Genomic DNA, 112,325 nt, shown 5'->3' with positions numbered 1-112,325 from the left:
TCGGCGCCGACGACCCGCTGCTGTTCGGCTCGCGGCTGGCCCGGCAGTACGAGCTCGTCCGCGCCGAGCACGGCTTCTCCGACGCCGAGCTGGCCGCGCTCGCCCGCCAGTCGATCAACGCCTCGGCCGCCCCGGAGGTCACGCGCAAGCAGCTCCTCGCGGGCGTCGAGACCTGGCTCGCGACCCCGCCCGTTCCGCACCCGCTCGCCTGACACGCGACCGCCCCGCCCCGTCGAACCGCGGTGCGCCGTCGCCGGAGGCGTTCTCCAGGCGACGGCGCACCGCGTGCGAACGGGTCAGGCGCCGACCTCGGCGGGCTCGGGGGCCGGTGCCGCGGCGGTGGTCCCGGCGCGGCTCACCGGCGGGATGAGGAACGCGGCGGCCGCGGCGGCGGCCAGGGTGGCGGTGCCCACCCACAGCGCGGGCAGCAGCCCGTCGGTGAACGCCTGGGGGCCGGACATGTCGCCGTTCGCGGCGAAGACGGCTCCGAGGACCGCGATGCCGAGGACGGTGCCGAGCTGGCGCAGCGCGTTGCTCGTCCCGGACGCGACGCCCGCGTACTCGACCGGCGCGCGGTCGAGGACGAGCCGCGCGAGGGGCGGGAAGAACAGGCCCATCCCGGCGCCCGCGAGCACGAAGCCCGGCACGAACTCGCCGTACGTGGTCGCGGGCCCGGTGACCGCGGCGAGCCAGCCGAGCCCGGCGGCCTGGAACGCCAGCGCGGCGGCCAGGACGGCGCGGGTGCCGATCCGGGCCATCAGCGGCGCGGTGAGCGGCGCGACGAGCAGCGGCATCCCGGTCCAGGGCAGCGTGCGGACGCCGGCCTCCAGCGGCGACATGTGCTGGGTGCTCTGGAGGAACTGGATCAGCAGGAAGACGGCCCCGAAGACCGCGAACGACATCACCAGCGCGATCGCGTTGACGGTGCTGAAGCCGCGGTCGCGGAACAGCCGCATCGGCAGCATGGGGTGGGCCGCGCGCGTCTCGTACGCGACGAACGCCGCGATCAGGACGCCGCCGCCGACCAGCCCGGCGAGGACCTGCGGGCTCGTCCAGCCGTGCTCGTTCCCCCGGACCAGGCCGAGGACGACGCCGAGCAGCCCGGCGGTGAGCAGCGCGGTGCCGGCGAGGTCGAGGCGCTTGGCGGCGCCGCGGCTCTCGGTGAGGAACCGGGGCGCGAGCACGAGCAGCACCGCGCCGACCGGGACGTTCAGCCAGAAGATCCACTGCCAGGTGGCGTACTCGGTGACCGCGCCGCCGACGACCGGGCCGAGCGCGACGCCGAGGCCGCTCATCATGCTCCAGGCGGCGAGCGCGACGCCGCGCCGCGCGGGCGGGACGGCGGCGGCGAGCAGGGTGAGGGTGAGCGGGGTGATCACCGCGCCGCCCGCGCCCTGGACGGCGCGCGCGGCGATCAGCGTGCCGATGCCGGGGGCGAGCGCGGCGGCGGCGGACGCGAGCGTGAACACCGCGAGGCCCGCGACGAACAGGCGGCGGCGCCCGAACCGGTCGGCGACGGCCGCGGCGGGCAGCAGGAGCACGCCGAAGGTGAGGGTGTAGGCGTTGACCGTCCACTCCAGCCCCTCCAGGCCGGTGTGCAGGTCGGCGCGGATGGCCGGGAGCGCGTTGGTGACGATCAGGTTGTCGAGCGCCACCATGAACAGCGCGATCCCGGTGACGATGAACGTGCGCAGCGCGTTGGGTCGCATGTCCTGTCCCTCCGTGATTAGTTATCGGTCACTAACTTCTGGGCCGAAAAAAAAGGGGGTCGGCCCGCCCCGTTCAGGCCGTCACGTCGCGTCACGTCCTGCGGCCTGCGCACCGTCGTCGGCGTCGGCGTCGGCGTCGGCGTCGGCGCAGGTGTCTCGCGTGGCTCCGGCGGTTTCGCGGGCGGCCCATTCCGTCACGGACTTCGACATCAAGGGGCCGGCCTCGTAGGGCACGTCGAGCGCCCGCAGGACGTTCATGAGCATGCCGACGGCCATGAAGCGCGCCATCTCCGCGGGCTCGAAGGCGAGGTACCCGTGCACCGTCCGCCAGAGGCTCGCCCAGCGCTCGCGGCCGACCGCCCGGACGTCCTCGTGGTCGAGCGCGGTCGCGTACACCTGGAGCTGGAACTGGAGGAGGGTCGGCTCGTCCACGAGGAGCCGCTCGTAGCGGTCGCCGAGCGCCCGGTACGCCTCGTGCCCGTGCAGGCCGCCGCCCGCCTCCCGCATCCGCGCCTCAAGGACGTCGAAGCAGCGGTGCACGGCGGCGATGAACAGGGCGCGCTTGGACGGGAACAGCCGGAACAGGTACGGCTGCGAGACGCCGACCCGTTCGGCGATGACCGCGGTGGAGGTGCCCTCGTAGCCGCCGCGGGCGAACGCCTCGATGGCGGCGCCGATCACCTGCTCGCGCCGCTCCTCGGCGCTCATCCTCGTTCCCACGGCAGCTAAGTTAGTGCTCAATCACTAACTTCGTCAAGCTCCTCGTCGCGCCACATCCCCTGCCGGGCCAGATGGCCCATCAGCAGCTCCCCCGCGCCCACGATGTGCCGCCTCATCTCCGTGCCCGCCGCCCGCGCCGCGGCGGCCCGCGCGCCCGGCCCGTCCGGGCGGCCGCGCCCGGGAGCCGCCGCGGCCGACAGGGCCGCCAGGATCCGCCGGTGGTCGCGTACGGCCAGGCCCGGCCAGTCCGGCAGCCGCCCGTACAGCCCGCGCGGCGCGTACCGCGCGACCGACCCGAGCGACCAGGTCAGCTTCGCCGAGCCGGCCGCCAGGTTGATCGCCCGGTGGAACCGGTGGTTCTGCTCCTCCATCACGTCGATCCGCCCGGCGGACTCGGCCTGTTCGAGGGTCCGCTGGAGGCCGCGCAGGTCGCGCAGCGCCTCCGGGGACAGCCGGGCCGCGGCCCGCGCCGCCAGCTCGCCCGCGATCGTCGCCTGCACCCAGAACAGGTCCCGGACGTCCTGCCTGGACAGCGCGGCCACGACGAACCCGCGCCGCGGTTCGAGATGGACGAACCCCTCGCTGCGCAGTGACTGGAGCGCCTCCCGCACGGGCGTGACGCTGATCCCGAACTCCAGGGCCAGCCGTTCGAGCCGGAGGTACTCCCCCGGCCGGACCCGGCCGTCCATGATCAGCGCACGGATGCGGGCGGCGACCTCGTCGCTGAGCTGGGGACGCAGTCCCACTCCCTGCCCGAGTCGCGCAATGGCCACGTCTCACAACGCCCCAACCAGGGCCCTCCCGCGGCGTGGGGCCGCGGGCGCAAGGGCCCTGCCTTCATCATGCGCGCCGGACCGGCCAAGGGGAACGCACGGAGCCCGTCGCGTCCCCGAGAAAACATTTGACGCCGGAACCGCACACCCCGCAGAGAGTTCATGCGAAACGCCCGCGACCGGGACCGACGGCCCCCGCCGTGCCGTCCGCGCAGGAATCAGAGGGCGACGTCGACGAAGACGGGCTCGTTGACCAGGACCACCCCGAACGCGTCGCGGACGCCGTCGCGGACCTCGCGGGCCAGGGCGAGCAGGTCCCCGGTGGACGCGCCGCCCGGGTTGGTCAGCGCGAGCGTGTGCTTGGTGGAGATGCGGACGGGCCCGCGCGCGTGGCCCTTCGCGAACCCGGCCCGGTCGATCAGCCAGGCGGCGGACGTCTTGGTGCGCGGCGCACCGTCCGGGCCCGGGCTCTCGGGGTAGCGCGGGAACGCGGCGTCCGGGCCGAGCCGTTCGGCGACGCGGCGTTCGAGCTCGGCGACCTGCGCCGCGCCGAGGACCGGGTTGGTGAAGAACGAGCCGGCGCTGCGCGTGTCGGGGTCGGCGGGGTCGAGCACCATGCCCTTGCCGCGCCGCAGTTCGAGGACGGCCTCGCGGGCCTCCTTGAGCGGGACGCGCCGGCCGGGCTCGACGCCGAGCCTGCGCGCCAGCTCCGCGTACGCGATCGGCTTCGACTCGTCGGACTCCCGCAGCGCGTACGTCACGTCCAGCACCACGTAGCGGTCCGAGCCCTTGAACACGCTGTGCCGGTAGGTGAACCGGCAGGCGGCGTGGTCGAGCGTGACGACCTTGCGGGCCTGCCGGTCGTACGCGCGGACCTCGACGATCGTCTCGCCGACGTCCTGCCCGTACGCGCCGACGTTCTGGATGGGCGTCGCGCCGACGCGGCCGGGGATGCCCGACAGGCACTCGATCCCGGACAGCCCCTCCTCGACGCAGCGGGCGACGAACGGCTCCCAGTCCTCGCCGGCCTGGGCCCGGACGAGCAGCGCGCCGTTCTCGCCGGAGACCCGCTCGACGCCGCGCGTGCCCGCGTGCACGACCGTGCCGGGGAAGCCCGCGTCGGCGACGACCAGGTTGCTGCCGCCGCCGAGCACGAGGACCCGTTCGCCCTCGTCGTCGGCGCGGCGCACGGCCGCGACCAGCTCCGCCTCGGTCGTCGCCTCCACGAAGCGGCGGGCGGGACCGCCCAGCCGCAGCGTGGTGTAGCCGGCCAGGTTCACCTCTTCAGCGAACACCGCCACGTCGTGTTCCCCCTCCGTACGGTCGACCGCGCGCCCGGGACGGCCCGGCGGCGGCCGGCCCGCGCGAACGGGGACGGACCCGCGCCGTCCCCGCCCGCCGGCGCGTCCTCAGGCGAGCTGGACGACCGCCTTGGCGCGCGTGAGGACCTTCTGCTCGTCGGAACGGGCGGTGAGCGCCACGACGACCCTGCCGCCGTCGAGCTTCTCCTCCACCTTCCCGCTGATCACCAGCGTGGCGCCGCCCTCGTCGGGGACCACGACCGGCGCGGAGAACCGTACCCCGTAGTCGACCACCGCGCCCGGGTCGCCCACCCAGTCGGTGACGAACCTGCCGCCCTGCGCCATCGTGTACATGCCGTGCGCGATGACGTCCGGCAGCCCGACGGCCTTGGCGACCCGCTCGCGCCAGTGGATCGGGTTGAAGTCGCCCGACGCGCCCGCGTACATGACCAGGTCGGCCCGGTCGACGGCGTACGTCTGCGCCGGGATCTCGGTGCCGACCTCGACGTCGGCGTAGCTCACCTTGGCGGTCATCAGGCCCCCCGCTCCACGATCGTGTTGTACGACTTGACGACCAGCTCGCCCTCGACGGTGCGGACCTCGGTCTCGATGACCAGCTTCTCGTTGCTGCCGATCGACTTGATCTCGGTGATCGTCGAGGTGCAGGTCACCACGTCGCCCACGCGCAGCGGCCGGACGTACTCGAAGCGCTGCTCGCCGTGCACCACCATCGCGTAGTTCAGCCCGAGCTCGGGGTCGGCGAGCCCGGCGCCGCCCAGCGACACCACGATCGGGAACGTCGGCGGCGCGATCACATCGGGGTGCCCGGCGACCTTGGCCGCCTCCGCGTCGCGGTAGACCGGGTTGCCGTCGCCGATCGCGTCGGCGAACTCCCGGATCTTCACCCGGCTGACCTCGTACGGGTCGCTGGGCGGGAAGGTCCGCCCGATGAAATCACGGTTGAGTGCCATGCAATCCGTCCCTCCAGGTCGAACAGGGGCTGGTGTGGCCCGCCTGCCCGTCGTGCCCGCGCCCCGGCACCACTTCTCGGTCTGGACGGACGCTAACAGAACGACGTTCAGCCCGCCCTCGCGGGTGGGTGCGAGGACGGGCTGTGATCGTCGAGGCGGGCCGTCGGAGCGAAGTCACCGGTCGAACGTCCGTCGGAAGACGCCGCGCGGAGCCGTGGAGCCTGCCGGGCCCTGCCGTACGCGTCGTTCGCCCGCGTCGGCCGAGCCGGCCCGTGATCGCCGGGCGGGCGGAGCCGCGACGCGCGAACGGTCTCGCGAGGCGTGCCGGACGTGCGAGGCGCGCCGATCGTGCGCGGCGTGCGCGCGAGGCGTCAGCGGGTCTCGCGGTGCGGACGGTGCGTCCGGCAGTTGGGGCAGTACTTCTTGATCTCCAGGCGGTCCGGGTCGTTGCGCCGGTTCTTCCGCGTGATGTAGTTGCGGTGCTTGCACTCCTGGCAGGCCAGCGTGATCTTCGGCCGTACGTCGGTGGCAGCCACGATGGAGTGCCTTTCTGAGCTGGGGACAAGGACGTCGCGTACCTCGGCCGCCCCGGAGGGCGGCCGGCGATTCGGACCCAGCGCTCTCGCCCCCGGGAGGGAGTGAGAGATCTGGGTAGTAGCGAGGGCCGGACTTGAACCGGCGACACAGCGATTATGAGCCGCTTGCTCTGCCTGACTGAGCTACCCCGCCGCGATGGTCGGTGTGGACCGGATTGCAAGGATACCGGAAGTCCACCGCACCCTGGAAACACGAGACCCGGGCCTTGCGTCGCGGAGTCTCGGTTCCGGAAGGTCCGCAGACCGGTCCTCAGGTTACCGCCTGTGCGGATGACCTGCGAATCGTCCCGCTAGAACCGCAGGGACGCTATCACAGCGTGCGGTAAGGAGCGAAATCGGTAAACCACCGCGCCCCCGGCATCCCGTCCGCCACACCGGTCCCGCCGCCGGCGACGCCGCGCCGGGGTACGAGCCCGAACGGTGCGCGGAGCCGTTCCGCCGACTCCCGATCCGCCCCCGGAACACAGAAAAGCCGTTCCCGATGATCTCTGGGAACGGCCTCTGACTGCGGAGCCCCTTTACGGAATCGAACCGTAGACCTTCTCCTTACCATGGAGACGCTCTGCCGACTGAGCTAAAGGGGCCTGCGTCGTTCGCGCAGTGGAAACCATACACGGCCGCGGCACCACATGCGAAATCGTTTGGTCCCCTGCTCGCGGCGCCCGCGGCCCGGGTCGGCGCGGGTCGGCCGGGGCGCCGCGAGGGGCGGGCGGAGGGGTCAGCGCAGGAGGGTCCGGGCGATAACGAGCTGCTGGATCTGGCTCGTCCCCTCGTAGATGCGGAAGAGGCGGACGTCGCGGTAGAGGCGTTCGACGGCGACGCCGCGCATGTAGCCCATGCCGCCGAAGACCTGCACGGCCCGGTCGGCGACGCGTCCGACCATCTCCGAGCAGAAGTACTTGGCGCAGGACGGGCCGAGCTTGGTGTCCTCGCCCGAGTCGTACGCGCGGGCGGCCTCCAGGACCATCGAGCGCCCGGCGTACAACTCGGCCTGGGAGTCGGCGATGAGGCCCTGGATGAGCTGGTATTCGCCGATGGCCCTGCCGCCCTGGCTGCGTTCCTTGGCGTACGCGACGGTCTCGTCCAGGAGGCGCTGGGCGAGGCCGACGCATACGGCCGCGATGCTCAGCCGCCCGTGCGCGAGCGACGCCATGGCCGTACGGAAGCCGGTGCCCTCCGGGCCGACCATGGCGTCCGCGCCGACGCGCACGCCGTCGAGGAACACCTCGGCGGTGTGCGCTCCGCGCTGCCCCATCTTCTGGTCGGACGGCCCGATCGTGAGGCCCGCCGCGCCGCGTTCGACGAGGAACGTGGAGATGCCGCGCGACCCGGCGCCGCCGGTGCGTGCGAACACCATGAACACGTCGGCCTCGGGCGCGTTGGTGATGAAGCGCTTGGCGCCGTCGATCACGTACGCGTCGCCGTCCCGCCTCGCGGTGGTGGCGAGGGCGCTCGGGTCGGACCCGGCCTCGGCCTCGGTCAGCGCGAACGCGCCGATGACCTCGCCGGACGCGAGCCGCGGCAGCCAGCGGTCGCGCTGCCGTTCGGTGCCGGCGTGGACGAGGACCTGCCCGGCGATGCCGTTGCTGGTGCCGAACATCGACCGGAACGCGGGGCTGGCGTAGCCGATCTCGAACGCGAGCCGCACCTCCTCGCTCAGCGAGAGCCCGAGCCCGCCGTACGCCTCGGGCAGCGCGTACCCGAACAGCCCCATGTCGCGCGCGGCGTCCCGCAGCGCCTCCGGGATCGCGTCGGTCTCCTCGATCTCCTCCTCGCGCGGGACGACCCGGTCCCGGACGAAGGCGCGCACGGCGGCCAGCACGTCGGCGAAGTCCTGTTGCTCCATGAGGCCATTCTAGAATCCAATTCCAGAATGGGGCCACGGGGTCCGCGGGGAGATCGCCCGGTTCCCGGTAGAGGCTTCCCCTGTGCCAGGGTGATCATCCATGACCCCGGCGTTCCACCAGGTGTGCGACGAGCTGGTCCGCGCGGCGATCGCCGAGGACCGGTCGTTCGGCGCCCTGCTCCCCCAGCTCATGCGGGCGTCCGAGACCGCGGCGCCCGCCGCCCTGACGGCGGCCATGCCGCGCCTCGCCGAGGGCGTCGCGCAGGCCCCTCCGAACCTCGGCGGCTGGCTCGCGGTCGCCGCCGGTTCGTGGATCGAGAACGGCGCGGACCCGAACCCGTTCGGCGCCGCGCTCGTCGAGCGGCTCACCGAGGTCACCGCGGCGGCCCTGGCGTTCGGCGAGGCGTGGGAACGGTCCGGAGCCGGAGACCCGCCCGGCATGGAGGACGGCCGGCCGTCCCAGCAGGCGCTCGACGTCGTCGCGCCCGCGCTGAAGGACGGCGCGGTCACGGCGATGATGTCGTGGTTCGCGCTGCCGCAGTTCGCGATGTCGGCGTGCACGGTGCTGGCGACGGCGCCGATGGTGCGCGCGTCCCTGACGGACCGCGACCTGCGCGTGTTCGCCGCCGACCGGGCCGTCGCGTACCTGCCGCGGATGGAGTACGTGCGCGACCTGCTGCGCGTCCTCGACGGGGAACGGCTGCTGGTGCTCGACCGCGCCGGCCGCCGCGGATGGACGGTCACGATCAGCGGGATCGGCGACAACTTCCAGCTCCACACCCTGCTCGCGGGCGCGCTGATCGGCCGCCCCGGCGGAATGCCTGGCGAACCGCCGGCCCCCGAGATCGTCGCGTGCTTCCTGAACACCGACGCGCCCGCCGAACGCCCGGTCGTCAGCAGCCCGTGGAACCTGACCGACGCCCACGGCGAACCCGTCTACAACGAGGGCGTCCCCGCCGACGTACCGGCCGTGAACGGCACCCGCGTGCTCGTCTTGGACCCGCCGTCGTACCTGCGGACGTTCCCGGCCGGACGGCGCTTCCCGCTCATGCCCGCCACCCTCACCCTGGAGGGCGCGCACCTCCCCGAGGACCTGGCCGGCTGGTGGCCCCATATCAAGCCCGCCTGAGTCAGAACCTGACGAACACGGCCGTCGCGTCGTCGTACCGCTTGCCGCGCTCCCCGCCCCGTACGGCCTCCAACTCGCGCGTCCGTCGGACGACCTCGCCGGGCCCCTCGCTTTCGAGCAGGTCGAGCAGTTCCGCCCAGCCCATCACCCCGAACCGTTCGACCAGCCGCGCCGCCCCGTCGGACAGCACCGCCGCCCGCCGCACGCCCTCGACCGGCAGCTCACCGGTCAACGCCTCGTACGCCGCCTCGGGCCGGGTGCTCGCGACCCAGAACCCGCCGGGAGCGTTCCGCGCCTCCCGCACGGCCTGGGCGGTGTAGGCGGGCAGCCGGTCGACCCGGTCGTCCCTCAGCACCCGCACCTCGCCCGCGACGTCCACGACCACCGGCGAGTCGGCCAGCACCAGCCAGTCGAGGCGCTCCTCCCGACGCCGCAGCATCGCCACCGTCGCCGACGGGCTGTCGGGATTGCCGAGATCGCAGCTCAACGCGTGCTGCTCGGCGACCGCCTTGATGTTCTCGGCCAGCAGATCGGCCAGCGGCTCCCCGCCCTCCAGCGCCAGCCGCGCCGCCAGCAACCCGCCGAGCCGCCGCACCAGCCACGCCGGATCGTGCCGGCACCCGCTCTCGACCCCCGGCTGCGCCGTGGCCCCGTCCAGCAGAACGACCCAGCCGGGCCCCACCGCCGCGAAATCCTCGTTCACCCGTCCGGGCGTGGCCTCACTCGCATAACCAAAGCGCACAGTGCAGGTTTACCCCACGGCCCACTGCCGACCGGGACAGTAAACCCTCACCCCACCTTGCGGGCCACCATGTGCGCCTGAGGCACCTGCGAGGACCGCCCCGTCCCGTCCGGCTCCCGAAGGAACCGCACGTCCACCGCGAACCCGGCCTTCTCCAGCCACTCCTCGACCCGTTCGGGACGGAACCTGTGAAAGTCCAGCGTCACCTCGATCCCGAACGCCTCCCGCATCTGCAACGGCTCGTCCCCCACCTGGAACCCCAACAGCAGATGCCCGCCGGGCCGCAGCACCCGCCAGAACTCCTCGAACACCCCCACGACCCGTTCCGGCGGCATGTGGATGACCGAGTACCAGGCGACGACCCCGCCGAGGCTCCCGTCCGGCTCGTCCAAGGCGGTCATGCTCCCCTCAACGAACCTCAGCCCGGGATTCCCCTTCCGCGCCACGTCGAGCATCCCGGCCGACAGATCCACCCCGTACACATCGACCCCGCGCGCCGCCAGAAACCCCGTGACCCACCCGGGCCCGCACCCGACATCGACCACGCGCCCCTGCACGACCTGCGCGAACGCCCCCAACATCGCGAGCCCGTACGGCTCCCGCTCCATCTCGCCCTCGAAGTACTCCGCGTACCCGACAGCGATCGCGTCGTACCCGTTCCGCGTATCCCCCACAAAGTCACCCACGCCGGGCACCCTAGCCACTATGGCCCCAGCACTCCCCGCGAGGCTTGACGCGTCGTACGGAAGAAGGCGGCCTTGAGCCTCACGAGCCCAAGACCGCCCGCGCCCTGTTCCAACTCCTACTCACGCCCCGAGAACCCGACGAAATGCAAGGTCCGCTACGGACGAACTCACCGCACCACCGCTAGCGGCCCAGTGACCGACTCGACCCAGGCCCGGTGAGCGGGAACGTCGGTGTAGACGCCCAACCCGTCGTACCCGTCCCAAGTGATGTCGTTGATCCGGCTGAAGGCGCCGAGCAATTGCCAGCTCTGGCCCACCCGCGCGACCAGCGGCCCACCGGAGTCGCCCTTGTCGCCACCCGCGCGAGTGGCGGCGTTGCCGGTACAGATCTCCGTCGCCGGATCAGCCGGCGAGTTGTCGCAGTCAGTGGGCTGGTTGACCTGCGAATCGAGCTGTTGCAGCACAGGCGGCGGAGGACACGCGATATGCCCAGGCGTAGTGCATCCCCAGCCCAGCAAACGCACCGGATCCCCGACCGCGGGCCGCGCACCGATCGCGATGGGAGCCTGAGCCACCGGCTCGTCCAACTCAAGCAGCGCGAGATCATGCCTGGTGCCGTCGTAATCAGGATGCGCCACGATCCGGCTGAGCCCCCGTACGGATCCGCCTTCCGTAGCGGACAGGCTACCGATCCGCACCGTGATATCCCCGGGCTCGTCATTGCTCACGCAGTGCGCCGCAGTAGCGACCCACTCCGGGGAGATCAGACTGCCACCGCAGAAATGAATGCCCCCAGCAGCCTCCTGAACCGACACCATGAACGAATACGGAGCCCCGGCATCGGCCCCGCGAACGATCGCCTGCACAGGACCCGCGACCGCCGTCACCACCAAGGCACTAACAACAACCAACAGCGAACGAAATGAACCACGCACATGTCCTCCAGCGTTCCGAGCGAAGATAACGCGTCCGACGATGTCACCGCTCGATCGAGAACCACTCAACGATCACTAATCACCACAGACAAGAGCCATAATGATCTTCATGCCCCGCTTGCTCGACAACAACGCCCTGGAAAATTCATCCGTGGTCGCCAACTGCACGATGAACCGCGAACGTTCACTCAGCGGCTACAATCGCGAACTCGGCCTCAACATCATGACGGAACTAACAAACCGCAGCGAAAACTCGCCCCGCATACGATGGCTGGACCTGTGCTGCGGCACCGGACGCGCCCTAGAAGAGACCACCCGTCTCCTCGCACACAGAGGCTTGGCCGACCAAATCGAAATAGTCGGGCTCGACCTGGTGGACCACTTCACCGCAGTCCCCACCCCACCAACGCTGCGCTTGATCACCCACTCCGTGACCGACTGGGCCCCAAAGACAGATACGACCTGGTCACCTGCGTACATGGACTGCACTACCTAGGCGACAAGCTCGACGTGCTGGCCCGTGCCGCGTCCTGGCTCACCGAGGACGGCCTGTTCACCGCAAATTTCGACACCCGCTCAATCCGCCGCGCGGACGGAACCCCATGGGGCCGCGCCCTAACACTTGAGCTGCGCAAGCAGGGATTCGTCTACAACCCCACTCATCACCGCATCTCTCGGCACGGCAACCAGAAAACCCACTTCCCCTACACCTACCTAGGCGCCGACGCCCAAGCCGGCCCGAATTACACCGGCCAACCCGCCGTAAATTCGCTCTACACCCGCCCTCTACACTAACCCCCGATACTCCGGCGAACACGCCACGCCCCTCAACCTCACCTTGTTCAACTCTCCCCGAGAGCCACCACAGCCAACGCGAACCCGCGAACCCGGGCCTCGAAAGCCAAGCACAAAAAGAAGACGACAAACCACATCAACAACCAACGCAAAACGGTGTACTACGCCGCCCTCCAACCACAGGAACTCGCAACCCCTCCCCCAAACACCTCGCCCAACATCCAAGAAGATAAGGACGGAACTACGTCCAACCGACACCCTGCCCTGAACACAAGAAGCAGGAGGCAGGCCTTCATGACAAAGAGCGCAAGCTATAGCCCTGTCTGCCTCGTGCGGGGTGGTCATGAACCACCCCGCAGCCAAGGAATTCAAGACTGACGAGCCGTACCTCTCGGACCAGCCCACCGAACACGGCCGGAACGGCACGGGGGTCTGAACGGCACGGGGTTCCCGGCAGACTGCGATCCGCCAGGAGCCGCCCTACTCGCCAGCAAAGCGGGCGTTCACCGCAGGGCGGCCTCGTACTGGTCGCGCCGGCGTTCCCACCGGTCCATGGGCAGGTGGACGAGGTCCGCACGCTCGCCGGCCAGCAGGCCGTCGAGGAATTCGAGGTGCAGGTGCCACCCGGCCAGTGCCAGCGGGTGCATCTCGGGCGGGAAGCCCACCGTGCTGGTGAACGTCAGGTCCGTGGCGTTCCCCGCCGCGCGGAGCTCGAACCGGAGGACTCCGTGGACGTCGGTCTCGTACTCGAGCAGACGCGGCGGTTCATATCGGACGACCTTTCCGTGCAGGGTGACGTACTCGCCCTTGTGGTCGGTGTTCAGCCAGCGCAGCACGATCCTCCCGCCCTCGACCAGGTCCAGCTCGTCGGCCGCTCCCCACCATCCGAGGAGTTCCTCGCGCTCGGTCAGTGCCGTCCACACCCGGTCGATCGGGTGCTCGAACCGCCGCTCGAAGCGCAGTGTGTGAGTGCCGTTGTCGCCGGCCTCCACGACACCGTCGGCGCCACCGGGTTCCGTGATGGGCATCAGACTTCTCCTTCCGGGTTCTCGTCGAGATGCCGTTCCAGCGCATCCAGGCGGCCCGCCCACAGCTTCCGGTACGGGCGCAGCCAGGCGTCGATCTCTTGGAGCGGCTCTGAAGAAAGCTCGTACCAGCGGCGCTGAGCGTCCGGTCGAACCCGTACCAGGCCGGCATCGCGCAACACCCGCAGATGCTTGGAGATGGCGGGCTGGGTCACTTCCAGCTGGTCGGCCAGCTCACCGACCAGCCTCGGCCGCTCCCGGAGCAGGTCGAGAATGCGGCGCCGCATCGGGGCCGCCAGAACATCGAACGCCGTTGACACCTCTCGAATATAACCATCCCGGCATTTAACCGTCAAGGCATATAAGCTCTATCCCAGCGCGTCCCCTCGACGCGCACACCACCTGATCGCCAAGACCAGGAACCCCAACCGCCAACCACAGACCACCCGGACAACACCACAGCCGTCTCAGCGACCGCTTCGCCGCCGCCGTCCAGCAGTACGGGAGGAACCCCGTCTGCACCCACCCGCCTCAACACCTCTCCAGCCCCGGCGACCGGTCTGCCCTGCGCTGACCGGTCCCCCGGCGCCCCGCCGCCCCGGCCCGCTCTGCGAACCCAGGACGCTTGGCCACTGTCGCGTGGTGCCCCGTCCCCGCGGCAGCCGAGAGCGTGGCCGCTGTTCTTCCCCCACCTCCTCCCCGGCCCGGACGAGACCTGTACTCAGCGACGGATGTCAGGGGCGGCGAAGTCATCACGTAGTGACGCCGAAGGGCAGTCCCGCACCACGAATACCCGCCCGCAGAGCGGTTCCGACAGGGCCTCGGTCCTCGCCGTGCTCACACGTATGAAGGTGCAGCCCGACTGGAGTGGTGGGTGAATCAGGACAAGTGCCTGTGCGCCATCAACATCCGCGTCGTCATCCTCAGCGACGACTCTGTACGGCGAGTCTCGGCAACCTTCGTTCCTCCGCTGACCAGCGAAGAGCGGGAAGACTGGGTATTCCTCATGGAGTTATCGCCTATTGCACTCTGCGGTTCAACGATGACGAGGACGCGACGACCGACGTGCACCTCAAGGAACCGGATGAGGGAAAACTGACTCTGTCCGCTGCGTGAGTGGCGGCAGCGCCATCCCACAGTGACTGGTCACGCGAGGCCAGCAGATCCGTCGCGATCAGCGGCCAGCCGCGGCCACCCCCACGCCGCACGCTCCAGCGGCCAAGCGCGGGGCCGCCGGAGTGGCCTGAATGCCGCCGCTCCCTGATTCCTCGGGCCCTGATGGCGAACGGACGCATTCCGCGTACATTCCAGAACCAGCGACACCCGGCTGCATGGCGGCGACTGTGGCAACGAAAACGGCCCCTAACCGTCGTCGCTGGTCAGAGGCCGTTTCAGCTTGTGTGGCGGGTCCAGGATTCGAACCTGGGTAGGCTAAGCCGACGGATTTACAGTCCGCTCCCATTGGCCACTCGGGCAACCCGCCGTGGCGTCGCTTCCGCGACGGCACTGGAAAGAATAGCGGACGTGGGGAGCGGTCGTGACATCGGTGGGTTCGGAGGGTGGGGGGCGGTCGCCTCCCGTGTGGGGGCCGGTGGGACCGTGGCCGGCTCGGTGCTGCGGCAGGGGCAGGGCAGGCGGGCAGTGTGGGGGCCACGTCGCTGGTTTGTGAGTGGGGCTTGGGACGTTGTGGGCTTTGGGAGGTGGTGGGCTTTGGGAGGTTAGGGGCCCAGGGCTTGTGGGCGGGGATCCTGGCTTTGGAGGTGGGTGGGCCTGGGTGGTCGGGCGGCTGGGGGTTTGGGTGGTTGGCGGGAGCTTGGGGTGGGGTGGCTTGGGGGACGGTTGGGGTGGGCTGGGGTGTGGGGGTTAGAGGGTTGGCCAGGCTTGTTTTAGGTGGGTGAAGGCTGTGGTGAGGGCTGTGGAGGGGGTGGGTTCCTGGCCTGCCAGGTCTGGGATTTCGAGGATGTAGCGGGCCAGGAGGCGTAGGGAGAAGTCGTTGGGGTCGCGGTCGGTCTCCTCGGCGATGACGCGGGTGAGGGACTCCTCGTTGGCGGTCCACAGGGCGCGGGCGTAGGCGCGTAGGGCGGGGGTGGCGACGACCAGGGCGGCCTTGCGGCGGAAGTCTGGGGTGGGGTCCGGGTTGAACGGGCCTCGGGTGGCGAGGAAGTCGCGCAGGGAATCGAGGATCGAGGTTCCTGGCGGGCGTTGGCGGACGGCTGCGGTCAGGGCCGCTTCGCGTTCGGCGCCGTCGCCGAGGATGAGGGCCTCCTTGCCGCCCGGGAAGTGGGCGAACAGCGTGGAGACCGCCGTGTCGGCGGCGTCGGCGATCTCGGCGACCGTGACCTTGTCGAAGCCGCGTTCGAGGAACAGCCGCAGGGCCGCGTCGGAGAGGGCCTTGCGGGTGGCGGCCTTCTTGCGTTCGCGGCGTCCTGGAGTCTCGCCCATGGGGACGACCGTAGCTGTTATCCGAGGGAGTACGAAATCGTAGTAAGTTTGAAGTCGGAGTGATTCCGACTTTAGGGGGACGTCGTGAGGGCGATATGGGACGTGCGTCGGGTGCCGCGGGCCGAGGGGAAGACCTTCCTGGTCACCGGAGGGAACGCGGGCATCGGGTATTTCGTGGCCGAGCAGTTGGCGGGCAGCGGGGCCACCGTGGTTCTCGGCAGCCGGAGCGATGAGAAGGCCGCGGCGGCGATGGACTCGATCCGGGGGCGGGTGCCGGGAGCGCGGGTTCGGCACCTCCGGCTGGACCTCTCTGATCTTCCGTCGCTCAAGTCCTCCGTGGACGGGCTGGACGGGCTCGACGCGGTCGTTCTGAACGCCGGGGTGCTGTTCGACGAGCCGCCGCGCAGGGAGACCGCGGAGGGGAACGAGGTGATGTTCGCGACCAACTACCTCGGGCATTTCGCGTTGACCGGGTTGCTGGCGCCGCTGTTGTCGGACGGGGCGGTCGTGTGGTGACCACGGGGAGCTTCACCGCGAAGTCCGTGGAGCTGAACCCTGACGATCTCCAGAGCACGCGGGACTACGAGCCGAAACGGGCCTACTCGCGTTCGAAGCTGGCGCAGATGCTCTTCGGCTTCGAGCTGGACCGGCGGTTGCGGGCCGTTGGGAGTTCAGTGGCGAGCGTGGTGACGCATCCGGGTGGCGCGCTGGACTCGTTGACGCCTTCCCGGCCGCCCGTGCACGTTCGGACGACTGGGCAACGGCTGCGGGCGATGCCCGCCGGGGTCTTGCTTCAGGGCAAGGACGCCGGGGCCTGGACGGCGGTCCGGGCCGTTCTGGATCCGGAGGTACGGGGCGGGCAGATGTGGGGGCCGAGGATGTTCGGGATGCGCGGTGCACCGAGGCTTGAGGCCGTTCGGGGGCGGCTGGCGGACGAACGGCTTGCGGCGCGGGTGTGGGACGCCGGCGTCGAGCTCACCGGTGTTGAGCCCGGCTTCGGCACGGGGCAGGCGCGCGGATGACTGGGCGGCCCGCGGGGGCTCGCTACGCTGGCTCGATACGTGAAGGTGTGGCGAAGGGGTTGTCTGGTGGCGGATTCGAGTTTCGACATCGTGAGCAAGCTGGACCGGCAGGAGGTCGACAACGCGCTGAACCAGGCCGTCAAGGAGGTGGCCAACCGGTTCGACTTCCGTAACGTGGACGCGGGCATCAAGTGGTCCGGGGAGGTCATCGACATCCAGGCGAACTCGGAGGAACGGGCCAACGCCGTTCTCGACGTGTTCAAGGACAAGCTGGTCAAGCGCCAGATCTCGCTGAAGTCGATCGAGGCCGGGGAGCCGAGGCTGTCGGGGAAGGTGTACAAGCTGACCGTGACCCTCAAGGAGGGCATCTCCCAGGAGAACGCCAAGAAGATCGGCAAGATCATCCGGGAGGAGGGGCCGAAGGGTGTGAAGGCCCAGATCCAGGGTGAGGAACTGCGCGTCAGCTCGAAGAAGAAGGACGACCTCCAGCAGATCATCTCGCTGCTCAAGGGCAAGGACCTCGACATCGCCCTCCAGTTCGTCAACTACCGGTAGTGGGGACGGGGCGCGGCCGCTCTCACCTGGGAACCCGCGCCCCGACGATTCCCGAGGGCTGGGGGAGGGCGCATCGCCCGACGCCGCGTCCACGATCGAGCGGGTCCGCTCCGCTCTTCAAGCGTCGGCCACTCGCCTCGCGCACCCGTTCAGCGTGATCGTTGGAGTTGAGTGGCTCGGGCGCCGGTTGAACGATCGCGATGTTCGCCGTTCTGTGGCGACGTAGTGACGCAGGCAGTGCGGGCAGGCGGGCTCCGTCGAACGGGTCGGGACGACGCTTGGGCTCGCGCCAGTCCCCTGCGGACGATCCGTTCGTCCGGGATGGATGGGGCTGTCGTCGCCTCTGTCGCCTGCGGCCCGTGGGCGTCCGTGCTAGTTGAGATCTGCGTCGCCGTTCGGATTGGCGGGTTGCGCGGGTCGGGCTCGCTGAGGGTCCCGGCGAGGTCGGGCCCAACACCCGAGCTGCGTTTCTGCGGGTGCGCTGCCGGGTGGAGCGGGCCTGGGGCAGAGGCGGGGACCGGGTGGGGGCTTCCCGCCTCTGCGTCGCAGCCGGTTGATCACTGTCCTTTGGCCCGGACTAGGTGATCAGGAATGTACGGCCTAGGACCACTCGCACTGGATGGTCCATGTCACCGAGCAGGTTACGCGGGCGACCACGGGCGAGAGGGGCTCCGGCGACGGAACGGCGGCCAGGGCTGCGAAGTCGAGGCCCCCGGCGTCGCGCGGCTCGATGAGAGCGGACATGTCTCCTCCTGTGAACGGTTGCCGAAAGTACCGGGTGGCTACAGAGTGTCACGCTCGGGGCTTTCGTGAGCGTCCTCTCCCCGTTGCCCCAACGACAGATCTTCACGGTCTGGACGACCCGGCGGGCCCGCACCTCGTTGCTCGGCGCGTTGCCGCCGGTCAGATCCGTCGCGTACTTCTCCAGCGCCAGGGCTCCGACGGAGGACGGCCGGACGATCCGCTCACAGACGCGGCCTGCGGGGCTCAGAGCGCGCTCGCGCGGGCATGGTGAGCGATGTTCGGCGAGGGCGCACCACGCACGCCGTCCGTGCAACAGGTGACGAGCACGTCCGGCATGTGGACGATCACCCCTGAACGGGTGGAGCGCGCCGGCCTCTTCCCCCGCAGAAGTGGCTCGGCGCGCTCGCAATGGGTATGACGCGGCGGTCGGCCGGATGGTTCAGGGGCGTGTCAAGGAAGTTCGGGCCGCCGGCGGGGACGGCCTCCGGAGGGCGGGCCCGGCCTCGCGGAGAGCGGGCCCGGCCTCGCGGAGGGCGCGGTGGAGGTCAGTCGGAGGCCATGTTCTCCAGGCGGGCTATGCGGTCGGCCGTCGGGGGGTGGGTGGAGAAGAGCATGCCGATGCCGGCGCCCTGGAAGGGGTTGGAGATCATCAGGGCGCTGGTGGAGGCGAGTTCGGGGTCCTGGGGCAGGGGCATGGCGCGGGTGCCCGCCTCGATCTTGCGGAGGGCGGAGGCGAGGGCGAGGGGGTCGCCGGTGAGGCGGGCGCCGGAGGCGTCGGCGGCGAACTCGCGGGTTCGGCTGATCGCCATCTGGACGACGGCGGCGGCGACCGGGCCGAGGACCAGCATGAGCAGGGCGGGCAGGAGGCCGGGGCCGTCGTCGTCGTCGCGGCCGACCGGCAGGAAGATCGCCAGATGGGACAGGTACGTGATCACGGTGGCGATCGCGGCGGCGACGGAGGAGACCAGGATGTCGCGGCTGTGGATGTGGGAGAGCTCGTGGCCGAGGACGGCGCGCAGCTCCCGCTCGTCCAGCATCCGGAGGATCCCGCGGGTGCAGCAGAGGGCGGCGTTGCGCGGGTTCCGGCCCGTCGCGAACGCGTTCGGCTGCATGGTCTCCGAGACGTAGAGGCGGGGCATCGGCTGCCGCGAGGCGTTCGCCAGTTCGCGGACGAGCCGGTAGAGCACCGGGGCCTCGACCTCGCCGACCGGGTGCGCGCGCATGGAGCGCAGCGCGATCCGGTCGCTGAAGAAGTACGCGACGCCGTTGGTGACGAGCGCGATGAGCAGCGCGATCGTCAGCCCGGCGGCGCGTCCGAGCACCCATCCGGCCGCGAGCAGCAACGCCGACAGCGCGGCGATGAGCGCGGCCGTCCTGACGCCGTTGAACCGCACCTGCGTGCCTCCCCGTCGACTTTCCGGCCTTCGGTGACAACGGGTTGACCAGCCGAAACGTTCCCGGTTCGGAGGTCGTCAGCCGACCGTGGACACCGCCTGGAGGACGAGCTGCGGCGCGGCCGACAGCACCAGCGCGCCGGCCGCGGTGGCGGCGACGGCGGCCCGTACGGCGGGTCCGGGCGCGGGTTCGTACGGCACGACCTGCGGGTCCTCGGCGGCGGGCGCGGGCGGGGCGAACAGCCGCGCGGCCCAGACGAGGTAGTAGTAGAGGCCGATCACGGTGTTGACCGCCATCACGACCGCGAGCCAGGTGACGCCGCCCGCGACGGTCGCGCGGAACACCACGACCTTCGCGAACAGCCCCATCACGCCGGGCGGCAGGCCGGCGAGGCAGATCAGGAAGAACGCCAGCGCGGCGGCGAGGGCCGGGCTGCGGCGGGCGAGGCCCCGGTAGTCGTCCAGTTCGTCCCAGCCGGCGGGGGCGGCGGGGCGGCGCCGGGCGAAGCCGGTGACGACGGCGAACGCGCCGAGGTTCATGACCGCGTAGAGGGCCACGTAGGCGGCGGTGGCGGCGACGGCCTCGGACAGGTGGTCGGTGCCGACCGCGAGCGGGGCCAGCATGTAGCCGGACTGGGCGACCGACGACCAGGCCAGCAGCCGGATCGCGGTGCGCTGGCGGAGGGCGACGAGGTTGCCGAGGGTCATGGTGAGCGCGGCGAGGATCGCGACCAGCGGGCCCCACACGTGGGCGTACGCCGGGAAGCCGAGGGCCAGCACGATCGCGAGTCCGGCGAACCCGGCGGCCTTGGAGACCACGGAGAGGAACGCGGCGACCGGGAGCGGCGCGCCCTGGTAGACGTCCGGGGCCCAGAAGTGGAACGGGACGGCGGCGACCTTGAAGCCGAAGCCCGCGAGGACGAGGACGACACCGACGGCGGCGACCGGGTCGAGGTCGGACGGGAGGCGGTCCAGGGCGGGGGCGATCCGGTCGAGGTGCATGGCGCCGGTCGCGCCGTACACCAGGCTGATCCCGAAGAGCATGACCGCGGCCGAGACGACCGAGACCAGGAACAGCTTCAGGGCCGCCTCGGACGCGGCGCCGTCGTAGCGGCGCAGCCCGACCAGGGCGAACACCGGCAGCGAGAGCGTCTCCAGCGCTACGACCAGCAGGACCAGGTCGCGGGCGGCGACGAGGGTGAGCGCGCCGACGACCGCGGCGAGCAGCAGGAAGTGGTACTCCCCGGCGGGCAGCCGCGAACGGGTGATCTCCTCCAGGGACAGCAGGACGACGACCACGGCGGCGGCGAGCACCAGGCCCTGGAACAGCAGCGTGAAGTCGTCGGTGACGTACGAGCAGGAGCGGGGACCGCCGGAGCGCAGGCCGTCCGGGAGGCAGAACGTGGCGCGGCGGTCCCCGGCGGCGAGGGCGACGACGGCGCCGAACGCGACGGCGAGGGCGCCGCCGCTGAGCAGCCCGACCGCGCGGCGCGGCACGTCGAACGCGTCGGCGAGCAGGACGGCGAGCGCGGCGGCGGCGAGGATCAGCGGGGGCGCGATCGCGGCGTAGTCGATCCCCTGGATCATCAGCCACCTCCGAACAGGGCGCGGACGGGGCCGGTCGTCACGGCGAGCAGCGTCTTCGGCCAGAGCCCGACGAGGAGGGTCAGCGCGATCAGCGGCGTCCACGCCGCGTACTCGTACCGGGTGAGCGCGGCGATCGGCTCGGCAGGGATCGGCGCGCGCTCGGGAGGGGTGAGCGCGGGGCGCGCCGCGGAGCCCTCGGAGGGCGCGGGCGCCGCCGCGGCGGGCTCGATGGGGTCGGGGGTGCGGCCGTGGGTGATCTTGGCGAGCATGCGGAGGAAGTAGGCGGCGGTGAGGACGGCGCCGAGCGCGCCGACCGCCATGAAGGTCACGAACGTCTCGCGGGGCAGGTCGGCGTGCGGGCTGTACGCGCCGAGCAGCGCGAGCATCTCGCCCCAGAACCCCGCGAGGCCGGGCAGGCCGAGGGAGGCGACCGACGCGAACGTCAGGATCGAGGCGAGGCGGGGCGCGGAGGTGAGCATCCCGCCGCCGAGGACGTTCAGGTCGCCGGTGCCGTAGCGGTCCTTGACCGAGCCGGCGAGGAAGAACAGCAGCCCGGTGATGAGGCCGTGCGCGATGTTGCCGAACAGCGCGGCGTTCACCCCGACGGGCGTGAGGGTCGCGATGCCGAGCAGGACGAAGCCCATGTGCCCGACGGACGAGTACGCGATCATCCGTTTGAGGTCGCGCTGGGCGAGGCAGGCGAGCGAGCCGTACACGATCCCGATGACGGCGAGGAGCCCGAGCCACGGCGCCCACACGCGCGCGCCGTCCGGGGCGAGGGGCAGCGCGACGCGGACGAGGCCGTACGTGCCCATCTTCAGCAGGACGCCCGCGAGGAGCACCGAGCCGACGGTCGGGGCCTCGGTGTGCGCGTCGGGCAGCCAGGTGTGCAGCGGCCACATCGGCGCCTTGACCGCGAACCCGAGGCCCATCAGCGCGAACGCGGTGACCTGCACGCCGTGGGCGAGGCCCGAGCCGTGCCGGGCGGCGAGCTCGGTCATGTCGAGGGTGCCCGCCTCGGCGCCGACGAGCAGCATCCCGGCGAGGAGCAGGCCCGAGCCGAGGAGGGTGTAGAGGATGAACTTGTACGCGGCGGCGCGCCGGGCGGGCCCGCCCCACACGGCGATCACCACGTACATCGGGATCAGCACGACCTCGAAGAACACGAAGAACAGCACCAGGTCGAGCGCGGTGAACGTGCCGAGCATCCCCACTTCGAGGACGAGCAGCAGCGCGGTGAGCAGCCGGGCCCGGCCGCCGGCGGGCGGGTGCCGCAGCGTGTAGAGGAAGCAGAGGAACGTCAGCAGGGCGGTCAGCGCGACCAGCGGCAGCGAGATCCCGTCCACGCCGAGGTGGAAGCGCAGCCCGATCGCGGGCGCCCACGAGCGGTCCACTTCGAGCTGCATCCGGGACGAGCGGCCGAAGTCGAACGCGGCGAGGGCGGACACGGCGACCAGCAGCGTCGCGCCGGAGACGCCCGCGCCGAAGCGCCGCACGGCGGCGTCTCCGGGCAGGAACCGGTCCGCCGGGACGAGCATCGCGAGGGCGCCGGCCAGCGGGACCGCCATCATCAGCAGGAAGATCATCGGAAGATCACCACTCCGGCGGCGATGACGACCACCCCGGCGACCAGGCCGGTCAGGTACGTCTGCGGGTTGCCGTTGACCTGGAGCCGCAGCCGCCCGCCGAGCCACCGCGCGCCGCGCCCGGCGCCGGTGACCGCGCCGTCGATCCGGCGCCCGTCGAAGATCACGACATGGCGGGCGAGCGCCTCGGCGGGCCGTACGATCACGGCCGCGTACAGCTCGTCCACGTAGAAGGCGCGCGCGAGCATTGGGCGGGCGCGGCCGAGCGCGCGGGCCGGGTCGGCGGCCGGATCGCGGTTCCAGACGAGGAACGCGGCGGCGGCGCCGAGCCCCGCGAGCACGACGCCGAGCAGCGCGGACCCGAGGTGCGGGCGCAGCTCGGACGCCCCGCTGCCGAAGAACCCGAGGACCGTGGCGGGAACGGCGAGCGCCGCGACGGTCCACGACATGATCCGCGGCGGGTCGGCGATCTCGTACGTCCCGCGCGGCTCCCCGAAGAACGTCATCAGCCAGGCCCGCGTCGCGTACGCCGCGGTCAGCACGACGGTGACGAGCAGCCCGAGGTAGACCAGCCACGCCACGCTCGCGGGCACGACCGGCTCCACCAGGCGGTAGGTCCACACGGGCGCGGGATGCGCGCCGCCGGCGCCGGGCGTCCGCAGGGGGTACTCGCGCAACGGCGTGTAGGCGAACCAGCCGGCGGTCGACGCGCTGTCGCCGCCGTGCAGGGCCGCGTGCTGGGCGGCCTCGATCACCGAGTCCTTGCTGAACCAGCCGCTGAACGGCGGGATCCCGGCGAGCGCGGCGAAGCCGGCCGTCATCGACCAGAACGTGATCGGCATGCCGCGCCGCAGCCCGCCGTACGCGGCGAGCAGGTTGGACCCGGCGACGACGATCACGCAGCCCGCGGCCAGGAACAGCAGGGCCTTGAACGCGCCGTGCGCGAGCAGGTGGAAGATCGCGGCGGTCTTCGCGCCGACGGCGAGCCCGGCGGCCATCACGGCGAGCTGGCTGATCGTCGAGTACGCGAGGACGCGTTTCAGGTCGTCCTGCGCGAGCGCGGCCAGCGCCGACCCGACCATCGAGACGACCGCGACGACGCCGAGGACGCCGAGCGCGCCGGGGGCGTTGAGGAACACCCCGTACAGCCGCGCGACCACGTACACCCCGGCCGCGACCATCGTCGCGGCGTGGATGAGGGCGCTGATCGGCGTCGGGCCCGCCATCGCGTCGGGCAGCCAGGTGTGCAGCGGGAACTGCGCGCTCTTGCCCGCCACCCCGGCGAGCAGCAGCAGCGCCGCGGCCGTCAGCGTCGCGTCGGGCAGGTCGGCGACGCGCGAGAGCACGCCGTCGATCGAGAACGTCCTGGCTCCGACGCCGAGGACGAGGATGCCGAGCAGGAACCCGACGTCGCCGAGCCGCGTCACGAGGAACGCCTTGACGGCGGCGCGCGAGTTGGCGCGGTCCTCCCAGTGGTGGCCGATCAGGAAGTACGAGCAGATGCCCATGACCTCCCAGCCGACGTACAGCAGGAGCAGGTCCCCGGCGAACACCACCAGCAGCATCGCCGCGGTGAACATCGAGATGAACGCCGCGTACGACGAGTAGCGCGGGTCCTCGGCCATGTAGGACACCGAGTAGACGTGCACGGCGAGCGCGACGCAGCACACCATCAGCCCGACCACGGCGGACAGGCCGTCCACCTGGAGGCCGACCCGGATCGGCACCGACCCCGTCTGGACCAGCGCGAGCGTCCCGGTGCGCGGGCCGGGGTCGCGCCACACGGTGAACGCGACGATCGCGGCGAGGACGAGCGACGCCGCGACGGGCGCGCACGCGATCAGCGCCGGTCCGTTCCGCAGCGGGTGCGGGGGGCGCGGCGGGCGCGGCGCCTCGGCCGGGCGCGCCTCCGCGTGCCCCGCCTCGATCTGCCCGGCCACGGCCTGCCGCTCCTCGGTGCGGCGCGGTTCGCGGGGGCCGCTGAGCGCGCGGGTCAGGCGGGGGCCGAGCAGCATCCCGGCGAACGCCGCGCCGAACGGCAGCAGCGCCACGAGCGACGCGAGCACGATCACGGCGCGGCCTCCTCGGTCTCCCGACCGGCGTCCCCGCGCCCCGCGTCCGCGCCGGCGTTCCCGCGCCCGGCGGTCTCGCGGTCGGACGGGTCTCGCTCGTCCCGCGCCGGCGCGGGCGGGCGGGCGGCGTCCGGCGCGCCCGCGCCCGTGCCGTCCTCGCCGAGCGCGCGGAGGCGGTCGACCTCGACCGAGCTCCGGTTGCGGTAGACCAGCAGGATGATCGCGAGGCCGAGCCCGACCTCCGCCGCCGCGATCACGATCGTGAACAGCGTGAGCACCTGGCCGCCGTGCAGCCGGTCCCGCCACCACACGTCGAACGCGACGAGGTTGAGGTTGACGGCGTTCAGCATCAGCTCGACCGACATCAGCAGCAGGATCGCGTTGCGCCGCGCCAGCACCCCGTACACGCCGACCGCGAACAGCAGCGCCGACACCGAGGTGGGGTAGACGATGTGCATCAGCCCTCGCCCTCCTCCGCGCCGTTTCCGTCGTCCGACCGCGCGCCGATGTCGGAGCGCGACAGGACGATCGCGCCCACCAGGGACGCGAGCAGGAGCACCGACAGGACCTCGAACGGCAGCACCCAGGTGCGGAACACGCTCGCGCCGAGCTGGTCGGCCGAGCCGCCGCCCGCGTCGACCGGACGGTGCGCGCCGCCGAAGCCCAGCACCATCACGGTGACGAGCAGGGCCGCCGTGGCGAGCGCGACGCCGAGCGCGATCCAGCGGTTGCCGGAGTCGAGGTCGGCGTCCGCGCCGATCGGCGCGCGGGTCAGCATGATCCCGAACAGCAGCAGCACCACGACCGCGCCCACGTAGATCAGCACCTGCACCCACGCGACGAACTCCGCGGTGAGCACCAGGTAGCCGCCCGCGAGCGCGCCGAACGACACGACCAGCCACAGCGCGGCGTGCACGATCTGCCGGGTGGTGACGCACAGCGCCCCGGAGCCGACGGCGACCGCGCCGAGCAGCAGGAAGACGGCGTCCTGCCCGGTCATGGCCGCCTCCCGGGCCCGTCGCGCCCGCCCGCGCCGCGCTCGGCCGCGCCGCGCCCGCCCGCGCCCCGCGCGGAGCGCGCCATCGCCTTCTCCGCCGCGGCGATCTCCTTCGGCGGCTCGGCGGCGGCGTCGTGGGCCTGCGGCGGCGGGACGGTCCACATCCACTCGCGCAGCCGGTCGCGCTCGTGGGTCAGCTCGTTGATGTCGTACTCGGCGTACTCGAACTCCGGCGACCAGAACAGCGCGTCGAACGGGCACGCCTCGATGCAGATCCCGCAGTACATGCACAGCGCGAAGTCGATCGCGAACCGGTCGAGGACGTTGCGCGTGCGCGCCCGCCCGCCGCCCTCGGCGGGCAGCGTCTCCTTGTGCGAGTCGATGTAGATGCACCAGTCCGGGCACTCGCGCGCGCACAGCATGCAGACCGTGCAGTTCTCCTCCAGAAGCGCGATGACGCCGCGGCTGCGCGGAGGCAGATCCGGCGCGACTTCTGGGTACTGACGCGTTATGGAGCGCCGCGTCATCGTCCGCAACGTGACGGCCAGCCCCTTGGCCAGCCCGCCTCCTGGTAGCCGTCCCACGGGTCACCATGATTCCTTACAGAGCGCCTCGGGGAACGCAACGGGCGCCGCGTTCGTCTGACCACACGTGGGCCGGACGGGTCCAGCCGTGCGCGACCGGCCGTTCCACGCCTCTGTCAGCCGGGCGGCGAGGAGGACTTGTGAGCGACGGTACGGACGGCACGTTCGGGCCTGAGCACGGCCCCGGCCCGCAGGGAGAGCACCCGCCGCCTCGGCCGCGCTCCCGTCCCCAGCCCCCGGGACACCGGCCGGGCGGGTACGGCGGCGGCTTCGCGAGCGGGTTCACGGGCGGGTTCCGGACACCGCAGCAGCCCCACTGGTCCGGTCCGTATCCCCCGCCGATGGGGCCGATGCAGCCGTCTCCCGTCCCCCCGCCCATGCCGAGCGAGCCGCACGGCATCCTGTGGGCGTTCGTGCCGTTCCTGACGCTGGGGTACGGCACGCCGTTCTCGTTCCTCTACGCGGCGGTGCGGCGCAACTCGTGGAACCTCGGCGCGACCGCCGCCGGGTACGGCGTCGGCACCGCGGCCGTGGTGACGATGATGCAGTCGGGCGACGCGCTGCTGGGGATCTTCGGCGGGTTCATGATGCTGATGCTGTGGATCGCGGGCACCGTGCACGCGTTCGCGGTGCGGTCGTCGGTGTTCCCGCGCACCGTCCCGCGCAGCCGGCTGAACGAGCACGCGATCGAGGTCGCCCGGTTCCGGCAGGCGATGCGCGAGGACGCCCGCACGCTCGCCAGGCAGGACCCCGCGCTCGCGTTCGAGCTGCGGATCGGCCGCCCCGACCTGCCGCGCCGCTACGACGACGGCGGCCTGATCGACGTCAACCACGCCCCGCCCGCCGTGCTCGCGACGCTGCCCGGCCTGACGCCCGAGCTGGTCGAACGGCTCGTCCGGCGCCGCGACGAGCAGGGCGGTTTCGTGTCGGCCGAGGAGCTCGCGGTGGACACCGACCTGCCGCCCGACCTCGTTCCCCAGATCGCCGAGTACTCGATCTTCCTGCCCTGACCGTCCGCCCCCGGTGCCGCGGGGGGTCAGAGGGCGACCTTGAGGACGCCGGTGAGCGCGAGCTGGGCCAGCGACAGCGGCACCAGGTAGGCCCACGCGAGCTTCTGGAGCTGGTCCTCGCGCATCCGCGGGTAGCTGACGCGCAGCCAGATCACCAGGAACGCCAGCACGGACGCCTTGGCCAGCGTCCACAGCCAGCCGAGCTCGGTGTCCAGGAACGGCCCCTTCCAGCCGCCCAGGAACAGCACCGTCGTCAGCCCGCACAGCACCACGATCCCCGCGTACTCGGCGAGGATGAACAGCGCGAACCGCAGCCCGCCGTACTCGGTGTACGGGCCGAAGATGATCTCCGAGTCGGCGACCGGCATGTCGAACGGCGGGCGGCGCAGCTCGGCGAGGCCCGCCACGAAGAACACCACCGCGCCGACCGCCTGCCACGGCAGCCACCACCAGCGCCACTCGTCCACGATCCCGGACAGCGACAGCGTGCCCGCCGCCATCGCCACCGACGACGCCGCGAACACCATCGGCAGCTCGTACGACATGAGCTGCGCCGCGACCCGCATCCCGCCGAGCAGCGAGTACTTGTTGGCGCTCGCCCAGCCCGCCATGATCGCGCCGATCACGCCGACGCCCATCACCGCGAGCGCGAAGAACAGCCCGACGCCGAGGTCCAGCGCGACCTGCCCGTCCGGGCCGACCGGCACCACGAGCAGCACCAGCAGGTACGGGACGATCGCGACGCCCGGCGCCAGCTTGAACACCCACCGGTCGGCCGCCGCCGGGACCACGTCCTCCTTCTGCGCGAACTTCACGCCGTCCGCGACGAGCTGCGCCCATCCGTGGAACCCGCCCGCGTACATCGGGCCGAGCCGCCCCTGCATGTGCGCCATCACCTTGTGCTCGGCCTGCCCGACCAGCAGCGGCAGCACCGCGAACGCCGCGGCGACCAGCGCCAGCTTGAGGACGATCTCCAGCAGCTCAGGCATGGGGCCCCAGTCGTCCGGCACGCCGGGCGGGCGGACGCGGCGCCGCGACGGCGCCCCGTGGCCCGACTCGCCCGGCTCCTTCGCGCCCGGCCACGGCTTGGCCACGCGCGCCGCGAGCACGAAGTCCTTGCGCAGCGGATGCCCCTCGAACCCGTCCGGCAGCAGCAGCGGCACGAGGTGCGGGTGCCCCTCGAACACCACCCCGAACATCTCGAACGTCTCCCGCTCGTGCCACGCCGCGCCCCGGTACACCCCGGTCGCGGTGGCCAGCACGGGGGCGTCCCTCGGCACGCGCGTGCGCACGAGGAGGTGGTGGCGGCGTTCGAGCGAGTAGACGTGCGCGACGACCGCGAAGCCGTTCTCCAGCTCGTCCACCCCGGTCAGCCAGTCGAAGAACCCGCAGGACAGGACGTCCCGGGCGAACGCCAGCGCCTCGATCCACAGCTCGGCGGGCACCCCGACCGACAGCCCGCCGTGGGTCTCCTCCGCCGACACCTCGTCCCCGAACCGCTCCCGCCAGGCGGCCGTCAGCTCCTCGGCGCTCATGTCCTGCCGATCTGGTCGTCGTTCCCGCCGTCGTCGTCCAGTCCCGGAATGATCGACGGATCGTGCTCGGGCGGGGGTTCGGGCGCGGGCGCGGGTTCGGGTTCGTTCGCGGCGTCCTGTGCGGGAACGGGGGCCGTCGCGTCCGTCGCCGAGGGCGGCTCCGGCAAGGTCGTTCCAGGACCGCCGGACGCCTCGGGCGCGGGCGCCTCGGGCGCGGGCGCGGAGGACGCGGGCGCGGAGGACGCGGGCGCGGAGGACGCGGGCGCGGGTCCGGTCGGGGCGGGAGCGTCCGGAGCGGCGGGGTCTCGGGGGCGGGCGCGGTCGTCCGGTCGGCCGCCGGGGGCTCGTTCGGGGCCGCCGGGGACTCGTCCGCGGGGGCGGGGGCTCGTTCGGGGCGGCGGGGCTGGAGGGGGCGGCGGAGAACGGTGGCCGAAAGCGGACGCGGAGCGGGCGGAGGGGCGACCGGGTCGGCGCCGCCGTCGTAGCGGTCGCTGAGCGACTCGCCCGCGATCTTCTCCTGGAGGCGGACGATGCCGTGCAGCAGGGCCTCCGGCCTGGGCGGGCACCCGGGCACGTAGACGTCCACGGGGATGATCTGGTCGACGCCCTTGGTGACGCAGTACGAGTCCCAGTACGGGCCGCCGCAGTTGGAGCAGGCGCCGAACGAGATCACGTACTTGGGCTCGGGCATCTGCTCGTACAGCCGCTTGACCGCGGGCGCCATCTTGTCGCTGACCGTGCCGGACACCACCATCAGGTCGGCCTGCCGGGGGCCGGGGGCGAACGGGATCACGCCGAGCCGGATGAAGTCGTGGCGGCTCATCGAGGTCGCGATGAACTCGATGGCGCAGCAGGCCAGGCCGAAGTTGAAGACCCACAGCGAGTACCGGCGGCCCCAGTTGAGCACGAACTTGATCGGCTTGGGCGCCAGGCGCGACAGCGGCCCGACGCCGGGCGGGGCAGGTCCACGGTGCTCACAGGAGCATTGTTACAGCCCCGATCCCGTTCGCCAGGGCCCCGGACGCATTCGCGCGGGCCTCAGACCCACGAGAGCACGCCCTTCTTCCCGGCGTACGCGAGCCCCACGGCGAGGAAGCCCAGGAAGACGAACATTTCGCCCAGAGTGGTCATCCCATATCCCGGGGCCGAGAAGACGGTCGCCCACGGGAACAGGAACACCGCGTCGACGGCGAACACCACGTAGAGGTAGGCGAACACGTAGTAGCGAACGTAGGACTGCGCCCAGTCCCCGCCGACCGGGTCGACGCCGCACTCGTAGGTGGCGAGCTTCTCCGCGGTGGGGCGGTGCGGGCGGAGCGACCTGTTGGCGGCGAGCGCGCCGCCGACGATGGCGCCGCCGATCAGGAGCAACGCCCCGACCACCGCGTACGAGTCGAAATAGTCGTGCACAGCAACCTCCCGGAGCGGGTTCCGTCAAGTATCGCCGAGATACCGATCCGGCGGCAGGACCGTTCGACCGGTAGGCAAGGATCACATTGTCGGCTCTTTGCTGCACACTAGAGATGCATTTGGGGCCTGATGACCTGGAAGGACGTGACCGGATGAGCAACCCACCGCCTCCCCCGGGCTGGGAACCACCCGCCGGTCCCTCTTGGCCGCCGCCTCCGCCCCCGGCGGGGCCCGGCGGAACGCCAGGACCCGGCGGACCGGCCGGGCCGGGAGGACCCGGCGGGCCGCCCCCGCCCCCGGCGGTTTCGGCGGGCCCGGGACCCCGCCGCCGTTCTACCCGCCGCCCCCGGGCGCGCCCGGCGGACCGGGCGGACCCGGGATGCCGGGGATGCCCGGGATGCCGCCGCCCAAGAAGTCCGGCGGCGGCGCGCTGATCGCCGCGCTGATCGGCGGCGGCCTGATCGTCGTCGTGCTGATCGCGGTCGTGGTGTTCGTGGTCGTGTCCGGCGGCGGCAAGTCCGACGAGGACAAGCTGAACGCGGCGGCCGACGCCCTCGCGCCCGCCCGCGCGGTGGGGCTGAAGGGCGACTTCGGCGGCGGCGCCGACACGCTGCGCGGCGAGCTGAGCGTCACCAAGGGCGGCCGCGCGACCGGCCAGGTGACCTGGAACACCGACAACGTGACGATGCTGTCGGCCGACGGCAAGCTGTTCGTCAAGGCCGACAGCGCCTACTGGAAGCGGCAGATCTCGGGCAGCGAGACGCCCTACTACCTCGGCAGCGGCCAGCAGTGGGGACGGCTCAGCGCCGACAAGCTCGACCTCGACTTCAAGCAGGAGCTGACGCCCGCCGCGCTCGCCACCAAGGTCCGGCAGGCCGCGACGGCCAAGGCCAAGTCGACGAAGGCCACGGTGCAGGGCAAGAAGGCGCTGCGGTTCAGCACCGCGTCCGGCACGGTCGTCATCAGCGACTCCGACGACGCCGAGCTGCTGCGCTTCGAGGGCTTCTCGCCCAAGGTCGCCGTGGACGTCCAGGGCAAGAGCTCCGGCGACGCCTCCACGGTGGTCTCGGAGATGCGCACCCGGATCGGCGAGCTGAAGGACGCGTTCAACGGCTCGGCCCGCCCGACCGTCGCCGAGTGGAAGAAGGGCGGCTGCAACAGCGACTCCGGCTGCACGGTCGAGGCCAAGATCCGGCCGCCGTTCGGCGCGGAGACGCCGCTCACGGTCGAGGTGCAGTTCCGGCTGACCGCGGGCACGCTGTCGGGCCGCGAGCTCGGCAAGTGCACGTCCACGATCACGATCAGCAGCTCGTCCCCGGTGTGGGCGAGCTGCCGGGTCAACAGCAGCGCGTGGTCGAGCTGGGCCAAGGCGACCGGCGGCACGTACTACAAGCACGCCGACTACAAGGTCATCGGCGCGACCTCCGAGGACGTCCAGGGGATGCTGAGCGGCCTCGACGGCGAGGGCGGCTGACGGCCCCGGGCCGGCCCCGGCCCGCGCCGGCGCGTGTGAGGAGTGCCGGACGATTCCCGGTCCCGCAGCGGGACCCCGGATCGTCCGGCACTCTTGTCATCGTTGATGACATGCCCGCCTTATGCGGATATGAGCAGAGTGAGCCCTCGTGAACGTTGAACAGGACGGGCCGTCCCCGCCGGCCCCCCTCCCCCGCCGTCCACCCCCACCCCGGACGGCCCCCCACCGACCCCTCCGACCGGCCCCGCCCCGGCGGGCAACGCCCCCGCAGGCAACGCGCCCGCAGGCAATGCGCCCATGGGGAACGGCTCGACGGGAACCGGCCCGGCGGACAACGGGCTTGCAGGCAACGCGCCCGCTGGGAACGGTCCCGCGGGCAATGGTTCGGCGGGGAGCGGACCCGGCGGGCCTGGCGGAACCGGCGGGTCCGGCGGACACGGCGGGCCTGGCGGAACCAGCGGATCCGGCGGGCCTGGTGGGACTGGAGGGGCGGGGCGGAAGGTTTCGGGGGTTCAGCGGGTCAAGGCGTGGCCCACGCGGCGGGTCGCGGTCGTGGCCGGGGTGCGGCGGCCGTCGCGGTCGCCGTCGCGGTGGCGGTCGGCTTCGCGGTAGCGGGGGACGGCGGAGGACGGAAGGCGGGCGGGCGGGCCGCGCCGCTGCCGTCGGCGTGGGCGCGGCAGGCCGGGCAGGCGGTCGCGGCCGGGCCCGGCTACCGGTTCGAGGGAACGCTCCCGGCGGACGGCAGGCCCGTGCGCGCCGCGCTGCGCGTCACCAAGGAGGGGTCGGCGAGCGGGACGCTCACGGCCGCGGGCGGGCTGCGCGCCGACGTCGTCGCGGTGGACGGCCGCACGTACATCAAGGCCGGGCCCGCGTTCTGGCGCGCGTACGGCGGGGAGAGCGCCCGCCCCGAGGCGTACGCGGACCGGTGGGCCAAGGCGCCCGCGTCCATGCCCGGCCTGGACGTCCCGGACGTGCTCGGCTCCGAGGCCATCGCGAAGCTGCTGGTCAAGGCCGCGTCGAGGCCGCCGGTGGAGAACGTCGCGGGCGTGCGGGCGTACCGGGTCAAGACGCCCGACGCCGACTACCTGGTGACGGCGTCCGCGCCGTACCGGCTGCTGGCCGTCCAGTCGGCGGGGCCGGGCGACCCGACGTTCACGGCGGCGCCGCTGGCCGCGCCGGGGCCGCTGCTCGCCGAGATCCGGGCCCGGGTCGCGAAGCTGGGCGGCGCCGCCGATCCCGCGCTGCGGTTCGCGCCGGGCAAGCTGTCGTTCGTCAACTGCGAGCAGAATTTGAACGGCTGCACCGTGAGCGTCCCCGCCACGCTGACCTCCCCGGACGGCGCGGTGCCCGCGGGCGCGCGCGCCGCGCTGCGGGCGACGGTCACCTCCAAGGGGCGGCGGCTCGGCGCCTGTACGGGTTCGGGCCCGGTGCCGTCCAACCGCGAGCTGGTGCTGCGCTGCACGGTCAAGGGGCACGCGTGGCGGTCGTGGATGCGCCAGGCCCTCGACGCGCCCGGCGCGCACCCGTACGGCGCGCAGGCCCGGGTCCTCGGCGAGGCGGTCGACCCGGCGGACGTGCCCGCGCTGCTGGCCCGGATCGACCGCGAGCGCGGCGCCTCCGCCGCAGGCGCGGGTCCGGGCGCGGGTCCGGGCGGCGGGCCGGGCGCGAGTCCGCAGTCCGGCCGCGGCGGCGGGGCCGGTGCGACCCCGCCCGCCTCGCGCCCGCCGGGATGAACGCGCCGGTCGGGGGGCTTGAGCCGTAAATCAGGGCCGCTTGAGCCGAACACTATTCGGGCTGTCTATAGTCAGGGCCGTGAAATCCGTGCCACTGGGGAGCAGCGGTTCCCCGACGTCCGCCATGCGGTTGCACAGGCGTCTGCACGTGGACCTGTGCCGCCTGGCGAGCTGCCTGTGTTCGGGGTGAGCGCGGGGCCGGTCCGGCACTCCACGGGCCGTACCACCGGATAGGACCTGCCCGAATCCGGCGGAGCCGCATGATCTGCCGCCCGAGGTGATACCTCTTGTGTTACGGGGCAACGACTTCCTGGAAGCGGGATGTCACATGACGGGCGGAGCGGCGTCCGCGAGCGAGCTCTCCCGCGGACCTCCGGAACCAGGGCGGCGACACCGGTGCGCGCGCCGCGCGCACCGCCGTCGGAGACGGCCTCCGTCTCCCTGACCTCCAGGTCCCCGAAGAGAGCATCCGTCCCCGGACATACCATGAAGGTAAGCCTAAGTAGCATCACGATCCTGGGTGCCTCCCCCAGGACGGGTGCTGCGCGTCGAGGAGGTCTTCCTCTGTGACCAAACAGGTCCAGCAACTCGACCGCGTCATCATCCGCTTCGCCGGTGACTCCGGCGACGGCATGCAGTTGACCGGCGATCGCTTCACCCAGGAAACGGCCGCCTTCGGCAACGACTTGTCGACGCTGCCGAACTTCCCGGCCGAGATCCGCGCCCCGGCCGGGACCCTCCCCGGCGTGTCCAGCTTCCAGTTGCACTTCGCCGACCACGACATCCTGACCCCGGGGGACGCGCCCAACGTCCTCGTGGCGATGAACCCGGCGGCGCTCAAGGCCAACCTCGGGGACCTGCCCCGCGGCGCCGACCTGATCGTCAACACCGACGAGTTCACCAAGCGCAACCTCGCGAAGGTCGGCTACGCGGCCAGCCCGGTCGAGGACGGCTCGCTGGACGAGTACCGGGTGCACGCGCTGCCGCTGACGTCGATGACCGTGACGGCGCTCACCGGCTTCGACATCACCAAGAAGGACGCCGAGCGGGCCAAGAACATGTTCGCCCTCGGGCTGCTGTCCTGGCTGTACCACCGTCCCACCGAGGGAACGCTCGCCTTCCTGGAGCGCAAGTTCGCCAAGAAGCCCGAGATCATGAAGGCCAACCTCGCGGCCTTCCAGGCGGGCTGGTCGTACGGCGAGACGACCGAGGCGTTCTCGGTGCAGTACGAGATCAAGCCGGCCGAGCACGAGCCCGGCCTCTACCGCAACATCACCGGCAACGTCGCGCTGGCGTACGGCCTGGTCGCCGCGGGCGAGCAAAGCGGCCTCAGCATCTACCTCGGCTCGTACCCGATCACGCCGGCGTCCGACATCCTGCACGAGCTGTCCAAGCACAAGCGGTTCGGCGTGCGGACGTTCCAGGCCGAGGACGAGATCGCCGCGGTCGGCGCGGCGCTCGGCGCCTCGTTCGGCGGGTCCCTCGGCGTCACCACCACCTCGGGGCCGGGCATCGCGCTGAAGAGCGAGACGATCGGCCTCGCGGTCGCGACCGAGCTGCCGCTGCTGGTCATCGACGTGCAGCGCTCCGGCCCGTCCACCGGGATGCCGACCAAGACCGAGCAGGCCGACCTGCTCCAGGCGATGCACGGCCGCAACGGCGAGGCGCCGGTCCCGGTGATCGCGCCGCAGAGCCCGGCCGACTGCTTCGACGCCGCGCTGGAGGCGGCCCGGATCGCGGTCACCTACCGCACGCCGGTGATCCTGCTGTCGGACGGCTACCTGGCCAACGGCTCCGAGCCGTGGAAGCTGCCGGACGTCGCCGACCTGCCCAGGATCGAGCCGGGCTTCGCCGAGCCGGGGCAGGACGACTTCCAGCCGTTCAGGCGCGACCCGGAGACGCTCGCGCGGCCCTGGGCGATCCCGGGCACGGCGGGCCTCGAACACCGGATCGGCGGCCTGGAGAAGGCCGACGGGTCCGGCAACATCTCCTACGACCCGGCCAACCACGACAAGATGACCCGGCTCCGGCAGGCCAAGGTGGACGGCATCGCGTCCGGCATCGCGCCGCTCGCGGTGGACGACCCGTCCGGCGAGGCGCGGGTGCTGGTGCTCGGCTGGGGCGGCACGTACGGGGCGATCTCCGCCGCCGTCCGCCGCATCCGCCGCACCGGCCGGAACGTGGCGCAGGCGCACCTGCGGCACCTCAACCCGTTCCCGGCCAACCTCGCCGAGGTGCTCCGCTCGTACGACCGGGTCGTCGTGCCGGAGATCAACCTCGGCCAGCTCGCGCTGCTGCTGCGCGGCCGGTTCCTCGTGGACGTGATCGGCTACAACCAGGTCCGCGGCCTGCCGTTCAAGGCCGAGGAGCTCCAGGGCGTCATCCAGGATGTGATCGACAGTGAGTGAGAACGGAGCCGGCGGGGCCAACGGCCGCGCCAACGGCGCCAACGGGTCGAACGGCAACGGCAGCGGCTTCGCCGCGCTGTCGCTCGTCCCGAAGGCCGACGGCAAGCAGACGATGAAGGACTTCAAGACCGACCAGGAGGTCCGCTGGTGCCCCGGCTGCGGGGACTACGCGATCCTGGCGGCCGTCCAGTCGTTCCTGCCCGAGCTCGGGCTGCGCCGGGAGAACATCACGTTCGTCTCGGGCATCGGCTGCTCGTCGCGGTTCCCGTACTACATGAACACCTACGGGTTCCACTCGATCCACGGGCGGGCGCCCGCGATCGCGACGGGCCTCGCCACGTCCCGGCCCGACCTGTCGGTCTGGGTGGTCACCGGCGACGGCGACGCGCTGTCGATCGGCGGCAACCACCTGATCCACGCGCTGCGCCGCAACGTCAACCTGAAGATCCTCCTTTTCAATAACCGGATCTACGGGCTGACCAAGGGCCAGTACTCGCCCACCTCGGAGATCGGGAAGATCACCAAGTCGACGCCGATGGGCTCGCTGGACTCCCCGTTCAACCCGCTGTCGCTGGCGATCGGCGCGGAGGGCACGTTCGTCGCCCGAACGATCGACTCCGACCGCAAGCACCTCCAGTCGGTGCTGCGGCAGGCGGCCGAGCACCGCGGCACGTCACTGGTGGAGATCTACCAGAACTGCAACATCTTCAACGACAACGCGTTCGAGCCGTTGAAGGACGCCTCGGTCCGCGACGACATCACGATCCGGCTGGAGCACGGCGAGCCGATCGTGTTCGGCGCCGACCGGCAGAAGGCGCTGCGCCGTTCGCCGTCCGGGTCGTTCGAGGTGGTGAACGTCGCGGACGTGCCCGCGTCGGAGATCGCGGTGCACGACGCGCACAACCCGGACCCGTCGCAGGCGTTCGCGCTGTCGCGGCTGGACTCCCCGGCGTTCGAGCACACCCCGATCGGCGTGTTCCGCTCCGTGGACCGGCCCTCGTACGACGAGCAGCTCCGCGCGCAGGTGGACGAGGCGATCGAGACGCAGGGCAGGGGCGACCTGGCGGCGCTGCTCGGCAGCGGCGACACCTGGCGCATCGACTGACCCGCGTTCGCACGGACGAGGCCCGGACTCCCACGCGGGAATCCGGGCCTTTTCGCGCAATCCCACCCGGCGGGGGAACGCGCGGTTGTCACGCGTTGAGCACTGCCGTAATTGGGAACGAACTCATGGCCGGGTTCGGCCTGAGCCCTAGTGCGCGACCCCGGTCCATGCTGGAAGACTGTGGAGATCATGCAGCCGGGGAGGTGACGATGCGGGTCGTTCCGCGCCGCAGCAAGGATCGTCGGGAGCCGCCGGGGACCGAGCCGGCGGCGGGTCCCCCGTCCACCCCGCCCCCGCCGTCGTCCGTCGCCGTGGCCGACGAGCCGTCGGCGGCGCCGCCCGCCCCGGCCGAGTCGCCCGGCCGGGGCCGCCGCGCGGCGAAGAAGGAGCGCCGCGCCGAGGCGAAGGCCGCGAAGAAGCGCGGCAAGGCGCCGGAGCCGCCCGCGCCGCCCGTCCCGGCCGATCCCGCGCAGCGCCGCCGGGCCCGTTCCGCCGAACGGCAGCGGGCGCAGGCCGAGGTCAAGCGGAGCCGCGCGGCGCAGCGGCGGAGCCAGACCGCCACGCCGGAGGCCAAGGCGCTGCGCCAGCACCGGTCCGCGCTGCTGATCATGGTGATCACGCTCGGGCTGCTGATCGCGGCGGTCGCGGTGACCGGCGGGATGATCGCCGCGTCCATGCGCACCCGCCCCGTCACGCTCGCCGCCCCGCTGCACGTCTACCCCGTCACGCAGTCGGTGCCGGGCCAGTGCCCGGCCGGGACGCAGGGCATCACCGGCCAGGCGGCCGGGGGCGTGACGTGCTACCAGCTCGCGCAGGGCATCGCGATCCGCAAGGTGGCCGACCTGCGGGTGCAGAAGTCGCGGGTGACGTCGGGCAACTACGACGTGGCGGTCACGCTGCGGCACGTCGACCGCAAGGCGTTCGCCGAGCTGACCAGGGCCACGGTGGGCCGCGACCTGGCGTTCGTCGTCGGCAGCCGCCTGGTCACCCTGCCCCGCGTCGACATGCCCATCCTCGACGGCAAGGTCGTCGTCACGGGCCCCCAGACCAAGGGCGACGCCAACAAACTCGTCCACGCCCTCAAGGGCAAGTAGCCCGACGAGAACGGGCCGCGACGGAAGTCGCGGCCCGCTTTCGTGCTCTTCGGGGGTCAGGCTTCGGGGAGGGTTTCGCCTTGGACGGTCTGGATCTCCAGTTCGACCTTGAGGCTCTCGCCTACGGCGGCGATGCCGGCTTCCAGGATCTGGTTGAACCTAATCTTGAAGTCGGCGCGGCGGAGCTCGGCGGTCGCGCGGAACGCGGCGCGGACGCCGCCCCACGGGTCGGGACCGGTGCCGAGGTAGGTGAGGTCGAGGTCGACCGGCTGGGTGACGCCGTTCAGCGTGAGGTGGCCGTGCACCGTCCAGCGGTCGGGGCCCACGGCGGTCAGCCCGGTGCTGCGGTACTCGATCGCCGGGTGGGCGTCGGAGTTGAGGAAGTCGGCCGACCGCAGGTGGTCGTCGCGCATCTTGTTGCCGGTGTCGATGGACGCCGCCTCGATCCGCGCGGCCACCGTCGAGCCCTCCACCGGCTCGGCGATCTCGACGCGGCCCTCGAACGCCCCGAACCGTCCCCGCACGCTCGACAGGCCGAGGTGCTGGGCGACCGCGGCGACGCTGGAGTGCGCCGGGTCGATCGTCCAGGGGCCGGGGGGCGGCAGCTCGGTGCCGCCCGCCCGCGCCAGCACCACCGCGCCGAGGTCGGCGGTGCCCGAACTGCTGACGATCAGCGTGGACGCGGCGGGCTCGTACCCCATCGCCGTCACGATCACCGTGTACGTGCCGCCGGGCAGCGGCTCGGCGGCGACCCTGCCGTCCTCCCCCGCCTGCACGCGCGCGACCTGGCGGCCCATGAGGTCCGTCACGGTCACGATGGCGTGCCGTACCGCCCAGCCGTCCTTGGTCCGCACCGCTCCGCGCAGACCCCGGTTGTCATCCATGTACGCCCCGCACTCCAGAGTTGGCTGCCGTGTACCCGTGTCCCCGCGTCCCGCCGCGGGGGCCGCGCCCGTCACTCGTCCGGGTAGCCGAGCTTGAGGTCGTGGCCGTCCTGGCCGCCGCCCGACAGCGACAGCGCGGTCGCGACGGGCGGGTAGCCGGAGGCGATCACGGTGTACTGGCCGCCGGTCAGGTCGGTGAACGCGTACTCCCCGTCCGGGCCGGTGATCATCATGGCGACCACGTTGCCGGCCGCGTCCACGAGGGTGACGCGGGCGTCGCCGACGGGCTCGCCCGCCTCGTCGCGGACGGTGCCGCGCACGCGGGACCCGGCCGGCAGGTGCACGTCGTGGCGGCTCTGCCCGTTGCCGACGACCTCGACCGGCAGCGCGACCGGACGGTGCGCGGCGGCCGACACCGCGAGGGTGTAGGTGCCGCTGACCACGTCCTTGAACGCGTACTCGCCGCCGGCGCCGGTACGGCCCGTGCCGACGACCTCGCCGCGCACGTCGGTGACCACGACCATGGCGCCCTCGATCGGGCTGCCGTCGGCGCTGCGGACGGTGCCGGCGAGGCCGCCGTTGCCCGCGAGCAGCAGGTCGAAGTCCACCGGCCGGTCGCCGACGACGAGGGTCGCCGCCTGCGGCTCGTGCTCGCCGGTCGCGGCGATCAGCACGTAGGTGCCCGGCCCGGGGGTCGGCAGCGCGTACCGGCCGTCCGACTGGGTGATCGCGCGGCCGAGCTGGTGCCCGCCCACGTCGATCAGGGTGAGCGCGGCGGACGGGACGGGCGTGCCGTCGCCGCTGCGGACGAGGCCGCGGATCGGCACGCCGCCGTCCTCGGGGTACTGCCCGCCGTTCCCGGACGAGGCGTACGCGTTCTGCATCGACATCATCTGTCCTTGGGAGAGAGCGGGGTCGGCGGCGACGGGGGCGGGCGCGGGCGCGGGGGCGCGGGCGCCTGAACGGGTTCCGTGCTCGCCCCGTTACCCATGGTGCCAGCGTTGCCCGTGTTCCACCCGGAACCGGCGCCGTTGGCGGACGCGGTGACGGGCGCGACGGAGACCAGCTCCTGGTCGCCGCGCAGCCCGTTCGGCTCGAAGCCGCGCGCGTGCCGTCCCCCGGCCGCGGGCGGCTGGCCCTGCGGCGCGGTCGCCGCCGGGTCCCCGCCCTTGGCGGCCTGGCGTGCGGCGGAGCCGCGCAGCGGCAGCTCCTTCAGGAACAGCACGACGAGGAAGCCGACGACCGCGATGGGGACGCCGACCATGAACACCGTCTCCAGCGCCTTGGTGAACGACTCCAGCACCAGGCCCTTGAACGGCTCGGGCAGCGCGTGGATCGCGTCGGGCGAGCCGAGCGCGGTGCCGGTGCCCGAGGGCGGCCGGACGTGCGCGGACGCGAGCGCGTCCTTCAGCTCGGCGCTCAGCCGGTTGCTCAGGATCGCGCCGAACGCGGCGACGCCCATGGCGCCGCCGAGGTTGCGGAAGAACGAGATCCCCGAGGTCGTCGCGGCGAGGTCGGCGGGCTCGGCCGCGTTCTGCGCGGCGAGGATGAGGATCTGGAGGGTCAGGCCGAGGCCGACGCCGAGGACGGCCACGTCCGCGCCGATCAGCACCTTGCTGGAGTCGGTGTGGAGCTGCGAGAGCAGGAACATCGCGCCGGCCACGAACGCCAGCCCGACCACCGGGAAGATCTTGTAGCGCCCGGTGCGGGTCACGATCTGCCCGGACGCGGTGGAGGTGATGAACATGCCGATGACCATCGGCAGCGTCATCAGCCCGGACGCGGTCGGGCTCATGCCCTTGACGATCTGGAGGTACTGCGGCAGGTAGATCATGCCGCCGAACATCGCGATGCCCATGCAGAGCGAGGCGATGCTGCCGAGCACGAACGTCCGGTTGCGGAACAGCCGCGGCGGCAGGATCGGCTCGCGCGCGAACCGTTCGGCGAACACCGCGCAGACCAGCAGGACGACGGCGAGGCCCCCGAGCCCGTACGTCCAGGTGGAGTTCCAGTCGAACTCCTTGCCGCCGAGCGACAGCAGCAGCATCAGGGCGGTCGCGCTGCCGGTGATCGTGACGGCGCCGAGGACGTCGATGCGGGTGTCGCGCTTGATCTTCGGCAGCTTCAGCACCCGCTGGATCACCAGGAAGGCGATCACGGCCAGCGGGATGCAGACGTAGAAGCACCAGCGCCAGCCGAGCCCGTCGGTGTCGACGATGAACCCGCCGAGCAGCGGGCCGGCGACGGTGGCGACGCCGAAGACCGCGCCCATGTAGCCGGAGTACCGGCCGCGCTCGCGCGGCTCGACCACGTCGCCGAGGATGACCTGGGCGAGGGCGGACAGGCCGCCGACGCCGAGGCCCTGGAAGGCGCGCGCCGCGATGAGCTGGCCGACGTTCTGGGAGAGCCCGGCCCCGACGGAGGCCACCACGAACAGGAGCAGGGCGCTCTGGAACGTCAGCTTGCGCCCGAAGATGTCCGACAGCTTGCCCCACAGCGGGGTGGACGCCGTCATGGTCAGCAGCGAGGCGCTGGCCACCCAGGAGAGCTGGTCCTGGCCCCCGAGGTCCCCCACGATCGTCGGCAGGGCCGTGCTGACCACCGATGTCGAGATCATCGCGGTCAGCATCGCCATCATCAGACCGAGGAGGATCTCCAGGATCTGACGGTGCGTGTATCGCGGTCGCGCTTGCTCTGGCGTCACCGGACCGTGCGACGCCACGCTCGCTTGAGCCACCCTGCCCCCAACAAGTCAATTACCTGTGTTTTGCATATATCCTATGTACGCGCCTGTTTACATGCAACTCGATGGATACTGGAGCCTCGCTGGAGGACACCGGCCGTGACGGGGAGCGGGAACGGAACATGCAGGCCGAGGCAGTGGTGAGGGAACGACCGAAGCGGAACCGGGAGGCCACGCGGCAGCGGCTGCTGGAGGCCGCCCGCGACCTGTTCGGCGAGCACGGCTACGACGGCGTCACCGTGCGTATGATCGCCTCCGCCGCGGAGGCCAACATGGCGCTCGTCAACCGCTACTTCGGCTCCAAGGCGGCGCTGTTCGCCGAGGTGCTCGAAGGCGAGTCGAGCCTCAACGCGGTGATCACCGCGCCCGGCCCGCCCGAGGGCCCGCCGCTGCCGCGCCGCCTCGCCGAGCACTTCGTCCGCCAGGTCCACCGCGGCCCGGCGAGCACGCTGTCGCGCATGATGGACCGCTCCGTCGGCAACGCCGAGGTGCGCGAGATCCTCCAGCAGCACATGAACGCGTTCCTCGTCGAGCCGATCGTCGAGCAGCTCGACGGCCCGCACGCCCGCACCCGCGCGCTGCTCGCCGCAACGCTGATCATGGGCGGCGGGCCCGTCCGCCGGATGTTCGGGCTGGCCGACCTCCGCGAGGCGGAGCCGGCGGCCCTGACCGACCGCCTGGAGGCGATGTTCGCGCAGGCCCTCTCCCCCACCGTTCCCTGACCGGCGGACGCCCGGCGACCGCGTTGCCCGAGGACGCGGCGTACACCTCCGGGTGTAACGGGGGCGGGGCGGCTACCCCAGGCGGCGCAGGCGGGGTCGGCTGAGCGGCGGAGCGGGCCGTGTTCGCCTTGCGCATAGGCTTTCCCGCATGAGGCTGGGGGGAGCCGCGCGGCTCCGGGAGCGGTGGAACGGCACGGGGCTCGGACGCCGCTGGGCGGGCGCCCGCCGGGGCACGCGCTGGGCCGCCGGAGGCGCCGCCGTCGCGGTCCTCGCGGGCGGCGGCGCGGCCTGGGGGTACGCGGCGGCCGGCGAGGCGGCCGTACGGGTCCACGAGCAGCGCATCCAGGTCGTGGACGGCCCGAAGGACGACCAGCGGGTGAGCCTCGACACCTCGTTCTACGCCCCGGTCGGGCGGCGGACGGGCCCGGCGGTCATGCTGGGCCACGGGTTCGGCGGCTCCAAGGACGACACCCGCGGCGAGGCCGAGCGGCTCGCCCGCGCCGGGTACGCCGTGCTGACCTGGTCGGCGCGCGGGTTCGGCCGCTCGGGCGGCGAGATCGCGCTGAACTCCCCCGACTACGAGGTCAAGGACACCCGGCAGCTCGTCGACTGGCTCGCGAAGCGTCCCGAGGTGCGGCTCGACGGGCCCGGCGACCCGCGGGTCGGCATGGCGGGCGAGTCGTACGGCGGCGCGATCGCCCTGATGACCGCCGCGTACGACAAGCGGGTGGACGCGATCGCCCCGCAGATCACCTGGAACGACCTCGCGACCGCGCTGTTCCCCGACGCGACGGGCCGGGGCGCGGGCGACGGGGTGTTCAAGAAGCTGTGGGCCGGGATCTTCTTCACCAGCGGCGCCCGCGAGACGGCGTGCGGCCGGTTCCTGCCGTCGCTGTGCTCGATGTACCAGCGGATCGCCGAGACGGGGATGCCGACCGAGGAGGCCGTCGCGACGCTGCACCGGTCGAGCCCGGCGTCCGTCGCCGACCGGATCGAGGTCCCCGCGCTGATCGTCCAGGGGCAGTCCGACTCGCTGTTCACGCTCGACCAGGCCGACGCCAACGCGCGCGCGATCGCGCGGAACGGCGCGCCGGTGTCGATGGTGTGGTTCCAGGGCGGGCACGACGGCGGCGACCCCGAGACCGGCCGGATCCGCGGCCTGGTCCGCGACTTCTTCGACGAGCGCCTGAACGGGACGCCCAGCGGCGGCTCCGGCGGGAGCGGCTCCGGCGGGCACGGGTTCACCGTCACGCGGGCGGGCGGCATCGACTCGTCCACCCAGTCCGTCGTGGTGGAGGCCGCGACGGCGCGTTCGTACCCGGGGCTCGGCGCGCACCCCTCGACGCTCCCGCTGAGCGGGCGGCGGCAGACGATCCACAACCCGGCGGGCGGCTCGCCCGCGTCGGTCTCCGCGCTGCCCGGCCTCGGCGCGCTCGGCGGCATCGGCGACCTCGGCGGCGGCGCCGCGTTCGGCGGCGGCCTCCCGGCCGACATGCCGGGGCAGTCCGCCGCGTTCGACACCGCGCCGGTCGACCGGGCGCTGCGGCTCACCGGCGCGGCGACGCTGAAGCTGAAGGTGACGGGCAAGGGCGACGTCCCCCTGTTCGCCAAGCTGTACGACGTCGCGCCCGGCTCCGGCGCGTCACCGGCCCGCCGGATCGCCGCGCCGTTCCGGGTGCCGGACGCGGACGGCGGCCGCGAGGTCACGGTGACGCTCCCCGCGATGGACCACCGCTTCGACCGCGGCCACCGGCTCCGCGTGGTCGTCGCGACGACCGACATGGGCTTCGCGACACCGCCGCGGCCCGCGTCGTACCAGGTTGAGGCGGTGTCCGGGCTGACCGTGCCGACCGTCCCGGCGCTGCGCGCCCCGGCCGCGCCGCTGCCCGCGTGGGTGTGGGCGCTCCCGCTCGTCGCGCTCGCCGTCGCCGCGGGCATCGCCGCGACCGGACGGCGCGGGCGGCGCGCCGGGCCCGCCGCCGCGTACGACCCGGACCTCCGCGACGTCCCGCTGGAGATCAGCGGGCTCACCAAGGCGTACCGCAACGGGCACCTCGCGGTGTCCGACCTGTCGTTCCGCGTGGAGAAGGGCCAGGTGCTCGGGCTGCTCGGGCCGAACGGCGCGGGCAAGACCACGACGCTGCGCATGCTCATGGGCCTCATCCACCCCGACTCCGGCGAGATGCGGCTGTTCGGCCACCGCGTGACGCCGGGCGCGCCGGTGCTGTCGCGGCTCGGGTCGTTCGTGGAGGGGCCGGGGTTCCTGCCGCACCTGTCGGGGCGCGACAACCTCGACCTGTACTGGCGGGCCACCGGGCGTCCGGCGGGCGAGGCGCGCATGGCGGAGGCGCTGGAGATCGCCGACCTCGGCACGGCGCTCGACCGGCCCGTCCGCACGTACTCGCAGGGGATGCGGCAGCGGCTCGCGATCGCGCAGGCCATGCTCGGGCTGCCCGACCTGCTCGTGCTGGACGAGCCCACCAACGGCCTGGACCCGCCGCAGATCCGGGAGATGCGCGAGGTCCTCGTGCGGTACGCGGCGGCCGGGCGCACCGTGATCGTCTCCAGCCACCTGCTGGCCGAGGTCGAGCAGACCTGCACGCACGCGGTCGTCATGTCGCGCGGACGGCGCGTCGCGGCGGGCCCGGTCGCCGAGATCGTCGGCACGTCCGGGCGCCGGCTGGAGGACGCCTTCCTGGAGATCATCGGCGACCACGGGGGCCGGCGTGAGCGGCGGGCCTGAGGCCGACGGGACCGGCACGGACACGAGCCTGAACGGAAGCGGGGGCGAGCACATGGGCACGACCGCACCGCCCGGCGGCGAGGCGTCCGCGCGCACCTTCGCGCCCGCCTCCGCCTCCGGCGCCGCCGTCGGCGGAGAGGGCGACGGGCGGGGCGGCGGATCGCCGGGGTACGACGTGCGGCGGACGCTGCCGCTGCGGGTGGAGGTCGTCCGGCAGTTCCGGCGCAGGCGCACGCTCATCGCGTTCGGGATCCTGCTGGTGCTGCCGTGGGTGCTGGTCGGCGCGTTCCAGATCGGCGGCGACCCGGGGCGCGAGGGCGTGCCCGGCCTGGTGGACGTCGCGACCTCCAGCGCGATGAACTTCGCGCTGTTCGCGCTGTTCGTCTCGACCGGGTTCCTGCTGGTGGTGGCGGTGGCGCTGTTCTGCGGCGACACGGTGGCGAGCGAGGCGGGCTGGTCGTCGCTGCGCTACCTGCTCGCGTCGCCCGTCCCGCGCGCCAGGCTGCTGCGGCAGAAGCTGGCCGTCGCGGTCGCGTACGCGGTGGCGGCGGTGCTGAGCCTGCCGCTGATGTCGCTGCTCGCGGGCACCGTCGCGTTCGGCTGGGGGGACGTCGAGCTGCCGACGGGCGGGACGGTCCCGGTCGGCACCGCGCTCGGCCGGATGGGGATCATCGTCGCGTACGCGCTGCTGTCCCAGCTCGTGGTCGCGGCGCTCGCGTTCCTGCTGTCGGTGACGACCGACTCGCCGCTCGGCGCGGTCGGCGGCGCGGTCGGCCTGGTGATCGTCAGCAACATCCTGGACGCGGTCACCGCGCTCGGCTCGTGGCGCGACTTCCTGCCGACCCACTGGATGTACGCGTGGATGGACGCGCTCCAGCCGCAGATCCAGTGGACGGGCATGGCGAAGGGCACGGCGGTCTCGCTCGCGTACGCGGCCGTGCTGTTCGCGCTGGCGTTCCGCCGCTTCCGCACCCGCGACATCGTCTCCTGAGCCCCCGCGCGGCGCGGGCGGGCCGCGTGGCGGTCAGCGCAGGGCGGCGAGGACGTCGTCGGTGGTGGCGACGTCGCCGAGCAGCGGGAAGATCGTCTCGACGGCGAAGCGGTGCGCCTCGGCGGTGAACCCGGCCATCGCGTCGTGCGGCAGGACCACCCGGTAGTCGTGGTCGCTCGCGGTGCGCGCGGTGGACTCGACGCCCGCGTTGGTCATCAGCCCGGCGACGACCACGGTGTCGATGCCCTGCCCGGCCAGCTTCTCGTGCAGGCCGGTCTCGTGGAACGCGTTCCAGGCCCGCTTGGTGATCAGCAGGTCGCCGGGGCGCGGCTCCATCTCGCCGACCAGCTCGCTGCCGGGGGGCTGCTCGTCCACGCCCGGCCGCTCGGCCTGGACGATCACGACGAGCGCGCCCGCCTCGCGCGCGGCGTCCGCCAGCCGCATCGCGGCGCGCACGACGTCGGCGCCGCCGCGCGGCCCGGTCTGCATGCCGACGATGCGCACCTGGAGGTCGATGACGATCAGTGCGGTACGGGACGGCTCGACGGCCAACTCGCTCATGGGGCGGAAGTCTAGGCCCGCGCGGCGTCCGGCCAGGTCCGGCCATGATCGCGCAATGGGCACGGGACGTGATGATTCGCCTGCGCAGGGCGAGAACGGGCTCCCGAAAACCGGTCGAACGGGCAGAGGCCGTCGCATAGGCTCGTCGAACCTCGCACCGTGCGGCGGCGTCGTACGGGGTGAGCACGACATCGGCTCGATCGACGGGTTAGCACCCGGCCCGACGGGGGAGATGATCACCATGGCACGGCAGCAGCTCGTCAAACGCCCCAAGCCTCCACGTCAACCGAGCCCGCTCGACCTCAGGACTCCGTCGGGACGCCTCCTGCCGTACTGATCACGGACCTCCCGTCTCCCGCGGGTCGCGCGAACGATCGACGCACAGGGCCTCCCCGCGCCGCCACGGCGCGGGGAGGCCCTGTCCGCTCTCAGCACGGCCTCCCCGGGCGCGCGAACGGTCACGCGCGCCGGTCGAACCAGTCGCGGCCCGCCGCCCAGTGCGCCGCCCAGCCGTCGAATCCGGGCGTCCCGCCGGTGTGCCCGAAGGGCCTGCCGAACGGCAGCGCGCCGGCGTCGGTGACGAGCCACACATGCCCGAGCTGCTCGCCGGCGACGACCAGGACCCAGTCCATCGCGCAGCCGTCCGTGCCGAGGAGCAGGCAGCCGTTCCGCACGTCGGGCTCGCCGCTCTCCAGATCCTCGGCGTCGTCCCAGAGCAGCGCCTCGGTCAGCGGGAACGGCACGTCGGGCCGCCAGCCCTCCGGGACCGTGTCGGCCAGCCGCGCGAGGCCGTACGCGGGCGGGCCTTCGGCGCAGCCGTCCCCGACGAGCGCGGTGAACGTGCGGTAGGGCTCGGGCACCGCGACGCCGTGCTCGGCCTCGAACGCGCGGACCGCGTCCCAGCCGAGCGGCGCCCCGAGGCCGCGCCCGGCGAACGCCCGCCGCAGAGACTCCATGCGCTCCACCCAACCACCCTTCCGTACGGGCCGCCGCGCCCCCGACACTGTGATCATGTTGGAGACCGAACGGCTGATCCTGCGTCCGCTGAGGGGCGACGACTTCGACGACTACGCCGCGATGATGGCCGACCCGGACGTCGCGGGCGGCCTCGCCGAGGGCAACGGCGCAACGCGCGGCGGCGGGCCGCCGGAGAAGGCGGGCCTGGAGCCGATGGACGCGTGGCGCAACCTGGCCATGTTCATCGGGCACCGCGAGATCCGCGGGTTCTCGCACTGGGCGCTGGTGGAGAAGGGGACGGGCCTGTTCGTCGGGCGCGCGGGACCGTGGCGGCCGCACGGGTTCCCCGGCCTCGGCGTCGGCTGGTGCCTCGCCCGCGCGCACTGGGGCAAGGGGTACGCGTCGGAGGCGGGCCGCGCCGCGCTCGCCTACTGCTTCTCGATGCTGGACGCCGAGGAGGTCATCTCGCTGATCCTGCCCGGCAACGACCGCTCCATCGCCGTCGCCGAGCGCATCGGGCACCGCCACCTGCGCGACACCGAGTACCGCGGCAACCGCGTCCACGTCTACGGCCAGCGCCGCCCCGCCCCCGACCCGAACGCACCGGACACGGCGAACACAGGCGCACAGCCGGGCTGAGCGCCACGGACCCGCCACGGGCCGAGTCGGACGCGGCGGCCGACGCACACGCGCGCGGGAGGTGCGGGCTGGTCCGCGCGGGGCCGTGCGCGGTTATTCGCGGGTGGTGAGGAGGGTCACGGGGCGGGGGCGGGTCGCGGAGAAGGTCGTCCAGACGCTCGTCGCGCCGGTCACCGCGAACGCGCCGACGGTGACGGCCGCGAGGAGCGTCCAGGGGACGGCCACGAGCGGGCGGCCCGCGCCGCGCAGCGACGCGGCGAGCATCCCGGACAGCGCGCCGCCCGCGACCGCGCACCCGAGGACGAGCCCGATCGCGGTCACCGCCCACGACTCGACGAGCGCGGCCCGCACGACCTGCGGGCGGCTCATCCCGGCGACGCGGGCGGCGGCGAACTCCGCCCGCCGCTCCGTCCCGGCGATCACCACGGCGTTGATCACCGCGACGACCGCGTAGCCGCCGGCCATGCCCATGAGCACGGCGAGGATGCCGAGGTTGCCGCGCTGCTGCTCGGCCGTGCGCGCGTCCGCCCACTGCGCGACCGTCCGCGCCCTGCCGAGGCCGGCGGCGCGGACGCGCTCGCGGACCTGGGCGGGCTCGGTGCCGGGCGCGACCCGTACGACGGTCTGCGCCTCCCCGCCCGCGCGGACCGGCGCGGGCACGACGTCGCGCGGCACGAGGAACGTCTCGGAGTAGTTCTCCAGCGTCGGGACGAACGCGGCGACGACCTTCAGCCGTACCGCGTGCCCGCCGACGCGCGCGGTCACGGTCGAGCCGACGCGGACGCCCTCCGCCGCCATGCCGGGCCCGAGCGCGATCGTCCGCCCGCGCAGCCGGTCGAACGAGCCCGCGAGCAGCCGCACCTTGTGCGCTCGCCGGTAGGCGGGAGGGTCCACGGCGACGATCCCGGAGTAGTGGGTCCTGCGCCAGGAGCGGCCCTCCTCGTGGTGCCGTGCGGTCACGCTGATCGGCACCGTCACCTCGGGCGAGGCGGCGGCCACGCCGGGCACCGCCGCGATCCGTTCGGCCGCGGCGCCCGGCGACTCCACGACCAGGTCGCCCCGGACGAGCCGGCGCTGCTCCTCGCCCGACATCAGCGCGAGCGAACCGAGCGTCCCGGCGAGGCCGACCAGCAGCGCGACCAGCACGATCAGCGGCGCGGCCGTGGACGCGCTGCGCCGCACGCCGTCGCGCAGGTTGGCCTGCGCGATCTCCCCGAGCGTGCTCCTGCGCAGGGCGACGCCGAGCGCGCGGCCCGCGAGCGGCACGACCAGGGGGCTGAGCGCGCTCAGCGCGACCCCGCCGGTGATCGAGATGCCGAGCGCCAGCATCATCGCGCCGAGCAGTTCGGCCGACTGCGCGAGCGCCACCATCAGGACGGTCAGCGCGAGGCCCGACACCCCCGACAGCCACCGCATCGGGGTCATCACGCGGGCCGAGGCGCCGGTGTCGCGCAGCGCGTCCAGCGGGCGGACCTTCGCGGCGCGGCGCGAGGCCGCGAGCACGCCCGCCAGCGACACCGCGATCCCGACGCAGGCGGACGCGACGGCGGCGCCGGAGTCCCACAGGACGGGCGCGAACCCGTCCGGCAGGAAGCCGAGCGCGATCAGCAGCCGCGCCTGCGCCCACGTCGCCGGGACGCCCGCCGCCGCGCCGAGCGCCGTGCCGGCGAGGCCGAGCAGCAGCGCCTCGGCGAGCAGCAGCAGGACGAGCTGCCCCCGCCCGCCGCCGACCAGCCGCAGCAGCGCGAGGTCGCGGCGCCGCTGCGCGACGGTGAACGCGAACGTCGAGCCGACGATGAACACGGTGAGGAACACCGACAGCATCACCGTCATCCCGAGCAGCGTCGCCGCGCCCGCGTACCCCTCGCGGATCTGCTCGCGCACCCGCCCGGACGCGCCCGGCGGGACGGGCGCCCGGTCGGTCGAGACCATGACCAGCAGGGACGACTGGACGAGCGCGACGCCGAGCGCCACCGCGACGATCGCGCCCGCGAACAGCCGCCACCGGTCGCGGAACGTGCTGAACGACAGGCTCAGCACGGCGCCGCCTCCAGCCGCGCGAGCCGTTCGGCGACCTGGGCGGCCGTCGGCCGGTCGAGGCGGTCCACCAGCCGCCCGTCGGACAGGAACACGACCGTGTCGGCGCGCGCCGCCGCGGCCGGATCGTGGGTGACCATGGCGATGGCCTGCCCCTCCTCGTCCACCATCCGGCGCAGCAGGGACAGCACGGTCCGCGCGGACGCCGAGTCGAGCGCGCCGGTCGGCTCGTCGGCGAACAGCACCGCGGGACGGGTGACCATGGCCCGCGCGATCGCGACGCGCTGCTGCTGGCCGCCGGACAGCTCGCGCGGGCGGTGCCGGAGCCGGTCGCCGAGGCCGACGGCCTCCAGCACGGCCCGCACGTCGCCGCGGGGCACGCGGACGCCGGCGAGCTTCAGCGGCAGCGCCACGTTCTGCTCGGCCGTGAGCGAGCCCATCAGGTTGAAGCTCTGGAAGACGAACCCGATCTTCTTGCGGCGCAGCCGCGTCAGCACCGCGTCCGGGGCTCCGGTGATCTCCTGCCCGGCGAGGAACACCTGGCCGCCGGTGACCCGTTCCAGCCCGGCCGCGCAGTGCAGCAGCGTCGACTTCCCCGAACCGGACGGCCCCATCACCGCCGTCCACGACCCGGCGGGGAACGCCAGGCTGACGCCGTCCAGCGCGCGGACCATGGCGCTGCCCGAGCCGTGCACCCGCGACACGTCGCGCAGCTCGGCCGCGATCGGGAACGCGGCGGACCGCGCGGGCGGCGGACCGCTGAGCTGTGTCATCGGCACTGTTCCTCCGGCTGTCCAGTGGGCTTGGCGTCCTTCCAGGGGACCACCCGGGGGACGCGCCCGGCATCATGGCGGGCCACCGATCGCAGGTAGGGCCAGGGCTACCGCGCCGCTACGCGTTCTCGGCTAGCGTGGGCCCGTGACCAGCACCGATCCGCGGAATCCGCTGGAATCGGTGGCCCGGCGCCGGTTCCTGATCTCGTCCTGGCCGTGGCGTTCGGCGGGCTACCTGCTGACGACGGCGGGGCCCGCGCTCGCGGCGGCCGTGCCGTTCGCCGTGCTGGCGCTGCCCTGGGCGGCGGCGCTGTCGTCGCGGCACGGGTTCGGCGCGCGGACGGTGTTCGCGGCGCTCGGCGCGCTGCTGGTCGCGGGCCTCGGGCCGCTGGTCGCGCTCCCGCTCGCGGGCGTCGAACGGCGGCGGCTCCGGCTGGTCGACACCCGGCCCGTCACGTCCGGGCACGTCCCGGCCTCCGGCGCGGCGCGGTGGCTGCGGGTCCGCTACGGCGAGGCCGCCACCTGGCGCGAGCTCGGCTACGCCTGCCTCCTGCTGGCGGCGGCGCCCGTCCTGTACGGGGCGTTCTTCATGATCGCGCTGTTCGTCGTCGGGCTCGCGGCCAGCCCGCTGCTCGCCGGGAACGGGTCCGGCCGCGCCGGCGAGCCGCTCGCGCTCGGCCCCGTCAAGATCGACTCCGTCGCCGAGGCCCTCCCGTACGGGGCGGCCGGGCTCGTCCTGCTCGCCGCGCTGCCGTACGCGGCGGCGCTGCTCGCGGGCGCGCACGCCGCCCTCGCCCGCGCGCTGCTCGGCCGCGGCTCCGGCGAACGGCTCCGCGCCGAGCTGGTCGAGGTGTCGCGCTCGCGGGCCCGGCTGGTCGACGCGTTCGAGGCCGAACGCCGCCGGATCGAGCGGGACCTGCACGACGGGGCCCAGCAGCGGCTGGTCAGCCTCACCCTCAAGCTCGGCCTCGTCCGGGTCGAGCTGCCGCCCGGCTCCGAGGCCGGGCGCGACGTGGCCGACGCGCACGAGGAGGCGAAGCTGCTGATGACCGAGCTGCGCGAGCTCATCCGCGGCATCCACCCGCGGGTGCTCACCGACCGGGGGCTCCCGGCGGCGCTGGCCGAGCTGGCCGACCGTTCGCCCGTGCCCGTGACCGTACGCGCCGACCTGCCCGAACGGCTCCCGCCGCACGAGGAGGGCACCGCCTACTTCGTCGCCGCCGAGGCGCTGGCCAACGTCGCCAAGCACAGCCGCGCGACGCGTGCGGCGCTGACCGCGGCGACGCGCGGCCGGACGCTCGTGCTGGAGGTCGAGGACGACGGGCGCGGCGGCGCCGACCCGGGCCGCGGCACCGGTCTGACGGGCCTGGCCGACCGCGTCGCCGTGATCGGCGGCAGAATGCTGCTGTCCAGTCCGGCCGGAGGGCCGACCCTGCTACGCGTGGAGATCCCGTGCGGCCGACGGTCCGAGTAGTCCTCGCCGAGGACGGCGTCCTGCTGCGCGAGGGCCTCGCGGGCCTGCTCGGCAGGTTCGGGTTCGAGGTGGTCGCCGCGGTCGGGGACGCCGAGGCGCTGCTCGCCGCCGCGGCCGAGCACGAGCCCGACCTGGTCGTCACCGACATCCGGATGCCGCCCGGGTTCAGCGACGAGGGTCTGCGCGCCGCCGTCGAGCTGCGCCGCGCCCGCCCCGGCCTCGCCGTCGTCGCGCTCAGCCAGTACGTCGAGCTCAGCTACGCCGCCGAGCTGCTCGACTCGCGCGACGGCGTCCGCGTCGGCTACCTGCTCAAGGACCGCGTGGTGGACGTGGAGGACTTCGTCTCGGCGCTGCGCCGCGTCGTCGAGGGCGGCACCGTCGTGGACCCGACCGTCGTCCGCCAGCTCCTGCGCCGCAGCCGCGACCCGCTGTCGCGGCTGTCGGCGCGCGAGCGCGAGGTGCTCGCCCTCATCGCCGAGGGCCACTCCAACAGCGCCATCACCCGCATCCTGCACATCTCGGACGCGACGGTGGGCAAGCACGTCGGCAACATCCTCGCCAAGCTCGACCTGCCGCTCACCGACGACAAGCACCGCCGCGTCCTCGCCGTGCTCACCTACCTGCGCGGCACCGCCTGACCGGTCACAGCGCCCTGCGGAAGCACACCCGGTGCTGGCCGGGCCCGTCGTAGTCGGCGCGCGGCGCGCTCGCCTCGAACCCCATCGCGCGGTGGAACGCGATGGAGCCCGTGTTGCCCGGCGACGTGACGGCCCGCACGGTGGTCCGCCCCGCCGCCCGCGCCTCTTCGAAGAACCTCTCGTAGAGCGTCCGGGCGAGGCCGCCCTTGCGCCGGTCGGGATGGACGCCGACGAAGTGGATGTACGCCTCGTCCGCGCGGTCGGCGGAGTGGAAGCCGACGAGGAAGCCCTCGACGCCGTCCGGGCCGTCCGCCACCAGGCTCGTTCCGGCGAAGTGCTCCAGGAACAGGCGCGGCAGCAGCAGCGACAGCTCGCGCGCCTCGTCCGGCGTGCGCGAGTCGCCCCACCACGCCGGCAGCGCCGCGATGATCGCCGCGTGGTCGTCCAGCCGTGCCCGCCTGATCGCTTCCATGGCCCTCCCTCGGTCGCGTGCACTCCAACCTAGGACGCGATCAGGGCAGCAGGACGTTCTTGCCGATCGTCGTCCGCTCCTCGAACGCGCGGTGCGCCTCCGCCGCCTCGGCCAGCGGCCGGGCCGAGCCGATGACCGGGTTCAGCTCGCCGCGCGCGGCCAGGTCGAACGCCCGCTCGCGCAGCGGGGCGATCCGTTCGGGCGGCATCAGCGCGGTCGCGAACGCGAGCACCGACAGCGCGCGCCGGTAGAGCAGGCCGCTGTCGATCTCGTGCGGGACGCCGCTGACGTTGCCGTAGAGGACCATGCGCCCGACGACGGGTTCGAGCCGTTCGAGCGCCTTGCGCGTGACCTGGCCGCCGATCGACTCGAACACGGCCTGCACCGGGCCGAACTCCCACTCGTCCCGTTCGAGGTCGACGGTCTCGTCGGCGCCGAGACTCCGGACGAGCTCGGCCTCCCGTTCGCCGCGAACCCCGGCGACCACCCGCGCGCCCGCGCGCGCGGCGAGCTGGACGAGCAGGCTGCCGACCCCGCCGGCCGCCGCCTCGACCAGCACGCTCTCGCCCTTCTCGACCCGCGCGACGTCCAGCAGCCCGACCGCGACCGTGCCCTGCGTCAGCAGCGCGAGGGCCTCGTGGTCGCCGATCCCGTCGGGGACCGGCACCAGCGCCGCCGCGGGCGCCGCGACGCGTTCGGCGTAGCCGCCGCCCATGACCTGCGCGAGGACGCGGCGCCCCCCGGCCGTCCCCACCACCTCGTGGCCGGGCGCGAACGGCATCGGCAGGTCGGGCATCCAGTCGCCGAGCGCGCCCGCCCTGAGCTGGACGTCGGTGTACCCGATCCCGGCCGCCGCGACCTCGACGACGACCTCCCCGTCCCCCGGCACCGGGTCGGGGACCTCCTCGTACCGCAGCACCTCGGGCGGACCGTACTGGTGGAAGCGCACAGCGCGCATGGCTCGTCCCTCCTCTAGCGGACCGGCGGTCCGCTTAACATCCGCTAGCATACGGACCGTCGGTCCGGATATGTCAAGCGGCGAGGGGTCATGAGGGCGGACGCCGAACGCAACCAGCGCGCGATCCTGCTCGCCGCGCACCGGCTGATCTGCGAGAACGACATCGACCAGGTCTCGATGAACGACATCGCGGCCGAGGCCGGGGTCGGCAAGGGCACGCTGTTCCGTCGCTTCGGCGACCGCGAGGGCCTGTTCGGCGCCCTCTTCGAGCAGCTCACCGCCGACTGGGAGCCGGGCGCCCTGGCCCGCCTCGCCGACCCGTCCCGCCCCCCACTGCACCGCGCCCTGGCGTTCATGACCGAGCTGTTCGACCGGATCACCGTCCCCGGCCTGCCCCTCGTCCGCGCCATGGGCGGACGCCACGCCACCCCCGAACGCCTCCGCCACTACCGCCTCTGGCACGAGGCGATGACCAAGGTCATCACCGAACTGCGAACCCCCGCCGACCCCCCGAACCTCCCGGACCCCGCGTTCCTGGCCCACGCCGTCCTCAACGCCCCCCGCGCCGACCTCGTCGACAGACTCACCGAAGCCGGCATGTCCCTGGCCGAAGTGAGAACGAACATCGTCGCCTTCACCCACACAGCCCTGACCGGCCTCCCCCTCCCCCCGACCTCCACCCCCCACCCCGCACCTGCCCCACCTCTCAGTGAGCGCCGCATCCCTCGCCCAGTCCCCTGCAAGCTCGTCGAACGCCGTCCGAGTCAATGGGCCGGAGCGAAGCCGACCGCACAGAAGGGGCCGGTCCGTCTAGACCGCAGTAACCGCCTGGGGCACTTTCCGGAAGTACTACTGGTGGCAGCTTTCGCCGTCGCCCACGGTCACGCCTGGACCGGCCACTCAAAGTCTCCACGCGACCAACGAGAATTTTGCGTCAAAAGGTGTGATCACTCTCCACCGCAGGCTGCCCGGCTCATCCAAAACAGCTCCACGGAAGCCACGGCTCAGCCCCACCTGGGCCGCTCGATTACCACGCAACCCATGGGCCAGCCAGCTCAACCAGTCAGGTGCTGACCACCCTACGAGTGCATCCACTCAGCTCACTCGTTGACCTGACGCTCCTCGGCCGGCTGTTCCAGATTCTGCTGACGCTTCTTCTGCTCGGATTTCAGGCGATGAACTTCCGCAACAAACTCCTCGAGGCGCTCATTTTCATCCGCGATGTTTTTGTATCGTCCGACGCCAATCTCTACCGCCTCCCATTCCTGTTCGATACTGTCGGCCGTCTGCTGGAGATAGAAGCTGCGTTCCTTGTATTTGAAGTAGCCCATGAATCCGCTCGAGATTCCGACCAGGAAGGTGACGGCCGGAGTGGCCCATCGCAGAACGGCATGACTGGTGGCCACACCGGCGATCGCCGTCGCAGCGAAGGAGCCGATTATTAGAAGGCCTTGCAAGCAATTATTGATGCGCCTGTACGAGTTACTCTCCTGCCTGAGCTGATCGATATCCGCATACGCATCCTCCTTGTAGGAGGTACGGCGAACCCTGACCGGCGTCTCCGCCTCAGAAATCAATCGCTTTCTAACCTCTCGTTCACGTGCCAGTTCAAGTTCCAACTGCCCTTCACTCTTCCGACCCTTCTGCCTTGCACGCCAGGTTTCCCAGGGAGAGCCACCACGGACCTCCATATTGACCGGCCCACCTGGATAATGTTTCAACAGTACGGTCGCAACGACGAATCCCGCGACCATGATCAGCGCAGGTGCGTAAATTACGTACACTAGTTTCCTGTCAATCCCGGGCAACCACCAGATACAATAGAGAACCAGCCCGAGGACTGGCCCCAGCAACAGTGAGATGTGCGACCAGCGGTGTCGCCTCCTTGCAATGTCCAGGTGTAGCTGGAGGGTGCGCACCTTGTGGTTGATGGCGAGTATCTGCTCGTCCACAAGCTTCCTTTCGATCATTCGGCCTTATCGTCGATTATCGAGGGTTGATCAGTATGACCGTGTCTGTCACGCGAAATATCCAGCCCGAGCTTCCCTTTGCCAGGCCACTGCAGAAATCAACGATTCGCGCCGCCTGGAAGGTCTCCAGCGGTGCCAGATCAACCGATAGGACCTTCCCTTCCCGATGAGCGCGAGCTATGTCGGAAACCGCAGAGCGATAGGTAGCGGGCCTGTATCTCACGAGATCATCCAATTGAACGCCCCGAATACGCTCAGAATGAGGATCGAATTCGTTGAGCCAAGAAACATCGTCCAAAGCATCCGCAAGCGGGTCGCGACCTCTGTCCGGCCCGCCTGTATTGCCGACCGGGCGGCGATAGCCCGCGCGTCCGACTCTCGTATCGCTCCGGCGCAGCGCTGCAAGCCCGAGCATGAAGAGAAGCAGGGCCACCGCCAGCCAAAGCGCTTCCACAAGAAATGTTGGTTGGATCTCATAGGGCACCCTCAGACTGTAGCTATCACCCCTGCGAGGAGCACCCCTGTCCGGCGAACCCCCAGTTCGCGGGCAGAAGAACGTGTCCGGTGACCCACCACATGGTCGTACGTCACGAGCGCGGCGCCTTCACCAGACTGCACCAGTCTCTGCGGGAGGCCCATGCGGGTGCCGGGCCCGAACCTCGGAGTAGGACGTGGCTGGCTGAGAGCCTAGCCTCGCCAGCGCCGAGGACCATGACTATGAGTAGCCCGTCCACGGCGCTGAAGGAGAGCACGAAAGTCACCGTTCGCATACAGGGCAGTAGCCTGCCAGCAAGGGGGACGGAACATCCGACCACCCAACGGAAGAGTGGGACCACCGCCTGACCGACAAGGATTCGCAACAGGAATTACTGGATCGTGCCCGAAAAACTCGACGCGCTGGACACCAAATTTTACACCGAACTGCGGTGATCGCTGCAAGCTGCCCCGCTTCTGCAAAAGTCCTCGGGCGATACGACTTCATCCGCACACGGGAACTCATGGTCGCACTGGTGGACGCCAATGGGCCCGAAAAGAATTCCATGACCGTGCGACGCATGCACGACCTTGCAGCCGGCTTCCTCCAACGAACGGAAGCCACGGCGCGGCCGTATCGTCCTCGCCAAGCAGAAGTTACTGAGAAGTCCCAGAGATGCGAAAGGAACTCAGCTCGTCGCGTGCGCGCCGCCGGACATGCACCCCTCACGCGCGGCCCCGGCCTTAGAAAACTCAACTCGGCCGTGCTTCCCTCTGCAATGTCCGCAAGCACCCTCGGGTGGAAACAAGACCAGAACGCCCCTCAAAGCGACTTCAGCAAAGCCCGGCTAGAGGCAGCCGCCACAAGCACAGTCTCCTCTATGCTCGACCCACCACACGTTATTGGCCTGATCGTTTGACTGTCCAGGAAGGGGCGGTTAAGGACGAGGAGAGGCGGTCATCCAGGAAGTGGCCGACGACTCTGATGAGGCCTCACAGATTGAAGGTCGAGTTAAGCGAGCCTGAATACAGTGAAGCATTGAGGGCACGCGCCAACGGATGCAAGTTGCAGTGACAGGAGACTCGAATATCAGAGGCACCGGATCAGCAGCTCGGAAGCTTAAAGACCCTTGTCGGCATGCCTGGCCTCGAAGACGACTCTCGAAATCTGTTTCAGCAGCGCGCGTACGCAGCAAGGCGTCGCGCGAGCGGACGGCCATGTCGCCGACCTCAAGCGCCCGAGGCGCCCTCCCGCTTTGTCGTAGCGCGGCTTGGTAATTTAAGGCCGCACGCCGCTACTCGCGTCGACCAGGGCGGGGCCGTCCCTCATCGGCTCCCAAGTTGATCGTTGACCGGAGCGTTTCGTAGCGGAGCACTCCTTCTCGAACGCCCGCCACTCCACCGTGGCCAGCTCACGTCCCAACCCACGTGACCAGGCACACCACGACGACTTGGGGCAGCCCGTACTTCGGCGGCGCCCGGGGGCACACGGCTGGGGTTTACGCCCAGGGCCTCACTCGGCTTCTCGACGCATGATTCTAGACCGGCGAGTCCACCAGATCGCCGAAGCCACGCATCCTTCGCGAAACAGCACATCAGCGAGATTCGCTGCAGCCTCCGCGTCACCGCTCTCTGCCGCTTGGCGGTACCAGCGCTTCGCCTCGTCAGGACGGGCCGAGTTGTTGAACGCCACACCTAGATTGAAGGCAGCGTCAGACAAACCGGACTCTGCTGCGACCGTCAAATAGGAAATTCCCTCCTGGAGCCGACCAAGATCGATGAGCAATTCACCTGCGGCGGCTGCCGCTTTACGATCACCCTCGTCCGCAAATTGCATTACGATCGAGACCGCCTCTGTGAGGCGGTCTCCGTCACAGTAAAGCCGAAAGAGGCACCAGGCTGCCACATCATGCCCTGCGTCGGCGGCACACCGATACCAACTCTCAGCATCCCCATATCGACCAGTCTTCTCGCATAGTCCCCCAAGATTGAACGCCGCGTCCGAAGACCCCTGATCTACGGCCTCCCTGTACAACTTCTCTGCCTCCGCCGGACGGCCGGTCTCCTTGAGAAGCACTCCCAGATTCGTCTTAGCCTCAACCGAGCCACGCGCAATAGCCCTTTGATACCAGCGTTCGGCGAGTTGTACTCTTCCTGCCTGATGGTGGAAGGCGCCGATGTTCGTGGTCGCTAGAGCGTCGTTGGCCATGTCCGCTTGCCGATACCAACGCTGTGCTTCGTCAGTTCGTCCCGCTTTACTCAGGATGTTACCGAGATTCGTTGCGGCATGATGTTCGCCCAGGTCAGCGCCTCTCCGATACCATTCTTCAGCTTCGTTTATCCGCCCCTGCTCTTCCAGGCTCAAGCCAACATTGAACAGCGCCGGCGGAAAGTCGGCATCTACAGCCAGTTGGTTCCATTCATCTGCCTCAGCATCGGCTCCCTCTTCACGCAAAAGGAGGCTGAGGTTATAGGCTGCCCGAGGTTCGCCCCACTCGGCACTTTTCCGAAAGAGCTCCCGTGCCTCACTTGGTCGGTCGTTCGCGCTGCAGAGGATTCCGAGGTTGTACGCGGCCATTGCGGATCCGCCATCGGCCAGCGGCCGCCACAGCGCCTCCGCAGTCGCACACGAAGCGTTCGACTCCGCCAACGCGCCGTGTAGAGCGACGTTCATCGCGTCGTACTCATCCGCGACGCGTTCGGCCGCACGTGGCCAAACGAATTCCGGGACCGGCTGGGGCTGAGCCAATTGCTCAATTCCGTCCACCAGGTAGTCGAAGACGTGCCAGTGCCCTTCGGTAGATGGCAATAACGGGCTGGTTACCCCAAAACGAACCCGTTCAGCCCAAACGAACGCACCCGCAAGCGGCTCCGGGCGGAGGAGGGCGCCTCCTTGCGCGGCCAGGTAATGCTCATGCAGTTCGACGAGCAGGTCCCGGGAGTACGGACCGGCCAAACCCGTCCGTGCAAGATCCACCGCAGCGGACACCAAGGCGGCGCCTCGTGGCGCGCCGTCGACGTCATTCGACCGGCGCCATTCAGACCAGATCGCAGGCCCCGCCGCGAGGTACTCCGCCACCCCGTGAAAACCGTGGTGCGCCACAGCGTCGACGATTCGCTCGTCCTTACTCGCCTTCGCGCGGCGGAGTTCCTGCTCCGACCACGTCCGATTGAGATCTAGTGGCTCAACGCGCCCCAGCACCCTCGCACCGATCTGCGCCGCCGGGTCCCCAGCCAGGAATCGCTCCTGGCTGATAGCGGGGGTGAAGATCTCGTATGGCTTTACTCGGATGGTCGCAAGGAGCGGGATGCGCAGCCGCTCGAACTCGGTGAGCATGTTCGTGTCCAAGCCGCCAGGGCCCAGAAAGCGTTCGAGACCGTCAAGCCAGAGCACGCACCGGACGCCCACGCCGCCGATCGCCTCAAGAACAACAGGTAGTTCGGTACCGATCTGCGGTGTAGCGACCCTGTGCTCTGGCAGGACCGCACGCATCGCTTCGAAAGCTGCCCGAGTCTTGCCCGCAGCTGAGTGCCCGCGGACCAGCACCAGACCGCCCCGCTCGTTCGCCGCTGCCAGCCTTTCACGGAGCTCGCCATCGACGTCGCGTTCGATGTACGGAGGCACACCTTGGTCAGCGGGGCTCGGTCGAGCACGGTGGGCCCCAGCCGACAACGGGTCCCATTCCACCGCAAGCGGCCAGAGTTCCGGTTCCGTCAGGTGAGCAGGCGCGCTAGACGTGGCCTCGTTGATGGACACTGAGCCGATGTCATGGGCCTGAACCACGGAACGCTGATTACCGCCATAGATTTCATTGCGAGTCGAGTCCACTCCTCACCCCGATCTCTCCACATGCAGGGGCCAACCATAGCTGGCTGGAGTATCGTGAGGCGGTCATACGCCAGGAAGGATCCATCGTCATGGGAAAGGGAAGTCGCGCACGACGCGAACGGCGTGACGGTCCCAAGAAGCAGCGGAGCAGTGCCTGTCCGGGTAGCTCACCGGACGAGGTCGCGAACGCGGCTCTGGATCGACTGATCAGGACCAACGAGCCCGGTCGTATGAGCCTTGCAGGTGCCTACGCGTACGGCTACCTGGCCCTCGCCCTAGCCCAGCAGGACGACGAAGAGCGGGGGTGGCTGAACGACACCGACCCACTTGACGTGATCCTCCTCGGCGCCGTGTTTCCTGCGAAGTTCCGCGGGGCGGGCGAATTTAGTAACGCACTCACCGCATGGCTCGAGGTGCTGCGCGGAACCCATCACTGGGCGAGCATTCAACGCTTCATCGCAGAAGCGGTTGCTGTCAGTCGAGAACTCGGACTTCCGGTCGACGACCCCACCGTGCTGCTCCGCTTGGCCGCGCGTATCGAGAAGGCGGGACTCGATCAGCCTAGGCTGCCTGCCGCTCTGCTGCCCAACCGCGCCCTCGCTGATGCCCGGTTCGGCCATGGCCCACCGCCCGACCTCGAACTCCCCACCCCTTCCGCGAAAGCGCAGCGAGAGGCCCACCGCCTGCTCTCAGAGTTCGATCTGGGACCAACTTATGAGAACACTTGTGCGGAGGAGCTGGCCACCGGACTATCGTTGTTCATCAATGCTGGCCTACCTGTCTGCGACGAAAGCTCGCTTCTACTGATGGCGTTGTACTCGGCACTTGCGGCATCAGACGATGAGGACCTTGATCTTCTGGGCGAACAGTCGACCGACTGGGCATTGGGGTTGCGTGAGGACAGCCCGCTGCTCCCGGTGGCCGACATCTTGCTCAGCGCGACGCCGCTCAATCTAGATCCATTGACCACCGTGAGCCACCTGTTCATGCTCCCCGCATTCACCCAATCGGTCAGAAGCGAAGACCGAGACTGGCACGGCGGCCCAGGAACCCTCTTCATCAAGGTCGCTTTCGAACTCGGCCACTCTCACGTCGAAACACGCAGACGCGAGGTCTTTCGGCTCGGCCCGCTTGCTGCCGCAGAGATGAGAAGCTTTCAGCGCAAGCGCGAGGAACACCTCGGCCGTCCACCCGCACCCGATGACTTGCTGTTCGCGGACAATGGACCGCTTGACTTGGCAGCAGCCGACCGTGCGAGAACCGCTCTACTCGAAAGCGCGGGCATACATCCCGCTTGGATTTATGCCAGTTCCCAGAACGACGGCCTGCTGCCTCGCTCCTCCGGCGACTTCCTTCGTCCGCGAGACCGGGAGGACTGGGAAAAATCCATCGACGAATATATTCGTCAACATCCTGATGAGGAGATCGATCACGAGCTTGAAGCATGGAAACTGCGCTCAATGCTCGGCATGATGACCGTACGGACAGCTACCGAAGATCATGAGTATGGCATCCAGGTCACCGCACTGCTAGACAGCACCTCTCCGAGCGGGGAAGACAGTCTTCAAACCATCTACGACTTTCTGGGGAGGATAGGTCCGGCGTTGGCAGACGCCATCGAGGAAGAGCCCCACCTGGCAGTTCACTCCGCGACCCTTGCCGCGGACTGGTCCGGTCCCTGCCTAGCCCGACGAGTGCTCGACTCTGCCAAGAACCTGCCGACCGGTGATTCGATCGATGATCCTGCAGCTACCTTCATCCTCGCCGTCGCCTTCCTCCATGGACAGAAACAATAGGCTCCGAGACCAGGGGATCAATCGGGAGGGGCCCCTCCCGATTGGGGAAGACAGGCCTGTGCCACCAAAGCCGCAGTAGCGTTGGGGTCCTGCAGAGGTACCGCTAGTAATCGTCTTGCCCGCGCATGATCACTCCACTTGGTAGCTCGCGAACACAGGCGGCAGCGGTTGAAGTTGCTCGCCTACTTTGAGTATCTGTCTGGCGCACCATACAGATGCGCCGATGCGTCGTTCCTTCCACTTCGAGTTTGATGCTGGCCAACCGCCACGGGGCGCGAGCACCAGCCGTCCCATCGTTGGTCGTTGGTGGCGGGCATGCGCAGGCGGTGTCCTGGCAATCCGAGTCGTCGAACCCGAACCGATGGCCTTGGAAGTCATCTCCAGAAGTGGACGGATGTTGGCAGGCAAACCCAACCTGAAGCAACGATGGCGTCTGCCGCTACTCGGCTGGGGCTACGCCCACAGGGCAGGAGAGGCCGGTGCCGCCTAGGCCGCAGTAGCCGTTGGGGACCTTCTCTAGGTACTGCTGGTGGTAGTCCTCGGCGAAGTAGAAGTCGGTGGCGCGGGTGATCTCGGTGGTGATGGGGCCGTAGCCGGCGGCCGTGAGGACCTGCTGGTACGCGGCGCGGGACGCTTCGGCGGTGTCGCGTTCGGCGTCGGTGCGGTAGAAGATCGCCGAGCGGTACTGGGTGCCGACGTCGTTGCCCTGGCGCATGCCCTGGGTGGGGTCGTGCGCCTCCCAGAAGACGCGCAGGAGGGCGTCGTAGGTCGTCTCGGACGGGTCGTAGACGACGCGGACGGTCTCGGTGTGGCCGGTACGGCCGCCGCAGACCTCCTCGTAGGTGGGGTTCGGCGTGTAGCCGCCCTCGTATCCGGCCGAGGTGGAGACCACGCCCGGCGTCTCCCAGAACTTGCGCTCGGCGCCCCAGAAGCAGCCGAGCGCGAACTCCGCGATCCGCGTGCCGTCCGGGTAGGGCGGGGCGAGTGGTGTGCCGAGGACCTCGTGGCGGGGCGGGACGGGCACGGGCTCGTCGCGTCCCGGCAGGGCCTGGGCCGGGTCGACCATCTTCGTGGAGCCGAACATGTCCTCAAGGTTAGCTCGCCGGGCGGCGCGGCAGCGGGCGCGTCCTCCTGTGGTCAGGAGCGTCTCCGTTTTAGCTGATTACGTCCTGATATCTTGAGGCTCGTGGTGGACCGTCGCGGATTGGCAGCCGGCTTCGCCGCCTACGTCCTGTGGGGGCTCTTCCCGCTCTACTGGCCGCTGCTGAAGCCGGCGGGCGCGATGGAGATCCTCGCGCACCGGATGATCTGGTCGCTGGTCGCCGTCGTCGCGATCCTCGCCGTCCGCAGGCAGTGGGCCTGGATCCGGACGCTCACCGCGCGGCAGCTCGGGCTGCTGGCGCTCGCGGCGGTGTTCATCACCGCCAACTGGGGCACCTACATCTACGCGGTCAACTCCGGGCACACGATCGAGGCCGCGCTCGGCTACTTCGTCAACCCGCTGATCACCGTGGTCTTCGGCGTGGTGATCTTCCGGGAACGGCTGCGGGCGTGGCAGTGGGCGGCGGTCGGGCTCGGCACGGCGGCGGTGCTGGTGCTGTCGGCCGACTACGGCCGCCCGCCCTGGATCGCGCTGACGCTGGCGTTCTCGTTCGGGCTGTACGGGCTGGTCAAGAAGTTCGCCGGCATGCCGTCCGCGGAGAGCCTCACGGTGGAGACGCTGGTGCTGCTCGTCCCCGCGATCGCGTACGCGGTGACGCTGGAGGCGCGCGGGGACGCGGCGTTCGGCCACCACGGGATCGGGCACGGGACGCTGCTCGCGGGGGCCGGGATCGTGACGGCCGTCCCGCTGATGCTGTTCAACGCGGCGGCGATCCGGATCCCGATGAGCGCGATCGGCATGCTCCAGTACCTGGCGCCGGTGCTCCAGTTCCTGATCGGCCTGCTGGTGCAGCACGAGGCGATGCCCGCGAGCCGCTGGGCCGGGTTCCTGCTGGTCTGGGCGGCGCTGGCGGTGCTCACGTCGGACGGCGTGCGCGCCGGGCGGCGGGCCCGGCGGGCCGCGGCGCGGGCCCTGCCCGACCCCGAGCCCGTCCGATGACCCGGCTCCGGCCCTGAAGGGACAACTTTTCCGGTTTTGGGGGCATCTCTAGGAGTGATGGTTCGTCAAGCACTAGAGTGCGGGAAGTCACATCCCCTCACCGAGGAGTCGCTTTGCGCGTACTGAGCGTCACCGTACTGGGAGCCGGCCTCGTCGCGGCCGGGCTTGCGTGCCCGATGAACGGTGAGGCGAAGACGCGGGACGCGCACGCGATGGGGGTGCAGCCTGGCGTCGCCCACCCGGGCCAGCGGGTGGAGATCACGGCCCGCGGCTGCGGGGCCGGCGAGAAGGCCGGGCCGAAGCGGCACTGGGCGGCGTCGCCGGCCTTCGCCGACGACGTGACGCTCGACGCGGACGGCTCCAAGGACGGCAAGCCCGCCGACGGCAGCGGAACGGCCGAGGTCAAGAAGGGCACGGCGGAGGGCACCTACCCCGTCGTCGCCCACTGCGGCAGCCGTCAGATCAAGGGCCACGTCAAGGTCTCGACCAAGCCGTCCTGGCCCGTCATGCTGCCCGCCGACATCACCCCGCGCCCCGCCGCCTGACGGCCGCGCCGCGCCCGAAAAAGGGCCAGCGGCTCTCGAACGAACTTCTCGTGACAGCCGGATCCGGCGCGCGTTCAGGCTGCGTTCGGACGGACTTCAGGCCGCTTCCTGACTGTTCCACGACGTGAGACGACCTCACCAGCAAGTGATGAACGTCACTCCGGGCACTATATATTTCTTCCTTCAACGACCTTGATCGCGTTAAATGATCATGTGATACTTCCACAGAACCCCACAAAGCACACAAGCTTCACTCTTGGGTACGGAATGCATAGTTCGCCCGCCTGACCCCCGTTTCCCCGACGGGCGACCCGGCGCCGTACTCGCCAATTCCACACCGAGGGGCAGTCGCGCATGTCCACTGACACCGGCCTCCTTCCCGCCCGGAAGTCCCCGCTCCGGACCACGCTCCGTCCGCCCGCACCCGCTCAGGGCGCGGCATGACCCCCGTGGAGGCGGGCGAGATCCGGACCGCGGCCGAGCAGGGCCGGATCTGCGCCCTCACCGCCCAGTGCGAACGCGACCTCCAGAGCTGCGCCAAGACCTACCCGGGCCTGTTCTCCGGGCGCCCGTTCGACGCCACGCTCTTCAACGCCGTCTCGATGGCCAACGCGTTCGGCTCCCCCGGATGCACGCGCGAGCAGCTGGAGACCGCCAACCGCACCTCGCTGTGGATCTTCGCCCTGGACTGGCAGATCGACTACCTCGCGACCGAGCGCGCCGACGTGGACGCGGTCGTCGCCGAGTGCCTCGCGGCGGGACGGGGCGAGCCCCCGGACGGCGACGTGCCGCTCGCCCGGTTCCTGACCGACATCCGCGAACGGCTCGCGACGTCCCCCTCGTTCGGCGCGTTCGAGGAGGTGTGGACGGACGAGCTGCGCAGGATGCTCGCCGCGATGGCCCGCGAGTGGGACTGGCAGGCCGCCCGTACCGCCGAGGGGAAGGCCGCGGCCGGCGGCGGAACGCGGCCCGGGGCCGTCCCGCCCGGCCCGTCGCTCGACGACTACCTCGCGAACGCCGACAACTTCGGCTCCACGTTCGTCAACGCCGGGCACTGGATCTTCAACTCCGAGCCCGGCGCGCTCGCGCGACTGGACGCGCTGCTGGAGGCCAGCCGCGACGTCCAGCAGGTGCTGCGCCTGCTCAACGACCTCGCGACGTACCGGCGCGACGTCGCCTGGGGCGACCTCAACGCGCTGCTCCTCGGCGCCGACCGCGAGACCGTGACCGCGCGGATCGCCGAGCTCGTCGAACGGTGCCGCGAACGGCTCGGCCCGCTGCGCGGCCCCTGCCCCGCCGAGACCGCCTACCTGGAACGGCAGATCGGCTACAGCATGGGCTTCTACGGAGGCACCGACTACTGGGGCGAGCTGTGAGCGGCGGCTCCCCGGCCGAGACCCGGGTCCAGCCCGCCGCGCGCACCACGCCCGCGCCCCCCGCGCCCGCGCCCGCGCCCCCCGCACCCTCGCCGGCCGCCGCCGTCCCCGCGGCGGACGTGCCCGCGGCGGCCCGCGACCTGATCACCGGGCTCGTCGCCGCGCCGTGGGGCCAGGTGTCCCCCTCGGTGTACGAGACCGGCCGGCTGGTGGCGCTCGCCCCTGGCTCACCGGCCACGCCGAACGCGTCGCCTACCTCGTCCGGACGCAGCGGCCCGACGGCGGCTGGGGCGCCCCCGACGACGGGTACGCGCTCGTCCCCACCCTCTCCGCGACCGAGGCCCTGCTGTCCGTGCTCGCCCGCCGGGCCGCGGCCCCCGCGAACGGCGCCGGCCCCGCTCCGGGCGACGTGGTGAGGGCGGCCGAGCGCGGGCTGCGGCGCGCCCGGGGCCTGCTGTACTGGGGCCCGCGGCAGGACGCGCTGCCCGACATGCCCGCGATCGAGCTGATCGTTCCGGCGCTGGTGCAGGCGCTGAACGAGCATCTCGCGGCCCTGCGCGCGGCCGGCGAGACCGCGTGGCCCGAGCCCGGCCTGCCCCTGCCGGACGGCATGGACGACGGCAAGCTGCGGTTCGTCCGGCGGCTGCTCGGCACGGGCGCCGAGCCGCCGCAGAAGCTGATGCACGCGCTGGAGATCGCGGGGGACGCGGCGCGCGGCCTGCCGCAGGCGCGGCCCGAGCCGACCGGGACGATCGGGGCCTCGCCCGCCGCCACCGCCGCGTGGCTCGGCGACCGGCCGCCCGCCGACCCGAGCGCGCCCGCGCGCTGGTACCTGGAGACGGTCACGGCGGCGCACGGCGGGCCGGTGCCGGTCGGGTTCCCGCTGACGGTGTTCGAGCGCGGCTGGGTGCTGGCGTGGCTGGAGCGCGCGGGCGTCCCGTTCGTCGCGCCGCCCGAGCTCGTGCTGAGCCTGACCGCCCCGCTCGGCGCGGACGGCACGCCCGCGGCGGCCGGGCTTCCCGCCGACGCCGACACGACGGCCGGGGCCCTGTACGCGCTCGCGCTGCTCGGCGCGCCGCACCGGCCCGATCCCCTGTGGGAGTACGAGACGGCCACGCACTTCTGCACCTGGCGCGGCGAGGAGGGCGCGTCCCTGACGACGAACGCGCACGTCATGGAGGCGTTCGGCGAGTACCTGGCGTCCGTCGGCCGGGACCGGATCGGCGCGGAGGCGGCCGGCCGCTACGCCGCGACGGTCGCGAAGGTCGCGGGCTGGCTGGCCGAGCGGCAGCGTCCGGACGGGAGCTGGACCGACCGCTGGCACGCGTCCCCGTTCTACGCGACGGCCTGCTGCGCGCTGGCCCTCGACCGCTTCGGCGGGGAACGGCACGCGGCGGCGGTGGACCGCGCGCGCCGCTGGGTGCTGGACACGCAGCGTACGGACGGCACGTGGGGCCGCTGGGACGGAACGGTCGAGGAGACCGCCTACGCCGTCCAGGTCCTCCTGCTCACCGCGCCCCGCGCCGGCGCTCCCGGCGGGCCGGGCGGCCTTGACGGGACGACCTCGTACGAGGAGTGCCGGCGGGCGGCGGAACGGGCGCGCCCGCTCCTCGAAGCGGACCTCGGACGGCCCGCCGCGGACCGCGCGGGCGATCCGCCGCTGTGGCACGACAAGGACCTGTACCATCCGACGGCGATCGTCCGCGCCGCCGTCCTCGCGGCCGTCCACCTCCTCATGCCGGGCGCGCCCCCTTCCCCGGAAAAGTGAATTTCGTCATAACCGGGAAAACGACACAAGGCGGCAAACGGGACGGCCTTCCCGGACCCTGTCATTCGCCTTGAGCGGGTGTGTTGGCATTGCTAGGGTTCTGGGCCGTACGGACCCGGCCGACCGCCGCGCCCGCCCACTGAACCGGAGTATCCCGCACCCGCTTTATTCCTCAAGCGGCTGCCGATTCCAAAAAATTGTTAGGGCGATTCCCATGCGCTTCCGCACCCCCCGCCCGCGGGCCGGGGCACGGCTCCCGCACGCGCGGGCGGCCGTCCCCCGCGCGTGCGCGGCGGCGGCTCCGGAGGCCGGCGCCCGGCGGGCGCGAGAAATCCGCACTTCGCTCCGCAGTCATCGGGACGGCGTACTCACCTCGCCGCACACCATCTCGCACAAGTGGGAACACTTCGGCCCACGAATTGTCAGCGCGCGCAGGTTCGCCGCCAACACGGACGTTCTCACATCCGTCCCCAATTGCGGCTCGCGGCGGCCCCGCGCGGGGCCGTGAACGGAAAGCCGACGCCCACCTCTCAGCCGGAGGACCAGCGACCAGTGCCCGACGAGACGACCACCCCGTCCGGCCTGCCCGTCCGGGTACCGCAGGCCAACCTGACCCCGCCGTTGCAGACCGCCCCCGAACCGGCCGCCGCCCCGGCGGGCGCCCCGGACGCCCCGCGCGCCGCGGCGGACCCGAGCGGCGCCCCGGTGCGTTCGCCCGAGGAGATCCAGCGGATCATGGACGCGTACCAGCTCGGCACGCGCCGCGGCCGGAGCGCTGCGGCGGCCCAATCGCTCGCTGAGCGAGCAGCGGAAGGCGAGGACGATCAGTGATGCAGAAGACGGGTTCGTCGGCGGACCTGAGCTGGCTGCTGGACGACCTGGTGCGGCGGCTCCCGAACGCCTCGCACGCGGTCGTGCTGTCGGCGGACGGGCTGCTGATGGCGTCGTCGGAGGGCATGGCGCAGGACGACGGCGAGCATCTGGCGGCGGTCGCGGCGGGGATCCAGAGCCTGGCCAAGGGCGCCGGGGTCCGGTTCGGCGGCGGCCCGGTCCGGCAGTCGATCATCGAGATGCAGTCGGCGTTCCTGCTGGTGACGGTGGCCGGCCAGGGCGCCTGCCTCGCGGTGCTCGCGGGCGAGGAGGCCGACGTGGGCCTGATCGCCTACGAGATGGCGATGCTGGTCACCAGCATGGGCCACCACCTGACGACCCCGTCGCGCGCGGAGGCCGAGGGCAGGGGCGCCTCATGATGCCGCCCGAGGACCCCTCCAGGGAGCGCTGGGCGGACGACGCGCCCCGCGAACGGCCCGGCGACGTCGACCACTGGTCCGAGCAGGCCGGCGCCGAGCCCTGGGAGGAGCACGCCGGCCCGATGGTGCGGCCGTACGTGATGACCAGCGGGCGGATCGAGCCGACCCGCGGCAGGTTCGACCTGATCACGCTCGTGGTCGCGGTCGGGTCGGACGCCGACGCCGCGGTCGGGCTCGGCCCCGAGCACGTCGCGATCGTCCGGCTCTGCCAGCAGGTCATGTCGGTGGCCGAGCTCACCGGCCATCTCAACCTTCCGATGGCGACCGTCCGGGTGCTGCTCGGTGACCTCCTCGACCAGGGCTTCATCTCGATGCAGGAACCCGAACCGGAGGCGGACATGCACGACATCAGGCTCTACAAGGCGGTGATCGATGGTCTCCGGGCCCTCTAGGCTCCCGAGCGCGGCCGCCGGCTGCCCACCGCGGTCAAGATCGTGATCGCCGGCGGCTTCGGGGTGGGCAAGACGACGATGGTCGCGACGGTCTCGGAGACCAAGCCGCTGCGCACCGAGGAGGTCCTCACCGACGAGAGCGTCGGCGTCGACGACATCTCCGGCGTGGAGAAGAAGAGGACGACCACGGTCGCGATGGACTTCGGGCGCATCACGATGCGCGACGAGTACGTCGTCTACCTGTTCGGCACGCCGGGCCAGGAGCGCTTCTGGTTCATGTGGGACGAGGTGTCGCTCGGGGCGCTCGGCGCCGTCGTGCTCGCCGACACCCGCCGCCTGTCCGACTGCTTCCCGTCGGTCGACTACTTCGAACGGCGCGGCACCCCGTTCATCGTGGCGGTGAACTGCTTCGAGGGCGCCCGCCAGTACGACCTGGCGGAGATCCAGCTCGCGCTGAACCTCGGCCCGAGCGTCCCGGTCATGCTGTGCGACGCCCGCCGCCTCGACTCGTGCAAGCAGGTCCTCATCGACCTGGTCCTGCACGCGATGAAGGCCAGGGGCCTGGCCCAGGAAGAGCCCCAGAACGCCTGACCCGGCCGTCCCCCGCCCCTCCCGTCCACACCCGCCTTCCAGCCCGCGCGTCGGCCCTCGGCGTCCACCGCCCCCGCTTCGCAGCAGGGGTCCAGGGAGTCCGCCGAACGGCCGCGGAGAGTGGCCGGGGGAAAGTCTGTGAGAGGGGAGGAGGGGAAGGGCGACCGGTCCGGGGAACGGCTCAGCCGGTGCGGGAGACGACGTAGTCGCAGAGGCCGGTGAAGGCCGACCGGGCGGGGATGTCGGGGAGGGTGAGGAGCTCGGCGCGGGCGTCCTCGGCCCAGCGGCGCAGGTCGGCGCGGGCGCGGTCCATGGCGGGGTGGGCGCGCAGCAGCGCGAGGGCCTCGGCGTGGGGGGCGTCGCCGGACAGGTCCTGGCCGAGCAGCTCGCGCAGCCGGGCGTCGCCCGGGCCGGACCCGACGCCCGCGAGGACGTGGTGCATCGGGAGGGTGCGGATGCCCTCGCGCAGGTCGGTGCCGGGGGTCTTGCCCGACTGCTCGGTGTCCGAGGCGATGTCGAGGATGTCGTCGGAGAGCTGGAACGCGACGCCGATCTTCTCGCTGGCGGAGGTGACGGTGTCGACCACGTGCGGCGGGGCGCCCGACAGCAGCGCGCCGAACCGGCCGGACGTGGCGATCAGCGACGCCGTCTTGTCGGCGACCACCTGGAGGTAGTGCTCCAGGGGGTCGCACTCCGGCGCGGCGCCGACGGTCTCCTGGATCTGCCCGCGGACGAGGCGGGCGAACGAGCGGGCCTGGATCCGCACCGCGTCGGGGCCGAGGTCGGCCAGCAGGTCGGACGCGCGGGCGAACAGGTAGTCGCCGGTGAGGATGGCGACGGTGTTGGTCCACCGGGAGTTGGCCGACGGCTGGCCGCGCCGCACCGTCGCCTCGTCCATCACGTCGTCGTGGTAGAGCGTCGCGAGGTGGGTCAGCTCGACCACCACCGCGGCCGGCACGACGCCGGCCGCGGCGGGGTCGCCGAACTGCGCGGCGAGCAGCACCAGCATCGGGCGAAAGCGCTTGCCGCCCGCCTCGACCAGGTGCTTGGACGCCTGGGCGAGCATCGGGTCCTCGCTGTGGACCGACTCCATCAGCAGGGACTCGACCGCGGCCAGGCCCTCCTGCACCTCCGCGGCGAGGGCCGGGTCGATGGGCAGCCCGAACGGTCCCGTCGCCTCGTCCGTCCCCGCCGCGCGCGGGGCCGGAGCCCCGGACGCCCCAGCGAAAGCGCTACTCACCCAAACCCCCTAGCGGAGCATCACCGCACGAACATCTGTGTCGCGGCGTGCCCGCGAGGTCCAGCATGGGCTGAGGGAGCACACCGAGTACCACAGTAGCCGTCAGCCCGAGCGCGACGGCAGCCGCGGTCGGCAGCCCGACGACGACCGTGGGGCCGTCCGCCTCGGGCTCGCTGAAGAACATCACGACGATCACGCGGACGTAGAAGAACGCCGCGACCGCCGACGACAGCACGCCGATGACGACCAGCGGGGTCGCCCCGCCCTCGATCGCCGCCTTGAACACCGCGAACTTGCCCGTGAACCCGCTCGTCAGCGGGATTCCCGCGAACGCCAGCAGGAAGAACGCGAACGTCCCGGCGACGACCGGGGAGCGCTTGCCGAGCCCGGCCCAGCGGGACAGGTGCGCCGCCTCGCCGCCCGCGTCCCGCACCATCGTGATCACCGCGAACGCGCCGACCGTGGTGAACCCGTAGGCCGCCAGGTAGAACAGCGTGCCCGACAGCCCGTCGCGTGAGGTGGAGATCACACCGGTGAGCAGGAAGCCGGCGTGCGCGACCGACGAGTACGCGAGCATCCGCTTGATGTCGGTCTGGGTGATCGCGATGACCGCGCCGACGACCATGGTGAGGATGGCCACGCCCCACATCACGGGCCGCCAGTCCCACTTCAGGTTCTCCAGCGCGACGTAGAACACCCGCAGCATCGCGCCGAACGCGGCGACGAGCGTGCAGGACGCCATCAGCGCGGTCACCGGGGTCGGGGCGCCCTGGTAGACGTCCGGCTTCCACATGTGGAACGGGACGGCGCCGAGCTTGAACAGCAGCCCGACCGTCAGCAGCGCGACGCCCCGAGCAGCAGCGTCTCGCTGCCCGCGTCCCGGCTGAGCTGCGCGGAGATCACCGACAGCCGCACCGACCCGGCGTACCCGTACAGCAGCGCCGCCCCGTACAGGAAGAACGCCGAGGAGAACGCGCCGAGCAGGAAGTACTTGACCGCCGCCTCCTGCGACAGCAGCCGGCGCCGCCGCGCGAGCCCGCACAGGATGTACAGCGGCAGCGACATGACCTCCAGCGCCACGAACATCGTGAGCAGGTCGTTGGACGCCGGGAACATCACCATGCCGCCGACCGCGAACAGCAGCAGCGGGAAGACCTCGGTCTGCCGGATCCCGGCGGCCATCGTCTGCTGCTCGGCCTCGGTGCCGGGCAGCGCCGCCGCCTGCGCGGTGAAGTGCCCGCCCTCGACCGAGGCCGCGCCGCGGCCGCCGCCGCGCTCGGCGATCAGCAGGAGGCTGACGAGCGCGAGGACGAGGATCGTGCCCTGGAGGAACAGCGTCGCGCCGTCCACGCCGATCGCGCCCTCGGCGGCGACATGGTGCGGCTTGTCCTTGGCGGCGAGCACGATCGTCCACACGAACGCGCCGGCGAGGCCGAGCACCGAGACCGCGACCTGCGTCCAGTAGCGGGCGCGGCGCCCGACGAACGCCTCGACGAGCACCCCGGCGATCGCCGCGCCGAAGACCAGCAGCATCGGCCCGAGCTGGTCGTACTCGATGTGCGGGGCGGGGATGTCGCCGCCCTGCGCGAGGACCCCGTGAGCGAGGGCCCCGCCGACGTGACTGCTCGCGCTCATGGACGCGCTCCGTTCTCGGCGACGTTGCCGGTGATCTTCGGCGCCGGATCGCGCTCGTCGACCCGGACCAGCGTCTGCTTGACCGATGGGTTGATCACGTTCAGCACCGGCTGCGGGAAGAAGCCGAGCGCGACGATGATCGCCAGGATCGGCGCCACCGCCCACTTCTCCCTGGCCGACAGGTCGCGCATCCCCTCCACGGCCTCGGCCTTCGGCCCGCCCATCGTCCGCTGGTACATCCACAGGATGTAGATCGCGGCGAGCACGACCCCGGCCGTGGCGATGACCGCGGGCACCCGGTACCGCGTGAACGTGCCCGTCAGCACCAGGAACTCCGAGGCGAACGGCGCGAGGCCCGGCAGCGACAGCCCGGACAGCCCGGCGACCAGGAACGTCCCGGCGAGCACCGGCGCGGCCTTCTGCACGCCGCCGTAGTCGCCGATCCGCGCGGACCGGCGGCGCACGATCATGAAGCCGACGACCAGGAACAGCGCGCCGGTGGAGAACCCGTGGTTGACCATGTAGAGCGCCGCGCCGGACTGGCCCTGCGAGGTCATCGCGAAGATGCCGAGCACGATGAACCCGAAGTGCGAGACCGAGGTGTAGGCGATCAGCCGCTTCAGGTCGACCTGCCCGATCGCGAGGACCGCGCCGTAGATGATGCTGAGCACCGCGAACCCGAGCACGACCGGCGTCGCCCACTTGGACGCCCCGGGGAACAGCTCCAGGCAGAACCGCAGCATCCCGTACGTGCCGACCTTGTCGAGCACGCCGACGATCAGCACCAGCGCGCCGGGCGGCGACTGCTGCGCCGCGTCCGGCAGCCAGGTGTGCACCGGCACCATCGGCGCCTTGATCGCGAACGCGACGAAGAAGCCGAGGAACAGCCACTTGGCCGTGGTCGGGTCCACGTCCATCTTGGTCAGCTCGCTGAACAGGAACGTGCCGTGCCCGACGCCGCCGTCGCTCACCGCCTTGTTCGACAGCGGGTAGAGCCAGATCACCGCGACCAGCATGATCATGCCGCCGAGCAGCGAGTACAGCAGGAACTTGACCGCCGCGTACGAGCGCTGCGGCCCGCCGAAGTACCCGATGATGAAGTACACCGGGATCAGCATCGCCTCGAAGAAGACGTAGAACAGGAAGACGTCGGTCGCCGCGAACACGCCGATCATCGCCGCTTCGAGCGTCAGCAGCAGCGCGAAGTACGTCTTCACCGACCGTTTGGCGGGCACGTCCACCCCGCCGGAACGGTCGTCCTCGCTCCACGAGGCCAGCATGACCAGCGGGACGAGGATCACCGACAGCACGATCAGCACGAGCGCGACGCCGTCGACGCCGAGCGCCCAGTGCACCCCGAACTGCTTGATCCACCAGTACTTCTCGTCGTACTGGAACCGCGCGCCGTCCGGGTCGAACTGCGAGGCCATCACCAGCGTGGCGATCGCGACGACCACCGACACCGCGAGGGCGGCCTGCTTGACGAGCGTCTCGCGCGCCCGCGGCAGCGCGCTCACCAGCACCGCGCCGACCAGGGGCAGCGCGATGAGGACGCTCAGCCAGGGAAAGTCCTTCATGACACGTTCACCACCAGCAGGGCCGCGACCACGAGGGCTGCGCCGAAGAACATCGACAGGGCGTACGAGCGGACGAACCCGGTCTGCATGCGCCGGATCCGTCCGGAGGTGCCGCCGACCCCGGCCGCGAGGCCGTTGACGGCGCCGTCCACGCCGCGGCTGTCGAACCAGACCGCGAGGCGGGTCAGCCACTGGCCGGGCCGCATCAGCACCGATTCGTTCAGCGCGTCGCCGTAGAGGTCGCGGCGGGCCGCGACGGTGACGAACGAGCCCTTGGGCGCCTCGACCGGCACCTTCCGGGCCCCGTACTGCCGCCACGCGATCGCCGCACCGACGATCATCAGCACGAACGTGGCGACGCCGGGAGCGGTGACGAACTTGAAGGAGTGCTCCTCCTCCGGCGCCCCGACGACCGGCTCCAGGAAGTCCGAGAAGCTCCCCAGCACCAGGAACCCTCCGGCGAACACCGACCCGACGGCGAGGACCATCAGCGGGATGGTCATCACCTTGGGCGACTCGTGCGGGTGCACGTCCTCCTCCCAGCGCTTCTCGCCGAAGAAGGTCATGAACATCACCCGCGACATGTAGTAGGCGGTGACGCCCGCGCCGATCAGCGCGCACGCCCCGAGGATGTTGCCCGAGACGCCGCCCTTCTCGAACGCGGCCTCGATGATGCCGTCCTTGGTGAACCAGCCCGACAGGAACGGGAACCCGATGATCGCGAGGTAGCCGAGCCCGAACGTCGCGTACGTCGCCACCATGACCTTGCGCAGGCCGCCGTAGTGGCGCATGTTCACGTCGTCGTTCATGCCGTGCATGACCGACCCGGCGCCGAGGAACAGGCCCGCCTTGAAGAAGCCGTGCGCGATGAGGTGCGCGATCGCGAACACGTAGCCCGGCTTGCCGAGCCCGGCCGCCAGGTGCATGTAGCCGATCTGCGACATCGTCGAACCGGCGAGGGCCTTCTTGATGTCGTCCTTGCCGCACCCGATGATCGCACCGGCGAGCAGCGTGGCCGCGCCGACGATCGTCACCACGAGCTGCGCGGTGTCGGACATCTCGAAGATCGGCGCGGAGCGGACGATCAGGTAGACGCCCGCGGTCACCATCGTCGCGGCGTGGATCAGGGCCGACACCGGGGTCGGGCCCTCCATCGCGTCCAGCAGCCAGGACTGGAGCGGGAGCTGCGCCGACTTGCCGCACGCGCCGAGCAGGAGCAGCAGCCCGATCGCGGTCGCCGTCCCGGTGGACAGCTGCGAGGCGAGCCCCACGTGCTCGGCGCCCTCGCCGAGGATCCGGTCGAAGCCGACGCTGCCGAACGTGGAGAACATCAGCACGATCGCGGTGATCAGGCCGAAGTCGCCGACCCGGTTCACCACGAACGCCTTCTTCGCCGCGGTCGCCGCCGTCGGCTTGTGCTGCCAGAACCCGATCAGCAGGTACGAGGCGAGGCCGACGCCCTCCCAGCCGAGGAACATCACGATGTAGTTGCCGCCGAGCACCAGCAGCAGCATCGCCGCGACGAACAGGTTCAGGTACGCGAAGAACCTGCGCCGGTCCGGGTCGTGCGCCATGTAGCCGATCGAGTAGACGTGGATGAGCGAGCCCACCCCGGTGATCAGCAGCACGAAGCTGATGGACAGCGGGTCCACCAGCAGGTCCATGCCGACCTTGAACGAGCCGACGTCGATGAAGTCCCACAGGTGCAGGGTGCGGCGCCGCTCCTCGGCGTCGTACCCGATCATCTGCGCGAACATCGCGCAGCCGACGACGAACGAGGCCACCGACATCAGGACGCCGAGCAGGTGCCCCCACCGGTCGGTGCGGCGCCCGCCGAGCAGCAGGACCGCCGCGCCCGCGAGGGGCAGGGCGACCAGGAGCCAGGACGCGGCCTGGATGCCTTCCGCTTTCATCCCCGACCTCTCAGTACTTCAGCAGGTTCGCGTCGTCCACCGACGAGGACCTGCGGGTCCGGAAGATGGTCATGATGATCGCCAGGCCCACCACGACCTCCGCCGCGGCCACCACCATCACGAAGAACGCGATGATCTGGCCGTCGAGGTTGCCGTGCATCCGGGCGAACGACACGAACGCCAGGTTGGTGGCGTTGAGCATCAGCTCCACGCACATGAACACCACGATCGCGTTGCGCCGCACCAGGACGCCGACGGCGCCGATGGTGAACAGGATCGCCGAGAGCGCCAGGTAGTGCCCGGGACTCATTCGCCTGCCTTCCCTTCGCTCTCACCGGTCGCGGGACCCGCGCTCCGGAACACCGCGCGCGACTCCGCGTCGGCGTCCTTCACCTCCTCGGTCACCGCCCGGACCGCCGCCACGTCCTCCTCGACGGCCTCCTCCTCGGTCTCGCCGTACAGGTCGGTGTGCCGTTCGATCGTGTCGGTGCGCGCCGCGATGACCGGGTTGAGGGACAGCTCCGAAGGCGTGCCGTCCGGCAGCAGCGCCGGCATGTCCACCGCGTTGTGCCGCGCGTACGTGCCGGGGCCGGGCAGCGGGCCCGGGTGCGCGCCGGTCTTGAACCGCTCGACCGACAGGTCCTTCTGCGTCGGCTTCGGCGTGGTCCGCTCGCGGTGCGCGAGCACCATCGCGCCGAGCGCCGCGGTGATCAGCAGCGCGCTGGTCGCCTCGAAGGCGAACACGTACTTGCTGAACAGCAGCCGCGCCAGCCCGATCACGTTGCCGTCGGCGTTGGCGGTCTTCAGCCCGGCCGAGTCGCCGAGCGCGGCGTTGCCGAGCCCGAGCGCGAGCAGCACGAAGAAGCCGACCGCGATGACCGCCGTCCAGAACCGCTGTCCCCTGATCGTCTCCACCAGCGAGTCGGTGGAGCTGACCCCGACGAGCATCAGCACGAACAGGAACAGCATCAGCACCGCGCCGGTGTAGACGATCACCTGCACGAACGCCAGGAACGGGGCGTTCTGGATCGCGTACAGCGCGGCCAGCGACAGCATCACCGTCGCCAGCAGCAGCGCCGAGTGCACCGCCTTGCGCATGAAGATCATGCCGAGCGCGGCGCACACCGACACGACCGCGAGGACCCAGAAGAAGAACGGCTCGCCGGACTGCTTGTCGGCGACCTGCGCGACGACCGCGCTCCCGGCCAGGACGTGGGCGCTCACTTCGCCTCACCCTTCCCGGGCGCCTCGGCGGCGGACGGCTCGGCGGCCGGCTCCGGCTGGAGGCCGAGGCGGTAGTAGTCCTCCTCGGTCTCGCCGAGCCGCATCGCGTGCGGCGGCGTCTCCATGCCCTCGCGCAGCGGCGCGAGCAGCATGTCCTTGGTGTAGATCAGGCTCTCGCGGTTGTCGTCGGCGAGCTCGTACTCGTTGGTCATCGTGAGCGCCCGCGTCGGGCACGCCTCGATGCACAGCCCGCAGAGGATGCAGCGCAGATAGTTGATCTGGTAGACGCGGCCGTACCGTTCACCGGGCGAGTACCGCTCCTCCTCGGAGTTGTCGGCGCCCTCCACGAAGATGGCGTCGGCCGGGCACGCCCAGGCGCACAGCTCGCAGCCGACGCACTTCTCCAGGCCGTCCGGCCAGCGGTTGAGCTGATGCCGCCCGTGGAAGCGGGGCGCCGTCGGCTTCTTCACCTCGGGGTACTGGACGGTCTCGCTCTTCATGAACATCTGGTGGAACGAGACCCCGAACCCCTTGACCGGGTTCAGGAAGTCAGTGAGTCCCACTGGTGACCTCCTTGCTCGACTCGGGGCGCGCGGCGGCGTCGGCCGGCGTGCGCGGCCCCGGAGGCTCCGCCGGCGCGATGCCGCGCCCGTGGTAGTGCGGCGCGTCCATCGGCGGCACGGGGAAACCGCCCGCCGCGGCGTCCGCGCCACCGGGCGCGCGGCCCGGCGCGATACCCGGGACGATCTCCTTGTCCCCGCCCCCGTCGCCGCCGCCGCGCAGGAACTCCCACGCCAGCGAGCCGACCAGCACGACGGCCGCGGCGACGACGATCCAGATCGTGATCTGCTGGACGTCGTAGCCCTCGTTCTTGAACGCCTTGATCGTGGCGACCAGCAGGATCCAGCCGAGCGAGAACGGCATCAGGATCTTCCAGCCGAGCTTCATCAGCTGGTCGTAGCGGACCCGCGGCAGCGAGCCGCGCAGCCAGATGAAGAAGAAGATGAACAGCCAGATCTTGACCATGAACCACAGCAGCGGCCACCAGCCGTGGTTGGCGCCCTCCCAGACCGTGGAGATCGGGGCGGGCGCGCGCCAGCCGCCGAGGAACATCGTGGTCGCCAGCGCCGACAGCGTGACCAGGTTGACGTACTCCGCCAGGAAGAACATCGCGAACTTCAGCGAGGAGTACTCGGTGTGGAACCCGGCGACCAGTTCGCCCTCGCCCTCGGGCAGGTCGAACGGGATGCGGTTGGACTCGCCCATCATCGTCACGACGTAGACCAGGAACGAGGGCAGCAGCAGCACCACGTACCAGGTGTCGTGCTGGGCGTTCACGATCGAGCTGGTCGACATCGACCCGGCGAACAGGAACACCGCGACGAACGACAGCCCCATCGCGATCTCGTACGAGATCACCTGGGCCGACGCGCGCAGCCCGCCGAGCAGCGAGTACGACGACATCGACGACCAGCCGGCCAGCACGATCCCGTACACGCCCATCGACGACATCGCCAGCACCAGCAGCACCGCCACCGGCAGGTCGGTGCCCTGGAGCGCGGTGTGGTGCCCGAAGACCGACACCGTCGGCCCGAACGGGATGATGATGAACGAGATCAGCGCCGGCACCGCCGACACGATCGGCGCGAGGACGAACACCACCTTGTCCACCTTGCGGGGGACGATGTCCTCCTTCAGCGCCAGCTTCACGCCGTCGGCGAGGCCCTGGAGCAGGCCCTGCGGCCCGGCCCGGTTGGGGCCGACGCGCAGCTGCATCCGGCCGATCACGCGCCGCTCGACCCACATCGTGAGCAGCACCATCACGACGAGGAAGACGAAGATGACCAGCACCTTGCCGCCGATGAGCCACCACGGGTCGTTGCCGAAGCCAGGCAGCGTGGGGTCGTCGGGCGCGGACGCCGCCGCGTGCGCGGGCGCCGCGAGCGCGGGCAGTGCGGGGCTCATGCGGAACCTCCCGAGGAGATCGCGACGACGCTCCCGGCCGTCGCGCCGAGATCGCGGTGCAGGGCGCAGCCCGCGGAGTTCGTCGGCAGCCACACGACCCGGTCGGGCAGGTCCGCGGTGATCTCCAGCGGGAGCGTCACCGCGCCCCGCGGGCCGGTCACCGTGACCGTCCCCGACGCGCCGGCCTCCGCGGCGGTCGCGGCCGACAGCCGCGCCACCGCGGACTTCGCGGTGCCCGCCAGGTACGGCTCGCCGTCCTGCATCCGGCCCCGGTCGAGCAGCAGCCGCCAGGTCGCGACGAGCGCCTCGCCCGCGCCGGGCTGCGGCGCGGCGCCCTGCCCGAAGCTCGGCGGCTGGGGCCGCTCGCCCCGGTACGCGCCGAGCGCGGCCAGCTCGCGCCGCGCGGCCTCCGGGCCGGGCAGGCCGAGGTGCACGTCCAGCTCGTTCGCCAGGGCGTCCAGGACCCGCAGGTCCGAGAGGTTCCCGGCCGACTTCAGCACGGTGTCGAACGGGCGGCCGCGGCCCTCCCAGTCCACGAACGTGCCGGCCTTCTCGGCGACGGCCGCGACGGGCAGCACCACGTCGGCGCGGTCGGTGACCGCGCTCGGCCGCTGCTCCAGGCTGACCACGAACGGCGTCGCGTCCAGCGCCGCCAGCGCCGCCTCGGGGTCGGGCAGGTCGTACGGGTCGACGCCGCCGACCAGCAGCGCGCCGCGCCGTCCGGCCGCCGCCTCGGCGAGGATGCCCTCGGCGTCCCGTCCGGGAACGGCGGGCAGCTCCGCGACGCCCCAGGCGCGGGCCACCTCGGCGCGCGCCTCCGGGTCGGTCGCGGGCCGGCCGATCGGCAGCAGCCCCGGCAGGGCGCCCGCCTCGACCGCGCCGCGCTCCCCGGCCCGGCGCGGCACCCACGCGAGCCGGGCGCCGGTCACCTGCGCGAGCCGGACGACCGACGACAGCGCGCCGGGGCTGGCGGCGAGCCGCTCGCCGACCATGATCACGGCGCCGGGGGTCTCCAGCAGGCCGCGCGGCCCGGACAGCGCCGGGTCGGTCCGGCTGCCGTCCGCGACGAGCGAGCCGAGCACCTCCGCCTCGGCGCCGGGCAGCGCCGGCAGCAGCGTGCCGCCGACCTTCGCCAGGCCCCGCGTCGCGAACGGCGCGACCGCGTGCACCTTCAGGCCCTTCTTGCGGAACGCCTTGCGCAGCCGCAGGAAGACGATCGGCGACTCCTCCTCGGGCTCGAACCCGGCGAGCAGCACGACCGGCGCGTCCTCCAGGTCGGCGTAGGACACCTCGATCGGGCGCCCGGCCACCGCCGCGGCGAGGAACTCCGCCTCCTCCTGCGAGTGCGGCCGGGCGCGGAAGTCGACGTCGTTGGTGCCGAGCGCGATCCGCGCGAACTTGGCGTACGCGTAGGCGTCCTCCAGCGTCACCCGCCCGCCGGTCAGCACGCCGGCGCTGCCGCGCGCGGCCGCGAGCCCGCGCGCCGCGACGGTGAGCGCCTCGGGCCACGACGCGGGCTCCAGCTCGCCGCGCTCGTTGCGGACCAGCGGGTGCGTCAGCCGGTCCGGGTGGGTGCCGTAGGTGAACGCCCACCGGCCCTTGTCGCAGTTCCACTCCTCGTTGACCTGCGGGTCGTCCCCGGCCAGCCGGCGTGTGATCTTCCCGCGCCGGTGGTCGGTGCGCAGCGCGCAGCCGGACGCGCAGTGCTCGCACGTGCTCGGCGCCGACACCAGGTCGAACGGCCGGGACCTGAACCGGTAGGCGGCGCCGGTCAGCGCCCCCACCGGGCAGATCTGCACGGTGTTGCCGGAGAAGTACGACTGGAACGGCTTGCCGTCCGCCGCGCCGACCTGCTCCTTGGCGCCGCGCTCGAACAGGTCGATGAACGCGTCGCCCGCGATCTGGTCGGAGAACCGGGTGCAGCGGGCGCACTGCACGCAGCGCTCCCGGTCGAGCAGCACCTGGCTGGACAGCGGGATCGGCTTCGGGAACGTCCGCTTGGCCTCGGTGAACCGCGACTCGCCCCGCCCGTTCGACATCGCCTGGTTCTGGAGCGGGCACTCGCCGCCCTTGTCGCAGACCGGGCAGTCCAGCGGGTGGTTGATCAGCAGCAGCTCCATCACGCCGTGCTGCGCCTTGTCGGCGACCGGCGAGGTGAGCTGCGTCTTGACCACCATGCCGGGCATCACGGTCGTGGTGCACGACGCCTGCGGCTTCGGCATCCCGCGCCCGTTGCCCGCGTCGGGGATCTCCACCAGGCACTGGCGGCACGCCCCGACCGGGTCGAGCAGCGGATGGTCGCAGAACCGCGGGATCTGGATGCCGAGCAGCTCGGCGGCCCGGATGATCAGCGTGCCCTTCGGCACCTCGATCTCGAACCCGTCGATGGTGACCGCGACCATGTCCTCGCGCCGCTCCACCGCGGCCTTGTCGTCGGTGACCGTCACTCGACACCTCCCCAAAGGGTGGACTTGGCCGGGTCGAACGGACAGCCGCCCAGCTCGAAGTGCTTGAGGTACTCGTCGCGGAACAGCTTGATCGACGAGACCACCGGGCTCGTCGCGCCGTCGCCGAGCGCGCAGAACGAGCGGCCGAGGATGTTGTCGGACAGGTCCAGGAGCGTCTCCAGGTCCTTCTCCTCGCCCTGGCCCGCCTCCAGCCGCTTGAGCATCTGCTTGTACCAGTACGTGCCCTCGCGGCACGGCGTGCACTTGCCGCACGACTCGTGCGCGTAGAACTCCGACCAGCGCAGCACGGCCCGCACCACGCAGGTCGTCTCGTCGAAGATCTGGAGCGCGCGGGTGCCGAGCATCGACCCGGCGCCCGCGACGGACTCGAAGTCCAGCGGGACGTCCAGGTGCTCGTCGGTGAAGATCGGCGTGGACGACCCGCCGGGCGTCCAGAACTTCAGCCGGTGCCCCTCGCGGATCCCGCCCGCCATGTCGAGCAGCTCCCGCAGCGTGATGCCGAGCGGCGCCTCGTACTGGCCGGGGCGCGTGACGTGCCCGGACAGCGAGAAGATCCCGTACCCCTGCGACTTCTCGGTCCCCATCGAGGCGAACCAGTCCGCGCCGTTCGCCACGATCGAGGGAACCGAGGAGATCGACTCGACGTTGTTGATGACGGTGGGACCGCCGTAGAGTCCCGCGACCGCCGGGAAGGGGGGCTTCAGCCTGGGCTGACCGCGGAACCCCTCCAGGGAGTCCAGCAGCGCCGTCTCCTCGCCGCAGATGTACGCCCCCGCGCCGGCGTGCACGACCAGGTCCAGGTCGTAGCCGGTGCCGAGGATGTCCCTGCCGAGGTAGCCGGCCTCGTACGCCTCCGCCACCGCCTGCTGGAGGCGGCGGATGACGTGCAGCACCTCGCCGCGCACGTAGATGAACGCGTGGTTGGACCGGATCGCGAACGAGCTGATGATGACGCCCTCGACCAGCACGTGCGGGTTGGCCATCATCAGCGGGATGTCCTTGCACGTCCCCGGCTCGGACTCGTCGGCGTTGACGACGAGGTAGCGGGGGTTCGGGCTGCTCGGCGGGAGGAAGCCCCACTTCATGCCGGTGGGGAACCCCGCGCCGCCCCGGCCGCGCAGGCCCGAGTCCTTGACGGCCTGGACGATGTCGTCCGGCTCCATGCCGAGCGCCGTGCGCAGGGCCTTGTAGCCGCCCTCGCGCTCGTACGCCGCGCGGGTGAACGAGTCGGGCTGGTCCCAGTTCCTGGTGAGGATCGGAGTGAGAGTCGTCATTGGTTGCGGCCCTCCTGGGAGCCGGGCTTGACGTCGCCGCCGACGGGCTTGCCGGGCTCGTTCGGCGGCGGATCGGTGATCTCGCCGGGCCGGACGGGCTCGTGCGGCTGCTCGCGGTCGGCGTCCGCGGGCGGCGCGGTCCAGCCGCGCTCCTTCGCCAGCTCCAGCCCGCGCAGCGACTCGCGCCCGGCCTGGACGCCCTCGTGCGCGCGGCCGTCGGGGAAGCCCGCGAGCACGCGCGAGGCGTCCTTCCAGCCGCACAGCGACTCCGGCCCCCGCGAAGGAAGCACTTGCTTACCAGCGCGCAGATCGTCGACCAGCCGCTTGGCCTTCTGGGGGTCATGTTGTCGAAGAACTCCCAGTTGACCATCATCACCGGCGCGAAGTCGCAGGCCGCGTTGCACTCGATCCGCTCCAGGCTGACCCGGCCGTCCTCGGTGGCCTCGTCGTGGCCCACCCCGACGTGCTCGGTCAGCTCGTTCCAGATCTGGTCGCCGCCCATGATCGCGCACAGCGTGTTGATGCAGACGCCGACGTGGAACTCGCCGACCGGCGCGCGCTTGTACTGCGTGTAGAACGTCGAGACGCCGGTGACCTGCGCCGGCGTGATGTCGAGCTGCTCGGCGCAGAACTCGATGCCCCGCTCGGTGATGTGCCCGTCCACCGACTGCACCAGGTGCAGCAGCGGCAGCAGCGCCGACCGCGGCTTCGGATACCGCGCGATGATCTCCTTGGCGTCGCGTTCCAGCCCCGCGCGCACCTCGGGCTCGTAGCCCGCCGTCTGCTCGCTCATCGGTCGACACCCCCCATGACCGGGTCGATGCTCGCCACGGCCGCGATGACGTCGGCGACCATGCCGCCCTCCGACATCGCGGGCGCGGCCTGAAGGTTGACGAAGGACGGCTCCCGGAAGTGCACCCGGTACGGGCGCGTCCCGCCGTCGCTGACCAGGTGCGCGCCGAGCTCGCCGCGCGGCGACTCGACCGGCGTGTAGACCTGGCCCGCCGGGACCCGGAAGCCCTCGGTCACCAGCTTGAAGTGGTGGATCAGCGCCTCCATCGAGGTGCCCATGATGTGCGCGATGTGCCGGGGCGAGTTGCCCATGCCGTCCGCGCCGATCGCGAGCTGCGCCGGCCACCCGATCTTCTTGTCCTCGATCATCACCGGGCCCTTGACCGTCTGGAGCCGGTCCACGCACTGCTCGACGATCTTGAGGGACTCCTCCATCTCCGCGACCCGCACCAGGTAGCGCCCGTACACGTCGCAGGTGTCCTGCGTCGGCACCTCGAAGTCGTACGTCTCGTAGCCGCAGTAGGGCTGTGACTTGCGCAGATCCCACGGCAGCCCGGTCGCGCGGAGCACGGGCCCGGTGATCCCGAGCGACATGCAGCCGGTAAGGTCGAGGTAGGCGACGTTCTTGGTCCGGGCCAGGTAGACCGTGTTGTGGTCCATCAGCTTGCGGAGCGCCTGGATGCGCTTCGGCATCCGGTCCAGGTAGTCGCGGACCTTGCTGAGCGCACCGCTCGGCAGGTCCTGGGCGACACCGCCCGGCCGCACGTACGCCATGTTCATCCGCAGCCCCGTGATCTCCTCGAAGAGGTCAAGGGTGTACTCGCGCTCGATGAACCCGTTCAGCATGACCGTCGTCGCGCCGAGTTCGAGGCCGAACGTGGCGATCGCGACCAGATGGGAGGAGATCCGGTTGAGCTCCATCATCATCACGCGGATGATCTGCGCCCGCTCCGGCACCTGCTCGGTGACGCCGAGCAGCTTCTCCACGCCCAGGCAGTACGCCGCCTCGTTGAAGACGGGCGCGAGGTAGTCCATGCGCGTGCAGAACGTGGTGCCCTGCGTCCAGGTGCGGTACTCCATGTTCTTCTCGATGCCGGTGTGCAGGTAGCCGATGCCCACCCGGCACTCGTTCACCGTCTCGCCGTCGAGGGTGAGGATCAGCCGCAGCACCCCGTGCGTGGACGGGTGCTGCGGGCCCATGTTGACGACGAGGCGCTCGTCGCCGGCGTCCTCGGCGCCCGCGACCACCTGGTCCCAGTCCTCGCCGGCGACGTCGAAGACCTTGCCCTCGGCCGCCGCGTCGGCGGCGTACGCGTCGTACTCGGTGTATTTCGTGCTGCTCATTGCCTCGCTCCGCTCGCGGCGCTCACGTGTACGACCTCCGCTCGTCCGGCGGCGGGATCTCCGCTCCGCGGTACTCGACGGGGATGCCGCCGAGGGGGTAGTCCTTGCGCTGCGGATGCCCGACCCAGTCGTCCGGCATCTCGATGCGGGTGAGCGCCGGATGCCCGTCGAACACGATCCCGAAGAAGTCGTAGGTCTCCCGCTCGTGCCAGTCGTTGGTCGGGTAGACCGGCGTCAGCGACGGAACGTGCGGGTCGGCGTCCGGGCAGGCCGTCTCCAGCCGCACCCGCCGGTTGTGCGTGATCGACAGCAGGTGCACGACCGCGTGCAGCTCGGCCCCGGTCTCCTGCGGGTAGTGCACGCCCGACACCCCGGCGCACATCTCGAAGCGCAGCGACGGCTCGTCGCGCATCGTCCGCGCCACCGTGGCCAGGTGCTCGCGCTTGACGAAGAACGTCATCTCGCCGCGGTCCACGACCACGCGCTCGATCGCGTCGCCGTAGTCGGGCAGCGCCCGCTCCAGCTCGTCGGCGATCTCGTCGAACTCGCCCGCCTCGGCCGTCCCGCCGGGCCCGCCGTACGGGCGCGGCGCGGACACCTTCGGGCTCTGCCGGACGACCAGCCGCCCGTACCCGGAGGTGTCGCCGGTGGTCTTGGCGCCGAACATGCCCATCCTGGCGACCGGCTGCTCGCGCCGTTCCTCCTCGGTGTGGGCCGGAAGCTGGTCGGCGCCCTGCTCCGCCTGCTGCTCGGGATTCTGGGAGGTCATCGGCCCGCTCCCGACTGCCCGAGCAGCGGGAGCTGGCGGCGCTTGGCCTCTTCCAGCTCGACGATCTGCGCCTTGCGCTGCGGCCCGAGCTTGGTGTTCTGGATCTTGTCGTGCAGCTTCATGATCGCGTCCAGCAGCATCTCCGGCCGCGGCGGGCAGCCCGGCAGGTAGATGTCCACCGGGACGATGTGGTCGACGCCCTGGACGATCGCGTAGTTGTTGAACATGCCGCCCGACGAGGCGCACACGCCCATCGCGATGACCCACTTGGGCTCGGTCATCTGGTCGTAGATCTGCCGCAGCACCGGCGCCATCTTCTGGCTGACCCGGCCCGCGACGATCATCAGGTCGGCCTGCCGCGGCGTGCCGGACGCCCGCTCCATCCCCCAGCGCGAGAAGTCGTGCCGCGGGTCGCCCGCCGCCATCATCTCCATCGCGCAGCAGGCCAGCCCGAACGTCGCCGGCCACACCGAGCTCTTGCGCGCCCAGCCCGCGACCTGCTCGACCGTCGTCAGCAGGAAGCCGCTGGGGAGCTTCTCCTCTAGACCCATGTCAGTCCCACTCCAGACCACCGCGCCGCCAGATGTAGGCGTACGCCACCAGCACGGTGAGGATGAAAAGGACCATCTCCACCAAACCGAAAATCCCCAGGTGGTTGAAGGCGACCGCCCAGGGATAGAGGAAGATGATCTCGATGTCGAAGACGATGAAGAGCATCGCCGTCAGGTAGTACTTCACCGGGAAGCGCCCGCCGCCCACCGGCTGCGGGGTCGGCTCGATGCCGCACTCGTAGCTGTCCAGCCGCGCCCGGTTCCACCGCTTCGGCCCCGTGAGCGACGCCATCGCCACCGAACCCGCGGCGAAGACGAAGGCGAGCACTCCGAGCACGATGATCGGAACATAGAGATCCATGTCTCTACTGCCTCTCCTCGGTACGTACGACGCTGTACGAGGCGCGCCCGGCCGTGCCGGGGACCGCGCGGGGCGCGGCGCCGCACGGGCGCGCCACGGTGGCGTGACCCTTTACACGTTCGTGACATCTGTCACGAACACGGGTCGCCACCCTAGCCAAGGTGATCAATAGCACTCCCCTCGGGGGGTCGAGACTAAGCTGTATTACCCGCCGACCAGGCACGACGCGCACCGCCCGGCACCGCGGCGGCCCTCTCCGGCAGCACGCCCGACGGACCGTTCCGCCGCTCCTTCAGGCCCGCCTTCACGCCCCGAACGTCCCGGGCGCCGCGTCCACCGCGCTCCTCGGTCCAGGCGCCGCCGCGCCTCATCGGCTCGCTCATGCTGCGGGAGCCACCTTCTGCATGGCGTTGATGAGGCGGTCCATCGCGTCGCCGCCGCGAGGGTCGGTGAGGTTGGCGAGGAGCTTGAGCGTGAAGCGCATGAGGGTGGGGTGCGGCAGGCCGTGCGTGGTCAGGAACTTCATCACGCGCGGGTCGCCGATGGCCTGCACGAACACGCGGGCCAGGGTGAAGTAGCCGCCGTGCTCGTCCTTGAGGATGCGCGGGTACTCGTACAGCGTGCGCTCGCGCTGCGCGGGGGTGCGGCGGCCGAGCGCCTGCACCATGATCTCCGCGGCCAGCCGACCGGACTCCAGCGCGTAGTCGATGCCCTCGCCGTTGAACGGGTTGATCATGCCGCCCGCGTCGCCGACCAGCAGCATGCCGCGGGTGTAGTGCGGCTGGCGGTTGAAGCCCATCGGGAGGGCGGCGCCGCGCACCGGGCCCGTGGCGTGCTCCTCGTCGAACCACCAGTCCTCGGGCATGCTGCCCGTCCAGCCCTTGAGCATCCCGCGGTAGTCGACGCTCTGGAACGCCTTGCTGGTGTTGAGCAGGCCGAGGCCGACGTTGCAGGTGCCGTCGGCGACGGGGAAGACCCAGCCGTACCCGGGGAGCAGGCGCTGCCCGTCCCACAGTTCGAGCCACGCCTCCATGTACTCGTCGGTGTAGCGGGGGCTGCGGTAGTAGCGGCGGACGGCGACGCCCATCGGGCGGTCCTCGCGGCGGCGCAGGCCCATGGCCAGGGACAGCCGGGTCGAGTTGCCGTCGGCGGCGACGACGAGCGGCGCGTGGTACTCGACGTCCTCGCCCGCGTACTTGGCGGTGACGCCGACGATGCGGTCGGTGCGCTCGTCCAGGATGGGGCCGGTGACGTTGCAGCCCTGGAGCAGCCGGGCGCCCGCCTTCGCGGCGTGCTCGGCGAGGAGCTGGTCGAAGTCCATCCGGGTGCGCACGAGGCCGAAGTCGGGGAAGCTCGCGAGCTCCGGCCACGGCAGCTCGATCTTGACGCCGCCGCCGTAGATGCGCAGGCCCTTGTTGCGCGCCCAGCCGGGCGCGTCGAGGTCGACGCCCATGCCGATCAGCGCGCGGACGGCGCGCGGGGTGAGCCCGTCACCGCAGATCTTGTCGCGCGGGAACGTGGCCTTCTCCAGCAGCAGCACGTCGAGACCGGCGTGCGCCAGCCAGTAGGCGGTCGATGCCCCGGCGGGGCCGGCCCCGACGACGATGACGTCTGCCTGTCGGGTGGAGTCGGTCACAGCGTGCCTCTTTAGCTCGTTCGCTTGTGAAGTACTTCACAAGGTTCCGGTGGGGAGTCTATTCCTTCGCGGCGGCCCGTGGGTACCTCTCGGCCGCCTCGGTTTTGGACCGGTCCGAAACCCGGGTTTACCGGTTCGGGCCGTTCAGCCGGGGTTGACGGCGTGGTGGAGCGCCGCAACACCGAAGGTCAGGTCGCGCCATCGCACCGCGGTCCACCCCGCGGACTGGATCAGCCGGGCCAGCTCCGCCTGCTCGGGCCAGGCGAGCGTGGACTCGGCGAGATAACGGTAGGAGTCGGGGTTGGAGGAGACCCGCGCCAGCAGCGGCAGCCCGTACCGGAGATGCGCCTTGTGGCCGAGCGCGAGCAGCGTGTTCGGCGGGTGACTGACCTCACACACCAGCAGCCGGCCGCCGGGCTTGGCGACCCGGCGCAGCTCGCGCAGCGCGAGGCCGGTGTCGGCGACGTTGCGCAGGCCGAACGAGATCGTCACCGCGTCGAACGAGCCGTCCGCGAACGGCAGCCGCAGGGCGTCGCCCGCCGCGAAGCTCAGGTGGGGGACGCCCGCCTGCCTGCGCACGCCGACGCGCAGCATCCCGAGCGAGAAGTCGCAGGCCACCGTGTCGGCCCCCGCCTCGGCGAACGGGACGGACGAGGTGCCCGTCCCCGCGGCGAGGTCGAGGATCCGCTCGCCGGGCCTCGCGTCGAGGGCCCGGACGACCTGCCTGCGCCAGCGCCGGTCCTGTCCACCGGTCATCAGGCTGTTCAGCAGGTCGTAGCGTTCGGCGGTGCCGTCGAACATCGCCGCGACGTCGGCGGGCTGCTTGTCGAGAGAGGCGCGGGTCATGGCACCACCCTAAGAGGCCGCGCCACCGCCCCCGCACGGGCCCTGGTCAGGACGCGGGCGGGTGCGTTCGCCGGAGGGTCAGGCGTCCTCTTTGGTGCGCGCGCGCTGGAACATGTGCCTGCGCTGCTGGAGGCCGGAGGCGACGACGGACGACATCCTGTCGCGCTGGGCGGACAGCAGCACGAAGCTGACGACGCCGCTGATCAGCAGGGCGAGCAGGAGCAGCAGCACGCCGCGGGCTCCGAACAGCGCGAGCACGCCCGCGGTGACGACGAAGATCAGCACGCGGGCGGCGGTGTAGAGCATTACTGAGCGCATGACTCTTCGAGGGTACCCCGGCCCCTCCGCGCCGCCGTTCCGGGTCCCGGCCTGCGCGTTCGCGCGCCGGCGCGGCGTTACCCGAGGACGTCCAGGAAGAGGGCCGGGTCGACGTTGCCGCCGGACAGGACGGAGACATAGGCGTCACCGGCCGGCAGCTCGTCCTTGCGGAAGAGGTACGCGGCGGTGGCGACGGCGCCGGCGGGCTCGGCGATGAGGCGGGCCTCGCGGACGAGCCGGCGCATGGCGAGGCGGATCTCGTCCTCGGTCACGGTGACGAAGCCGTCCACCAGCTCGCGGATGTGCGCGAACGTGAGGTCGCCGACCCGCTGCACGCGCAGGGCGTCGGCGACGGTGCGGCCGGTCTCCTCGGCCTTCCAGCCGACCGGGCGGCCCGCGCGGAACGACTCGCGCGCGTCGGCGGCCAGCTCGGGCTCCACGCCGATGACCTTCGCCCCGGGCCGTACGGCCTTGACGGCGGCGGCGACCCCGGAGACCAGGCCCCCGCCGCCGACCGGGACGAGCACCACGTCCACGTCCGGCAGGTCCTGGACGATCTCCAGGCCGACGGTGCCCTGCCCGGCGATGACCCGCGCGTCGTCGAACGGCGGGACGAGCGTGAAGCCGTGCGCGGCGGCGAGCTTCTCGGCGGTCTCGGTGCGGGCGTCCATCGACGGCTCGACGTAGACGATCTCGGCGCCGAGCGCCATGCAGGCGTCGACCTTCACGCCGGGCGTGGTGTGCGGGATGACGAGGACGGCCGGGACGCCGAGCGCGCGGGCGGTGTGGGCGACGGCCTGGGCGTGGTTGCCGCTGGAGTGCGTGACGACGCCGCGCGAGCGGTCCCGCTCGGGGACGGCGCTGATCGCCGCGTACGCCCCGCGCAGCTTGAACGCGCCGACCGGCTGGAGCGACTCGGCCTTGATCCGCAGGGCCGGGTCGGGCGGGAACGGGACGAGGGGCGTGCGGAGCGCGACGCCCTCCAGGCGTCCGGCGGCCCGCTCGATCTCCCCCGGGGTCACAAGATCGGCCATGTCCCGGAGACTATTCGTTCGCCCGCGGGGGCGTTAACGAGCGGGTCAACGGTGCGTACCGGCTGGTACACGGCGGGTCCATCGAGATCACCGTGACGGCTGTGCTCCATGTCACGTTTACTTCCCGTCATCTGGCCAGTTCAGGTGACTACAGAGCGTGATGTTTTGCGAAAACAAGGGAGAAATCGGTCTTGAACCGCCACACTGTAAACAGTCCACCCGCGCCGAGAGCGGGACAAAGGGGGAGAGAAAACGTGGAGAGCACGAGCGAGCGCCTGCTGACTCCAGGAGAGGTGGCCGCCCTCTTCCGGGTCGATCCGAAGACGGTGACGCGCTGGGCCGCGGCAGGCCGGATCAGCAGCATCCGCACTCCCGGAGGCCACCGCCGCTTCCGCGAGTCCGAAGTGCACGCGCTGCTGCGCGGCGAGGAGCCCGTACCCGAGCATTCGGTGCGCTGACCGGGCCGCCGCCCGGCCGGCGCCGGCCGGCCCGCAGCCCCGGGCGGCCGCCCGTCAGCCCTGGTCCTCCGCCCCGCCGGCCTTGAACTCCTCGAACGCGCGGAGCAGATCCTCGTCCCCGTCCCGCCACCGGCGCCGCTTCTCCTCCAGCTCATCCTCGGTCAGCGACTGGCCGAGCAGCCGGTCGTAGTCGGGATCACCGGGACCGATCTCCACGTACGCGTCGGCGATGATCCGTCCCTCGCCCTTCGAGGAGTCGGCGAGGACGCTGTGGGGAACCCGGAGCGTGCCATCGGGGAGCCGGATCACGTACATCGTCGATCACCTTCGATGTTGGCCTTCAGATTCCGAATCTGCGGTTGAAGAAGAGCATGACCTCAAGGGCGGTCCTGATGTTGCCGGCGAGCATATCGACCAATGCCGGGCGTTGCCGGGCGGAAATGGCGGCGAACGCGTCGGCGAAGAACTCGCGGCGGCCGAGCGCGTCCGGCTGCCGGTGGAAGTCGCTCGACAGGTAGGGGCGGCACTGCTCGTACAGCTCCCGGAACGCGGGGCTGTCGGAGGTCCAGGCGCCGCCCTCGCCGTCGATGTCGTCGAGCGCGTGCCCGACCTCGTGCATCATCACGTCCGGGGTCGGCGACGGCCGGTCCCCGACGATGATCTTGCCGTTGCCGTAGGCGCCCGCGCAGATGTCCCAGGTCGCCCGCCCGGACGGCAGCGGCCGGTCGCGCAGGTGCCCCATGTCGTCCAGCGCGGGGACGCCGCCGGGCCCCACGTAGATGCCGTCGAGCCCGCTCGCGAGCTTCTCCTTGAGCCGTCCGGGCAGCGCGGCGAGGCTCTCCACCGCGCGGATCACCTCGGCCGTCGGCGGGCCCTGCCGCGCGTCCCACTGCCGGTGCAGGATCCGTTCCAGCACGCCGCAGTGCCTGCGCCCGTCGGCCGCGTGCGGCGTGCCCGGCGCGTGGGGCCGCGCCCGCGGCGGCTCGTCGTCGAGCTCGAAGTCGCTCCAGGAGTACTCGGACGGGGCCGCGTGCCGTCCGCGCCGCCTGCCGTACCGCCCCTCCGGAACGGCCTCGGGGGCGTCGGCCCGCACGGTGAAGTCGTCGTCGCGCCCCGCCTTGCGGAACCGCCCGAACCGGTCCCTCGGCTGGTTGCCGCGCGGCCGGACCTGCCGCGGCTCGGGCCCCTGTCCCGCGTCCGGGGGCGAGGGCGCGTACGCGGTGTCCCTGAACTCCCGGGGCTTGCGGTGGACGCCTTTGAAGCGCATCGGGCTCCTCTGTCAGCGGGCCCTCGGTCACGGCAAGCGTCTGGGCCCCCGAGGCAGGGTAAGCCGGAACCCGACACGCCGTCATCCCCGCCGGTCACGCACTACCCTCGGGACATGGCGTATGCCCTGCTCGCCCTCGTCCTGGTCGGGATCTGGCTCTTCTGCCTCCTCGACGTCCTCACGACGGACGAGACGCTGGTGCGGTACCTGCCGAAGTTCGCGTGGTTCCTGCTCGTCCTGCTCGGCTTCCTCGCGGGCGCGTTCGCGTGGCTCGCCCTCGGCCGCCCCCGCCGCCGCGTCGTCGCCCACCAGGAGGCCCTCCAGCGCCAGGCCCCCGGCCCCATCCCCCGAGGCGCCCCCCGAGGCCCCGACGACGATGACGACTTCCTCCGCGAACTGGACCGCCGCCTCAACGACGACGAATGAGCGAACCCCGGGACCGTCGGACGGTCCCGGGGTTCGGCGTCTGGCGTACGGCGTACGGCGGCTCAGGCGTAGGAGTGGAGGCCGGAGAACATGTAGTTGACGCCGAAGAAGTTGAACAGGAGCGCGGCGAACGCGACGAGGGAGAGGATGGCGGCCTTGCGGCCCTTCCAGCCGGCCGTCGCGCGGGCGTGCAGGTAGGCGGCGTAGATGATCCAGGTGACGAACGACCAGATCTCCTTGGGGTCCCAGCCCCAGTAGCGGCCCCACGCCTCGTCCGCCCAGATCGCGCCCATGATGATCGCGGCCGTCCAGATCGGGAACGCGAACATGGTGACGCGGAGCGCGAGCCGGTCGAGGGCCTCGGAGGACGGGACGCGCGCCAGGAAGCCGGCGTCGTCCTCGGACGGGGCAGGACCCCCGGCGGCGGCGATCTTGGCCTCCTGCCGGGCCTTGAGGACGTACAGGATGGTGGACGCGCCGGCGACGGTGAACGAGCCCGTCGCGATGATCGCGGCGGTGACGTGGATGGCGATCCAGTACGAGTTGAGCGCCGGGACGACCGGGCCCACCGAGTTGTAGAGCCAGATGTTGGCGACGCCGAGCGCGACGACGGCCGCGAGCATGACGAACGCGCCGAGGAAGCGGGCCTTGTAGCGCCACAGCACCACGAGGTAGGCGGTCACGGCGGCGAACGCGATGGCGGTCAGGAACTCGTACATGTTGGCCCACGGCCAGCGGTCGGCGGCGAGGCCGCGCGACACGAGGACGCCGAGGTGCGCGCCCCAGCCGAGCACGTTCAGCAGGACGGCGAGCCGCACCCAGTCGGCCTTGGGCCGCTCGGCGGGGGCGTCCTGCGGCCCGGAGGGCGGGGCGTCGGCGACGGGTTCGCCGTCGGTCCCGACCAGCACCCTGGCCTCGGCCGGGGCCTCCACGGCGGCGCGGCGGCGCCGGCCGAAGCCGAGATCGGCCGCGTAGGCGACCATGGCGACGATGTAGAGCACGACTGTGCTCAGCATGAGCTTGTCGCTCAGGTTCGCGAGGTCGGCACTGCTCACCCGCGTCACTCCTTCGGTTCGGTCGCCGACCCGGTCCCGGGCTCGGCGTCGGCGCGCTCGGCGGCGCCGGGGCCGGCGTCCGCTCCGTCCTCGTCGGCGTCCGCGGCGGGCGCCTTCCCGGCGTCGCGCGGCCCGCGCAGGGCGGTCACGATGTCGTCGAACTCCGCGGTCGGATGCCCGAGCGTGAGCCCGCCCACCTGCACCACGGTACGCCCGCCCTTCCCGGCGCTCGCACGGACCCACACCCTGCGGCGCCGGACGGCGAACGAGGCGGCCACGCCGACGACCGCGAGGATGGCCGCGATCAGCGCCGGGATCCGCCCCGGGTCGTGGTTGATCGACAGGCTCGTCCACTGCTTGAGCCCGTCGAAGGTGATCGAGCCCGCCCCGCCGGGGAGCGTGAACGTCTCGCCGGGCTTGAGCAGCTTCTGCCCGCCCTTGATCGGCTGGAGGGTCTTGCCGATGCCCTCCAGCTTGTAGACCGACTGCGGGGCGCCGGAGTCGAGGCCGATGTCGCCCTTGAACGAGGAGACCGTCACGACCGGGCGCAGCGCGTCGGGGAACGCCGAGACGATCTGCTTGCCGTCCCCGCTCGCGACCGCGGTCGGCCACAGGATCGCGTAGAACGCGAGCTGCTCGGGCGCGGCGTCCGGGGCCTTGATCACGCCCTCGGAGGTGTAGGTGCGGGTCTCCATCGGCAGGAACGGCACCGAGTCCTGGTAGGCGACCTGGCCCTTGGCGTCGCGGACGGTGAACGTCGGCGCGTAGCCGTGGTTGATCAGGTAGATCTTCGCGCCGCCCGCCTTGAGCGGGTGGTTGACCTTGAGGTCGTACCTGCGCTCGGGCGAGTCGGGGCTGTCGCGGTAGCGGAGCCGGGCCTGGAAGTCGGTGGCCTGCCCGCGCTTGTCACCGCTGACCTCGTACTTGGCGGAGAACTTGTCGAGGCTGATCGAGAACGGCGCCATCTCGTCGGTGTCGAACGCCCGGCCGGGCGTGAACTGGTCGTAGTGGCTCAGCGCGTTCGCGAACGTCCTGCCCTCGGTGACCACCACGTTGCCGCGGTAGCCGAACAGGTTGCCCATGCCGAGCGCGAACAGCAGCGCGAGCAGCGCGAGGTGGAAGACCAGGTTGCCGGTCTCGCCGAGGTAGCCCTTCTCGGACGCGACGGCGTCGCCCTCCGCGTCCACGCGGAACCGGCGCTTGCGCAGCAGCGCGCGGGCCTCGGCGAGCACCTCCTCCGGGGAGGCGTCGGTCTCGTACGACTCCGACTGCGGGAGCCGGCCGAGGTTGCGGGGCGCGGCCGGCGGCCGGGCCCGCATCGACCTGTAGTGCTTGACGGCGCGCGGGAGGACGCAGCCCGCCAGCGACACGAACAGCAGGATGTAGATCGCCGCGAACCACGGCGCGGCGAACACGTCGAACAGCGACAGCCGGTCGAACCACGGCGCGACGGTCTTGTGGTCGGCGAAGTAGGCGGCGACCTTCTCGGGCGCCTGGCCGCGCTGCGGCAGGATCGAGCCGGGCACCGCGCCGAGCGCGACCAGGAACAGCAGGATCAGCGCCGTGCGCATCGTGGTGAGCTGGCGCCAGCCCCAGCGCAGCCAGCCGAACGGGCCGATGCCCCGCGGCCGGGACGGCGGGGACTCCCCCGGCGCCTGCCGCGCGGCGGGCGCCCGCGTCGCGGCGGCCTCGTCGGCGTCGATCTCGGTGTCCTGTGTGTTCGTCATCTCAAATAACCGGTTCGAAGCCGCTGATCCACGACCTCATCTGGATGGTCAGATCGCCCCACAGGCCGCTCACCAGCAGCACCCCGATGAGGACCAGCATGCCGCCGCCGATCCGCATGACCAGCGGATAGTGCCGCTTCACCGCGCCGAACGCGCCGAGCGCCCGCCGGTAGGCCACCGCCGTGATCAGGAACGGGACCCCGAGGCCGAGGCAGTACGCCAACGACAGTAGTGCCCCGCGGCCGGCGCTCGCCTCGGTGATCGCGAGGCCCTGCACCGCGCCGAGCGTCGGCCCGATGCACGGCGTCCAGCCGAGCCCGAACAGCACGCCGAGCAGCGGCGCCCCGGCGAGCCCCGCCGCGGGCGCCTTCCCGGACTTCATGGTCCGTTGCAGGCCGGGGACGAAGCCCATGAACGCCAGCCCGAACACGATCACCATCACGCCGAGGACGCGGGTGATCGTGTCCTGGTACTCCAGCAGCCACCGGCCGAGCCCGCCGAAGACCACGCCGTAGCTGACGAACACGACGCTGAACCCGAGGACGAACAGCGCGACGCCCCCGACGAGCCGTCCGCGCCGCTGCTCGGCGAGGTCGGCGCCCGTCATGCCCGTCACGTACGACAGGTAGCCCGGCACGAGCGGCAGCACGCACGGCGACACGAACGAGACCAGCCCGGCGAGCGCCGCCAGCGGCGCCGCCGCCAGCAGCGAGCCGCTGGTGACGGTCTGGTCGACGCTGGCGAGGGCGGTCACTTTTCCGCGAGGGCCTTCTCCACGAGCGGGTTGAGCTTGGAGTACGTCGTCGCGCCGATGATGCGGACGGCGACCCTGCCCTGCCGGTCGAGGATCAGCGTGCTCGGGATGGCGCTCGGCGGCACCTCGCGGAACGCGAGCGTGATGCGGCCGTCGGCGTCGTACAGGCTCGGGTAGCTCACCTTGAACTTGCGCTCGAACGCCTTGGCGTTCTCCTTGCTGTCCTTGAAGTTGACGCCGAGGAACTCGGCGCCCTTGGCCTTGGTGCCGGCCGCGACCTGTTCGAGGGACGGGGCCTCGCCGCGGCACGGGGCGCACCAGGACGCCCAGAAGTTGACGACGGTGACCTTGCCCTTGCGGTCGGCGAGCCGGATCCGGTCGCCGTTGACGGCGTCGCCGGAGACCTCCTGGACCGTCTTGCGCGAGCCGGCCTTGAACTGCGTGACGCCGCCGTCGCCCTCGATGAAGCGGTTGTCGTCGCCGCCCGGCCCGGACTGCGAGGCGTTCGTCCCGGCGCAGCCGGCGAGCAGCCCGCACAGCGCGCCGGCGGCGGCGACGGCGCGCGCGGGGGTGATTCGGGGGCTCAACGGACCCTCCTACTACAAGACGTAGTACATAACTTAGCGGGCACTTCAGGCGCCCGCCACACCGGTCCCCTCGCCGAGCCCGGAGGCCGGCTCGGCGTAGGCGACCTCGACCAGCCGGCTGCCCTCGAAGGACAGGCTCGTGACGCTCGCCAGGCCGCACTCGCGGCGGCGCGGGTGGTGCCAGAGGCGGCGGTGCTCGGCGTGCAGCCGCAGCGTCCAGATCGGGAGCTGGTGGCTGACGCACACCGCCTCGTGCCCGCGCGCGGCCTCCCGCGCGGCGATCACCGCGGCGCGCATCCGGGCGGCCAGCTCCTTGTACGGCTCGCCCCACGACGGCTTGAACGGGTTGACCAGGTAGCGCCAGTGCTCGGGGCGGCGCAGCGACCCGGCGCCCGCGCCGAACGTCAGGCCCTCGAAGTGGTTGCCCGCCTCGATCAGCCGGTCGTCCACGGTCACCGGCAGGTCGAACGTGTCGACCAGCGGAGCGGCCGTCTCCAGGGCCCGCTGCATCGGCGAGGAGAACAGCGCGGTGACGTCCCGGTCGGCGAACCATCTCGCCGCGGCCTTGGCCATGAGGATCCCGTCCTCACTGAGCCGGTATCCGGGCAGCCTGCCGTACAGGACGCCCTCGGGATTGTGCACCTCGCCGTGCCGCAGCACGTGAACGATCGTCTTGTCAGTCATGGCGTGGTCAGGTTACCCGCGCCGTCACGTGCGGTGGATCACCGCGTGCCCGGCTCGTCCCAGGTGTGGCGCTCCAGGAACGAGCGGCCGTCCGTCGCGTACTCCTCGAAGGCGCTCCGGACGTCGTCGAGGGAGGTCGCATGGGTGCGGTAGAGGCGGCCGCGGGCGCTGTCCTTGTATTCGAGCTCGTACCCGCCGTCCTCCGGGGAGACCTGGAGGAAATGGCTGCCGAACACGACCAGCGCGGCGAACGGGTTGGCCGGGCCCAGGCGTCCGAGGACGTCCCGCACGAGCGGCAGGTCGGGATCGACGACGATCATGCCGTCGCCGGTGTGGAGCTGCATCCCGTCGTACGCGCCGTTCGGCCCTGGGTTGTGGACGAGGCCGCGGAACGGGTCGTGGCAGACGAGCCCGTGCGCCTTCGCCAGGACGTACACCTCGGTGGAGATCTGGTCGGCGTGGTCGGGCTCCATGCGCACGCGCGCGTAGCGTCCGCCGCCGTGGACGGCCACGTCGGCGTCGGGCCGCAGCTTCGCCAGTTCGGCCGCGAACGCCTCGACGGCCGGATGCGGCTCGGCCGCGCCCGGATCGGTCGCGGCGGCCCGTTCGGCGGTGATCGGGGCGGGCTCGTGCCAGACGGCCAGCTCGAACGTCATGCCCCCATCCTCCCAGGTCACTGCCGGGCCGAGGCCACGTAGGCGGCGATCCGGGCGGCGACCCGGTCCAGGTCGGCCTCCGCGATCGCGGTCTTGCGGGTCGCCCGGACGAACCACCAGGTGAGCGCGGCCGTGCAGAGGTCTCGCTTGTCCCAGGGCACCGCGCACGCGATCGGGGACGGCACGCCGTCCTTGCCCATCGTCGCCAGCGTCACCGCCACGCGCGGCGACGGGGGGATCCGCGCGCCGCTGTCGGGCGGCCCGGTGCCCAGCATCGTCCGGACGCCCGGGACGCCGCTCGGCACGTTCACCCGCCTGGTCAGGGTGGACGGCGAGCAGTCGCGGCCGGCCTCCGGCGCGCCGGGGAAGTAGAGGCAGACGGCGATCCCGATCCCGCCGAGCGAGTTCTGGAACACGTTGCTGACCACGCCGGTCCGCGCGTCGCCGACGTCGGTGCTGCCGCCGGACGCGCCGAGCGAGCCCCGGCACGCGGCGTCCGCGGGCCCGATCATGAACTGGTCCTGGCCGCTGTGGTAGACCGCCGCGCCCGGCGGCAGCCTGACCTGCGGCGGCAGCCGTACGGACGCGGGCTTGGCCGGGGCCGCACCGTCTCGCCCGAGGGCCCGGTCGTCCGGCACGAGGAGATCGCCGACACGGTCGTGGCGGCGGGCGCGGACGACCGGCTCGCGGTCGAGCGCGGGCCCGGGTCCGACCCCGTGACCTGCGTCACCGTGAACGCTCCGCCCGCGACGACCACGGCCGTGCCGGTCGCGACCGCCGCCATCCCGCCGCCGCTGGTGACGAACGCCTTGACGCCCCCGGCCGCGGCCACCTTCCCGGCCCCGGCCGCGTGCCCCGCCGCCAGCCCCACCGAGCCCGCCGAGCCGCCCGCTCCGGCGCCCGCAGCTCCCGGGAGGATCCAGGCGGCCAGCGGGAACAGGGCGGCCAGGGCCGCGGCGGACGCGGCGACGGCGCGGACGCCGCGCGACTCCCAGTCCTCCCCGTACGCCCGCCGCGCGGCCTGCTCCAGCTCGTCCACGAACGCCGCCGCGCCTGCGGGCCGTTCGCCCGGGTCCTTGGCCATCCCGCTCGCGACCAGCGCCCGCAGCGGCTCGGGAACGGCCTCGACGGGGATCGGGCCGGTCAGGTGGGCGTTCATCAGCGCGGCGCGGCCGGACAGGGCGTACGGCCGCCGCCCGCTCACGCACTCCACGAACACGCAGGTCGCCGCGTACACGTCGGACGCGGGCGTGGCGACGTGCTCGGACCACTGCTCGGGGCCATGTAGTACGGGGTCCCGGCGCCGCCCGCGTCCGCCCCGGCGGGCGTGGCGATGCCGAAGTCGACGAGCTTGCTGCGCCCGTCCGCGGGGACGACGACGTTGGCGGGCTTGAAGTCGCGGTGCACGACGCCGAGGGCGTGCGCGGCGGCGAGCCCCAGCAGCGAGCCCTTGAGGACGGTGAGGGACGCCTCGGGGCCGAGCGCGCCCTCGCGTTCGAGGATCTCCTTGAGGGAGACGCCGTCCACGGCCTCCATCACGATCGCGACGCCCTCGGGCGCCTCCACGAGCCGGAACAGGCGGGCGACGTGGGGGCTGTCGGCCCGCCCGAGCATCCGGGCCTCGTGGCGCAGCCGTTCGCGCTCGGCCTCGCCCGCGCCGGGCCGGACGTACTTGATCGCGACCGGGGCGCCGGACGGCTCGTGCCGGGCGAGCACGACCCGGCCCTGCGCGCCCTCCCCGAGCCGCCGCACCTCCGTGAACCCCGCGACCCGCCACTCCGCCACCGGTCTCCGCCTCCGCGACCATCGACAAACTCCAGCAACCCAACCAAACCATTACAGGCCGGGCGCGGCCGGGCAGAGGCCGGGCGCGCGTCAGACCGCGGAGCGCAGGGCCGTGACGGCGGCGCGGATGGCGGGACGCCTCGCGGCCTCCTCGCGCCAGACGGCGTAGACCCGGCGGGACAGGGGCTCCTTCAGCGGGACGACCACCACGCCGGGCGGGACGTCGCAGCGGCCGAGCCGGGGCAGGATGATGTTGCCGAGCCCCGCCGCGACGAGGGAGAGCTGCGTCGCGAACTCGTACGCCTGGTGGTCGATGCGGGGCTCGCTGTCGACGGCCCGCAGGGTGCGCATCAGCCAGTCGCAGCAGATGCTGTCGGGCGAGGAGCTGATCCAGGGGTCCCCGGCCAGCTCCTTGAGCGCGACCTCGTCGCGTCCGGCCAGCGGGTGGTCGGGCGGCAGGACGACGTCGGCCACGTCGTCGCAGATGACGCCCTTCTGGAGGCCGTCCGGGAGCGGGAGCGGCTCGTTGTTCCAGTCCTGGACGACGGCCATGTCGAGGTCGCCGCGGGACACCAGCGGCATGCTGCGCAGCGGGTCCTCCTCGCGGAGCAGGACGCGCAGGTCGGGGTGGTCGGCGTTCAGGCGGCGCAGCGAGGCGGGGACGAGCCCGCGCATCGCCGTCGGGAACGCGGCGAGGGTGAGCTGCCCGACGACCGAGCCGCGGTGCGCCTCCAGGTCGGACTGGGCCTGCTCGACCAGCGACAGGATCCGCTCCGCGTGCGCGACGAGCAGCTCGGCGGCGTCGGTGAGGCGGACGCCGCGGCCGTTGCGCTCCAGGAGCTTCTGGCCGGTCTCGCGCTCCAGCTTGGCGAGCTGCTGCGACACGGCGGAGGTGGTCACGTGGAGGACGTCGGCGGCGGCGCTGACCGACCCGTAGGTCGCCACCGAGTGCAGGGCGCGCAGCCGTTCCAGATCCAGCATGAAGCAACTCTAAAACCATCCGTCAAGGAGATCTAGCTTGTCCTAAAACAAAGCCGTGGCGACCATCGGCTCATGAGACCGCGCCACGTCCTGCTGGCCACCCTGATCGCGGCGATCTGGGGGTTCAACTTCGTCCCGATCAGGGTCGGGCTGGACGACTTCCCGCCGCTGCTGTTCGCCGCGCTGCGCTTCACCGCCGCGGCGCTGCCCGCGGTGCTGGTGGTCCGGCGGCCTCCGGTGCCCGCCCGCTGGCTGCTGCTGATCGGCGTCCCGCTCGGCGTCGGCCAGTTCGGGCTGATGTTCATCTCGATGCGCCTCGGGATGCCCGCCGGGCTGGCCTCGGTGGTGCTCCAGATCTCGGCGATCTTCACGGCGCTGTTCGCCGGGGCGCTGCTGCGCGAACGGCTCACCCCGCGCCAGCTCGCGGGCATGGCCGTCGCGTTCGCCGGCGTCGCCCTGCTCGGCGTCGCCCAGTCCGGCGGGCGCGCGGGCCCGGCCGTCGCGTTCCTGCTGTGCGTCGGCGCCGCCGCGAGCTGGGGCCTCGCCAACGTCGGGATGCGCCGGATGAACCAGGACGCCGACGGGCCCGTGGACGCGTTCGGGTTCATGGTCTGGATGTCGCTCGTCCCGCCGGTCCCGCTGTTCGCGCTGTCGCTGCTGTTCGAGGGCCGGACGAGATCGCCGGGGCGTTCCGGCACGCCACGTTCGGCGGGTACGCCTCGCTGGCCTACATCGCGTACCTGTCCACGCTCGTCGGCTTCGGCCTGTGGGGCTGGCTGATGCGCCGGTACGAGGCGAGCACGGTGGCGATGTACTCGCTGCTCGTCCCGCCGTTCGGGCTGGCCTCCGCGGCGGCGTTCCTCGGCGAGGGCGTCGGCCCGGTCCGGCTCGCGGGCGCCGCCCTGATCGTCTCCGGCGTCGCGATCGGCTCCCTCCGCCGCCGCGCCGCGCGGCCCGGCTCCGCGCCGCCGCCCGCCCCGCCCTCCGTTCCGCCGCCCGCGCAGGCGGCGCCCGCACAGACAAGGTGAGAACGATGCACGGAATCCACGCGTCCCTGGTCACCCCGTTCACCCCCTCCGGCGAGGTGGACGCCAAGTCCCTCGAACGGCTCGCGCTGCACTGCCTGGACGCGGGCGCGGCCGGGCTGGTCGCGCTCGGCACCACCGGCGAGGCGGCGCTGCTCGACGCGGCCGAGCAGCGGACCGTCCTGGAGGTGTGCCGGTCGGTCAGCATCGACCGCGGCGCGCACCTCACCGTCGGCGCCGGGACGATGGGCACCGCCGACACGATCCGGCAGGCCCGCGAACGCGCGCCGCTCGCCGACGCGCTGCTCGTCGTCGTCCCGTACTACCTGCGGCCGTCAGACGAGGGCGTGCTCGCGCACTTCGCCGCGGTCGGGGACGCCGTGGACGTGCCGATCGTGCCGTACAACGTCCCGTACCGGACGGGGAAGCACCTCGCGCCCGGCACCCTGGCGCGGCTGCTCGCCCTCGACTGCGTCACCGCGATCAAGCACTGCGCGGGGGCGATCGACGGCGAGACCCTCGCGCTGCTGGCGGCGGCCGGAGGGCGTGCGGGCGGCGGACGCCCCGGCGACGGCCGTGCGGGCGGGGCGGTGCTCAGCGGGGACGACGCGTTCGTCTACCCGATGCTCCAGCTCGGCGCGGCGGGCGGCATCGCCGCGTCCGCCTGCCTCGCGCCGTCCGCCTACGCCGCGATGGAACGGGCCGCGCAGGCGGGGAACGGCCCGCGCGGGCTCGCCCTGCACAACGCGCTGCTGCCGCTCGCCGAAGCGCTGTTCGCCGAGCCGTCGCCCGCCGTCCTGAAGGCGTGCCTGGCCGAACGGGGCGTCATCGACGACCCGTCCGTACGGGCCCCCTTGCAGGCCCCGCGCCCCGAGTCGGTCACCGCGGCCCTGACCGCGCTGGCCCGCGTCGAGGCCCTCTTCGACTGACCGGCCCGGCCGGGACACCGATCCGGCCGAACGGCCCGGCGGCGGTCGTCAGACGGCGCGGGCGGCGGCGCGGGCCGCGTGCGGGAGGGCGTCCAGGACGCGTTCCAGCGCCGCCTCGTCGTGCGCGGCCGACAGGAACCACACCTCGTACGCCGACGGCGGCAGGTAGACGCCCCGTTCGAGCGCGGCGTGGAAGAACGCGGCGTACGCCTTGGTGTCCTGGCGCTGCGCGGAGTCGAAGTCGCCGACCGGCTCGCCGGTGAAGAAGACCGAGAACAGGCTCCCGGCGTTCTGCACGCGGTGCGGCACGCCCTCGGCGGTGAGGGCCTCGGACGCGGCCTTGGACACCAGCGCGGCGGCGCGGTCGATCGCGGTGTAGACCGCCTGCGTCGCGCCGCGCAGGGTGGCGAGCCCGGCGGCGGTGGCGAGCGGGTTCCCCGACAGGGTGCCCGCCTGGTAGACGGGCCCGGCGGGGGCCAGGTGGCCCATCACGTCGGCGCGGCCCCCGAACGCGGCGGCGGGCAGCCCGCCGCCCATCACCTTCCCGAACGTCACCAGGTCGCCCGCGACGCCCTCGACGCCGTACCAGCCGGACGCCGACGCCCGGAACCCCGTCAGCACCTCGTCGATCACGAGCAGCGCGCCGTTGCGCTCGCACAGCGCCTTCAGCAGCGCGTTGAACCCGTCCAGCGGCGGGACGACGCCCATGTTGCACGGCACCGCCTCGGTGATCACGCACGCGATCTCGTGGCCGTGCTCGCCGAACGCCAGCTCCACCGCGGGCACGTCGTTGTAGGGCAGCACGATCGTGTCGGCCGTCGTCGCGCCGGTCACCCCGGGCGTGTCCGGCAGCCCGAACGTCGCGACGCCCGACCCGGCCGCGGCGAGCAGCGAGTCGACGTGCCCGTGGTAGCAGCCCGCGAACTTCACCACCTTGGACCGCCCGGTGAACCCGCGCGCCAGCCGGATCGCCGACATCGTCGCCTCGGTGCCCGAGTTGACCAGGCGCACCTGGTCCACCGGCGTCCGGGCGACGATCTCCTCGGCGAGCTCCACCTCGCCGGGCGTCGGCGCGCCGTAGGAGGTGCCGCGCCCGGCCGCGTCCTGGACGGCCGCGACCACGTCGGGGTGCGCGTGCCCGAGGATCATCGGCCCCCACGAGCACACGAGGTCGACGTACTCGTTGCCGTCGGCGTCGGTCAGGTACGGCCCGCGTCCGCCGGCCATGAACCGGGGCGTCCCGCCCACGGCGCCAAAGGCCCGCACCGGCGAGTTGACCCCGCCGGGGACCACCCGGTTCGCACGGTCGAACAGCTGCTGGGAGCGATCGGTTCCAGTCACGGGACCAGTCTCTCAGCGCCGCCGGCCCGCGCGCGCCCGGGGGAGTTGCGTTGCAGTTCGGCGTCTGCCCTTGACCTCGCACGGTACGGGCCGATATTCCACCAAGTACGACATCGGCGTCCGGAAGAGGCGCCCCCGTTTTCAGCACCGGCGTCGGCCGGATCGGAGGGATGGCTCGCACCGTGGTCAACGGCTGGACGGTACCGGGCTTCACCCACGAGCGGGAGCTGGGCGGCGGAGGCTCGGGCCGGGTGGTGCTCGCGGTCGACGACATGACCCGCACCAAGGTCTCGATCAAGTACCTCGACTCGCGGCTGGACGCCGACGAGGCGTTCCTGTCCCGGTTCCGCTCGGTCTCGCGGCGGCTCTCGCAGCTCGAGGACCCGAACGTCGTGGACTTCTACGACTTCGTCGAGACCCCGCAGGGCACCGCGATCGTGATGGAGCACGTCGAGGGCGTCAACCTGCGCCGGATGCTCGCCGCGCAGGGCCCGACCGGGCCGCTCGCGGCGCTGTCGGTGCTCGGCGGCGTCCTGCTCGGGCTCGCCGCGGCGCACGAGCGCGACGTCGTGCACACGGCCGTACGGCCCGCCAACGTCATGATCGACAACGACGGCAACGCGCGGCTCACCGACTTCGGCCTCGCCCCCGCGGGCACCGAGGCGCAGGCCGGCCCGCCGTACGCGGCGCCCGAGCTGTGGGACGGGGCGATCGCGAGCCTCGCCACCGACCTGTACGCCGCCACGGCGATCTTCTTCGAGTGCCTGACCGGGCGGCCCCCGTTCACCGGGCGCAACCTCGCCAAGGCGCACCGGGAGACGCCGATCCCCGTCGAGGAGGTCCCCGGCCCGCTGCGCGACCTCGTCGCGTCCGGCCTGGCCAAGGAGCCCGAGAAGCGTCCCGCGTCGGCGGCCGACTTCCTCGGCGCGCTGGAGGAGGCCGCGGTCGCCGCGTACGGCGGCTCGTGGGAGGCCCAGGGCCGCGGACGCCTCGCTGAGCTGGCCGCGCAGACCGCCGCCCAGCCCGAGCCCGCGCCCCCGCGCGGACGGGCCGCCGCGGCCGTCTCCGCGCCGCCGAAGGGCGGCGGGCGCGGGAAGTGGGCCGCCGTCGCGGTCGCCGCTGCGGTCGTCGTCGGCGGCGGGGCCGTCGCGGCGATGACGATGGTCAAGGACGACGAGGCCAAGCCCGAGCCGTCGCCCGCGCAGAGCACCAGCCCCCAGCCCGTCGCGCCCGCCAACCAGGAGGCGGCCCGGCTGGTGGAACGGATCAACCAGGCGACCGCGCGCACGCCGAGCGCGTCGTTCGGGTTCCGCCGCTCGGGCTGCTGCAACGCGGGGACGAACGCGCGCGGCGCGCTCGGCCTCGTCCGCACGGGCCCGGCGTCGTACTCGATGACCGTGACCGGTACCGGCGAGGTCCGCCGCCCCGCCCGCACCGTCCTCGTCGGCGACACCGCGTACCTGCGGGCCGGCAAGAAGTGGCGGCCCGCGCCCGCCTCGGGCCGCGGCTACCCCGCGCTCGCCGCGCAGGTCCGCTCGGGCAGCTCGGTGCAGAACGTCACGTCGCTGCTCGGCGCCAGCACCGTCCTGCGCAAGACCGGCGCGGTCTGGCGGGGCGACGCGCCGCTCGCCGCGCTCTCGCAGGCGGCGGGCGTCGGCCCGCTCTACGCGGAGATCGCGCGGGCCACCGGCGCCCAGCAGGTCGGGTTCGCGCTGCGGCTCGACCGGGCCGACCGCCCCGTACGGCTGTGGCTGAAGGCGCAGGGCCCGGCCAAGCGCGCCCAGATCGTCTCGGCGACCTACTCCGGCTGGGCCCGCAAGGCCCCCATCGCCGCCCCCCGCTGACCCGCCCGCTCAGCTGACCCGCCCGCTCACAGCCGCGGAACGCACCGCGCCCGGGAGCGGGCCGCGCTCGGGCCGGGCGCGCTCTCCGCGTAGGGCTCAGAGGGCGTCACAGCTGTCGGAGAGGACTCCGAGCAGCCGCAGCGGGTCGGGCAGCGCCCCGCCCGTCGGCGGGAGGATCCAGGCGACCTCACGGCCGTACGGCAGGACGGACGGGGGCGCGAGCACGTAGCTGTCGCGGCAGTGCCAGCGCATCCCCGGCGTCTCGACGACGGTCTCCGGCGAGCAGTCCAGGTGGCACGACCACCACTCGTCCTCGTCCACGGGAGCGCCCCGGGTCGCGACGAAGAACAGGTGGCGCTCGTCGGCGACGGCGGCGACCGGCCCGACGGAAAGGCCCTCGCGCTCGATCCGTTCGAGTGCGAGGGCCCCGGCGGCGGCCGGCACGTCGAAGACGTCGAAGACGCGGCCGGTCGGCAGGATGATGTTGGCCTGGGGCCGTTCGGCCCACCAGCGTTTCAGGACGCCGGCGTCGGCGCTCGACTGGAGCGCCCAGGTCGCCGACACCGGATGCGCCGCCGGGTCGGGGCAGCCGACCCGGTCGCACGAGCACGCCCGGTCACCGCCGGCGGGCGGATGCGCCCCCGGATTGCAGGGCCAGCCGAGCGCCGCGTAGCCGCGCGCCGCCGCGGCCATCCGGTCGCGCGCCGCCCGTTGCCGCTTGTTCCCCGAGACCGCCAGCATCTACGCCCCCATATCCCAAGGTCGAACGCGGGTTCTTGAGGACGATGATGCCGCCGCCCCCGTTCGGAGGAGACGGCAACCCCCAAGAAACGACCCTAAGTGACTAGACGGGCGTGATCACCGGTAATAGATCACACTCCTGCGGTCACGGTACGTCACCGGACCCGGGAGCGCGCGGACCGCCCGTTCAGCGGGCGAGGCGGCGGGCCACCTCGGTGGCCCAGTAGGTCAGCACGATGTCGGCGCCCGCGCGGCGGATCGACAGCAGCGACTCCATGATGGTGCGCTCGCGGTCGAGCCAGCCCTTCTCCGCCGCCGCCTCGATCATCGAGTACTCGCCGCTGACCTGGTACGCCGCGACCGGCACCTCGACCGCGTCGCGGACCCGCCGCACCACGTCCAGGTAGGCCCCGGCGGGCTTGACCATGACCATGTCGGCGCCCTCGTCCAGGTCGAGGAACACCTCGCGCAGCGACTCGTCGGCGTTGCCCGGGTCCTGCTGGTGCGAGGACCGGTCGCCGAACTGCGGCGCGCACTCCGCGGCGTCCCGGAACGGGCCGTAGTAGGCCGAGGCGTACTTCACCGAGTAGCCCATGATCGCGACGTCGGTGTGGCCGGCGCCGTCGAGGGCGTCGCGGACCACGCCGACCTGGCCGTCCATCATGCCGGACGGGCCGAGGACGGCCGAGCCGGCGGCGGCCTGGGCGACCGCGATCGAGGCGTACCGCTCCAGCGTCGCGTCGTTGTCGATCTCGCCGGAGCCGGTCAGCACGCCGCAGTGCCCGTGGTCGGTGTACTCGTCCAGGCACAGGTCGGTCATGATCACGGTCGAGTCGCCGAGGTCGGCGTTCAGGTCGCGCACCGCGAGCTGGACGATCCCGTCCGGGTCGTCGGCCGCCGAGCCGGTGCCGTCCTTGACCGCCGGGATGCCGAACAGGATCAGGCCGCCGACCCCGGCCTCGACCGCCTCGTGCGCGGCCTTGCGCAGGCTGTCGCGGGTGTGCTGGAACACGCCCGGCATCGAGCCGATCGGGCTCGGCTCGTCGATGCCCTCCTTGACGAACATCGGCAGGACCAGCTCGGCCGGGTCGAGCCGCGTCTCGGCGACCATCCGGCGCATCGCGGGCGTGCGCCGCAGCCGCCGCGGCCGTGCGGCGGGGAACTGAGCAGACATGACCCCTTCTCCCTCCGCGGCCCCCGTCGGGGCCGCGGCGGTGGCATCCGTGCGTTGACGGGCTTGGCTACTTGCGGCGGCGGGCGCCCCGGCGCATCTGGCTGGGCTTGCGCAGCGGGTCCCCCGCCTCGATCTGGGCCGCCCTCCGCCTCGCACCGTACTCGGCGAGGGCCTCGGCGAGCGCCGATACGGACGGTTTGTCGGCCATCACGTCGACCCGCAGCCCGTACTCCTCGGCCGTCTTGGCGGTCTGCGGCCCGATCACCGCGATCACCGTGACGTTGTGCGGCTTGCCCGCGATGCCGATCAGGTTCTTCACCGTCGAGGACGAGGTGAACAGCACCGCGTCGAACCCGCCGCCCTTGATCGCCTCGCGGATCGGCGCGGGCGGCGGCGCGGCCCGGACCGTCCGGTACGCCGTGACGTCCTCGCACTCCCAGCCGAGCCGGGTCAGCCCGGCGATCAGCGTGTCGGTGGCGATGTCGGCGCGCGGCAGCAGCACCCGGTTGATCGGGTCGAGGTCCTCGTCGTACGGCGGCCAGACCTCGACCAGGCCCTCGCCGGACTGCTGCCCGGTCGGGACGAGGTCGGGCTGCACGCCGAACTCCACCAGCGCCCTGGACGTCTGCTCCCCGACGGCCGCGACCTTGAGCCCGGCGAACGCGCGGGCGTCGAGGCCGTAGTCGGAGAACTTCTCCCGGACGGCCCGCACGGCGTTGGTGGAGGTGAACACCACCCACTCGTACCGGCCGGTGACCAGGCCCTTGACGGCCCGTTCCATCTGCTGGGGCGTGCGCGGCGGCTCGACCGAGATGGTCGGCACCTCGTCGGGGACGGCGCCGTAGCCGGTGAGCTGCTCCGACAGCGAGGCGGCCTGCTCCTTGGTGCGCGGCACGAGCACCCGCCACCCGAACAGCGGCTTGGTCTCGAACCACGCCAGCTTGGCGTGCCAGTTCACCACGTCCCCGACGATGATCGTCGCGGGCGCCTCCATGCCCTTGGTGTCGGGCGCGAGGCGCTGGAGGGTGGAGACCACGGTCTCCTGCTCGGTGGTGCTGCCGAGGCTGATCATCGCGGCCGGGGTGGCGTCGGCGCGGCCGGCCGCGACCAGGCCCTTGGCGACCTCGGCGACCGTCCCCTCGGCGCCGTGGATCACGAGGGTGACGTCCGGGGCGGCGAACCGCTCCCAGTCGACGCCGCCCTCGGAGGCGTCCACGACGCGCACCTCGCGGTGCTTGGCGTCGGTCAGCGGGATGCCCGCGTACGCGGGCACCGCGGTGATCGACGAGACTCCGGGGACGACCTCGAACGGCACGCCGGCCTTGGCCAGCGCGGCGGCCTCGCTCGCGAGGTCGCAGCCGAGCGCGGGGTCGCCCTGGAACAGCCGGACGACGGCGCGCCCGGCCTTGGCGGCCTTCGCGGCCTGCCGGGCCGGGTCGCCCTCGGCGGTGTCGACGATCTCGGCGTCCGCGCGGGCGTGCGAAAGGAACTCGGGGTGGACGGCGTCGCGGCGCACGACGACGGTGTCGGCGCGGCCGATCGCGGCGGCGGCGCGCAGCGTCAGCAGCCCGGGGTCACCGGGCCCGAGGCCGACGAACACGACGGTGCCCATGGCGGCGGCGTCGCGCCCGCCGGGGGACGCTCCCCCGGTCTTCCCGGCGGCGGCCGCGGCCGGGCTCTGGCTAGCGGGGCTCAATCTCGCTCCCCCATCAACTGGTCGGCCCCCTGGGCGAGCAGCCGGCGCGCGAGATCGCGTCCGATCTCCTCGGCCCGCTCTGGGTGGCCGCTTGCGGACAGCCGTACCTGGCGGCTCCCGTCGAACGCGGCGACGGTCGCCGTCAGGTGCAGCTTCTGTTCTACTTCGGCAGCGTATGTTCCCACGGGAGCGGAGCAACCCCCCTCAAGCACGGCGAGGACCGTGCGCTCGGCGGTGACGGCGGCCCTGGTCATCGGGTCGTCGACCGTTCCAAGCAGGTCACGCAGCTCCGGCCGGTCGGACCGGCATTCGAGCGCGAGGGCGCCCTGCCCGGGGGCCGGCAGCATCTGGTCGGGCTCGAAGATCTCGGCGACCGCGTCGAGGCGGCCGAGGCGGCGCAGCCCCGCGTGCGCCAGCACCACCGCGTCGAGCTCGCCGTCGGCGACCTTGCGCAGGCGGGTGTCGGCGTTGCCGCGGATCGGCACGACCTCCAGGTCGGGCCGCAGGGCGCGCAGCTGCGCGATGCGGCGCGGCGAACCGGTGCCGACGCGGGCCCCGCGCGGCAGGTCGGCCAGCTTGGACGGCCCGCACAGGACGTCGCGCGGGTCGTCGCGGGGCGGGGTCGCGGCGAGCGCGATCCCGTCGGCGGGGCCGGTCGGCAGGTCCTTCAGCGAGTGCACCGCGAAGTCCACCTCGCCGGCCAGCAGGCTGTCGCGCAGGGCGTTGACGAACACGCCGGTGCCGCCGATCTGGGCGAGCAGCGCCTTGGAGACATCACCTTCGGTCGTTACCCCGACCAGCTCCACGGCATGCCCCGTACGCTGCGACAATGCGTCGGCGACCAGGCCGGACTGGGTCATCGCCAGCAGGCTCCTGCGCGTCCCGAGCCGCAGCGGCCCCCCGCGTCCAGTGTTGCTCACAGCCTCGCTCCGCTCGGTGTGGGCGAGGTGTGCTCCCGCCCGTCGTCGTTCACGTCCGCTCCCCCTCGGCCCACGGCCTGCCGGCCGCGCCGGACGCGGCGCCCGGCACGCCTCCCGGCGGCTCGCCTTCGCGCAGGTCCGCGCGGGCGACGGCCACGGGGGCCTTCGGGTCGAGGTCGAAGAGCTCGCGCAGCGCGTCGGCGTAGGCGTCGCCGCCCGGCGCCGCGGCGAGCTCCTTGACCCGTACGGTCGGCGCGTGCAGGAGCTTGTCCACCACGCGCCGAACGGTCTGGGTGATCTCCTTGCGCGCCCGCTCGTCCAGCTCGGGCAGCCTGCCGGTGAGGCGGGCCAGCTCGGCGTCCACCACGTCGGCGGCCTTGCTGCGCAACGCCACCACTGTAGGGGCCACCGCGGCGGCGCGCGCGGCGCCGAGGAACGCGTCGACCTCGTCGGCCACGATCCGGCGGACGGCCCCGATCGCCTCGGGACCGATCGCCTCGGCCGCCTCCTCGGCGGTGCGCAGCTCGTCCAGCCCGGCGAGGCCGACGCCGGGCAGGTCGCGGACGGCGCGGTCCACGTCGTGCGGCAGCGCGAGGTCGAGCAG

The 112,325-nt window shown here is 72.0% G+C and carries 109 protein-coding genes, 3 tRNA genes and 3 pseudogenes (2 of these 115 running past the window's edge); 36 read left to right on the top strand and 79 right to left on the bottom strand.

The annotated features are described in order from the left end of the window. Positions 1-212: the final stretch of an adenosine deaminase gene (locus tag GEV43_RS18645; RefSeq protein ID WP_160821795.1), read on the top strand. Its footprint begins 844 nt before the window's first position; 212 of the gene's 1,056 nt are visible here — the last part of the coding sequence; its start codon lies off the left edge, out of view; its stop codon occupies positions 210-212. A gap of 84 nt (positions 213-296) precedes the next feature. On the opposite strand, the gene GEV43_RS18640 is transcribed toward GEV43_RS18645, so the two are convergent. The 10 genes from GEV43_RS18640 to GEV43_RS18595 all read right to left on the bottom strand — a co-directional run bounded on the left by GEV43_RS18640 (position 297) and on the right by GEV43_RS18595 (position 7,916). After that, entirely contained in the window at positions 297-1,709 is a 1,413-nt protein-coding gene (locus GEV43_RS18640; protein ID WP_160821794.1) for a DHA2 family efflux MFS transporter permease subunit, read from the bottom strand. 81 nt (positions 1,710-1,790) lie between these two features. After that, positions 1,791-2,429 (bottom strand): TetR/AcrR family transcriptional regulator, encoded by a 639-nt coding sequence (locus GEV43_RS18635; RefSeq protein WP_160821793.1) that lies wholly within the window; start codon positions 2,427-2,429, stop codon positions 1,791-1,793. 17 nt (positions 2,430-2,446) lie between these two features. After that, a complete protein-coding gene (locus GEV43_RS18630; protein ID WP_206681214.1) occupies positions 2,447-3,202 on the bottom strand; it encodes a GntR family transcriptional regulator in 756 nt (251 codons plus the stop codon). A gap of 218 nt (positions 3,203-3,420) precedes the next feature. Then, positions 3,421-4,503: a UDP-N-acetylmuramate dehydrogenase gene (locus tag GEV43_RS18625; RefSeq protein WP_160821792.1), complete on the bottom strand. Its 1,083-nt coding sequence runs from the start codon at positions 4,501-4,503 to the stop codon at positions 3,421-3,423. A gap of 108 nt (positions 4,504-4,611) precedes the next feature. Continuing rightward, positions 4,612-5,037 (bottom strand): MaoC family dehydratase, encoded by a 426-nt coding sequence (locus tag GEV43_RS18620; RefSeq protein WP_160821791.1) that lies wholly within the window; start codon positions 5,035-5,037, stop codon positions 4,612-4,614. Further along, the gene (locus tag GEV43_RS18615; protein ID WP_160821790.1) at positions 5,037-5,474 is read right to left on the bottom strand and encodes a MaoC family dehydratase N-terminal domain-containing protein; all 438 of its coding nucleotides are present in this window, start codon (positions 5,472-5,474) and stop codon (positions 5,037-5,039) included. The genes GEV43_RS18620 and GEV43_RS18615 overlap by 1 nt, the downstream gene beginning before the upstream one ends. A 371-nt stretch (positions 5,475-5,845) precedes the next feature. Continuing rightward, entirely contained in the window at positions 5,846-6,010 is a 165-nt protein-coding gene (rpmG, locus tag GEV43_RS18610; RefSeq protein ID WP_026404241.1) for a 50S ribosomal protein L33, read from the bottom strand. 119 nt (positions 6,011-6,129) lie between these two features. Continuing rightward, positions 6,130-6,203 (bottom strand) — tRNA-Met (locus GEV43_RS18605). A 378-nt stretch (positions 6,204-6,581) separates the two neighbouring features. Continuing rightward, positions 6,582-6,654, bottom strand: a tRNA-Thr gene (locus tag GEV43_RS18600). A 134-nt stretch (positions 6,655-6,788) separates the two neighbouring features. Next, positions 6,789-7,916 (bottom strand): acyl-CoA dehydrogenase family protein, encoded by a 1,128-nt coding sequence (locus GEV43_RS18595; protein ID WP_160821789.1) that lies wholly within the window; start codon positions 7,914-7,916, stop codon positions 6,789-6,791. Between the two features lie 100 nt (positions 7,917-8,016). On the opposite strand from GEV43_RS18595, the gene GEV43_RS18590 reads away from it, so the two are divergent. Continuing rightward, complete coding sequence (locus tag GEV43_RS18590) at positions 8,017-9,045, top strand: hypothetical protein (protein WP_160821788.1); 1,029 nt, start codon at positions 8,017-8,019, stop codon at positions 9,043-9,045. 1 nt (position 9,046) lies between these two features. Here the strand turns inward: GEV43_RS18590 and GEV43_RS18585 are convergent, their stop codons facing one another. The 3 genes from GEV43_RS18585 to GEV43_RS18575 all read right to left on the bottom strand — a co-directional run bounded on the left by GEV43_RS18585 (position 9,047) and on the right by GEV43_RS18575 (position 11,363). Next, positions 9,047-9,748, bottom strand: coding sequence for a protein phosphatase 2C domain-containing protein (locus GEV43_RS18585; protein ID WP_309239706.1), 702 nt, complete (start codon positions 9,746-9,748; stop codon positions 9,047-9,049). Positions 9,749-9,834: 86 nt separating this feature from the next. Then, entirely contained in the window at positions 9,835-10,473 is a 639-nt protein-coding gene (locus tag GEV43_RS18580) for a class I SAM-dependent methyltransferase (protein WP_309239705.1), read from the bottom strand. A 167-nt stretch (positions 10,474-10,640) separates the two neighbouring features. Next, complete coding sequence (locus GEV43_RS18575; protein WP_309240019.1) at positions 10,641-11,363, bottom strand: serine protease; 723 nt, start codon at positions 11,361-11,363, stop codon at positions 10,641-10,643. Positions 11,364-11,517: 154 nt separating this feature from the next. Between GEV43_RS18575 and GEV43_RS48135 the strand changes: the two genes are divergently transcribed. Together GEV43_RS48135 and GEV43_RS48130 are read left to right on the top strand one after the other, a co-directional pair. After that, complete coding sequence (locus tag GEV43_RS48135; protein WP_206681213.1) at positions 11,518-11,904, top strand: class I SAM-dependent methyltransferase; 387 nt, start codon at positions 11,518-11,520, stop codon at positions 11,902-11,904. A 14-nt stretch (positions 11,905-11,918) separates the two neighbouring features. Continuing rightward, on the top strand, positions 11,919-12,203 hold the full coding sequence (locus tag GEV43_RS48130) for a hypothetical protein (protein WP_206681212.1): 285 nt from the start codon (positions 11,919-11,921) through the stop codon (positions 12,201-12,203). A gap of 503 nt (positions 12,204-12,706) precedes the next feature. Here the strand turns inward: GEV43_RS48130 and GEV43_RS18565 are convergent. The 4 genes from GEV43_RS18565 to GEV43_RS18550 all read right to left on the bottom strand — a co-directional run bounded on the left by GEV43_RS18565 (position 12,707) and on the right by GEV43_RS18550 (position 15,670). Further along, the gene (locus GEV43_RS18565) at positions 12,707-13,231 is read right to left on the bottom strand and encodes an SRPBCC domain-containing protein (RefSeq protein WP_160821785.1); all 525 of its coding nucleotides are present in this window, start codon (positions 13,229-13,231) and stop codon (positions 12,707-12,709) included. Then, a complete protein-coding gene (locus GEV43_RS18560; protein ID WP_160821784.1) occupies positions 13,231-13,548 on the bottom strand; it encodes a helix-turn-helix transcriptional regulator in 318 nt (105 codons plus the stop codon). Before GEV43_RS18560 ends, GEV43_RS18565 begins: the two co-directional genes overlap by 1 nt. A gap of 1,081 nt (positions 13,549-14,629) precedes the next feature. After that, positions 14,630-14,711, bottom strand: a tRNA-Tyr gene (locus tag GEV43_RS18555). Between the two features lie 380 nt (positions 14,712-15,091). Beyond that, a complete protein-coding gene (locus tag GEV43_RS18550) occupies positions 15,092-15,670 on the bottom strand; it encodes a TetR/AcrR family transcriptional regulator (RefSeq protein WP_160821783.1) in 579 nt (192 codons plus the stop codon). 102 nt (positions 15,671-15,772) lie between these two features. On the opposite strand from GEV43_RS18550, the gene GEV43_RS48125 reads away from it, so the two are divergent. The 3 genes from GEV43_RS48125 to GEV43_RS18540 all read left to right on the top strand — a co-directional run bounded on the left by GEV43_RS48125 (position 15,773) and on the right by GEV43_RS18540 (position 17,247). Beyond that, entirely contained in the window at positions 15,773-16,186 is a 414-nt protein-coding gene (locus GEV43_RS48125) for an SDR family NAD(P)-dependent oxidoreductase (RefSeq protein ID WP_206681211.1), read from the top strand. A 26-nt stretch (positions 16,187-16,212) separates the two neighbouring features. Beyond that, complete coding sequence (locus tag GEV43_RS48120; protein ID WP_206681210.1) at positions 16,213-16,692, top strand: hypothetical protein; 480 nt, start codon at positions 16,213-16,215, stop codon at positions 16,690-16,692. 63 nt (positions 16,693-16,755) lie between these two features. Continuing rightward, entirely contained in the window at positions 16,756-17,247 is a 492-nt protein-coding gene (locus GEV43_RS18540; protein ID WP_175250625.1) for a YajQ family cyclic di-GMP-binding protein, read from the top strand. Between the two features lie 600 nt (positions 17,248-17,847). Here GEV43_RS18540 and GEV43_RS18535 read toward each other — a convergent pair. From GEV43_RS18535 to GEV43_RS18500, 8 genes are all read right to left on the bottom strand, one after another. Then, positions 17,848-17,991 carry a hypothetical protein gene (locus GEV43_RS18535; protein ID WP_160821781.1) on the bottom strand — a complete coding sequence of 48 codons (144 nt, stop codon included), beginning with the start codon at positions 17,989-17,991 and terminating at the stop codon, positions 17,848-17,850. A gap of 545 nt (positions 17,992-18,536) precedes the next feature. Further along, on the bottom strand, positions 18,537-19,385 hold the full coding sequence (htpX, locus tag GEV43_RS18530) for a zinc metalloprotease HtpX (protein ID WP_160821780.1): 849 nt from the start codon (positions 19,383-19,385) through the stop codon (positions 18,537-18,539). Positions 19,386-19,463: 78 nt separating this feature from the next. Then, a complete protein-coding gene (locus GEV43_RS18525; RefSeq protein ID WP_160821779.1) occupies positions 19,464-20,972 on the bottom strand; it encodes an NADH-quinone oxidoreductase subunit N in 1,509 nt (502 codons plus the stop codon). Then, a complete protein-coding gene (locus tag GEV43_RS18520) occupies positions 20,972-22,558 on the bottom strand; it encodes a NuoM family protein (RefSeq protein ID WP_160821778.1) in 1,587 nt (528 codons plus the stop codon). Before GEV43_RS18520 ends, GEV43_RS18525 begins: the two co-directional genes overlap by 1 nt. Continuing rightward, the gene (locus GEV43_RS18515) at positions 22,555-24,630 is read right to left on the bottom strand and encodes an NADH-quinone oxidoreductase subunit L (protein WP_309239704.1); all 2,076 of its coding nucleotides are present in this window, start codon (positions 24,628-24,630) and stop codon (positions 22,555-22,557) included. The genes GEV43_RS18520 and GEV43_RS18515 overlap by 4 nt, the downstream gene beginning before the upstream one ends. Continuing rightward, positions 24,627-25,088, bottom strand: coding sequence for an NADH-quinone oxidoreductase subunit NuoK (nuoK, locus tag GEV43_RS18510; RefSeq protein ID WP_160821777.1), 462 nt, complete (start codon positions 25,086-25,088; stop codon positions 24,627-24,629). The genes GEV43_RS18515 and nuoK (GEV43_RS18510) overlap by 4 nt, the downstream gene beginning before the upstream one ends. Beyond that, positions 25,088-25,630: an NADH-quinone oxidoreductase subunit J gene (locus tag GEV43_RS18505; protein ID WP_160821776.1), complete on the bottom strand. Its 543-nt coding sequence runs from the start codon at positions 25,628-25,630 to the stop codon at positions 25,088-25,090. Before GEV43_RS18505 ends, nuoK (GEV43_RS18510) begins: the two co-directional genes overlap by 1 nt. Further along, positions 25,627-26,211, bottom strand: coding sequence for an NADH-quinone oxidoreductase subunit I (locus tag GEV43_RS18500; protein ID WP_160821775.1), 585 nt, complete (start codon positions 26,209-26,211; stop codon positions 25,627-25,629). The genes GEV43_RS18505 and GEV43_RS18500 overlap by 4 nt, the downstream gene beginning before the upstream one ends. Before the next feature lie 377 nt (positions 26,212-26,588). Here GEV43_RS18500 and GEV43_RS18495 point away from each other — a divergent pair, with 377 nt between their 5' ends. After that, complete coding sequence (locus GEV43_RS18495) at positions 26,589-27,221, top strand: helix-hairpin-helix domain-containing protein (RefSeq protein ID WP_160821774.1); 633 nt, start codon at positions 26,589-26,591, stop codon at positions 27,219-27,221. A 26-nt stretch (positions 27,222-27,247) separates the two neighbouring features. On the opposite strand, the gene GEV43_RS50500 is transcribed toward GEV43_RS18495, so the two are convergent. The 4 genes and pseudogenes from GEV43_RS50500 to GEV43_RS18475 all read right to left on the bottom strand — a co-directional run bounded on the left by GEV43_RS50500 (position 27,248) and on the right by GEV43_RS18475 (position 30,166). Then, the gene (locus GEV43_RS50500) at positions 27,248-28,756 is read right to left on the bottom strand and encodes an NADH-quinone oxidoreductase subunit H (RefSeq protein ID WP_160821773.1); all 1,509 of its coding nucleotides are present in this window, start codon (positions 28,754-28,756) and stop codon (positions 27,248-27,250) included. Further along, entirely contained in the window at positions 28,753-28,923 is a 171-nt protein-coding gene (locus GEV43_RS50495) for a hypothetical protein (protein ID WP_160821772.1), read from the bottom strand. The genes GEV43_RS50500 and GEV43_RS50495 overlap by 4 nt, the downstream gene beginning before the upstream one ends. Positions 28,924-29,252: 329 nt before the next feature. Next, positions 29,253-29,696, bottom strand: a pseudogene (locus GEV43_RS50490) (NADH-quinone oxidoreductase subunit B); the annotation flags it as partial. A 98-nt stretch (positions 29,697-29,794) separates the two neighbouring features. After that, complete coding sequence (locus tag GEV43_RS18475) at positions 29,795-30,166, bottom strand: NADH-quinone oxidoreductase subunit A (protein ID WP_160821771.1); 372 nt, start codon at positions 30,164-30,166, stop codon at positions 29,795-29,797. 379 nt (positions 30,167-30,545) lie between these two features. On the opposite strand from GEV43_RS18475, the gene GEV43_RS18470 reads away from it, so the two are divergent. The 6 genes from GEV43_RS18470 to GEV43_RS18450 all read left to right on the top strand — a co-directional run bounded on the left by GEV43_RS18470 (position 30,546) and on the right by GEV43_RS18450 (position 37,980). After that, entirely contained in the window at positions 30,546-31,640 is a 1,095-nt protein-coding gene (locus GEV43_RS18470; RefSeq protein WP_241682951.1) for a hypothetical protein, read from the top strand. Between the two features lie 527 nt (positions 31,641-32,167). Beyond that, the gene (locus tag GEV43_RS18465; protein ID WP_160821770.1) at positions 32,168-33,373 is read left to right on the top strand and encodes a hypothetical protein; all 1,206 of its coding nucleotides are present in this window, start codon (positions 32,168-32,170) and stop codon (positions 33,371-33,373) included. A 124-nt stretch (positions 33,374-33,497) separates the two neighbouring features. Further along, a complete protein-coding gene (locus tag GEV43_RS56160; protein WP_375539098.1) occupies positions 33,498-33,563 on the top strand; it encodes a putative leader peptide in 66 nt (21 codons plus the stop codon). A 376-nt stretch (positions 33,564-33,939) separates the two neighbouring features. Then, positions 33,940-35,781 carry a 2-oxoacid:acceptor oxidoreductase subunit alpha gene (locus GEV43_RS18460; protein ID WP_160821769.1) on the top strand — a complete coding sequence of 614 codons (1,842 nt, stop codon included), beginning with the start codon at positions 33,940-33,942 and terminating at the stop codon, positions 35,779-35,781. Next, positions 35,774-36,886: a 2-oxoacid:ferredoxin oxidoreductase subunit beta gene (locus tag GEV43_RS18455; protein WP_309239703.1), complete on the top strand. Its 1,113-nt coding sequence runs from the start codon at positions 35,774-35,776 to the stop codon at positions 36,884-36,886. Before GEV43_RS18460 ends, GEV43_RS18455 begins: the two co-directional genes overlap by 8 nt. A gap of 209 nt (positions 36,887-37,095) precedes the next feature. Next, on the top strand, positions 37,096-37,980 hold the full coding sequence (locus tag GEV43_RS18450) for a hypothetical protein (RefSeq protein ID WP_175250084.1): 885 nt from the start codon (positions 37,096-37,098) through the stop codon (positions 37,978-37,980). A 56-nt stretch (positions 37,981-38,036) separates the two neighbouring features. Here the strand turns inward: GEV43_RS18450 and GEV43_RS18445 are convergent, their stop codons facing one another. From GEV43_RS18445 to GEV43_RS18435, 3 genes are all read right to left on the bottom strand, one after another. After that, a complete protein-coding gene (locus tag GEV43_RS18445; protein ID WP_160821768.1) occupies positions 38,037-38,864 on the bottom strand; it encodes a YceI family protein in 828 nt (275 codons plus the stop codon). 71 nt (positions 38,865-38,935) lie between these two features. Further along, positions 38,936-39,754, bottom strand: coding sequence for a collagen binding domain-containing protein (locus GEV43_RS18440; protein ID WP_206681209.1), 819 nt, complete (start codon positions 39,752-39,754; stop codon positions 38,936-38,938). Beyond that, positions 39,754-41,586: an MDR family MFS transporter gene (locus GEV43_RS18435; RefSeq protein WP_309239702.1), complete on the bottom strand. Its 1,833-nt coding sequence runs from the start codon at positions 41,584-41,586 to the stop codon at positions 39,754-39,756. The genes GEV43_RS18440 and GEV43_RS18435 overlap by 1 nt, the downstream gene beginning before the upstream one ends. A gap of 86 nt (positions 41,587-41,672) precedes the next feature. Here GEV43_RS18435 and GEV43_RS18430 point away from each other — a divergent pair, with 86 nt between their 5' ends. The 3 genes from GEV43_RS18430 (at position 41,673) to GEV43_RS18420 (ending at position 46,063) form a co-directional block, all read left to right on the top strand. Next, positions 41,673-42,329 (top strand): TetR/AcrR family transcriptional regulator, encoded by a 657-nt coding sequence (locus GEV43_RS18430; protein ID WP_241682950.1) that lies wholly within the window; start codon positions 41,673-41,675, stop codon positions 42,327-42,329. Positions 42,330-42,477: 148 nt separating this feature from the next. Then, the gene (locus tag GEV43_RS18425) at positions 42,478-45,072 is read left to right on the top strand and encodes an alpha/beta fold hydrolase (RefSeq protein WP_160821765.1); all 2,595 of its coding nucleotides are present in this window, start codon (positions 42,478-42,480) and stop codon (positions 45,070-45,072) included. Beyond that, complete coding sequence (locus tag GEV43_RS18420; RefSeq protein WP_309239701.1) at positions 45,056-46,063, top strand: ABC transporter permease subunit; 1,008 nt, start codon at positions 45,056-45,058, stop codon at positions 46,061-46,063. The genes GEV43_RS18425 and GEV43_RS18420 overlap by 17 nt, the downstream gene beginning before the upstream one ends. 33 nt (positions 46,064-46,096) lie before the next feature. On the opposite strand, the gene GEV43_RS18415 is transcribed toward GEV43_RS18420, so the two are convergent. Both GEV43_RS18415 and GEV43_RS18410 read right to left on the bottom strand, forming a co-directional pair. Beyond that, positions 46,097-46,624 carry a cysteine hydrolase family protein gene (locus tag GEV43_RS18415; RefSeq protein ID WP_160821764.1) on the bottom strand — a complete coding sequence of 176 codons (528 nt, stop codon included), beginning with the start codon at positions 46,622-46,624 and terminating at the stop codon, positions 46,097-46,099. A 458-nt stretch (positions 46,625-47,082) separates the two neighbouring features. Continuing rightward, on the bottom strand, positions 47,083-47,580 hold the full coding sequence (locus GEV43_RS18410) for an SMI1/KNR4 family protein (RefSeq protein ID WP_160821763.1): 498 nt from the start codon (positions 47,578-47,580) through the stop codon (positions 47,083-47,085). A 55-nt stretch (positions 47,581-47,635) separates the two neighbouring features. Between GEV43_RS18410 and GEV43_RS18405 the strand changes: the two genes are divergently transcribed. Further along, the gene (locus GEV43_RS18405) at positions 47,636-48,220 is read left to right on the top strand and encodes a GNAT family N-acetyltransferase (RefSeq protein ID WP_160821762.1); all 585 of its coding nucleotides are present in this window, start codon (positions 47,636-47,638) and stop codon (positions 48,218-48,220) included. Positions 48,221-48,313: 93 nt separating this feature from the next. Here the strand turns inward: GEV43_RS18405 and GEV43_RS18400 are convergent, their stop codons facing one another. Together GEV43_RS18400 and GEV43_RS18395 are read right to left on the bottom strand one after the other, a co-directional pair. Further along, positions 48,314-50,260, bottom strand: coding sequence for an ABC transporter permease (locus tag GEV43_RS18400; protein ID WP_160821761.1), 1,947 nt, complete (start codon positions 50,258-50,260; stop codon positions 48,314-48,316). Next, positions 50,254-51,030 (bottom strand): ABC transporter ATP-binding protein, encoded by a 777-nt coding sequence (locus GEV43_RS18395; protein ID WP_160821760.1) that lies wholly within the window; start codon positions 51,028-51,030, stop codon positions 50,254-50,256. Before GEV43_RS18395 ends, GEV43_RS18400 begins: the two co-directional genes overlap by 7 nt. A 145-nt stretch (positions 51,031-51,175) precedes the next feature. On the opposite strand from GEV43_RS18395, the gene GEV43_RS50485 reads away from it, so the two are divergent. Together GEV43_RS50485 and GEV43_RS50480 are read left to right on the top strand one after the other, a co-directional pair. Then, a complete protein-coding gene (locus tag GEV43_RS50485; protein WP_160821759.1) occupies positions 51,176-52,504 on the top strand; it encodes a sensor domain-containing protein in 1,329 nt (442 codons plus the stop codon). Further along, entirely contained in the window at positions 52,483-53,142 is a 660-nt protein-coding gene (locus GEV43_RS50480; protein WP_160821758.1) for a response regulator transcription factor, read from the top strand. Before GEV43_RS50485 ends, GEV43_RS50480 begins: the two co-directional genes overlap by 22 nt. Positions 53,143-53,146: 4 nt before the next feature. On the opposite strand, the gene GEV43_RS18380 is transcribed toward GEV43_RS50480, so the two are convergent. Together GEV43_RS18380 and GEV43_RS18375 are read right to left on the bottom strand one after the other, a co-directional pair. Next, positions 53,147-53,614, bottom strand: coding sequence for a GNAT family N-acetyltransferase (locus GEV43_RS18380; RefSeq protein WP_160821757.1), 468 nt, complete (start codon positions 53,612-53,614; stop codon positions 53,147-53,149). A gap of 40 nt (positions 53,615-53,654) precedes the next feature. Then, entirely contained in the window at positions 53,655-54,572 is a 918-nt protein-coding gene (locus GEV43_RS18375) for a zinc-binding dehydrogenase (protein WP_160821756.1), read from the bottom strand. A gap of 90 nt (positions 54,573-54,662) precedes the next feature. Between GEV43_RS18375 and GEV43_RS18370 the strand changes: the two genes are divergently transcribed. Beyond that, a complete protein-coding gene (locus tag GEV43_RS18370) occupies positions 54,663-55,646 on the top strand; it encodes a TetR/AcrR family transcriptional regulator (protein ID WP_160821755.1) in 984 nt (327 codons plus the stop codon). A 26-nt stretch (positions 55,647-55,672) separates the two neighbouring features. Here GEV43_RS18370 and GEV43_RS18365 read toward each other — a convergent pair whose 3' ends face one another. From GEV43_RS18365 to GEV43_RS54950, 3 genes are all read right to left on the bottom strand, one after another. Next, entirely contained in the window at positions 55,673-56,542 is an 870-nt protein-coding gene (locus GEV43_RS18365; protein WP_206681208.1) for an SLATT domain-containing protein, read from the bottom strand. Between the two features lie 16 nt (positions 56,543-56,558). Then, a complete protein-coding gene (locus GEV43_RS18360) occupies positions 56,559-57,026 on the bottom strand; it encodes a cell division protein SepF (protein ID WP_160821754.1) in 468 nt (155 codons plus the stop codon). A 1,503-nt stretch (positions 57,027-58,529) separates the two neighbouring features. Further along, positions 58,530-60,641 carry a tetratricopeptide repeat protein gene (locus GEV43_RS54950; RefSeq protein ID WP_206681207.1) on the bottom strand — a complete coding sequence of 704 codons (2,112 nt, stop codon included), beginning with the start codon at positions 60,639-60,641 and terminating at the stop codon, positions 58,530-58,532. A gap of 434 nt (positions 60,642-61,075) precedes the next feature. Here GEV43_RS54950 and GEV43_RS18350 point away from each other — a divergent pair, with 434 nt between their 5' ends. Continuing rightward, complete coding sequence (locus tag GEV43_RS18350) at positions 61,076-62,641, top strand: hypothetical protein (RefSeq protein WP_160821752.1); 1,566 nt, start codon at positions 61,076-61,078, stop codon at positions 62,639-62,641. 439 nt (positions 62,642-63,080) lie between these two features. Here GEV43_RS18350 and msrA read toward each other — a convergent pair whose 3' ends face one another. After that, positions 63,081-63,725 (bottom strand): peptide-methionine (S)-S-oxide reductase MsrA, encoded by a 645-nt coding sequence (msrA, locus tag GEV43_RS18345; protein ID WP_160821751.1) that lies wholly within the window; start codon positions 63,723-63,725, stop codon positions 63,081-63,083. Between the two features lie 120 nt (positions 63,726-63,845). On the opposite strand from msrA, the gene rarD reads away from it, so the two are divergent. The 8 genes from rarD to GEV43_RS18310 all read left to right on the top strand — a co-directional run bounded on the left by rarD (position 63,846) and on the right by GEV43_RS18310 (position 70,724). Then, on the top strand, positions 63,846-64,742 hold the full coding sequence (gene rarD / locus GEV43_RS18340) for an EamA family transporter RarD (RefSeq protein ID WP_175250083.1): 897 nt from the start codon (positions 63,846-63,848) through the stop codon (positions 64,740-64,742). 113 nt (positions 64,743-64,855) lie between these two features. Continuing rightward, positions 64,856-65,287, top strand: coding sequence for a hypothetical protein (locus GEV43_RS18335; protein WP_160821749.1), 432 nt, complete (start codon positions 64,856-64,858; stop codon positions 65,285-65,287). Positions 65,288-65,727: 440 nt separating this feature from the next. Continuing rightward, positions 65,728-66,663 carry a terpene synthase family protein gene (locus tag GEV43_RS48100; RefSeq protein WP_206681206.1) on the top strand — a complete coding sequence of 312 codons (936 nt, stop codon included), beginning with the start codon at positions 65,728-65,730 and terminating at the stop codon, positions 66,661-66,663. Between the two features lie 166 nt (positions 66,664-66,829). Next, positions 66,830-68,431 carry a prenyltransferase/squalene oxidase repeat-containing protein gene (locus tag GEV43_RS54945; protein ID WP_309239700.1) on the top strand — a complete coding sequence of 534 codons (1,602 nt, stop codon included), beginning with the start codon at positions 66,830-66,832 and terminating at the stop codon, positions 68,429-68,431. 552 nt (positions 68,432-68,983) lie between these two features. After that, a complete protein-coding gene (locus tag GEV43_RS18325; protein WP_160821748.1) occupies positions 68,984-69,262 on the top strand; it encodes a hypothetical protein in 279 nt (92 codons plus the stop codon). Further along, positions 69,262-69,681: a roadblock/LC7 domain-containing protein gene (locus GEV43_RS18320; RefSeq protein WP_175250082.1), complete on the top strand. Its 420-nt coding sequence runs from the start codon at positions 69,262-69,264 to the stop codon at positions 69,679-69,681. Before GEV43_RS18325 ends, GEV43_RS18320 begins: the two co-directional genes overlap by 1 nt. Positions 69,682-69,803: 122 nt before the next feature. After that, on the top strand, positions 69,804-70,133 hold the full coding sequence (locus GEV43_RS18315; RefSeq protein ID WP_375539097.1) for a DUF742 domain-containing protein: 330 nt from the start codon (positions 69,804-69,806) through the stop codon (positions 70,131-70,133). A 42-nt stretch (positions 70,134-70,175) separates the two neighbouring features. Further along, entirely contained in the window at positions 70,176-70,724 is a 549-nt protein-coding gene (locus tag GEV43_RS18310; protein WP_309239699.1) for an ATP/GTP-binding protein, read from the top strand. Between the two features lie 181 nt (positions 70,725-70,905). Here GEV43_RS18310 and GEV43_RS18305 read toward each other — a convergent pair whose 3' ends face one another. The 19 genes and pseudogenes from GEV43_RS18305 to GEV43_RS18215 form a co-directional block, all read right to left on the bottom strand. Continuing rightward, positions 70,906-71,964, bottom strand: a complete 1,059-nt coding sequence (locus GEV43_RS18305; RefSeq protein WP_309239698.1) for a polyprenyl synthetase family protein — start codon at positions 71,962-71,964, stop codon at positions 70,906-70,908. Between the two features lie 20 nt (positions 71,965-71,984). Further along, positions 71,985-73,497: pseudogene (nuoN, locus tag GEV43_RS18300) on the bottom strand (NADH-quinone oxidoreductase subunit NuoN). Between the two features lie 98 nt (positions 73,498-73,595). Continuing rightward, the gene (locus tag GEV43_RS18295) at positions 73,596-75,176 is read right to left on the bottom strand and encodes an NADH-quinone oxidoreductase subunit M (protein WP_160821745.1); all 1,581 of its coding nucleotides are present in this window, start codon (positions 75,174-75,176) and stop codon (positions 73,596-73,598) included. Continuing rightward, positions 75,173-77,089, bottom strand: a complete 1,917-nt coding sequence (gene nuoL / locus GEV43_RS18290) for an NADH-quinone oxidoreductase subunit L (protein WP_175250081.1) — start codon at positions 77,087-77,089, stop codon at positions 75,173-75,175. Before nuoL ends, GEV43_RS18295 begins: the two co-directional genes overlap by 4 nt. 10 nt (positions 77,090-77,099) lie before the next feature. Further along, positions 77,100-77,399 (bottom strand): NADH-quinone oxidoreductase subunit NuoK, encoded by a 300-nt coding sequence (gene nuoK, locus GEV43_RS18285; RefSeq protein WP_160821744.1) that lies wholly within the window; start codon positions 77,397-77,399, stop codon positions 77,100-77,102. Further along, positions 77,396-78,313 carry an NADH-quinone oxidoreductase subunit J gene (locus GEV43_RS18280; protein ID WP_375539049.1) on the bottom strand — a complete coding sequence of 306 codons (918 nt, stop codon included), beginning with the start codon at positions 78,311-78,313 and terminating at the stop codon, positions 77,396-77,398. The genes nuoK (GEV43_RS18285) and GEV43_RS18280 overlap by 4 nt, the downstream gene beginning before the upstream one ends. Beyond that, the gene (gene nuoI, locus GEV43_RS18275) at positions 78,310-78,819 is read right to left on the bottom strand and encodes an NADH-quinone oxidoreductase subunit NuoI (protein ID WP_241683634.1); all 510 of its coding nucleotides are present in this window, start codon (positions 78,817-78,819) and stop codon (positions 78,310-78,312) included. The genes GEV43_RS18280 and nuoI overlap by 4 nt, the downstream gene beginning before the upstream one ends. A 43-nt stretch (positions 78,820-78,862) precedes the next feature. Then, a complete protein-coding gene (nuoH, locus tag GEV43_RS18270; protein ID WP_160821742.1) occupies positions 78,863-80,278 on the bottom strand; it encodes an NADH-quinone oxidoreductase subunit NuoH in 1,416 nt (471 codons plus the stop codon). Continuing rightward, positions 80,275-82,680 (bottom strand): NADH-quinone oxidoreductase subunit G, encoded by a 2,406-nt coding sequence (locus GEV43_RS18265; RefSeq protein ID WP_175250618.1) that lies wholly within the window; start codon positions 82,678-82,680, stop codon positions 80,275-80,277. Before GEV43_RS18265 ends, nuoH begins: the two co-directional genes overlap by 4 nt. A 41-nt stretch (positions 82,681-82,721) precedes the next feature. Next, on the bottom strand, positions 82,722-84,020 hold the full coding sequence (gene nuoF / locus GEV43_RS18260; RefSeq protein ID WP_160821740.1) for an NADH-quinone oxidoreductase subunit NuoF: 1,299 nt from the start codon (positions 84,018-84,020) through the stop codon (positions 82,722-82,724). Next, a pseudogene (nuoE, locus tag GEV43_RS18255) lies at positions 84,017-84,813 on the bottom strand (NADH-quinone oxidoreductase subunit NuoE). The gene nuoF and the pseudogene nuoE overlap by 4 nt, the downstream one beginning before the upstream one ends. Beyond that, positions 84,810-86,156 (bottom strand): NADH-quinone oxidoreductase subunit D, encoded by a 1,347-nt coding sequence (locus GEV43_RS18250; RefSeq protein WP_160821739.1) that lies wholly within the window; start codon positions 86,154-86,156, stop codon positions 84,810-84,812. The pseudogene nuoE and the gene GEV43_RS18250 overlap by 4 nt, the downstream one beginning before the upstream one ends. 22 nt (positions 86,157-86,178) lie before the next feature. Next, positions 86,179-86,925: an NADH-quinone oxidoreductase subunit C gene (locus tag GEV43_RS18245; protein ID WP_160821738.1), complete on the bottom strand. Its 747-nt coding sequence runs from the start codon at positions 86,923-86,925 to the stop codon at positions 86,179-86,181. Beyond that, positions 86,922-87,476 (bottom strand): NADH-quinone oxidoreductase subunit B family protein, encoded by a 555-nt coding sequence (locus tag GEV43_RS18240; RefSeq protein WP_160821737.1) that lies wholly within the window; start codon positions 87,474-87,476, stop codon positions 86,922-86,924. Before GEV43_RS18240 ends, GEV43_RS18245 begins: the two co-directional genes overlap by 4 nt. 1 nt (position 87,477) lies before the next feature. Further along, entirely contained in the window at positions 87,478-87,837 is a 360-nt protein-coding gene (locus tag GEV43_RS18235; protein ID WP_160821736.1) for an NADH-quinone oxidoreductase subunit A, read from the bottom strand. Between the two features lie 379 nt (positions 87,838-88,216). After that, complete coding sequence (locus GEV43_RS18230) at positions 88,217-89,473, bottom strand: geranylgeranyl reductase family protein (RefSeq protein WP_160821735.1); 1,257 nt, start codon at positions 89,471-89,473, stop codon at positions 88,217-88,219. Positions 89,474-89,617: 144 nt separating this feature from the next. Continuing rightward, positions 89,618-90,319, bottom strand: coding sequence for a demethylmenaquinone methyltransferase (locus GEV43_RS18225; protein WP_160821734.1), 702 nt, complete (start codon positions 90,317-90,319; stop codon positions 89,618-89,620). A 78-nt stretch (positions 90,320-90,397) separates the two neighbouring features. Then, entirely contained in the window at positions 90,398-90,637 is a 240-nt protein-coding gene (locus GEV43_RS18220; RefSeq protein WP_160821733.1) for a DUF4229 domain-containing protein, read from the bottom strand. A 77-nt stretch (positions 90,638-90,714) separates the two neighbouring features. Beyond that, positions 90,715-91,671, bottom strand: coding sequence for a threonine/serine dehydratase (locus tag GEV43_RS18215; protein ID WP_160821732.1), 957 nt, complete (start codon positions 91,669-91,671; stop codon positions 90,715-90,717). A 254-nt stretch (positions 91,672-91,925) separates the two neighbouring features. On the opposite strand from GEV43_RS18215, the gene GEV43_RS18210 reads away from it, so the two are divergent. Continuing rightward, positions 91,926-92,129 carry a BldC family transcriptional regulator gene (locus tag GEV43_RS18210; protein WP_160821731.1) on the top strand — a complete coding sequence of 68 codons (204 nt, stop codon included), beginning with the start codon at positions 91,926-91,928 and terminating at the stop codon, positions 92,127-92,129. A gap of 54 nt (positions 92,130-92,183) precedes the next feature. On the opposite strand, the gene GEV43_RS18205 is transcribed toward GEV43_RS18210, so the two are convergent. Together GEV43_RS18205 and GEV43_RS18200 are read right to left on the bottom strand one after the other, a co-directional pair. Next, positions 92,184-92,444: a hypothetical protein gene (locus GEV43_RS18205; RefSeq protein ID WP_160821730.1), complete on the bottom strand. Its 261-nt coding sequence runs from the start codon at positions 92,442-92,444 to the stop codon at positions 92,184-92,186. Between the two features lie 25 nt (positions 92,445-92,469). Beyond that, positions 92,470-93,396 carry a hypothetical protein gene (locus tag GEV43_RS18200; RefSeq protein WP_160821729.1) on the bottom strand — a complete coding sequence of 309 codons (927 nt, stop codon included), beginning with the start codon at positions 93,394-93,396 and terminating at the stop codon, positions 92,470-92,472. Between the two features lie 114 nt (positions 93,397-93,510). On the opposite strand from GEV43_RS18200, the gene GEV43_RS18195 reads away from it, so the two are divergent. Next, on the top strand, positions 93,511-93,822 hold the full coding sequence (locus GEV43_RS18195; RefSeq protein WP_160821728.1) for a PLDc N-terminal domain-containing protein: 312 nt from the start codon (positions 93,511-93,513) through the stop codon (positions 93,820-93,822). 62 nt (positions 93,823-93,884) lie between these two features. Here the strand turns inward: GEV43_RS18195 and ccsB are convergent, their stop codons facing one another. From ccsB to GEV43_RS18145, 10 genes are all read right to left on the bottom strand, one after another. Continuing rightward, a complete protein-coding gene (ccsB, locus tag GEV43_RS18190; protein ID WP_309239697.1) occupies positions 93,885-94,877 on the bottom strand; it encodes a c-type cytochrome biogenesis protein CcsB in 993 nt (330 codons plus the stop codon). 5 nt (positions 94,878-94,882) lie between these two features. Then, positions 94,883-96,604: a cytochrome c biogenesis protein ResB gene (locus GEV43_RS18185; RefSeq protein WP_160821727.1), complete on the bottom strand. Its 1,722-nt coding sequence runs from the start codon at positions 96,602-96,604 to the stop codon at positions 94,883-94,885. Position 96,605: 1 nt separating this feature from the next. Then, positions 96,606-97,358, bottom strand: a complete 753-nt coding sequence (locus GEV43_RS18180; protein ID WP_160821726.1) for a cytochrome c biogenesis protein CcdA — start codon at positions 97,356-97,358, stop codon at positions 96,606-96,608. Next, entirely contained in the window at positions 97,355-97,945 is a 591-nt protein-coding gene (locus tag GEV43_RS18175) for a TlpA disulfide reductase family protein (RefSeq protein WP_160821725.1), read from the bottom strand. Before GEV43_RS18175 ends, GEV43_RS18180 begins: the two co-directional genes overlap by 4 nt. A 45-nt stretch (positions 97,946-97,990) precedes the next feature. Beyond that, positions 97,991-98,629 (bottom strand): histidine phosphatase family protein, encoded by a 639-nt coding sequence (locus tag GEV43_RS18170; RefSeq protein WP_160821724.1) that lies wholly within the window; start codon positions 98,627-98,629, stop codon positions 97,991-97,993. 38 nt (positions 98,630-98,667) lie between these two features. Then, complete coding sequence (locus GEV43_RS18165; protein WP_160821723.1) at positions 98,668-99,285, bottom strand: hypothetical protein; 618 nt, start codon at positions 99,283-99,285, stop codon at positions 98,668-98,670. Positions 99,286-99,302: 17 nt separating this feature from the next. After that, complete coding sequence (locus GEV43_RS18160) at positions 99,303-99,797, bottom strand: hypothetical protein (RefSeq protein ID WP_160821722.1); 495 nt, start codon at positions 99,795-99,797, stop codon at positions 99,303-99,305. Next, positions 99,794-100,489 (bottom strand): hypothetical protein, encoded by a 696-nt coding sequence (locus GEV43_RS18155; RefSeq protein ID WP_160821721.1) that lies wholly within the window; start codon positions 100,487-100,489, stop codon positions 99,794-99,796. Before GEV43_RS18155 ends, GEV43_RS18160 begins: the two co-directional genes overlap by 4 nt. Next, positions 100,486-101,070, bottom strand: coding sequence for a protein kinase (locus GEV43_RS18150; RefSeq protein ID WP_160821720.1), 585 nt, complete (start codon positions 101,068-101,070; stop codon positions 100,486-100,488). Before GEV43_RS18150 ends, GEV43_RS18155 begins: the two co-directional genes overlap by 4 nt. Positions 101,071-101,160: 90 nt before the next feature. After that, entirely contained in the window at positions 101,161-102,051 is an 891-nt protein-coding gene (locus tag GEV43_RS18145) for a LysR family transcriptional regulator (RefSeq protein WP_160821719.1), read from the bottom strand. 72 nt (positions 102,052-102,123) lie between these two features. On the opposite strand from GEV43_RS18145, the gene GEV43_RS18140 reads away from it, so the two are divergent. From GEV43_RS18140 to GEV43_RS18135, 3 genes are read left to right on the top strand one after another with little or no spacing between them, the layout of a single operon-like run. Further along, on the top strand, positions 102,124-102,831 hold the full coding sequence (locus tag GEV43_RS18140) for an EamA family transporter (protein WP_241682949.1): 708 nt from the start codon (positions 102,124-102,126) through the stop codon (positions 102,829-102,831). After that, positions 102,729-103,079, top strand: coding sequence for an EamA family transporter (locus GEV43_RS50465; RefSeq protein ID WP_309240018.1), 351 nt, complete (start codon positions 102,729-102,731; stop codon positions 103,077-103,079). The genes GEV43_RS18140 and GEV43_RS50465 overlap by 103 nt, the downstream gene beginning before the upstream one ends. 5 nt (positions 103,080-103,084) lie before the next feature. Continuing rightward, positions 103,085-104,005, top strand: coding sequence for a dihydrodipicolinate synthase family protein (locus tag GEV43_RS18135; RefSeq protein WP_160821718.1), 921 nt, complete (start codon positions 103,085-103,087; stop codon positions 104,003-104,005). 48 nt (positions 104,006-104,053) lie between these two features. Here the strand turns inward: GEV43_RS18135 and hemL are convergent, their stop codons facing one another. Further along, positions 104,054-105,346 (bottom strand): glutamate-1-semialdehyde 2,1-aminomutase, encoded by a 1,293-nt coding sequence (gene hemL, locus GEV43_RS18130; RefSeq protein WP_160821717.1) that lies wholly within the window; start codon positions 105,344-105,346, stop codon positions 104,054-104,056. 170 nt (positions 105,347-105,516) lie between these two features. Between hemL and GEV43_RS18125 the strand changes: the two genes are divergently transcribed. Then, positions 105,517-107,190, top strand: a complete 1,674-nt coding sequence (locus GEV43_RS18125; RefSeq protein ID WP_160821716.1) for a serine/threonine-protein kinase — start codon at positions 105,517-105,519, stop codon at positions 107,188-107,190. 96 nt (positions 107,191-107,286) lie between these two features. On the opposite strand, the gene GEV43_RS18120 is transcribed toward GEV43_RS18125, so the two are convergent. From GEV43_RS18120 to GEV43_RS18100, 5 genes are all read right to left on the bottom strand, one after another. Then, positions 107,287-107,931, bottom strand: coding sequence for a bifunctional DNA primase/polymerase (locus GEV43_RS18120; RefSeq protein ID WP_160821715.1), 645 nt, complete (start codon positions 107,929-107,931; stop codon positions 107,287-107,289). A gap of 187 nt (positions 107,932-108,118) precedes the next feature. Continuing rightward, entirely contained in the window at positions 108,119-109,105 is a 987-nt protein-coding gene (gene hemB, locus GEV43_RS18115; protein WP_160821714.1) for a porphobilinogen synthase, read from the bottom strand. 67 nt (positions 109,106-109,172) lie between these two features. Then, on the bottom strand, positions 109,173-110,717 hold the full coding sequence (locus GEV43_RS18110; protein ID WP_160824601.1) for a uroporphyrinogen-III synthase: 1,545 nt from the start codon (positions 110,715-110,717) through the stop codon (positions 109,173-109,175). Positions 110,718-110,797: 80 nt separating this feature from the next. Next, the gene (gene hemC, locus GEV43_RS18105) at positions 110,798-111,661 is read right to left on the bottom strand and encodes a hydroxymethylbilane synthase (RefSeq protein ID WP_241683632.1); all 864 of its coding nucleotides are present in this window, start codon (positions 111,659-111,661) and stop codon (positions 110,798-110,800) included. Positions 111,662-111,770: 109 nt separating this feature from the next. Continuing rightward, positions 111,771-112,325 carry the 3' end of a glutamyl-tRNA reductase gene (locus GEV43_RS18100; RefSeq protein WP_160821713.1) on the bottom strand. 831 nt of this gene lie beyond the right edge of the window, so the window shows 555 of its 1,386 coding nt (coding positions 832-1,386); the start codon falls outside the window, past its right edge; it ends in the stop codon at positions 111,771-111,773.

It is taken from the genome of Actinomadura sp. J1-007 (assembly GCF_009793335.1).
In the GTDB taxonomy this organism is placed as follows: Bacteria; Actinomycetota; Actinomycetes; order Streptosporangiales; family Streptosporangiaceae; genus Spirillospora; species Spirillospora yumaensis.
The sequence above is the reverse complement of the archived record's forward strand: the minus strand, read 5'-3'. Positions and strand labels throughout refer to the sequence as shown.

What these genes read in the sequence shown, in the direction of transcription:
- GEV43_RS18410 (WP_160821763.1), bottom strand. Translation starts at nt 47,580, where the DNA reads ATGGAGTCTCTGCGGCGGGCGTTCGCCGGGCGCGGCCTCGGGGCGCCG.
- GEV43_RS18120 (WP_160821715.1), bottom strand. Translation starts at nt 107,931, where the DNA reads ATGCTGGCGGTCTCGGGGAACAAGCGGCAACGGGCGGCGCGCGACCGG.
- GEV43_RS18640 (WP_160821794.1), bottom strand. Translation starts at nt 1,709, where the DNA reads ATGCGACCCAACGCGCTGCGCACGTTCATCGTCACCGGGATCGCGCTG.
- GEV43_RS18225 (WP_160821734.1), bottom strand. Translation starts at nt 90,319, where the DNA reads ATGACCCGCGCCTCTCTCGACAAGCAGCCCGCCGACGTCGCGGCGATG.
- GEV43_RS18295 (WP_160821745.1), bottom strand. Translation starts at nt 75,176, where the DNA reads ATGAAGGACTTTCCCTGGCTGAGCGTCCTCATCGCGCTGCCCCTGGTC.
- GEV43_RS18595 (WP_160821789.1), bottom strand. Translation starts at nt 7,916, where the DNA reads ATGGAGCAACAGGACTTCGCCGACGTGCTGGCCGCCGTGCGCGCCTTC.
- GEV43_RS18440 (WP_206681209.1), bottom strand. Translation starts at nt 39,754, where the DNA reads ATGTCGATGCAGAACGCGTACGCCTCGTCCGGGAACGGCGGGCAGTAC.
- GEV43_RS18590 (WP_160821788.1), top strand. Translation starts at nt 8,017, where the DNA reads ATGACCCCGGCGTTCCACCAGGTGTGCGACGAGCTGGTCCGCGCGGCG.
- GEV43_RS18220 (WP_160821733.1), bottom strand. Translation starts at nt 90,637, where the DNA reads ATGCGCTCAGTAATGCTCTACACCGCCGCCCGCGTGCTGATCTTCGTC.
- GEV43_RS18145 (WP_160821719.1), bottom strand. Translation starts at nt 102,051, where the DNA reads ATGCTGGATCTGGAACGGCTGCGCGCCCTGCACTCGGTGGCGACCTAC.
- GEV43_RS18160 (WP_160821722.1), bottom strand. Translation starts at nt 99,797, where the DNA reads ATGATCGGGCCCGCGGACGCCGCGTGCCGGGGCTCGCTCGGCGCGTCC.
- GEV43_RS18525 (WP_160821779.1), bottom strand. Translation starts at nt 20,972, where the DNA reads ATGATCCAGGGGATCGACTACGCCGCGATCGCGCCCCCGCTGATCCTC.
- nuoF (WP_160821740.1), bottom strand. Translation starts at nt 84,020, where the DNA reads ATGACGACTCTCACTCCGATCCTCACCAGGAACTGGGACCAGCCCGAC.
- GEV43_RS18215 (WP_160821732.1), bottom strand. Translation starts at nt 91,671, where the DNA reads ATGGCCGATCTTGTGACCCCGGGGGAGATCGAGCGGGCCGCCGGACGC.
- GEV43_RS18200 (WP_160821729.1), bottom strand. Translation starts at nt 93,396, where the DNA reads ATGCGCTTCAAAGGCGTCCACCGCAAGCCCCGGGAGTTCAGGGACACC.
- GEV43_RS18470 (WP_241682951.1), top strand. Translation starts at nt 30,546, where the DNA reads ATGCCGGGGATGCCCGGGATGCCGCCGCCCAAGAAGTCCGGCGGCGGC.
- GEV43_RS18125 (WP_160821716.1), top strand. Translation starts at nt 105,517, where the DNA reads ATGGCTCGCACCGTGGTCAACGGCTGGACGGTACCGGGCTTCACCCAC.
- GEV43_RS18430 (WP_241682950.1), top strand. Translation starts at nt 41,673, where the DNA reads ATGGATACTGGAGCCTCGCTGGAGGACACCGGCCGTGACGGGGAGCGG.
- GEV43_RS18380 (WP_160821757.1), bottom strand. Translation starts at nt 53,614, where the DNA reads ATGGAAGCGATCAGGCGGGCACGGCTGGACGACCACGCGGCGATCATC.
- nuoK (WP_160821744.1), bottom strand. Translation starts at nt 77,399, where the DNA reads ATGAGTCCCGGGCACTACCTGGCGCTCTCGGCGATCCTGTTCACCATC.
- GEV43_RS18615 (WP_160821790.1), bottom strand. Translation starts at nt 5,474, where the DNA reads ATGGCACTCAACCGTGATTTCATCGGGCGGACCTTCCCGCCCAGCGAC.
- GEV43_RS18370 (WP_160821755.1), top strand. Translation starts at nt 54,663, where the DNA reads ATGAGGGCGGACGCCGAACGCAACCAGCGCGCGATCCTGCTCGCCGCG.
- GEV43_RS18165 (WP_160821723.1), bottom strand. Translation starts at nt 99,285, where the DNA reads ATGACGTTCGAGCTGGCCGTCTGGCACGAGCCCGCCCCGATCACCGCC.
- GEV43_RS18205 (WP_160821730.1), bottom strand. Translation starts at nt 92,444, where the DNA reads ATGTACGTGATCCGGCTCCCCGATGGCACGCTCCGGGTTCCCCACAGC.
- nuoI (WP_241683634.1), bottom strand. Translation starts at nt 78,819, where the DNA reads ATGTTCATGAAGAGCGAGACCGTCCAGTACCCCGAGGTGAAGAAGCCG.
- GEV43_RS18185 (WP_160821727.1), bottom strand. Translation starts at nt 96,604, where the DNA reads ATGACGAACACACAGGACACCGAGATCGACGCCGACGAGGCCGCCGCG.
- GEV43_RS18365 (WP_206681208.1), bottom strand. Translation starts at nt 56,542, where the DNA reads ATGATCGAAAGGAAGCTTGTGGACGAGCAGATACTCGCCATCAACCAC.
- GEV43_RS18395 (WP_160821760.1), bottom strand. Translation starts at nt 51,030, where the DNA reads ATGACACAGCTCAGCGGTCCGCCGCCCGCGCGGTCCGCCGCGTTCCCG.
- GEV43_RS18350 (WP_160821752.1), top strand. Translation starts at nt 61,076, where the DNA reads ATGAGCCTTGCAGGTGCCTACGCGTACGGCTACCTGGCCCTCGCCCTA.
- hemB (WP_160821714.1), bottom strand. Translation starts at nt 109,105, where the DNA reads ATGTCTGCTCAGTTCCCCGCCGCACGGCCGCGGCGGCTGCGGCGCACG.
- GEV43_RS18425 (WP_160821765.1), top strand. Translation starts at nt 42,478, where the DNA reads ATGAGGCTGGGGGGAGCCGCGCGGCTCCGGGAGCGGTGGAACGGCACG.
- GEV43_RS18520 (WP_160821778.1), bottom strand. Translation starts at nt 22,558, where the DNA reads ATGATCTTCCTGCTGATGATGGCGGTCCCGCTGGCCGGCGCCCTCGCG.
- nuoH (WP_160821742.1), bottom strand. Translation starts at nt 80,278, where the DNA reads ATGAGCCCCGCACTGCCCGCGCTCGCGGCGCCCGCGCACGCGGCGGCG.
- GEV43_RS18140 (WP_241682949.1), top strand. Translation starts at nt 102,124, where the DNA reads ATGAGACCGCGCCACGTCCTGCTGGCCACCCTGATCGCGGCGATCTGG.
- GEV43_RS18450 (WP_175250084.1), top strand. Translation starts at nt 37,096, where the DNA reads ATGCGGGTCGTTCCGCGCCGCAGCAAGGATCGTCGGGAGCCGCCGGGG.
- GEV43_RS18505 (WP_160821776.1), bottom strand. Translation starts at nt 25,630, where the DNA reads ATGACCGGGCAGGACGCCGTCTTCCTGCTGCTCGGCGCGGTCGCCGTC.
- GEV43_RS18110 (WP_160824601.1), bottom strand. Translation starts at nt 110,717, where the DNA reads ATGGGCACCGTCGTGTTCGTCGGCCTCGGGCCCGGTGACCCCGGGCTG.
- GEV43_RS18535 (WP_160821781.1), bottom strand. Translation starts at nt 17,991, where the DNA reads ATGTCCGCTCTCATCGAGCCGCGCGACGCCGGGGGCCTCGACTTCGCA.
- nuoL (WP_175250081.1), bottom strand. Translation starts at nt 77,089, where the DNA reads ATGAAAGCGGAAGGCATCCAGGCCGCGTCCTGGCTCCTGGTCGCCCTG.
- GEV43_RS18315 (WP_375539097.1), top strand. Translation starts at nt 69,804, where the DNA reads ATGGTGCGGCCGTACGTGATGACCAGCGGGCGGATCGAGCCGACCCGC.
- GEV43_RS18135 (WP_160821718.1), top strand. Translation starts at nt 103,085, where the DNA reads ATGCACGGAATCCACGCGTCCCTGGTCACCCCGTTCACCCCCTCCGGC.
- GEV43_RS18320 (WP_175250082.1), top strand. Translation starts at nt 69,262, where the DNA reads ATGCAGAAGACGGGTTCGTCGGCGGACCTGAGCTGGCTGCTGGACGAC.
- nuoK (WP_160821777.1), bottom strand. Translation starts at nt 25,088, where the DNA reads ATGCACATCGTCTACCCCACCTCGGTGTCGGCGCTGCTGTTCGCGGTC.
- GEV43_RS18235 (WP_160821736.1), bottom strand. Translation starts at nt 87,837, where the DNA reads ATGGATCTCTATGTTCCGATCATCGTGCTCGGAGTGCTCGCCTTCGTC.
- GEV43_RS18550 (WP_160821783.1), bottom strand. Translation starts at nt 15,670, where the DNA reads ATGGGCGAGACTCCAGGACGCCGCGAACGCAAGAAGGCCGCCACCCGC.
- GEV43_RS18240 (WP_160821737.1), bottom strand. Translation starts at nt 87,476, where the DNA reads ATGGGTCTAGAGGAGAAGCTCCCCAGCGGCTTCCTGCTGACGACGGTC.
- GEV43_RS18405 (WP_160821762.1), top strand. Translation starts at nt 47,636, where the DNA reads ATGTTGGAGACCGAACGGCTGATCCTGCGTCCGCTGAGGGGCGACGAC.
- GEV43_RS18170 (WP_160821724.1), bottom strand. Translation starts at nt 98,629, where the DNA reads ATGACTGACAAGACGATCGTTCACGTGCTGCGGCACGGCGAGGTGCAC.
- GEV43_RS18620 (WP_160821791.1), bottom strand. Translation starts at nt 5,037, where the DNA reads ATGACCGCCAAGGTGAGCTACGCCGACGTCGAGGTCGGCACCGAGATC.
- GEV43_RS50500 (WP_160821773.1), bottom strand. Translation starts at nt 28,756, where the DNA reads ATGAGCGCCGAGGAGCTGACGGCCGCCTGGCGGGAGCGGTTCGGGGAC.
- GEV43_RS48100 (WP_206681206.1), top strand. Translation starts at nt 65,728, where the DNA reads ATGACCCCCGTGGAGGCGGGCGAGATCCGGACCGCGGCCGAGCAGGGC.
- GEV43_RS18265 (WP_175250618.1), bottom strand. Translation starts at nt 82,680, where the DNA reads ATGGTCGCGGTCACCATCGACGGGTTCGAGATCGAGGTGCCGAAGGGC.
- GEV43_RS18195 (WP_160821728.1), top strand. Translation starts at nt 93,511, where the DNA reads ATGGCGTATGCCCTGCTCGCCCTCGTCCTGGTCGGGATCTGGCTCTTC.
- GEV43_RS18375 (WP_160821756.1), bottom strand. Translation starts at nt 54,572, where the DNA reads ATGCGCGCTGTGCGCTTCCACCAGTACGGTCCGCCCGAGGTGCTGCGG.
- GEV43_RS18245 (WP_160821738.1), bottom strand. Translation starts at nt 86,925, where the DNA reads ATGACCTCCCAGAATCCCGAGCAGCAGGCGGAGCAGGGCGCCGACCAG.
- GEV43_RS18250 (WP_160821739.1), bottom strand. Translation starts at nt 86,156, where the DNA reads ATGAGCAGCACGAAATACACCGAGTACGACGCGTACGCCGCCGACGCG.
- GEV43_RS18445 (WP_160821768.1), bottom strand. Translation starts at nt 38,864, where the DNA reads ATGGATGACAACCGGGGTCTGCGCGGAGCGGTGCGGACCAAGGACGGC.
- GEV43_RS18415 (WP_160821764.1), bottom strand. Translation starts at nt 46,624, where the DNA reads ATGAGCGAGTTGGCCGTCGAGCCGTCCCGTACCGCACTGATCGTCATC.
- GEV43_RS48135 (WP_206681213.1), top strand. Translation starts at nt 11,518, where the DNA reads ATGCCCCGCTTGCTCGACAACAACGCCCTGGAAAATTCATCCGTGGTC.
- GEV43_RS18495 (WP_160821774.1), top strand. Translation starts at nt 26,589, where the DNA reads ATGCCGAGCGAGCCGCACGGCATCCTGTGGGCGTTCGTGCCGTTCCTG.
- GEV43_RS18565 (WP_160821785.1), bottom strand. Translation starts at nt 13,231, where the DNA reads ATGCCCATCACGGAACCCGGTGGCGCCGACGGTGTCGTGGAGGCCGGC.
- hemC (WP_241683632.1), bottom strand. Translation starts at nt 111,661, where the DNA reads ATGACCCAGTCCGGCCTGGTCGCCGACGCATTGTCGCAGCGTACGGGG.
- msrA (WP_160821751.1), bottom strand. Translation starts at nt 63,725, where the DNA reads ATGTTCGGCTCCACGAAGATGGTCGACCCGGCCCAGGCCCTGCCGGGA.